Annotated in this window: 102 protein-coding genes and 3 pseudogenes (2 of these 105 only partly in view); 65 read left to right on the top strand and 40 right to left on the bottom strand. The window is 71.3% G+C overall.

Annotated elements, in window-relative coordinates; translation table 11 throughout:
- The 4 genes from IEZ05_RS09265 to IEZ05_RS09280 form a co-directional block, all read left to right on the top strand.
- Positions 1-490: the 3' portion of a PaaX family transcriptional regulator gene (locus IEZ05_RS09265; protein ID WP_189229825.1), read on the top strand. 338 nt of this gene lie to the left of the window's left edge; 490 of the gene's 828 nt are visible here — the last part of the coding sequence; its start codon lies off the left edge, out of view; the stop codon is at positions 488-490.
- A 233-nt stretch (positions 491-723) separates the two neighbouring features.
- Positions 724-2,085, top strand: a complete 1,362-nt coding sequence (locus IEZ05_RS09270; protein WP_189229522.1) for an MFS transporter — start codon at positions 724-726, stop codon at positions 2,083-2,085.
- Positions 2,082-3,464 carry an alpha/beta hydrolase family protein gene (locus IEZ05_RS09275; protein WP_189229523.1) on the top strand — a complete coding sequence of 461 codons (1,383 nt, stop codon included), beginning with the start codon at positions 2,082-2,084 and terminating at the stop codon, positions 3,462-3,464. The genes IEZ05_RS09270 and IEZ05_RS09275 overlap by 4 nt, the downstream gene beginning before the upstream one ends.
- Before the next feature lie 108 nt (positions 3,465-3,572).
- Positions 3,573-5,027 carry a Yip1 family protein gene (locus tag IEZ05_RS09280; protein ID WP_189229524.1) on the top strand — a complete coding sequence of 485 codons (1,455 nt, stop codon included), beginning with the start codon at positions 3,573-3,575 and terminating at the stop codon, positions 5,025-5,027.
- A 4-nt stretch (positions 5,028-5,031) separates the two neighbouring features.
- Here the strand turns inward: IEZ05_RS09280 and IEZ05_RS09285 are convergent, their stop codons facing one another.
- On the bottom strand, positions 5,032-6,471 hold the full coding sequence (locus IEZ05_RS09285) for a hypothetical protein (RefSeq protein ID WP_189229525.1): 1,440 nt from the start codon (positions 6,469-6,471) through the stop codon (positions 5,032-5,034).
- A gap of 329 nt (positions 6,472-6,800) precedes the next feature.
- Here IEZ05_RS09285 and IEZ05_RS37050 point away from each other — a divergent pair, with 329 nt between their 5' ends.
- Positions 6,801-7,445 (top strand): peptidoglycan-binding protein, encoded by a 645-nt coding sequence (locus IEZ05_RS37050; protein ID WP_189229526.1) that lies wholly within the window; start codon positions 6,801-6,803, stop codon positions 7,443-7,445.
- 32 nt (positions 7,446-7,477) lie between these two features.
- Here the strand turns inward: IEZ05_RS37050 and IEZ05_RS09295 are convergent, their stop codons facing one another.
- The 4 genes and pseudogenes from IEZ05_RS09295 to IEZ05_RS09310 form a co-directional block, all read right to left on the bottom strand.
- A complete protein-coding gene (locus IEZ05_RS09295; RefSeq protein ID WP_189229527.1) occupies positions 7,478-8,686 on the bottom strand; it encodes a DUF2235 domain-containing protein in 1,209 nt (402 codons plus the stop codon).
- Between the two features lie 65 nt (positions 8,687-8,751).
- Positions 8,752-9,369 (bottom strand): annotated as a pseudogene (locus IEZ05_RS09300) (N-acetylmuramoyl-L-alanine amidase); the annotation flags it as partial.
- 128 nt (positions 9,370-9,497) lie between these two features.
- Positions 9,498-9,701, bottom strand: coding sequence for a hypothetical protein (locus IEZ05_RS09305; protein WP_189229529.1), 204 nt, complete (start codon positions 9,699-9,701; stop codon positions 9,498-9,500).
- 5 nt (positions 9,702-9,706) lie between these two features.
- Positions 9,707-10,561, bottom strand: a complete 855-nt coding sequence (locus tag IEZ05_RS09310; protein ID WP_189229530.1) for an AfsR/SARP family transcriptional regulator — start codon at positions 10,559-10,561, stop codon at positions 9,707-9,709.
- 596 nt (positions 10,562-11,157) lie between these two features.
- Between IEZ05_RS09310 and IEZ05_RS09315 the strand changes: the two genes are divergently transcribed.
- From IEZ05_RS09315 to IEZ05_RS09330, 4 genes are all read left to right on the top strand, one after another.
- A complete protein-coding gene (locus IEZ05_RS09315) occupies positions 11,158-11,910 on the top strand; it encodes a (5-formylfuran-3-yl)methyl phosphate synthase (protein WP_189229531.1) in 753 nt (250 codons plus the stop codon).
- Between the two features lie 2 nt (positions 11,911-11,912).
- Positions 11,913-13,322, top strand: coding sequence for an aldehyde dehydrogenase family protein (locus IEZ05_RS09320; protein ID WP_373298737.1), 1,410 nt, complete (start codon positions 11,913-11,915; stop codon positions 13,320-13,322).
- Positions 13,323-13,326: 4 nt separating this feature from the next.
- Positions 13,327-14,430, top strand: a complete 1,104-nt coding sequence (locus tag IEZ05_RS09325; RefSeq protein WP_189229533.1) for an NAD(P)-dependent alcohol dehydrogenase — start codon at positions 13,327-13,329, stop codon at positions 14,428-14,430.
- Positions 14,431-14,507: 77 nt separating this feature from the next.
- On the top strand, positions 14,508-15,413 hold the full coding sequence (locus IEZ05_RS09330) for a class I SAM-dependent methyltransferase (protein WP_189229534.1): 906 nt from the start codon (positions 14,508-14,510) through the stop codon (positions 15,411-15,413).
- A 30-nt stretch (positions 15,414-15,443) separates the two neighbouring features.
- Here the strand turns inward: IEZ05_RS09330 and IEZ05_RS09335 are convergent, their stop codons facing one another.
- A complete protein-coding gene (locus IEZ05_RS09335) occupies positions 15,444-16,022 on the bottom strand; it encodes a dihydrofolate reductase family protein (RefSeq protein ID WP_189229535.1) in 579 nt (192 codons plus the stop codon).
- A gap of 169 nt (positions 16,023-16,191) precedes the next feature.
- On the opposite strand from IEZ05_RS09335, the gene IEZ05_RS09340 reads away from it, so the two are divergent.
- The 8 genes from IEZ05_RS09340 (at position 16,192) to ykgO (ending at position 20,461) form a co-directional block, all read left to right on the top strand.
- Positions 16,192-16,728, top strand: a complete 537-nt coding sequence (locus IEZ05_RS09340) for a hypothetical protein (protein WP_189229536.1) — start codon at positions 16,192-16,194, stop codon at positions 16,726-16,728.
- Positions 16,729-16,958: 230 nt separating this feature from the next.
- The gene (locus IEZ05_RS36910) at positions 16,959-17,429 is read left to right on the top strand and encodes a gas vesicle protein (RefSeq protein ID WP_308426906.1); all 471 of its coding nucleotides are present in this window, start codon (positions 16,959-16,961) and stop codon (positions 17,427-17,429) included.
- A gap of 34 nt (positions 17,430-17,463) precedes the next feature.
- A complete protein-coding gene (locus IEZ05_RS09350; protein WP_229869628.1) occupies positions 17,464-18,351 on the top strand; it encodes a gas vesicle protein in 888 nt (295 codons plus the stop codon).
- 49 nt (positions 18,352-18,400) lie between these two features.
- Positions 18,401-18,715, top strand: coding sequence for a gas vesicle protein K (locus IEZ05_RS09355; protein ID WP_189229538.1), 315 nt, complete (start codon positions 18,401-18,403; stop codon positions 18,713-18,715).
- Positions 18,712-19,521, top strand: coding sequence for a GvpL/GvpF family gas vesicle protein (locus tag IEZ05_RS09360; protein WP_189229539.1), 810 nt, complete (start codon positions 18,712-18,714; stop codon positions 19,519-19,521). The genes IEZ05_RS09355 and IEZ05_RS09360 overlap by 4 nt, the downstream gene beginning before the upstream one ends.
- Before the next feature lie 275 nt (positions 19,522-19,796).
- A complete protein-coding gene (gene rpmG, locus IEZ05_RS09365) occupies positions 19,797-19,961 on the top strand; it encodes a 50S ribosomal protein L33 (protein ID WP_189229540.1) in 165 nt (54 codons plus the stop codon).
- Between the two features lie 79 nt (positions 19,962-20,040).
- Positions 20,041-20,301 carry a type B 50S ribosomal protein L31 gene (locus IEZ05_RS09370; protein ID WP_189229541.1) on the top strand — a complete coding sequence of 87 codons (261 nt, stop codon included), beginning with the start codon at positions 20,041-20,043 and terminating at the stop codon, positions 20,299-20,301.
- Positions 20,302-20,338: 37 nt separating this feature from the next.
- Positions 20,339-20,461: a type B 50S ribosomal protein L36 gene (gene ykgO, locus IEZ05_RS09375; protein WP_189229542.1), complete on the top strand. Its 123-nt coding sequence runs from the start codon at positions 20,339-20,341 to the stop codon at positions 20,459-20,461.
- An 80-nt stretch (positions 20,462-20,541) separates the two neighbouring features.
- Here the strand turns inward: ykgO and IEZ05_RS09380 are convergent, their stop codons facing one another.
- Complete coding sequence (locus IEZ05_RS09380; RefSeq protein WP_189229543.1) at positions 20,542-21,432, bottom strand: LysR family transcriptional regulator; 891 nt, start codon at positions 21,430-21,432, stop codon at positions 20,542-20,544.
- 85 nt (positions 21,433-21,517) lie between these two features.
- Here IEZ05_RS09380 and IEZ05_RS09385 point away from each other — a divergent pair, with 85 nt between their 5' ends.
- Positions 21,518-22,393: a PhzF family phenazine biosynthesis isomerase gene (locus IEZ05_RS09385; protein ID WP_189229544.1), complete on the top strand. Its 876-nt coding sequence runs from the start codon at positions 21,518-21,520 to the stop codon at positions 22,391-22,393.
- A 217-nt stretch (positions 22,394-22,610) separates the two neighbouring features.
- A complete protein-coding gene (locus IEZ05_RS09390; RefSeq protein WP_189229545.1) occupies positions 22,611-23,150 on the top strand; it encodes an EF-hand domain-containing protein in 540 nt (179 codons plus the stop codon).
- Between the two features lie 96 nt (positions 23,151-23,246).
- Here the strand turns inward: IEZ05_RS09390 and IEZ05_RS09395 are convergent, their stop codons facing one another.
- The gene (locus tag IEZ05_RS09395; RefSeq protein ID WP_189229546.1) at positions 23,247-24,056 is read right to left on the bottom strand and encodes a universal stress protein; all 810 of its coding nucleotides are present in this window, start codon (positions 24,054-24,056) and stop codon (positions 23,247-23,249) included.
- A gap of 221 nt (positions 24,057-24,277) precedes the next feature.
- On the opposite strand from IEZ05_RS09395, the gene IEZ05_RS09400 reads away from it, so the two are divergent.
- The 3 genes from IEZ05_RS09400 (at position 24,278) to IEZ05_RS09410 (ending at position 31,387) form a co-directional block, all read left to right on the top strand.
- On the top strand, positions 24,278-25,990 hold the full coding sequence (locus IEZ05_RS09400; RefSeq protein ID WP_189229547.1) for a SpoIIE family protein phosphatase: 1,713 nt from the start codon (positions 24,278-24,280) through the stop codon (positions 25,988-25,990).
- Between the two features lie 324 nt (positions 25,991-26,314).
- Positions 26,315-28,156: an asparagine synthase (glutamine-hydrolyzing) gene (gene asnB / locus IEZ05_RS09405; protein WP_189229548.1), complete on the top strand. Its 1,842-nt coding sequence runs from the start codon at positions 26,315-26,317 to the stop codon at positions 28,154-28,156.
- Between the two features lie 852 nt (positions 28,157-29,008).
- Positions 29,009-31,387, top strand: a complete 2,379-nt coding sequence (locus IEZ05_RS09410; RefSeq protein ID WP_189229549.1) for an Orn/Lys/Arg family decarboxylase — start codon at positions 29,009-29,011, stop codon at positions 31,385-31,387.
- 30 nt (positions 31,388-31,417) lie between these two features.
- Here the strand turns inward: IEZ05_RS09410 and IEZ05_RS09415 are convergent, their stop codons facing one another.
- Positions 31,418-31,879, bottom strand: coding sequence for a pyridoxamine 5'-phosphate oxidase family protein (locus IEZ05_RS09415; RefSeq protein ID WP_189229550.1), 462 nt, complete (start codon positions 31,877-31,879; stop codon positions 31,418-31,420).
- Between the two features lie 537 nt (positions 31,880-32,416).
- On the opposite strand from IEZ05_RS09415, the gene IEZ05_RS09420 reads away from it, so the two are divergent.
- From IEZ05_RS09420 to IEZ05_RS09460, 9 genes are all read left to right on the top strand, one after another.
- Positions 32,417-35,818 (top strand): CARDB domain-containing protein, encoded by a 3,402-nt coding sequence (locus tag IEZ05_RS09420; protein WP_189229551.1) that lies wholly within the window; start codon positions 32,417-32,419, stop codon positions 35,816-35,818.
- 101 nt (positions 35,819-35,919) lie between these two features.
- Positions 35,920-40,203, top strand: coding sequence for a discoidin domain-containing protein (locus IEZ05_RS09425; protein WP_189229552.1), 4,284 nt, complete (start codon positions 35,920-35,922; stop codon positions 40,201-40,203).
- 74 nt (positions 40,204-40,277) lie between these two features.
- Positions 40,278-41,324 (top strand): LacI family DNA-binding transcriptional regulator, encoded by a 1,047-nt coding sequence (locus IEZ05_RS09430; RefSeq protein ID WP_189229553.1) that lies wholly within the window; start codon positions 40,278-40,280, stop codon positions 41,322-41,324.
- A 176-nt stretch (positions 41,325-41,500) separates the two neighbouring features.
- Entirely contained in the window at positions 41,501-42,916 is a 1,416-nt protein-coding gene (locus tag IEZ05_RS09435) for an extracellular solute-binding protein (protein WP_189229554.1), read from the top strand.
- A 121-nt stretch (positions 42,917-43,037) separates the two neighbouring features.
- Entirely contained in the window at positions 43,038-43,997 is a 960-nt protein-coding gene (locus IEZ05_RS09440; RefSeq protein ID WP_189229555.1) for a carbohydrate ABC transporter permease, read from the top strand.
- Positions 43,998-44,013: 16 nt separating this feature from the next.
- Entirely contained in the window at positions 44,014-44,889 is an 876-nt protein-coding gene (locus IEZ05_RS09445) for a carbohydrate ABC transporter permease (protein ID WP_189229556.1), read from the top strand.
- Between the two features lie 112 nt (positions 44,890-45,001).
- On the top strand, positions 45,002-46,606 hold the full coding sequence (locus IEZ05_RS09450) for a glycoside hydrolase family 13 protein (protein ID WP_189229557.1): 1,605 nt from the start codon (positions 45,002-45,004) through the stop codon (positions 46,604-46,606).
- Positions 46,607-46,658: 52 nt separating this feature from the next.
- Positions 46,659-47,222: a cysteine hydrolase family protein gene (locus tag IEZ05_RS09455; protein WP_189229558.1), complete on the top strand. Its 564-nt coding sequence runs from the start codon at positions 46,659-46,661 to the stop codon at positions 47,220-47,222.
- A 164-nt stretch (positions 47,223-47,386) separates the two neighbouring features.
- Complete coding sequence (locus IEZ05_RS09460; RefSeq protein ID WP_189229559.1) at positions 47,387-48,526, top strand: hypothetical protein; 1,140 nt, start codon at positions 47,387-47,389, stop codon at positions 48,524-48,526.
- Between the two features lie 31 nt (positions 48,527-48,557).
- Here IEZ05_RS09460 and IEZ05_RS09465 read toward each other — a convergent pair whose 3' ends face one another.
- Both IEZ05_RS09465 and IEZ05_RS09470 read right to left on the bottom strand, forming a co-directional pair.
- Positions 48,558-49,724, bottom strand: coding sequence for an alanine--tRNA ligase-related protein (locus tag IEZ05_RS09465; protein WP_189229560.1), 1,167 nt, complete (start codon positions 49,722-49,724; stop codon positions 48,558-48,560).
- A gap of 339 nt (positions 49,725-50,063) precedes the next feature.
- Entirely contained in the window at positions 50,064-51,260 is a 1,197-nt protein-coding gene (locus IEZ05_RS09470) for a glycoside hydrolase family 64 protein (RefSeq protein ID WP_189229561.1), read from the bottom strand.
- A gap of 333 nt (positions 51,261-51,593) precedes the next feature.
- Here IEZ05_RS09470 and IEZ05_RS09475 point away from each other — a divergent pair, with 333 nt between their 5' ends.
- Together IEZ05_RS09475 and IEZ05_RS09480 are read left to right on the top strand one after the other, a co-directional pair.
- Positions 51,594-52,382, top strand: coding sequence for an SOS response-associated peptidase (locus tag IEZ05_RS09475; RefSeq protein ID WP_189229562.1), 789 nt, complete (start codon positions 51,594-51,596; stop codon positions 52,380-52,382).
- A gap of 69 nt (positions 52,383-52,451) precedes the next feature.
- Complete coding sequence (locus IEZ05_RS09480) at positions 52,452-53,357, top strand: arginase family protein (protein ID WP_189229563.1); 906 nt, start codon at positions 52,452-52,454, stop codon at positions 53,355-53,357.
- 58 nt (positions 53,358-53,415) lie between these two features.
- On the opposite strand, the gene IEZ05_RS09485 is transcribed toward IEZ05_RS09480, so the two are convergent.
- Entirely contained in the window at positions 53,416-54,447 is a 1,032-nt protein-coding gene (locus IEZ05_RS09485; protein ID WP_189229564.1) for an LLM class flavin-dependent oxidoreductase, read from the bottom strand.
- A gap of 152 nt (positions 54,448-54,599) precedes the next feature.
- Positions 54,600-55,151 carry a TetR/AcrR family transcriptional regulator gene (locus IEZ05_RS09490; RefSeq protein WP_189229565.1) on the bottom strand — a complete coding sequence of 184 codons (552 nt, stop codon included), beginning with the start codon at positions 55,149-55,151 and terminating at the stop codon, positions 54,600-54,602.
- 108 nt (positions 55,152-55,259) lie between these two features.
- Here IEZ05_RS09490 and IEZ05_RS09495 point away from each other — a divergent pair, with 108 nt between their 5' ends.
- The 3 genes from IEZ05_RS09495 to IEZ05_RS09505 all read left to right on the top strand — a co-directional run bounded on the left by IEZ05_RS09495 (position 55,260) and on the right by IEZ05_RS09505 (position 57,623).
- Complete coding sequence (locus tag IEZ05_RS09495) at positions 55,260-55,910, top strand: FMN-dependent NADH-azoreductase (protein WP_189229566.1); 651 nt, start codon at positions 55,260-55,262, stop codon at positions 55,908-55,910.
- Entirely contained in the window at positions 55,907-56,227 is a 321-nt protein-coding gene (locus tag IEZ05_RS09500) for a DMT family transporter (RefSeq protein WP_189229567.1), read from the top strand. Before IEZ05_RS09495 ends, IEZ05_RS09500 begins: the two co-directional genes overlap by 4 nt.
- 148 nt (positions 56,228-56,375) lie before the next feature.
- Positions 56,376-57,623 carry a glycosyltransferase gene (locus IEZ05_RS09505; protein WP_189229568.1) on the top strand — a complete coding sequence of 416 codons (1,248 nt, stop codon included), beginning with the start codon at positions 56,376-56,378 and terminating at the stop codon, positions 57,621-57,623.
- A 44-nt stretch (positions 57,624-57,667) separates the two neighbouring features.
- Here IEZ05_RS09505 and IEZ05_RS09510 read toward each other — a convergent pair whose 3' ends face one another.
- Both IEZ05_RS09510 and IEZ05_RS36240 read right to left on the bottom strand, forming a co-directional pair.
- Positions 57,668-59,299, bottom strand: a complete 1,632-nt coding sequence (locus tag IEZ05_RS09510) for a serine/threonine-protein kinase (RefSeq protein ID WP_229869629.1) — start codon at positions 59,297-59,299, stop codon at positions 57,668-57,670.
- A gap of 38 nt (positions 59,300-59,337) precedes the next feature.
- Positions 59,338-59,496, bottom strand: coding sequence for a hypothetical protein (locus IEZ05_RS36240; RefSeq protein ID WP_229869630.1), 159 nt, complete (start codon positions 59,494-59,496; stop codon positions 59,338-59,340).
- Positions 59,497-59,947: 451 nt separating this feature from the next.
- Between IEZ05_RS36240 and IEZ05_RS09515 the strand changes: the two genes are divergently transcribed.
- The 3 genes from IEZ05_RS09515 (at position 59,948) to IEZ05_RS09525 (ending at position 62,041) form a co-directional block, all read left to right on the top strand.
- A complete protein-coding gene (locus tag IEZ05_RS09515; protein WP_189229570.1) occupies positions 59,948-60,784 on the top strand; it encodes an AraC family transcriptional regulator in 837 nt (278 codons plus the stop codon).
- 82 nt (positions 60,785-60,866) lie between these two features.
- Positions 60,867-61,337 (top strand): cupin domain-containing protein, encoded by a 471-nt coding sequence (locus IEZ05_RS09520; protein WP_189229571.1) that lies wholly within the window; start codon positions 60,867-60,869, stop codon positions 61,335-61,337.
- A complete protein-coding gene (locus IEZ05_RS09525) occupies positions 61,334-62,041 on the top strand; it encodes an SGNH/GDSL hydrolase family protein (protein ID WP_189229572.1) in 708 nt (235 codons plus the stop codon). Before IEZ05_RS09520 ends, IEZ05_RS09525 begins: the two co-directional genes overlap by 4 nt.
- 75 nt (positions 62,042-62,116) lie before the next feature.
- Here IEZ05_RS09525 and IEZ05_RS36245 read toward each other — a convergent pair whose 3' ends face one another.
- Both IEZ05_RS36245 and IEZ05_RS09535 read right to left on the bottom strand, forming a co-directional pair.
- Complete coding sequence (locus tag IEZ05_RS36245; protein WP_229869675.1) at positions 62,117-62,305, bottom strand: hypothetical protein; 189 nt, start codon at positions 62,303-62,305, stop codon at positions 62,117-62,119.
- Positions 62,306-63,178: 873 nt separating this feature from the next.
- Entirely contained in the window at positions 63,179-63,541 is a 363-nt protein-coding gene (locus tag IEZ05_RS09535; protein ID WP_189229574.1) for a helix-turn-helix transcriptional regulator, read from the bottom strand.
- A gap of 168 nt (positions 63,542-63,709) precedes the next feature.
- On the opposite strand from IEZ05_RS09535, the gene IEZ05_RS09540 reads away from it, so the two are divergent.
- On the top strand, positions 63,710-64,030 hold the full coding sequence (locus IEZ05_RS09540; protein ID WP_189229575.1) for an STAS domain-containing protein: 321 nt from the start codon (positions 63,710-63,712) through the stop codon (positions 64,028-64,030).
- 175 nt (positions 64,031-64,205) lie between these two features.
- The gene (locus IEZ05_RS09545) at positions 64,206-64,448 is read left to right on the top strand and encodes a DUF5133 domain-containing protein (RefSeq protein WP_189229576.1); all 243 of its coding nucleotides are present in this window, start codon (positions 64,206-64,208) and stop codon (positions 64,446-64,448) included.
- A gap of 266 nt (positions 64,449-64,714) precedes the next feature.
- Here IEZ05_RS09545 and IEZ05_RS09550 read toward each other — a convergent pair whose 3' ends face one another.
- The 3 genes from IEZ05_RS09550 to IEZ05_RS09560 all read right to left on the bottom strand — a co-directional run bounded on the left by IEZ05_RS09550 (position 64,715) and on the right by IEZ05_RS09560 (position 67,549).
- Positions 64,715-65,950 (bottom strand): PP2C family protein-serine/threonine phosphatase, encoded by a 1,236-nt coding sequence (locus IEZ05_RS09550; protein WP_189229577.1) that lies wholly within the window; start codon positions 65,948-65,950, stop codon positions 64,715-64,717.
- A gap of 328 nt (positions 65,951-66,278) precedes the next feature.
- Complete coding sequence (locus IEZ05_RS09555; RefSeq protein WP_189229578.1) at positions 66,279-66,827, bottom strand: phosphatase PAP2 family protein; 549 nt, start codon at positions 66,825-66,827, stop codon at positions 66,279-66,281.
- Between the two features lie 155 nt (positions 66,828-66,982).
- On the bottom strand, positions 66,983-67,549 hold the full coding sequence (locus IEZ05_RS09560; protein ID WP_189229579.1) for a hypothetical protein: 567 nt from the start codon (positions 67,547-67,549) through the stop codon (positions 66,983-66,985).
- A gap of 335 nt (positions 67,550-67,884) precedes the next feature.
- Between IEZ05_RS09560 and IEZ05_RS09565 the strand changes: the two genes are divergently transcribed.
- Entirely contained in the window at positions 67,885-68,358 is a 474-nt protein-coding gene (locus IEZ05_RS09565) for a hypothetical protein (RefSeq protein WP_229869631.1), read from the top strand.
- A gap of 130 nt (positions 68,359-68,488) precedes the next feature.
- Here the strand turns inward: IEZ05_RS09565 and IEZ05_RS09570 are convergent.
- Both IEZ05_RS09570 and lepB read right to left on the bottom strand, forming a co-directional pair.
- A pseudogene (locus tag IEZ05_RS09570) lies at positions 68,489-68,644 on the bottom strand (MerR family DNA-binding transcriptional regulator); the annotation flags it as partial.
- Positions 68,629-69,294 (bottom strand): signal peptidase I, encoded by a 666-nt coding sequence (lepB, locus tag IEZ05_RS09575; protein WP_189229580.1) that lies wholly within the window; start codon positions 69,292-69,294, stop codon positions 68,629-68,631. The pseudogene IEZ05_RS09570 and the gene lepB, both read right to left, overlap by 16 nt.
- 268 nt (positions 69,295-69,562) lie before the next feature.
- Between lepB and IEZ05_RS09580 the strand changes: the two genes are divergently transcribed.
- The gene (locus tag IEZ05_RS09580; RefSeq protein WP_189229581.1) at positions 69,563-71,395 is read left to right on the top strand and encodes a cholesterol oxidase substrate-binding domain-containing protein; all 1,833 of its coding nucleotides are present in this window, start codon (positions 69,563-69,565) and stop codon (positions 71,393-71,395) included.
- Between the two features lie 223 nt (positions 71,396-71,618).
- Complete coding sequence (locus IEZ05_RS09585) at positions 71,619-72,146, top strand: peptidylprolyl isomerase (RefSeq protein WP_189229582.1); 528 nt, start codon at positions 71,619-71,621, stop codon at positions 72,144-72,146.
- On the opposite strand, the gene IEZ05_RS09590 is transcribed toward IEZ05_RS09585, so the two are convergent.
- The 6 genes from IEZ05_RS09590 to IEZ05_RS09615 all read right to left on the bottom strand — a co-directional run bounded on the left by IEZ05_RS09590 (position 72,130) and on the right by IEZ05_RS09615 (position 77,726).
- Positions 72,130-73,038, bottom strand: coding sequence for a Gfo/Idh/MocA family protein (locus IEZ05_RS09590; protein ID WP_189229583.1), 909 nt, complete (start codon positions 73,036-73,038; stop codon positions 72,130-72,132). The two genes, IEZ05_RS09585 and IEZ05_RS09590, sit on opposite strands and share 17 nt — an antisense overlap.
- A gap of 34 nt (positions 73,039-73,072) precedes the next feature.
- Complete coding sequence (locus tag IEZ05_RS09595; RefSeq protein WP_229869669.1) at positions 73,073-73,840, bottom strand: ROK family transcriptional regulator; 768 nt, start codon at positions 73,838-73,840, stop codon at positions 73,073-73,075.
- Positions 73,841-74,035: 195 nt separating this feature from the next.
- Positions 74,036-74,920 carry a TauD/TfdA dioxygenase family protein gene (locus IEZ05_RS09600; protein WP_189229585.1) on the bottom strand — a complete coding sequence of 295 codons (885 nt, stop codon included), beginning with the start codon at positions 74,918-74,920 and terminating at the stop codon, positions 74,036-74,038.
- A 40-nt stretch (positions 74,921-74,960) separates the two neighbouring features.
- Entirely contained in the window at positions 74,961-75,779 is an 819-nt protein-coding gene (locus IEZ05_RS09605) for an ABC transporter ATP-binding protein (protein WP_189229586.1), read from the bottom strand.
- Entirely contained in the window at positions 75,766-76,815 is a 1,050-nt protein-coding gene (locus IEZ05_RS09610) for a taurine ABC transporter substrate-binding protein (RefSeq protein ID WP_189229587.1), read from the bottom strand. Before IEZ05_RS09610 ends, IEZ05_RS09605 begins: the two co-directional genes overlap by 14 nt.
- 56 nt (positions 76,816-76,871) lie before the next feature.
- Complete coding sequence (locus IEZ05_RS09615; RefSeq protein WP_189229588.1) at positions 76,872-77,726, bottom strand: ABC transporter permease; 855 nt, start codon at positions 77,724-77,726, stop codon at positions 76,872-76,874.
- Positions 77,727-78,373: 647 nt separating this feature from the next.
- Here IEZ05_RS09615 and IEZ05_RS09620 point away from each other — a divergent pair.
- Genes IEZ05_RS09620 through IEZ05_RS09630 form a run of 3 tightly spaced genes read left to right on the top strand, consistent with a single transcriptional unit; the run spans position 78,374 to position 81,224 of the window.
- The gene (locus IEZ05_RS09620; RefSeq protein ID WP_189229828.1) at positions 78,374-79,246 is read left to right on the top strand and encodes an alpha/beta hydrolase; all 873 of its coding nucleotides are present in this window, start codon (positions 78,374-78,376) and stop codon (positions 79,244-79,246) included.
- Positions 79,243-80,496, top strand: a complete 1,254-nt coding sequence (locus tag IEZ05_RS09625; protein ID WP_189229589.1) for an MFS transporter — start codon at positions 79,243-79,245, stop codon at positions 80,494-80,496. The genes IEZ05_RS09620 and IEZ05_RS09625 overlap by 4 nt, the downstream gene beginning before the upstream one ends.
- Positions 80,493-81,224 (top strand): 4'-phosphopantetheinyl transferase family protein, encoded by a 732-nt coding sequence (locus IEZ05_RS09630; RefSeq protein WP_229869632.1) that lies wholly within the window; start codon positions 80,493-80,495, stop codon positions 81,222-81,224. Before IEZ05_RS09625 ends, IEZ05_RS09630 begins: the two co-directional genes overlap by 4 nt.
- On the opposite strand, the gene IEZ05_RS09635 is transcribed toward IEZ05_RS09630, so the two are convergent.
- The 5 genes from IEZ05_RS09635 to IEZ05_RS09655 form a co-directional block, all read right to left on the bottom strand.
- Entirely contained in the window at positions 81,207-82,901 is a 1,695-nt protein-coding gene (locus tag IEZ05_RS09635) for a dipeptide ABC transporter ATP-binding protein (RefSeq protein WP_189229590.1), read from the bottom strand. The genes IEZ05_RS09630 and IEZ05_RS09635 overlap by 18 nt on opposite strands.
- The gene (locus tag IEZ05_RS09640; RefSeq protein WP_189229591.1) at positions 82,898-83,803 is read right to left on the bottom strand and encodes an ABC transporter permease; all 906 of its coding nucleotides are present in this window, start codon (positions 83,801-83,803) and stop codon (positions 82,898-82,900) included. The genes IEZ05_RS09635 and IEZ05_RS09640 overlap by 4 nt, the downstream gene beginning before the upstream one ends.
- Positions 83,800-84,756: an ABC transporter permease gene (locus IEZ05_RS09645; RefSeq protein WP_189229830.1), complete on the bottom strand. Its 957-nt coding sequence runs from the start codon at positions 84,754-84,756 to the stop codon at positions 83,800-83,802. The genes IEZ05_RS09640 and IEZ05_RS09645 overlap by 4 nt, the downstream gene beginning before the upstream one ends.
- Before the next feature lie 29 nt (positions 84,757-84,785).
- Entirely contained in the window at positions 84,786-86,402 is a 1,617-nt protein-coding gene (locus IEZ05_RS09650) for an ABC transporter substrate-binding protein (RefSeq protein ID WP_189229592.1), read from the bottom strand.
- 91 nt (positions 86,403-86,493) lie between these two features.
- Positions 86,494-87,198 carry a response regulator transcription factor gene (locus IEZ05_RS09655; protein WP_229869633.1) on the bottom strand — a complete coding sequence of 235 codons (705 nt, stop codon included), beginning with the start codon at positions 87,196-87,198 and terminating at the stop codon, positions 86,494-86,496.
- A 443-nt stretch (positions 87,199-87,641) separates the two neighbouring features.
- On the opposite strand from IEZ05_RS09655, the gene IEZ05_RS09660 reads away from it, so the two are divergent.
- The 13 genes and pseudogenes from IEZ05_RS09660 to IEZ05_RS09725 all read left to right on the top strand — a co-directional run bounded on the left by IEZ05_RS09660 (position 87,642) and on the right by IEZ05_RS09725 (position 100,342).
- Positions 87,642-89,117, top strand: coding sequence for an FAD-dependent monooxygenase (locus IEZ05_RS09660; protein ID WP_189229593.1), 1,476 nt, complete (start codon positions 87,642-87,644; stop codon positions 89,115-89,117).
- Between the two features lie 2 nt (positions 89,118-89,119).
- Positions 89,120-89,446 carry a TcmI family type II polyketide cyclase gene (locus tag IEZ05_RS09665; protein ID WP_189229594.1) on the top strand — a complete coding sequence of 109 codons (327 nt, stop codon included), beginning with the start codon at positions 89,120-89,122 and terminating at the stop codon, positions 89,444-89,446.
- Positions 89,443-90,723 (top strand): beta-ketoacyl-[acyl-carrier-protein] synthase family protein, encoded by a 1,281-nt coding sequence (locus IEZ05_RS09670; protein WP_189229595.1) that lies wholly within the window; start codon positions 89,443-89,445, stop codon positions 90,721-90,723. The genes IEZ05_RS09665 and IEZ05_RS09670 overlap by 4 nt, the downstream gene beginning before the upstream one ends.
- Positions 90,720-91,940 carry a ketosynthase chain-length factor gene (locus IEZ05_RS09675; protein ID WP_189229596.1) on the top strand — a complete coding sequence of 407 codons (1,221 nt, stop codon included), beginning with the start codon at positions 90,720-90,722 and terminating at the stop codon, positions 91,938-91,940. The genes IEZ05_RS09670 and IEZ05_RS09675 overlap by 4 nt, the downstream gene beginning before the upstream one ends.
- 43 nt (positions 91,941-91,983) lie before the next feature.
- Complete coding sequence (locus IEZ05_RS09680; protein ID WP_189229597.1) at positions 91,984-92,265, top strand: acyl carrier protein; 282 nt, start codon at positions 91,984-91,986, stop codon at positions 92,263-92,265.
- A gap of 11 nt (positions 92,266-92,276) precedes the next feature.
- A complete protein-coding gene (gene fabG, locus IEZ05_RS09685; RefSeq protein ID WP_189229598.1) occupies positions 92,277-93,068 on the top strand; it encodes a 3-oxoacyl-ACP reductase FabG in 792 nt (263 codons plus the stop codon).
- A 28-nt stretch (positions 93,069-93,096) separates the two neighbouring features.
- Positions 93,097-94,035, top strand: a complete 939-nt coding sequence (locus tag IEZ05_RS09690; RefSeq protein WP_189229599.1) for an aromatase/cyclase — start codon at positions 93,097-93,099, stop codon at positions 94,033-94,035.
- 2 nt (positions 94,036-94,037) lie between these two features.
- Positions 94,038-96,001: pseudogene (locus IEZ05_RS37185) on the top strand (SDR family oxidoreductase).
- A complete protein-coding gene (locus IEZ05_RS09705; RefSeq protein WP_229869634.1) occupies positions 95,998-97,017 on the top strand; it encodes an LLM class flavin-dependent oxidoreductase in 1,020 nt (339 codons plus the stop codon). Before IEZ05_RS37185 ends, IEZ05_RS09705 begins: the two are co-directional and overlap by 4 nt.
- Positions 97,014-98,246, top strand: coding sequence for an MFS transporter (locus IEZ05_RS09710; RefSeq protein WP_189229602.1), 1,233 nt, complete (start codon positions 97,014-97,016; stop codon positions 98,244-98,246). The genes IEZ05_RS09705 and IEZ05_RS09710 overlap by 4 nt, the downstream gene beginning before the upstream one ends.
- Positions 98,243-98,839: an NADPH-dependent FMN reductase gene (locus IEZ05_RS09715; protein ID WP_189229603.1), complete on the top strand. Its 597-nt coding sequence runs from the start codon at positions 98,243-98,245 to the stop codon at positions 98,837-98,839. Before IEZ05_RS09710 ends, IEZ05_RS09715 begins: the two co-directional genes overlap by 4 nt.
- Entirely contained in the window at positions 98,829-99,512 is a 684-nt protein-coding gene (locus IEZ05_RS09720) for an antibiotic biosynthesis monooxygenase (protein WP_189229604.1), read from the top strand. Before IEZ05_RS09715 ends, IEZ05_RS09720 begins: the two co-directional genes overlap by 11 nt.
- Entirely contained in the window at positions 99,509-100,342 is an 834-nt protein-coding gene (locus IEZ05_RS09725; protein WP_189229605.1) for an NAD(P)H-binding protein, read from the top strand. The genes IEZ05_RS09720 and IEZ05_RS09725 overlap by 4 nt, the downstream gene beginning before the upstream one ends.
- Before the next feature lie 79 nt (positions 100,343-100,421).
- Here IEZ05_RS09725 and IEZ05_RS09730 read toward each other — a convergent pair whose 3' ends face one another.
- From IEZ05_RS09730 to IEZ05_RS09740, 3 genes are all read right to left on the bottom strand, one after another.
- Entirely contained in the window at positions 100,422-101,513 is a 1,092-nt protein-coding gene (locus IEZ05_RS09730; protein ID WP_457852741.1) for a cytochrome P450, read from the bottom strand.
- Positions 101,514-101,750: 237 nt separating this feature from the next.
- Positions 101,751-102,482, bottom strand: coding sequence for a response regulator transcription factor (locus tag IEZ05_RS09735; protein WP_373298738.1), 732 nt, complete (start codon positions 102,480-102,482; stop codon positions 101,751-101,753).
- Between the two features lie 132 nt (positions 102,483-102,614).
- Positions 102,615-103,304, bottom strand: a complete 690-nt coding sequence (locus IEZ05_RS09740; RefSeq protein ID WP_189229607.1) for a TetR/AcrR family transcriptional regulator — start codon at positions 103,302-103,304, stop codon at positions 102,615-102,617.
- 196 nt (positions 103,305-103,500) lie between these two features.
- On the opposite strand from IEZ05_RS09740, the gene IEZ05_RS09745 reads away from it, so the two are divergent.
- The 5 genes from IEZ05_RS09745 to IEZ05_RS09765 all read left to right on the top strand — a co-directional run bounded on the left by IEZ05_RS09745 (position 103,501) and on the right by IEZ05_RS09765 (position 109,579).
- Positions 103,501-105,006 (top strand): MDR family MFS transporter, encoded by a 1,506-nt coding sequence (locus tag IEZ05_RS09745; protein WP_189229608.1) that lies wholly within the window; start codon positions 103,501-103,503, stop codon positions 105,004-105,006.
- Positions 105,003-105,833, top strand: a complete 831-nt coding sequence (locus tag IEZ05_RS09750; RefSeq protein WP_189229609.1) for an SDR family NAD(P)-dependent oxidoreductase — start codon at positions 105,003-105,005, stop codon at positions 105,831-105,833. Before IEZ05_RS09745 ends, IEZ05_RS09750 begins: the two co-directional genes overlap by 4 nt.
- A 143-nt stretch (positions 105,834-105,976) precedes the next feature.
- A complete protein-coding gene (locus IEZ05_RS09755; protein WP_189229610.1) occupies positions 105,977-106,678 on the top strand; it encodes a hypothetical protein in 702 nt (233 codons plus the stop codon).
- 176 nt (positions 106,679-106,854) lie between these two features.
- Complete coding sequence (locus tag IEZ05_RS09760) at positions 106,855-107,415, top strand: GNAT family N-acetyltransferase (protein ID WP_189229611.1); 561 nt, start codon at positions 106,855-106,857, stop codon at positions 107,413-107,415.
- Between the two features lie 505 nt (positions 107,416-107,920).
- A complete protein-coding gene (locus tag IEZ05_RS09765; RefSeq protein ID WP_189229612.1) occupies positions 107,921-109,579 on the top strand; it encodes an RICIN domain-containing protein in 1,659 nt (552 codons plus the stop codon).
- 50 nt (positions 109,580-109,629) lie between these two features.
- Here the strand turns inward: IEZ05_RS09765 and IEZ05_RS09770 are convergent, their stop codons facing one another.
- The 4 genes in view from IEZ05_RS09770 to IEZ05_RS09785 are tightly spaced (at most 60 nt apart) and all read right to left on the bottom strand, a layout consistent with a single transcriptional unit that may run on beyond the window.
- The gene (locus IEZ05_RS09770) at positions 109,630-111,450 is read right to left on the bottom strand and encodes a glycoside hydrolase family 2 protein (protein ID WP_189229613.1); all 1,821 of its coding nucleotides are present in this window, start codon (positions 111,448-111,450) and stop codon (positions 109,630-109,632) included.
- 60 nt (positions 111,451-111,510) lie between these two features.
- On the bottom strand, positions 111,511-112,410 hold the full coding sequence (locus IEZ05_RS09775; RefSeq protein WP_189229614.1) for a carbohydrate ABC transporter permease: 900 nt from the start codon (positions 112,408-112,410) through the stop codon (positions 111,511-111,513).
- Positions 112,411-112,412: 2 nt separating this feature from the next.
- Positions 112,413-113,351 carry a carbohydrate ABC transporter permease gene (locus tag IEZ05_RS09780; protein ID WP_189229615.1) on the bottom strand — a complete coding sequence of 313 codons (939 nt, stop codon included), beginning with the start codon at positions 113,349-113,351 and terminating at the stop codon, positions 112,413-112,415.
- 22 nt (positions 113,352-113,373) lie between these two features.
- Positions 113,374-113,654: the end of an extracellular solute-binding protein gene (locus IEZ05_RS09785; RefSeq protein WP_189229616.1), read on the bottom strand. The gene runs 1,093 nt beyond the window's last position; the window shows 281 of its 1,374 coding nt (coding positions 1,094-1,374); its start codon lies off the right edge, out of view; the stop codon is at positions 113,374-113,376.

The raw sequence follows: 113,654 nt of genomic DNA on the forward strand, positions 1-113,654 counted from the left end.
GCGCCAGCGGCACGACCTGCGTTCCCAGCTGACCTGGGCCGGATTCGGGCCGCTGTTCAACGGGCTGTGGATCGCGCCCGGCGAGGTCGACGTGTCGTCGCTGGTGGCGGAGCTGGGCCTGTCCGCCCACGTCAAGGTGTTCCGTGCGCGCGCCGACGCCGGCATGGACATCGGCGCGATGATCGAGGAGACCTGGGAGCTGCCCGACCTCTCGGCGTCGTACGAGGCCTTCGTCCGGCACTGGCAGCCCTGTGCGGAGCGGACGCCGGACGGCGACGAGGCGCTTGTGCTGCGGCTGCGGATGCAGACCGAGTGGCTCGGGCTCATCCGCCGCGACCCCCGGCTGCCGGTCGAGCACCTCCCGGACGACTGGCCGGCCGAGCGGGCCGAGAAGACGTTCCGGACGGTGCACGACCGGCTGACCCCGCCCGCCCGGGACGCCGCGCGGCGGCTCCTCGACCTGGTGCCCGTGCGCGAGGCTCACGCGTAGGAGCGCGACAGGCTCCGAGTACCGCCGCCCTCGGAGCCGAAGTTCAGCGCCCCGCTCACGAGTCGGGGCTGCGCCCGCCCCACGGCCCACTCGACGCGGCGAAGCATGAAACCCGCACGCGCCGCTGATCCGGCGCCGACGTCTCCCCTGATGTTGTGCAAATTATTGACGGCTGAAGATTTACTGCCTAACTTCACCGTACCGGCACCGTCCCGTCCCCCAGGGAGCTCACCGTGCAGCCGTCCCCCTCCCCCCGCCAACCATCACCGGAACACCGGCAGTTGCGCCGCGTCGCGCTGTCCGGCCTGCTCGGCACCACCGTTGAGTTCTACGACTTCCTCGTCTACGGCACCGTCGCCGCGCTCGTCTTCGGCGAGCTGTTCTTCCCCGGTGCCGACCCCGCGGTCGGCACCATCGCCGCCTTCGGCACCTTCGCCGCGGGCTATGCGGCCCGCCCCCTGGGCGGCATCGTCTTCGGCCACTTCGGCGACCGCATCGGCCGCAAGTCGATGATGCTGCTGACCATGGCCCTGATGGGCGGCGGCAGCTTCCTCATCGGGCTGCTGCCGACGTACGGCGCGATCGGCGTGTGGGCACCGGTGCTGCTGGTCGCCCTGCGCGTCGTACAGGGGATCGCGATCGGTGGCGAATGGGGCGGCGCGACCCTGATGGTCGTCGAACACGCCGAAAGCACTCAGCGTGACCGGCGCGGCCTGTGGTCCAGCTTCACCCAGCTCGGCGCCCCGCTCGGCTCCGTGCTCTCCGCCGGCGTCGTCGCCCTCGTCTCGGCCCTGCCCGACGACGACTTCCGCTCCTGGGGCTGGCGGGTGCCGTTCCTGCTCAGCGTCGTCCTGCTGGCCGTCGGCCTGTTCGTACGGCTGAAGGTCGCGGAGAGTCCGCTGTTCGCGCAGGGCAGGCGGGAACCGGCGACCCGGCCGCCGGTCCTGGAGGTGCTGCGCCGGCCGAAGACCGTGCTGCTGGCCGCCTGCGTAGGCATCGGCGCGTTCACCGCGCAGTCGCTGCTGACCGGCTTCATGATCTCGTACGCCGTCGACCAGGGCTACAGCCGCCCGCAGGTCCTCACCGCGGTGACCGTCGCTTCCTGCACGGCCCTCGCCGTCCTGCCGGCCGCCTCCGCGCTCTCCGACCGGATCGGCCGCCGCCCCGTCGTCCTCGCCGGCGCCGTCGCCTGCGCCGCCCTCGCCTTCCCGGTGCTCGCCCTGGTGGACTCCGGTTCGCCCGGCCTGCTGATCCTCGCCCTGGTCCTCGGCCACGGCATCGCCCAGTCCACGATGTACGGGCCGCTCGGCGCGTTGCTCACCGAGCTGTTCGGCACCGAGGTCCGCTACACCGGCGCCTCGCTCGGCTACCAGGCGGCAACCCTGATCGGCGCCGGATTCTCACCGCTGATCGCGAGCAGCCTCGTCGCCTCGTCCGGCGGCGGCAGCACACCCGTCGCCCTGCTGCTGTGCGCCGGCGCCGCGGTCACCGGCGTCACCGTGTGGCGGATGCGCGAGACGCACACCGCCCGCCTCGACACCTCCGCGCCGCGGGCCGCCGCACCGTCCCCCGCACCGGAAGGAACCCCCCGTTGAGAACCCGTCTGGCCCTGTCGACCGCCGCCCTGCTCGCGGTGACCGCCCTGCCCGCGCAGGCCGCCGCTCCCGCCGACGCCCACGTCGAGGGACGGCTCCCCTCCGGGGCCGCCTACGTGATGGACGTGCCCGTCGGCTGGAACGGCACCGTCCTGCTCTACAGCCACGGCTACACACCGTCCGGCTCCCCGAACCCGGCCCGCAACGCGCCCGACGCCGACACCCGCGGCAAGCTGCTGGCGGCAGGGTACGCGCTCATCGGCTCGTCCTACGCGACGACCGGGTGGGCCCTGACGGAAGCGGTTCCGGACCAGCTCGCCACGCTGGACCTGTTCACCGAGCGGTACGGCACGGCCGCGCGGACGCTCGCCTGGGGCACCTCGTACGGCGGCCTCGTCACCACGGCACTCGCCGAGCGGCACGGCGACCGCTTCGACGGCTCGCTGTCGATGTGCGGCCTGGTGCAGGGCGGCGTCGCCAACTGGAACAGCACGCTGGACCCCGTGTTCGCGCTGCGCACCCTGCTCGCCCCCGGCTCCGGCGTCCGGCTCACCGGATTCACCGGCCAGGGCGACGCCCGCGCCGCCTCCGACGCACTGACGGCGGTGACCGACGCCGCGCAGCGCACCCCCGAGGGCCGCGCCCGCATCGCCCTGGCCGCCGCCCTGCACAACATCCCCGGCTACAACACCGCCACCCAGACCGAACCCGGCCCGACGGACTGGGCCGGCCGGCAGGCAGGCCAGTACGCGGCCGTCCGCGGACTCCTCCAGCAGCCCGCCTTCGGCTGGCGGCAGGAGGCGGAGAGCCGTGCCGGCGGCAACCCGTCCTGGAACACCGGCGTCGACTACACCGCCATGCTGCGCCGGTCGCCGCTGTTCAAGGAGGTGAGCGAGCTGTACAAGGAGGCGGGAGCGTCCCTGCGGGCCGACCTCGCCGCCCTGAACCGCGCGCCACGGATCGCCGCCGACCCCGATGCCGTGCGGTGGATGAGCCGCACCAGCGCGCTCACCGGCCGGCTGTCCGATCCCCAGCTGATGATCCACACCACCGGCGATGCGCTGATCCCCGTACAGGCCGAGAGTGCCTACCGGCGGGCCGCCGGCGCCGCGGGCTCCGGTCCGCTGCTGCGGCAGGCGTACGTCGACGGCCCCGGCCACTGCACCTTCACCCCGGGCGAGATGGCCGGCGCCCTGCACGCGCTGGAACACCGCCTGGACACCGGGCGCTGGGACACCTCGCCCACCACCCTCAACGCCCTCGCCGACGCGGCGGATCCGGCGTCCGAGCCCCGGTACCTCCCGTACCACCCGGGCCCGTACCCCCGCCCCTACGACCTGGCCCACCCGGGAGACGCCCGGCGGACAGTGGCCCGCTAGGGCACCGAGCGCTTCGGGCCGGTTCGTGCGCCCGTCGGGGCGACCCGCCTGGAGGCAAACGGGGTGGCTCCGCGTGCATGATGCCTGCACCGGTCCGAGTCTGTGGTCATGAGCATCCGTCCATGGGTCATCGTGGAGCCGCCGGACAGTCGTGGTCTTCGTCGCGTCACCATTGGCGGCGAGACGGTCGGAGTTGCGTGGTCACCGGCCGGGCTGCGCAGGATACTCGCCCGTCACGGTTGCGCCGAGAACGTGGATTGGGACGATCCGGCATCCATATGCTGGCGCGGGGGCGACAGCAGGACATGGCCCGACCGGCCTTGGAGAAGGCGCTCGGCCATGTCACTCATGATGGCCGGGCTGCTCGCTTCCATGGTTTTCAACGCGGTCATCGGGTGGCCGGACGCGTCGGGGGCCCTCACCTTCGCGCAGCGCATCACCGGAGTCCTGTTCGTCCTCTCGGGTGTGGCACTGGGCATTGCGGCGATCGCGACATTCGACTACTGGGGAAGGCGACAGTTCAAGGCGTCCGGAGCGATTGTCCTGCTCGGGGTGATCACGGTAATGGCCACTGACAGCCTCCTCCTTCTCCTCTGGTTCGAAGAGCGGGAGTACACGCGTTACCTGCTGATCTACCTCCCCGCTCTGTGCTGGGCCATATGGGCGCTTTATCTTCTCGTGCGCAAAAAGTCGTGGAAAGGGATACCCCAGCCCAAGAGGTTCGCGGCCGGGGTGGTCGCCACGGCACTCCTGACGGCTGTCAGTCTTGCGTATTCCACGATGTACCAGCCTGCGGCCGCCCCGATGCATTTCGCTCTGAAGGCAGAATTCGGCAAGGCGTGGGAGGACAACAACCTTCCCTTCGTGCATGTCCCGCTGACGCTGTACATGAAAAACACCGGAGGGATTCCGGTGTACATCATCAATGACATCTACACGGTCCGTGGAAGGGTTGCCCTGTATTCCGAAGAGGGGCAGGACATGATGACCGAATGGAGGGAGAGCGTAGGGAAGCAGGGGACGCGCGAGGGGGAGGCCGATCTCTACGTCGACCAGCTCGAATACACCACAATAAGCAGCGGAAGGTTCTACGACTCCGGCAATTCGCTCGACGTGGGGCAGGAGTACGCATTGAAGCGTGTATTCCAGCTTCCCAAGGACGTCGGTTATGACACGGTGAGTGTCGAATTGCAGATCTCGTACATGAGAAGGGATCGGGGAAGGATCGATGTGGAGGAGTTCAGATCCCCTCATCCTTCGTGGAACGCGCGTGACCGGCGCTACTACTGTGAACCGGCGATCTGCGGAAGTCAGCTCGTATACCGTGGAAGAGTGCGGCACAACAACAATCTCATCAATGTGACGCGCAAACCACGCTATGTGACGGCTGTCTGGTCTCCCGGAGGTCTGTTCATCTCTTCTATTTCGTCCTTCCCCTTCGACTTCTCCGGAGTGGGTGACTACGGTGAAGAACGGAGAGAACTCGAGAGATACGGAGCTGCGCGGGCCCGGGCCGACTCAGAGATATCCGTGGCCGAACTGCTGCGTTCTGCCGGTGTCTGAGCGATCACTCGCCGGTCTTCGTGAGCCAGCTTCCCACCGTGACCCCGTATTCCTCCTCGACATAGGTGGCAGTCTGCTTGCAGGCCAGGGCAGATCCTCCGAGGGTTCCGAACAGTTTGTCCTTCGGTACGATCTCGGCCAGCTCGGTGATGAGCGGTACGACTTCGAACGAACCATGGGTGTGCTCGTTGTTCCGCAGCTGGGCGAGGACGTCGAGCGCGTCGTCGCTCTTTTCCTTCGCCTTCCAGAAGTCCTTGACCCCTTCGTCCTCCCACTGCGGGGGAACCAGCTTCTTCAGCCCTCGCATGAGGGCCGACTCAGGGGTGGACTCGAATATGGCACTGGTGCAGAAGGCGGCGGCCTTGCCGAGCGACTCCTCCGGGCGCTCCTGGGCGGAGGCGGATTCTTCCTGCTGGTCCTTCATGCGAGCGGATGTGTCCTTCAGTTCTTTTTCGGCCTCCGACCGCTCATCCTTCGACGTCTCAGAATCGTTGATCTTCTTCAACAGTGCACTTACCTGCCGGGTGATGGCCGCTAGTTGTGCCCGTTCCTTCGGCGGTGTCCTGCGGTCGCGCATGATGTCATGAGAGGCGCCCACCGCAACCAGAGTCGCCTCAGGCGAATCCTGGCTCGCGGCTGTCGAGCCGGCCTGTGACCCGTGGCTCGTCTCCACCGCGGAGGTCGTGTCCTTCACTGACGTGATCATCTGTCCCCGCACGCCTTGCGGAGTCTTGGGGTCACAGATCATGTCCAGGGTGGATGTGGTGCGTTTGACCACCAGGATGAGCATGGACCGCTCTTCGGCCGGCATCCGGGGATCGCTGACCGTCTCGAGCGTCGACGTCACCTGCTTGACGATCGATGTCAACTCTTTCCGCAATTCGGGAGGCGTTCGCGGGTCCATGATGGCCGCCAGCGCGGTGGACAGATTCTTCGCGCTCTCGACGACTGCCTCCCTGTCCTGGGGCAACGTCCTCGGATCCTCGACCGCGCTGACGATCGAGATCAGTTTGTCCACGGTCGACGCGAGTTCTTGTGGAACTTTTTCCTTTTCCTCGTTCAGGGTCGTCGTCGCCTCGTCGATGTCCGCCTTCTGCTCCGGCGGGGGTTCGGTGGTCTGTTCGTCCGTGTCGCCGTGGTCCGACGGCTCGGACGTGTCGGTGGTCCCGCTCGGCGTGGACGAGGGAGACGTCGTGGGGTCCGTCGGTTCGCTCGGTCCGGTGTCCGCAGGCGAGGAGGGGGACGTTTTCTCGTCGGTCGGATCACTCGGTGTGGGAGTGGGAGAAGGGGGGTCGGTCGTCCGTGCCGCACGTTCGGCATGACCACCGTTCACACTCTGCGCTTCTGCCGCGGAGATCGTCAGACCGGTCGGCAACACGAACGCCGCAGACAGAATGCATGCGCTGGCCGCGTGAGCGACGTGTCGCGGAGAGATTTTGGCCATGATGGTTCCAGATGCGCTGGGCGCTTCGGGAGCTGGAAGGATGCAGAGCCGATACGGAATCCACCCTTCACCCGTCCGGCGCATCTCGCAACGGGAGTAACAGGCCGCAGCGGGCCATCCCGGCGATGAGGTCGGGGTTTGCGGGCGTCTTGCGTCAAGCGCATGGTGGAAGTAGGGCGACTGTGACAGCGATCGACCGGCGTCCTCGTCGTCCGGCAGCCTCCATGTAACCGAGGAGGCACGGCGGTTGGTCAGTCCCGCACGTCGTTCGGAAAACACCGGATCGCGGACCGCGACAGTACATCTGGCGCCGTTGAAAGGAGAGGGCCATGCCTGCGCTGGCGCCATTCCCAGGAGCGACTTTCTTCCACAAGGGACAACGCAGTCCTGTGATCGCCTCGATGGGCAAACGCCTGGTGACGGAAGGATGCGGCAAGTACCGGACGGGTCCCGGTCCCGAGTGGACGGACGCCGACAAACAGTCGTACGCCGCTTGGCAGCGCAAGATCGGATTCGAAGGGGCCGAAGCCGACGGCATTCCGGGCAAGACCTCCTGGGACCGGCTCCGCGTCCCGGCGTCGTCACCGGGTCCTGGCAGCCGCGTCGCATCTCCGGTATCGGAACACCGCGTCACGACCGCCTACCGGGTGGAGGGACCTCACTGGAGTCTGGGCTACCACACCGGCGCGGACTACGCCGCTGCGAAGGGCACACCCTGTGTCGCGGTGCTCGGCGGTTCCATCGTCCGCAAGGGCCACGACGGCAGTTTCGGCGACTTCCTCGTCCTGCGTGCCGGCAAGTTCGACTATTGGTACTGCCACCTCTCCGTGCAGACCGTGAAAGCAGGTCCGGTCAAGGCCGGCCAGAAGATCGGGGAGGTCGGCTCCACCGGCAACGCCACCGGCCCTCATCTCCACTTCGAGAAACGCCCGGCCGGTGGCGGCTTCGGATCCGACGTGACGCCCACCTGGTGACCGCAGGAGAGGAGGAGCCGCTCAGAGCCCTGTCACGTGGAGCGGTCGAGTCCGTCGTGCGTGTCGACCGCCGCTCCCGGACCGGTCGGCGCCGGTGGCATGGGCGGCAGGCCCGCGGAGAGGCCCGGCAACAGGACGGGCTCCAGCCGGATCCGTTCCTGTCGGCTCAGACAGCGCACCAGCTCCGGCGGACGATAGTCCGGGTTCCGGTCGTAGCGCTCCTTCGCGGGCACCGAGAGGAACTCGTTGCCGTCGGGCTCGCCGGCGTCGTTCACCGCCTCCCCGAGCGGCCGGTGCAGCGGCTCGGCCAGTCGGTACATGCCCGTACGTGAGTCGTGGAGCGAGCCCGAAGCGTCCGGCCGTACGCGGAAGTCGACGCTCTCCCGAGGCTGCATGACCGGTGGTCCGGCCGTGCTCAGCACATCGGCGTCGAACTCCAGCCCGTGTCTGCGGGCTTGGTCGGCCATCCACAGGAGCGTGATGTCGGACAACCCCGTTTCCTTGTACCCGCCACCGACATCGCAGTGGACCCCGGCGAACCACACCTGCTTCAGCTCCTGGCCCGACGCCGCTGAACCAGCCTTCTGGTGCCACAGCGTCGGCCGGAACGCCGACCGCTGTTCGTCGGTGGCCAGTGCGTGGAAGGCCGCCTTGACCCAGCTGCTCAGCTCGGTGTCGTGGAACGCCCAGCGGTGGTTGAACCGGGTCGCCGTCGACTGCAGCCACGTCGTGTCCGGAACGGGGATACCCAGCGCGCCGACCGTGTCCCACACGCCGACGAATCTGATCTCCGTCTCGTACGCGTACGATCGGCGGAACAGCGTGGCGGCAGCGCCGTTCGGTCGCTCCATCCGGTCACGGTACAGAGCCCAGGCCTCAGGGATCCGGTCGGCGTGGTCCCGGCGCAGGATGCCGCTGTTGCGTACCAGCCCCGCCAGACTGCGAGCGGTGAACGCACCGCGGCTGAAGCCGAACAGGAACAACTCGTCGTCGGGCTCGTACGCTTCGACGAGGAACCGGTAGGCGTCCACGACGTTCCGGGACAACCCCACACCGAACGCGCCGCCCCGCAGGCGCTCCCCCCGCCGGCTGCCGACACCGCTGTGGTAGTAGACGCGTTGCTCCCTACCGGCGGCGGACCCGGCGCGCACGGACAGGGCGACCTTGGCGACGTTGGTCTTGCTCGGCTGGTCCGCGACATTCCATGTCCCGTCGCAACAGACAACCAGACGCGTGGCCATGACCATCCCTCCTTGGGAAATCCTCAGAACGGTTCGCACACCCTGTACGGGTCACCAGAGCCCTAGGGACCGGCGTGGGTTCCGGCCAGGACGGCGCTCAGGCGGTTCTTGATCCGGCCACGCATCGAGGCCATGGTGAAGCCCTTGGGGTCGATCTTGCCGGGCTGCCACTCCAGGTGGCCGATCACACTGCGCTCGGTCCAGCCGTGTGCCCGGCAGACAGCGGCGGCCGCCTTCGCGATCGCCTCCAGCTGTACCTCGGGCCAGGGGTCGGCGCCGTCGCCGAGGTTGATCGCCTCGAAGCCGTAGAAGCGCTGGTTGCCGTCCGTGTTGGCCTCGTTGTCGGGTGGCAGGGCACCCTCGTCGATCACTGCGCGCAGGACGTCGCCGTCACCGAGCCCGGCGTGATTGGCGCGGCCGTTGCCGACCAGGTGCACGGTGCCGTCCTTGGCGATGACTCCGTGGCACAGCGGCCCGGGCAGGGCGGAGTGGCCGTCGTAACACAGTTGGACGCTGCTCGACGTGCCAGAGGTGACCGTGTGATGGATCATCACCCCGTTCACGGGACCCCAGGGGCCCTTGTGGTTGCGGTTGTGGGTGCGCCACGACCGGTGCTCGACGACGGTGAGCCCTTCGGCGCGCAGCGAGTCGAGGAACCGGTCTGCTGACATGGGGGTGGCCATGGCTTCCTCCTCGTGGGTGCAGTGCACAGGAGATCTCCTCGACGGGAGACGATCCGTGGGGAACTCCCAGGAGCGACTCTTCCGGCCGGTGCGTCACCGTCGTGTGACGGTCGCGTGGCCCCGGACCGTCACCCTCCGTCGGGGTCGGCGGTCATCTCCTCCAGCCATTCCCGGACCACCCGGCACACGGCATCGGTCCGGGTGAGCGTCATGCTGCGCTCGACGCCCGCCGCGATGTCGGCGGTCACGCGGACGTGCGCCCGCAGGGGCTGAGCGGAGCCTTCCTCCGCCCAGACCCGGATGATCATCACGCCGGTGCTCGATGCGGTCATGCCCCTCACGGTCCGGGCGGGCCGTCACGGTGCCGTGACCGGGCAAGGCCGGCGACCAGCCGGTGCAGCCGCTCGGTCGGCTCCAGCCCCAGCTCGTCGTGCAGGCGCCGGCCGTAGCGGGCGAACGCGTGCAGGGCCTCGGAGGGGTTGCCCTCCGCCAGGTGGGCCCGGATCAGACACACCTGGCCGCTCTCGCGCAGCGGGTCGGCGTGTACGGCCGCGCGCGCGGCGGTGACGGCCTCGGCATGGCGTTGGGCCGTGATCAGCCGCTCGGCCAGCGTCTCCAGGGCGTGCATGCGCAGCTGCCGCCAGTCCTCGGCTTCCAGCAGCGCCCAGTCGTCGTACCAGCCGGGCAGCAGATCGGCGGAGAGGGCATCGACCGCGTCCAGGACGCAAGAGTCCGTGAGCCGGCCGGCCTCGGCGGGGTCGAGGATGCGGTGGGCGGTCCTGCGGGCGTCGTGGAGGTCGACGGTGGTGTCGGCGGCCAGGCGTACCTCGGCCGGGCCGATCTCCAGGGCCTGCCGGCCGGCGTGGTGCAGGCGGGCCAGGGCCGAGCGGAGATTGGCGTGTGCACTGTGCTCGGACGACGCCGGCCACAAAGTGCCCGCGATCAGGGGGCGGGGGACTCCCGCCCGGGCACACAGCGCGACGAACGCCAGGACGCGCTCCGACCCCACGGGGACGGCGGCCGGCTCCCCGTCCACCCACAGTCCGAAGCCTCCCAGGACACCGATGCACACCCCGACCCCGACCCGCCCGAAGTCCGCGGAGGCGGGAGCGCGGGAGAGCGGAACCGGGACGGCCTGCCGCGGCGCTCGCCGGCCGACCGCGCCGCGACCATCTCGGTGCCCGTTGCCCATTTCTGCCCTTCCCTGCCAGGACGTGTCCCCGGGGCGACCTGGCGGACCCCAACACGTCGAGCGGCCGGCCGTTGAGCACGCAGCCCGCGCGCCGCCCTGGAGACCGGCACGCCCCGTGGCCGCCGGAGTGTCAGGAAAGGGCCTCACGCAGGGGCGCAGGGCTCCGGGAAAGGTGGTGGACAGTTCCCTCCCTGACCGGAACAACGGCCCCGGCATCGCCGGAACCAACGGTGGAGGGCGTACCCGCAACAGGGGCAGCGAGACCTCGGCCCGTCCGGGCGGCCGGCCCCGGTCCACGGGCATGCCCGTGGGTGATAGGACCAGTGTCTGACGGGCCGGGAGGCCCGGCAACTCAGGGACGTGCCGTCGATTCGGGCGTGGACGCAAACGACATGCCGGTGCGCCCGCGCGCGGTGGGATCAGCGCGGACGGCGCGTTGCGCGGGGCGTGGGCACCGCGCGGCAACGACCCGTATGTCGCTCCGCGCGCCCTGCCGACGCCGGACGGCCGCGGAAATGATGTGCACACCGCACGTGAGCCAGGCGAATCCGCGCATCTGCTGTCAGCAGGTGGGCCTGCTGGGAAAGGATTCCACTGTGTTACTTCTCATCTCACCGGACGGGGTCGACGAAGCCCTCGACTGCGCGAAGGCGGCCGAGCACCTCGACATCGTCGACGTCAAGAAGCCCGACGAGGGCTCGCTCGGCGCGAACTTCCCCTGGGTCATCAGGGAGATCCGCGACGCGGTTCCGGCGGACAAGCCCGTCTCCGCCACCGTGGGGGACGTCCCGTACAAGCCCGGTACGGTGGCCCAGGCGGCGCTAGGGGCGGTCGTCTCCGGAGCCACGTACATCAAGGTCGGCCTCTACGGCTGCACGACACCCGAACAGGCCGTCGAGGTCATGCGCGGGGTCGTCCGGGCGGTGAAGGACTACCGGGCGGACGCGTTCGTCGTCGCCTCGGGCTACGCCGACGCCCACCGCATCGGCTGCGTCAACCCGCTCGCGCTGCCCGACATCGCCGCCCGCTCCGGCGCCGACGCCGCCATGCTCGACACCGCGGTCAAGGACGGAACACGGCTGTTCGACCACGTTCCGCCCGACGTCTGCGCCGAGTTCGTGCGGCGTGCCCACGCGGCGGGTCTCCTCGCCGCGCTGGCGGGCAGCGTGAAGACCGGCGACCTGGGTGAGCTGGCCCGCATCAAAACGGACATCGTCGGAGTGCGCGGGGCGGTCTGTGAGGGAGGCGACCGCAACGCGGGCCGCATCCGGCCCGACCTGGTGGCCGCATTCCGGGCGGAGATGGACCGGCTCGTCCGGGAGCACACGGTCGCCGCCGCGGCGAGCTGACGGTGGCCGTGCCGACCGGACGTCGCCGTCACGCCCCGGGGCGCCTGGGCAGCCACGTCACCGTCGTCGATCCGGCGACGGGCGAGGTCTTCGCGGAGGCTCCCGAACAGCGGCCGGACGAGCTGGACGCGGTCGTCGACCGGGCCCACGCGGCCTGGCGCGACTGGCGGACCGACCCGGACGCCCGCAGGACCGCGCTGCGCGCTGCGGCGGACGCCGTCGAGGCGGCAGCGGCGGAGCTCGCCCCGCTGCTCACCCGAGAACAGGGCAAGCCGCTGACCGAGTCGTACGCGGAGGTGGCCCGTACGGCCGCGCGGCTACGCTACTTCGCCGGGCTGGATGCCGGGACGGAGCCGATCACGGACGGCCGCCCCGTACACAGCGAGCTCCGCTGGCGACCGCTGGGGCCCGTCGCCGCGATCGTCCCGTGGAACTTCCCCCTGCAGCTCGCGTCGGCGAAGTTCGCTCCGGCCCTCGCCGCGGGCAACACGATGGTGCTCAAGCCCTCTCCGTTCACTCCTCTCGCCACCCGGTTGCTGGGGTCCGTCCTCTCCGGGGCTCTGCCCGAGGGCGTCCTGACGATCGTCACCGGGCGGGAGCCCCTCGGCGCCCGTCTCGCCGCGCATCCGGGAATCCGCCATGTGACCTTCACCGGTTCGGCGGCCACGGGCCGGGGCGTCGCCGCGGGCGCGGCGGCCTCGCTCGCGCGGGTCACCCTCGAACTGGGCGGCAACGACGCCGCCGTCCTGCTGGACGACGTCGACGTGGAGGAGATGGCGGACCGGTTGTTCTGGGCGGCGTTCCGCAACTGCGGGCAGGTCTGCATGGCGGTCAAGCGCGTCTACGCCCCTGCCCGTCACTACGCACAGGTGGTGGAGGCGCTCGCGGACCGGGCGAGGACGACCGTCGTCGGACCCGGTCTCGACCCGGACACACGGCTCGGACCGGTCAACAACGCCCCTCAACTGGCCCGCGTCGAGCGGTACACGGCCCGGGCCCTGGCAGACGGCGCCCGAGTCGCTGCCGGCGGGCACCGACTGGACCGGCCGGGGTACTTCTTCGCGCCGACGGTCCTGGCCGACGTGCCGGCCCACAGTCCGGTGGTGACGGAGGAACAGTTCGGTCCCGTCCTGCCGGTGTTGCCCTACAACACCCTCGACGAAGCCGTCGGGGCAGCCAACGGCACCGGTTTCGGCCTGGGCGGATCGGTGTGGGGAACCGACGTCGACCTGGCCGCTGCCGTGGCCGACCGTCTGGAGTGCGGTACCGCCTGGATCAACCATCACGCCGAACTGTCCCTCGCTCAGCCCTTCGCGGGTGCCAAGGACAGCGGGGTCGGCGTCGCGGGCGGACCGTGGGGGCTCTACGGGAACCTCAGACCGTTCGTCGTGCACCGACCCGAGGAGGCGTGACGACGTGAAGTTCGGCGCGGCGGTACTGCGTGCTTACGAGGAGCCGTTCACAATCGAAGAGGTGATGCTGGCCGAGGGGCCGGACGAGGGCGAGATCCTGGTCCGGATCGCGGGCTGCGGTTTGTGCCGGACCGATCTCGCGGTCCGGCGATCGGCGGGCCGCTCGCCCCTGCCGGCCGTCCTCGGCCACGAGGGGGCGGGAGTCGTGGCGGAGACGGGGGGCGCGGGCACCGGCTTCGACGTCGGCGACCATGTCGTACTGAGCTTCGACTCCTGCGGTCACTGCCGCAGTTGCAGGAGCGCGGCCCCCGCCTACTGCGACTCCTTCGCCTCGCTGAACCTCTTCGGCGGGCGCAGGGAGAACGCCGCACGGTTCACCGACGCGGCCGGCCTCGCACTGGCGCCCCGTTGGTTCGGCCAGTCCTCGTTCGCCGAGTACGCGATGGTCCCGGCACGCAACGCCGTCCGGGTCGATCCCTCGCTGCCGCTGGAACTGCTCGGACCGCTCGGCTGCGGCTTCCTCACCGGTGCCGGGGCGGTCTTCAACTCCTTCGGTGTCGGTCCCGGTGACACCCTCGCGGTCTTCGGCGCGGGATCGGTGGGTCTGGCCGCGGTGATGGCGGCCCACGCCGCCGGGGCGGTGACCGTCGCCGTCGACCGGCATCCCGGGCGGCTCGGCCTGGCCGAGCGGCTGCACGCCCTTCCGCTCCCCGCCGCGTCGGCCGCCCTGCCCGAGCGGATCCAGCGGCTGACCGGCGGCGGAGTGACGTACGCGCTGGACACCACAGGGTCCGCCGGACTGATCAACGACGCGCTCCGGTCACTGAGCCCGACCGGCCACCTCGGCCTCGTGTCACGTCTGCACACCGCGTTGCCGCTGGAGCCGGGAACACTGGACCGCGGACGCCGGATCTCCCACATCTGCGAGGGCGACGCGGTCCCCGGGCTGTTGATCCCGCGCCTGACCGCGCTCTGGCAGGCCGGACTGTTCCCCTTCGACCAGCTGATCCGTCTCTATCCGCTCGCCGACATCAACGAGGCCGAACACGACTGCGACACGGGCCGCGTCGTCAAACCCGTCCTGATCCCGGACGGGCGGCAGCGGTGACCGAGGCGTTCCGTGACACCACCCACCCGAGCTGCCGTCCTGAGGGACGCCGGCCATACCCGCATCAAGGAGTACGCATGGTCGATACGGCACCGCGCAGCACCGGCGTGGAGGGAGGGGTCGGCCTGACCGCCCTTCTGGTCGCCGCGGCACGGGCGATCGAGACCTACCGCCCCGACAGTCTCGCCCAGGACGTCTACGCGGAGCTCTTCGTGCGCTCCGCCCCGGCGTCCGCGCACTGGCCGGTCCGCCTGGACCAGGCTCCTGACGGGGACGCGAACCCGCTGTGGGGGCGCTTCGCCCGCTACTTCGGACTGAGGACCCGCGTTCTCGACGACTTCCTGCTCCGGTCGGTCCGGACCGGCGGCGCCCGCCAGGTGGTGCTGCTCGGTGCGGGGCTCGACACACGGGCCTTCCGACTCGACTGGCCTTCCGACTGCGTGGTCTTCGAGATCGACCGGGACGGGGTCCTCGCGTTCAAGCACGAGGTGCTCGGCGCGTTGCCGGTCGCGCCGAGGGCGACGCGGGTGCCGATCGCGGTCGACCTGCGCGCCGACTGGGGCGGTGCGCTGAGGGCGGCCGGCTTCGACCCGGCGGCCCCCACCGCGTGGCTGGCCGAGGGGCTGCTGTTCTACCTGCCCCGCGCCGCCGAGACCAACCTGATCCGCACGGTGGACCGGTTGAGCGCGGCGGGCAGCGCGCTGGCGTACGAGGTCAAGCTCGAGAAGGACCTGTGGGAGTACCGCGACAGCCGCCTCTACACGTCGACGCGTGAACAGCTCGGCATCGATCTGCTCGGCCTGTTCAGCAGGGAGCAACGGCCCGACTCCGCGGCTCATCTGGCGAACAGCGGCTGGTCCACCTCGGTCCACACCCCCTTCGAGTTCACCCATCGGCACGGACGCGGTCCCCTGCCCGAGGAGAACGACGCGCTCGCGGGCAACCGGTGGGTGTTCGCGGACAAACCGCTGCCGGCCTGGTAGCGAACCGCTCGTGATCCCGGTCCGTGGGTTCTAGGCGTCGGCCCCGGGCGGGCCGTCGAGGACGGTGGGAACGTATTCCAGCAGCTGGAGCCGACCGTCGAAGGTGCGGCTCTCGACCAGGCCTAGAGCGATGTCGGGATACTCGTCGAAGATCCGCTCCTTCCCGGTGGCGCCGGTGATGACCGGGAAGACGACCACGCGGAAACGGTCGACCAGGCCGGCGGCGAGCAGCGAACGGCAAAGGGTCAGGCTGCCGAGGGTGCGCAGGGGGCCCGCGTCACGCTGCTTCATGTCCCGTACCGCCTGGACGGGGTCCTCCCGGACCAGTTCGGTGTTGCTCCAGGACAGCGGCGCCTCCAGAGTCGAGGAGAACACCACCTTGGGCATCGCGGTCAGCCCGGCGCAGCCGGGATCGTCGGGCATCTCGGCGGCGAACCCGGACATCAGCCGGTACGTCCTGGCGCCCATGAGGGTGGTGTGCCGCTTCTCGGTGTCACTGTCGAGCCAGGCGAGATACTCGGGTCCCCCCATGCCCCAGAGACCGGGCCAGCCGTCCGCGGACGCGTAGCCGTCGAGAGAGATGATGAAGTCCACCATGAGGCTTGACATCGGGCTGTTCCTCCTGTGTACGTGCGTACCGGTGATGACCGACGCCGAGCCGGAAAGTCATCGCGCTCCCTTGGCGGTGCGCGGCTCGACCCGCGTGGCGTCGTGTCCGCCGACGGTGTGCGGGTGAGCATGAGGTGACCCAGTTCTCCTCCCGCACCGAGGCGATGCGATGCCCGACCACGCCCACCACGTCCCGTCCGAGGGCGCCGCACCGAGGGGAAGCCTGCGGCCCGAGCTGGCGGAACGCTGGCTGTTCCGGGGGATCTACGGCCTGGTGCTGGCCAGTGCCATGGTGGCCGCGCTGGATGTGCCGGGGGAGAAGGCCGATCCCGGTCAGGACGCGCTGTGGGTACTCCTCACCGCGCTGGCGTCGGCTGCCGCCCACGGGTACGCGCACGTCATCGCCCAGCGTGCGGCCGCCGAGGGGGCGGCCAGGCCCGGCAGAGTGCGTGCGGTTGTCGCCGAGTGGCCGTTGGTCGCCGCCGTGCTGCCCACCCTGTTGCTCTTGCTCGGCGCGGTCGCCGAGTGGTGGACGGAGGACACGGCGGTCGACGTGGCTCTGCTGTTCAACACCGTCGCCCTGTTCGGCCTGGGAGCCTCGGCGGCCCGCACCGCGGGACTCGGCTGGCTGTCCTCCTGCCGGGCGGGGTTCGTGGACATGTTGATCGGGCTCGTGGTCATCGCCGCGGACGCACTGATCGAGTAGCGCGGCCACCGGCTGCCGTGCCGCCCGGCAGGACCGCTCCCGCTCTCGCACGGGCGGCGGGTCCGTGCCGCACGAGAGCGGACTCGGCGCGGCACCTCGCGGTGTATGAATGGCGGAAGACCGGCAAGGCGGCTGGGATGAGCAGCTTTACCGGAAGGACCACTCCGGGCGAGGGCGGGTTCCCCGCGGCCGCCCCTGGACGCGAGCCGTCGGCCCGCACGGTGCCCGCGGTGAGCGCGGCCCCCATGCAGCCCCGGCGGGACGGCGAGGGAAGCCTCGCGCACGTGGTGGAAACCCTGCTGGACAAGGGCCTGGTGCTGAACGCCGACATCATGGTCTCGGTCGCCGGGGTCGAGCTGCTGGGCATCCGGCTGCGCGCGGCCCTGGCCTCCTTCGAGACGGCCGCCCGCTACGGACTGGAATTCCCCTCCGGCACGGACACGGAGACCGCCGCGTGGCGCGACACCCGGGAGGAGAAGGAGACCTGCCCGGCGTGCGGCAAGCGCGCGCCCGTCGAGCAACTGCTGAACCAGTGGTGCCCCTGGTGTGGCTGGCGCAGTGCCCAGGCCCGGTTGCGGGGAGACTCCGGGCAGGCCGCCCTGACGGGTCACCAGGACGCCGACGCTCAGGAGAACGACGAGCGCGACGAGGACCGCGATCAGGACCCGGCCGAGCGAAAGGCCGAGCGGCGTGGCGACTGACCGGTCCCCGATGAGGCCCACCCGGGAACCGAGGGTGACCCTGGACGACCTGGTGGAGGTCCTGCTCAACAAGGGCGCGGTCCTGCATCTGGATCTCATCGTCGCCGTCGCGGACATCCCGCTGATCGGCGTCTCGGTGCGGGCCGCCGTCGCCGGGATGGAGACGATGCTGGAGTACGGCATGATGCGCCACTGGGACGAGGCCACCCGCGCGTGGGCCGAGCGCTCCGTCGCCCGGCGCGCCCTCGGCCTGCGTGAGGGCGAGAGCGTCGTCCGCCGGATGAGCGGGGGTCACCTGCTGACCGAGGGCGTGTACCACGGCTGGCGGCCCGGCACCGTCTACCTCACCGATCAGCGCCTCGTCGTCCTGCGTGAGGAGCCCCGGGAGGTGCTCTGGCAGACCGGTCTCGACGCCGTACGCGACGTGCGGCTGAAGCCGGAGCGGACGGTCGGCGGCGAGGAACGCCTGCGCCTGGAGGTGTCGCTGGCCGACGGACGGCGGGAACTGCTCTCCGCCAGGGAGCCCCAGACACTGCACGACCTGCTCACCCGTTCCCGCGCCGGGCACCTCGCGCCCGCGCTCCCGTCGGGGGCCGCCGCCGAGGAGGAACCTCCCCTCGCGGAGGGGCACCTCTGGTACGAGGAGCCGCGCAGGTCCGGCCCGTTGTGGCGCGGCGGACGGGCACGGCTCACGGCCGGCCGGCTGACCTGGAAGTCACCCGTGGACGCCAGGCCCGCCCTGGTGCTGCCCACGACGGACCTGGCCGGGGTGCGGCGGGCGCCCGGGTACGGGCCAGGCGGTGAGGGAAGCGTCCTCGTGCTGCGCACCACCGCGGGCGAGGAGATCCGGCTCGCCGCCGACGACCCGGACCGCTGGGCCGGACGGCTCGCGTCCGCCGGCCCCGTGGCGGCCACCGCATGAGCGGGACGAGAAGGGATCGAGCAGTGCAGCGGACGGAGGAGAAGACGACATGCCGTTGACCGTCGACGAGAAGAGCCTCAAGCACGGGGTGCTGTCCCTCGTCGTGACGCTGGTCGAGGTGATCCAGGAGGCTCTGGACCGCCAGGCCATGCGCCGCATCGAAGGCGGTGACCTCGACCCGGAGGAGGCCGAACGCCTCGCCGACGCCCTGCTGGACCTGGACGAGGCGATGGAACAGATCAAGGAGGACCACGGCATCGTCACCTCGGTCGCCGACCTGCACCGCGGGCTGGACGACGTGGTCGACGACGTCGTGGACAAGCTGATCAACCCGCAGCGCTGGGCGGAGGAGGCCGGGCGATGACGGAGAACACCGCTCTGTACGTGTACGCCCTGCTTCCCGACCGGCAGGGCGCAGCCGACGGCGTCACCGGGCTCGACGGGCGTCCGCTGCGCCTGGCGGGAGTTCCGGGCACCGGCGTCGCCGCGCTGGTGCACGACGCGACGCCGGCCCCCTTCCAGGGGGACGACGACCAGGTGCGGCGCTGGGTGGCGGAACAGAGCGAGGCGGTCACCACGGTCTGGGAGCGCGTCGGCAGCCTGCTGCCGATGACCTTCAACGTCCTGGTCGCCGACGACACCGCGTCCGGACGGAGCGCCGAGCAGCGGCTGGGGGACTGGATCAGGGAACAGGAGGACGACATCACCGGTCAGCTGACGGCGCTCTCCGGGCGGTGCGAACTGCGCGTGGAGATCACCCTGGACCGTGCGGCCGCCACGACCGGCGACCCGGCCACGAGTCCGGGGGAGACGGGGGGCGACGCCCGGTCGCCCGGCATGCGCAGGCTGCTCGCCAAGCAGCGCGAGCAGCGTGAGAAGAACGTGGCCGGGCAGCTCGCGGACACACTGCACGCCGGCATCCGGCGCCGCCTGCTCTCGGTCGCCGAGGACCTTCGCGACCGAGGACCGGCCCACCGCGTGCCCGGCGAGTCGGACGTCCTGTCCGCGGCTCTGCTCGTCCGGCACGAGGACATCGACGCCGTCGGTGCCGTCCTGAGCGACGCGCAGACCGGTCAGCCCGCCCTGCGGATCCGCTTCCTCGGTCCCTGGCCGCCGTACTCGTTCACCGAGACCCGGCCGCACGAGCCGGCGGAGCAGGCGGCGCGCTGACGTCCGCACGGGCCGCGTCCCTTCCGCGGGCCGGGAATGCCGGTGCGTACGGCCGCGTTGTGGCAACCGTGACCGTGGAGGGGACAGTGTCCCCGGGCCTCACCTCTCGCCTGCGGGGACGATCGTCCGGCTGAAGCCCCGCAGAGCCGTTCGCCGCGCAGGCGACCGCCCTCCACGTCACCCTCGTCGGGAATGCGGTACCCGTCGCGGGCGTTGCACGGCACGTATGACATGTCCGAGTCAATCGACTCGGGTGGTGGCGAAAGGAGCACCCCATGGCACGCAGCACCTCGCGTCCGGTCGTCAGGCTCACCTCCACGGCCGGCACCGGCGTCACCTACGTGACCCGCAAGAACCGTCTGAACGACCCCGACCGGCTGGTCCTGCGCAAGTACGACCCGGTCGTCGGCGGGCACGTTCTCTTCCGCGAGACGCGCTGACCCGCAGCGGATCGCCGCTCCTCGCCCCACCGCTCCCCGCCGTTCTCGCGGCGAAGCCCTCCAGGAAGGACAGCACCTCATGAGGCACGGAGTACACCCTGTCTCCCGTCCGGTCGTCTTCCGCGACCGCGCGGCGGGCTTCCAGATGCTCACCCGCTCCACACTCGACGCCCGCCGGACGGTCGAGTGGGAGGACGGCGTGACGTACCCGGTCGTCGACGTCGAGATCTCGTCGGCGAGCCACCCGTTCTACACCGGCACCTCGCGCGTCGTCGACACCGCGGGACGTGTGGAGCGCTTCGAGCGGCGCTACGGCACCGCAGCCCCGGCCCGCCGCTGACGGTGGGCCCCGCCCGATCCTCCGGAGGGACACCGCGATGAAGGTACGCAAGTCGCTGCGCTCGATGAAGGCCAAGCCCGGCGCCCAGGTGGTGCGCCGACGCGGAGTGACGTACGTGATCAACAAGAAGGACCCGCGTTTCAAGGCCCGGCAGGGCTGACGGGGTAGCGCCGCACGGCCCGGCACCGCACGCTCGCGGTGCCGGGCCGTCCGCGTCGGGACGGGCACCCGTCCGGCCCGTCAGACGGTGCGGAAGTGCTGCCGCAGCTGCGAGGTGACGGTGTCGGTCGCGGCGGTGGGGGCACGGCGCCGATGGCGGGCGAGGAGGACGGAGACGTCCGGAAGGGCCGGGCCCGGCACGGCGGCGAGCGTGCCGTCGCGGAGCGAGGGAGCCGCGTTGGCCAAGGGCAGGACGGTCAGTCCGAGCCCGGCCGCGACACAGGAGCGGACGGCCTCGATGCTGCCGAACCGGGTCAGGCGGGGCCTGGCTCCGGCGACGGCCCGGAGCCGGTCGGCGAGCCGGTCGCTGTAGGAGCAGCCCTGCTCGTGCAGGAAGAAGTCCGCCTCGGCGAGCTCCGGCCAGGTCACCGGTGCCTCACGACCGGCGAGGGGGTGGTGGGGAGCGGCCAGCAGTACCAGGGGCTGCCCCGCGAGACGTTCCGCGAGGACGTCCGGGTGGTCGACCCCGTCCTCGAGCAGGAGCGCGCAGTCGAGCACCCCCGCCCGCAGCCCGTCCACCGCGCCGTCCGTGCCGCAGGCCCGCAGGTGCACCTCGACCTGCGGATGCAAGCGGCGCAGTGCGGCGATCACCTGGGGGAGGTGGGCCGAGCACAGGGTTTCGCCCGCGCCCACCGTCACGGTGCCCTTGACCGGTCCCTCGCCGTCGGCCGCGGTGAGCAGGCGCGACTCGGCGTCCAGGACGTCCTCGGCCAGGGGGACGAGGCGCCGTCCCGCGTCGGTGAGCAGCGCGCCCCGTGGCATGCGGTCGAAGAGCCGGGCGCCGAGTGCCTTCTCCAGCGACTTGATCTGCACGGTGACCGTGGACTGTGAGAGCCGCAGTTCGGTGGCGGCGCCGGTGAAGCTGCCCGTCCGGGCGAGCGTGGCGAAGGTCTGGAGCAGCCGGGTGTCCATCACGGCACCCTAAGTCCTGCCATCGGAAATCTCGATGGGAACGATGAGAAACGATCGTTGGATTTCATGAGCCCGACGCGGAATCATGAGGGCCATGACCACTTCTTCGCCTGACGTCGACGTCCTGCGCTACACGGCCTTCACCTCCCGCCCCGACGGTGGCAACCCGGCCGGTGTCGTCCTCGACGCCGCGCGGCTCGGGCCGGACCGCATGGCGGCGATCGCCGCCGAGGTCGGGTACTCGGAGACGGCGTTCGTCACCTCCCGCGACGAGGAGCGGCGCCGGTTCACGCTCCGGTACTTCAGCCCGCTCGCCGAGGTCGCCTTCTGCGGACACGCCACCGTGGCGACGGCGGTGGCGCTCGCCGAGCGTCTGGGCGCCGGCGACCTGGTCTTCGACACCCCCGCCGGAGAGATCCTGGTGACCACGTCGGCGGATGCCCGAGGCGCGGTCCGGGCGACGCTCACCAGCGTGCCCACCCGGTCGCGGCCGGCGCGGGCCGACGAGGTGGACCCGGCCCTGTCGGCCCTGGGCTGGGACAGCGCCGACCTCGACCCCGAGCTGCCGCCGCACGTCGCCTTCGGCGGCAACGACCACCTGGTGCTCGCCGCCCGTTCCCGGGCCCGGCTGGCCGACCTCGACTACGACTTCGACGCGCTCGCCGCCCTCATGCGGAAGAGCGGCTGGACGACGGTGCACCTGGTCTGGCGCGAGGACGAGCAGCACTACCACGCCAGGGACCCGTTCCCGGTGGGCGGCGTGGTGGAGGACCCGGCCACCGGAGCGGCCGCGGCCGCGTTCGGCGGCTACCTGGGCACGATCGGCGCGCTGCCGGAGTCCGGCGTGGTCACCGTCCGGCAGGGGGAGGACATGGGCCGGCCGAGCGAACTCACCGTGCACGCGGACCCGCACGGCACCCGCGTCCACGTCACCGGCCATGCCGTACCGATCACCGGATGAGCGCGCGGCGGACACGCTGCCCGGAGGCCCGGAGCACGGTGCTGTCCCGTCACCCCCTGCTTCATGCACGGACGGGCTGATTCCCTCCGATCGTGTGGGAAGCGCGGCGCTTCCCCCTCGCGGCGGCCGGAAGGTCTGGATAGTGAGTCAGCCGCCGGGGCAACGTCCGCGGCGGATTCCGACGGCCACGTTCCACCAGGGAAGGCAGGGTTGCACCATGACGCCCACCACCGAGGCGACCGACCGCATCGAGCTGGTCTTCTCCCTCTTCGACGCCGATGGGAACGGATACCTGGAGCTTTCCGACTTCGATCTGATGAGCGAGCGCGTCGTGGCCGCCGTACCGGCTGCCGACGAGGCCACGAGGAACCGGCTGTCCGGTGCCTTCCGCCGCTACGGTGAAACGCTCCTGACCGAGCTGGACGCCAACGGCGACGGCCGGGTCAGCCCCGAGGAGTTCACCTCCGTCGTCCTGAATCCGCAGCGGTTCGACGCCACCGTGGACGAGTTCGCCGAAGCGCTCGCCGAGATGGGCGATCCGGACGGAGACGGCTTCGTGGCCCGCCCCGAGTTCGTCGCGCTGATGCTCGCGATCGGCTTCGCGCGGCCCAACATCGAGGAGCTCTTCCGGGCCTTCGGGCCGGACGGGGAGGACCGCATCCCCGTGTCCACCTGGGCGGACGGAATCAGGGACTACTACCGCCCCGAGAAGTCCGGTATCCCCGGCGATCACCTGGTCCCGGCCGGGACCAGGTGACGGCGACGGGGCCGCGGAACCGGCACGACCGGACGGCGCGGGCGCCGCGGCCCCGACGCCCGGTGTGACCGGAGAGCCGGACGACGGTGGCCGCTTTCATGTCGTCCTGCGTACCGTGACGACGGGGCAGCGGGCGTACGTCATCACGGCCTGGCTCACCGAGCCCAGGAGCAGTCCGGCGACGCCTCCGCGTCCGCGGGCGCCGACCACCAGCAGTTGAGCCGCCTTGCTCGCCTCGAGGAGGGCGTCACGCGCCTTGCCGCGCACCAGGTCGTGCCGGACCGTGATGTCCGGACAGCCGGCCGCGCGACCGGCGAGTGCCCGGGCCAGCCTCTGCGCGGCGGACTCGGGGTCTGCTTCGGCCGCCCCGTCCGACTGCCACGCATGCACCGCCACGAGCTCGGCCCGGCGCTGCGCGGCTTCGGCGAACGCGACCTCGACGGCCTTGTCGCTGTCCGGGGAACCGTCGACGCCCAGCACGACCGGCCCTGTGTCGGCGGACGGGCGGTGCTCTTCGCTGACCGTCATCACCGGACAATGGCTGAGGGCTGCCAGGGCAACCGGGGTAGAACCCAGCAGCAGGCCCACGACACGCCCCTTGCCGCGGGAGCCGACGACGATCAGGTCCGCGGTCCGTGACTCGACTTCCAGCACGTACGCCGCGTCACCCGTCACCACGGCGTGGGTCACCGCGACCCCGGGTGCCACGCCACAGGCGTGGGCCGCCGCCTCGTGGACCAGCGTCCCGGAGGCGGGGTCCGGCACCAGGTACCTGGGCTTGACCGGGATCTCGGCATGCACCACACGCAGCTTCGCCCCGCGCCGTACCGCCGCCGCGGCGGCTGCTTCCACGGCGGTGAGACTCGTCGCCGAGCCGTCCACCCCGACCACGACCAGGTTGCTCATCAGCGGCTGCTCCACTTCAGGCTCCGCGACTCCCAGCGTCGCCCCATCGGTGGGCCGCTGCAATTCCTGCCGGGCCCGCGCACCGACGGACCTGCGGACCGAGGGACGCCGGAGAGTTCTCCGTCACGACGGGGCATAGAGAAGAGCGGACAGGAAACACCGCCGGACAGCCGCGCAGCGGTAGCGGGACCGAGGCGGCGCGGCCACGAGGAGGCCCGGACATGGCAGGCGCGAAGGACAAGGAGACCGGCCACGAGCAAAGCCGGGAAGCGCCTCATCCCCAGCGCCTCGACGCCCTGGAGGTCATCAGGACCGGAGCTTACGTCGTCGACGGGCAGGGCCGTGTCGTCGCCGTGAACACCCACGCCGAGGAACTGCTGGGCCGCCGGGCAGAAGACATGGCAGGTCAGGACGCCCACGAACTGCTGCACCGGGGACCGCACGGTGAGCAGTTGCCAGCCACGCGGTGCGCCATGCGGCTGGCCTTCCACGCCGGACACCCGGCACAGGGCGAGAACGACTACTTCTCCCGCGCCGACGGCTCCGTCCTGCCCATCTCCTGGTTCCTCGCCCCCTACGCCGTGGACGGCCCCGACACCCACACGCTCGTCATCTTCCACCCGCGTGAGCAGGCGCAGTCCGCCGGGCCGCACTCGGAGCTGCCCGCCGAGCCGATGAGCGAACTCGAACGACTGGCACTGCTGGCCGAGACCACCACCCAGGTGACCTCCACCCTCAACGTCGACGAGACGCTGCGCCGACTGGTGGCCCTGGTCCTGCCCCGGCTCGCGGACTGGGCCGTCATCGACCTGATCACCGAGCACGAGGAAGTGTGGCGGACCGCCGTGGTCCACGTCGACCGGGACCGCCTGGTGCACCGTGAGGATCTCGAAGGGCCTATGCCGCCCGTGCCCGAGGAATCACCGATGCCCCTGTCCCGCGCCCTGCGCGGCGTCGCCTCCGCCCTGGCCGGACCCGACACCTACCAGCGCACCCCGGACTCCGGCATCGCCGTCGAACAGCGTCGATTGTTCGAGGCCACCGGCATCCGCTCCGCCGCCATCGTCCCCCTCCGTGGGACCCGGGAGGTCCTGGGCGCCCTCACCCTGGGCCGGGCCGGCAAACCCGGTGACTTCTCCACCTCCGACCTGCCCCTGATCGAGGACATCGCCCGCCGTGCCGGCCTGGCGCTGGACAACGCGCGCCTCTACCAGCGCCAGCGCGCGGTCGCCGAGACCATGCAGAACCACCTGCTGCCCCAGATGCCGCGCGTGCCCGGACTGCAGATGGCCGTCCGCTACCTGCCCGCCCCCGACGCGTCTCAGGTCGGCGGGGACTGGTACGACGCCTTCGCCCTGTCCGACGGCGCCACCGCGCTGGCCGTCGGGGACGTCGTCGGCCACGACCTGGAGGCCGCGGCCGGCATGGCCCAGTTGCGCAACATGCTCCGTGCCTACGCCTGGTCCCAGCAGGCACCCCCCAGCCGCATCGTGGAGCGCCTCGACGAGGCGATCATGCCCATCACGGACGTCACCATGGCCACGCTCGTCTTCGCCCGCGTCACCAGGACGGACAGCGGAGCCTGGCAGCTGTCCTGGACCAACGCGGGTCACCCCCCACCCCTGCTCGTCACCCGCGACGGCCTGACCGACTACCTCACCGACGGACACAGTCTCCTGCTCGGCACCGGTCTCCGTACGTCCCGTCCCGACGCGACGGTCGTGCTTCCGCCGGGTTGCACCCTCCTGCTGTACACCGACGGACTCATCGAGGTGCCGGGCCGTACGCTCGACGAGGGCCTGGACCGGCTGCGCCAGCACGCCGCGGCCCTCGCCCACCGGCCCCTGCCGTCCTTCGCCGACCAACTCCTGCGCCGTGTCCAGCCGCCCGGCCTGGACGACGTCGCCCTCCTGGCGCTCCGTACCCCTGCGTGAGCGGGCGGCCGCACCCCGGAACCCGCCGTGCCCGCTCGGACCGAGCGGGCACGGCCGGTTGAAGAAGACTTTGCCCGTGGCCGATTCCACGCGGCGGGCGCCGGACCTGACGGCGGCAGAGGGTATCGCGTTCGCAAAGTTTGGCCGAAAACGAGGGATGTTGTGTGTCCTTCTCGTTTCGGTCGCGTTGACCGCGCTCGCTCTCATGACGCACGCTCGGAATGTAGATGGCAACTACAACTGGTTTGCCGGACGATCCGCTCGCAATCGCAAAACGCATGCTGGCAGCGGGTCGTCGGGCGGGCCGGACGCAGGAGGTAGCGTATGTGCGGCATCACCGGCTGGGTCTCCTTCGACCGCGATCTCGGCGCCGAGACGACGGCGTTGGATGCGATGACCGAGACGATGGCCTGCCGCGGACCGGACGACCGTGGCGTGTGGGCGCAGGGACCCGCCGCGCTCGGCCACCGCAGGCTCGCCATCATCGACCTGCCCGGCGGGCGGCAGCCGATGACCGTCGACACCCCGCACGGCACGGTCGCGCTCGTCTACTCGGGAGAGACCTACAACTTCACCGAACTCCGCCGTGAACTCGCGGACCGCGGGCACCGCTTCACCACCGACTCCGACACCGAGGCCGTCCTGCGCGGCTACCTCGAGTGGGGTGACGCGCTCCCCGAGCGTCTCAACGGCATGTACGCCTTCGCCCTGTGGGACGGCCGCGCGAACAAGCTCGTCATGGTCCGCGACCGCATGGGCATCAAGCCGTTCTACTACCACCCGACCGCGGACGGTGTGCTCTTCGGCTCCGAGCCCAAGGCGATCCTCGCCAACCCGCTGGCCCGCCGCCGCGTCGGGCTCGACGGGCTGCGCGAGCTGTTCACCATGATCAAGACACCCGGTCACGCCGTCTGGGACGGCATGCGCGAGATCGAGCCCGGCACCGTCGTCACGGTCGACCGCACGGGCGTGCACCAGCGCCGCTACTGGGACCTGGAGACCCGTCCGCACACCGACGACCAGGACGCCACGATCGCGCGCGTCCGCTCGCTCCTGGACGACATCGTGCGTCGTCAGCTCGTCGCCGACGTACCGCGCTGCACCCTGCTCTCCGGGGGACTGGACTCCTCCGCGATGACCGCGCTGGCGGCCCGGCAACTGGGCGAACACGGCGAGAAGGTGCGCAGCTTCGCCGTGGACTTCGCGGGCCAGGCGGAGAACTTCATCGCCGACGAACTCCGGGGTACCCCCGACACCCCCTTCGTCCACGACGTCGCCCAGGCCGCCGGCACCGACCACCAGGACATCGTGCTGGACGCCCACGCCCTCGCCGACCCCGAGATCCGCGCCAAGGTCATCCGGGCCCGCGACCTGCCGGCCGGCCTCGGCGACATGGACGCCTCCCTGTACCTCCTCTTCCGGGCCATCCGCGAACACTCCACCGTGGCCCTGTCCGGCGAGTCCGCCGACGAGGTCTTCGGTGGCTACCTGCAGTTCTTCGACGAGGAGGCACGCCGCGCCGACACCTTCCCGTGGCTGGTGTCGATGGGCCGCCACATGGGGGAGGACACCGACGTGCTGCGCCCGGACCTGACGAAGAACCTGGACCTGTCCGCGTACGTGGCCGACGGCTACCGCGACGCCGTGGCCGGCATCCGGCGCCTGGACGGTGAGAGCGACTTCGAGTACCGGATGCGCAGGATCTGCCACCTGCACCTGACCCGCTTCGTGCGCATCCTGCTCGACCGCAAGGACCGCGCCAGTATGGCCGTCGGACTGGAGGTGCGCGTCCCCTTCTGCGACCACCGGCTCGTCGAGTACGTCTACAACACCCCCTGGGCGCTGAAGTCCTTCGACGGGCGGGAGAAGAGCCTGCTGCGCGAGGCGACCGCGGACGTGCTGCCGAAGTCCGTGTACGACCGGGTCAAGAGCCCCTACCCGTCCACGCAGGACCCCAAGTACGCCGTGGCCCTCCAGGACCAGGCCAAGGATCTGCTCGCCCGCACCGGCCACCCGGTCTTCGACCTCGTCGACCCCGAGCGGCTGCGGCGGGCCGCCGAGCGGGAGGCGCCGATGAGCGGCCAGGCGGACCGGCGCGGCCTGGAACGGGCCCTCGACCTCGCCCTCTGGCTGGACCTCTACCAGCCGGAGATCGACCTGAGCTGAAACGGCTCGGCCGCCCCGTCGCCCCTGAGGGTTCACGGGCTGCGCAGCAGCAGCAAGGCGATGTCGTCGGTGTACGTGTGCCGGGGGACGGCGTAGTGCACCAGGTCGCCGGCCAGCTCACCGACCGGCTGGTCGCCCACCCTGGTGAGGTGCTGGACGAGGGCGGTGATCGACTCCGTGATGTCGTGGTCGGGAGCCGCGTTCGCGCAGCGTCAGGCAGGGCGGGTGACTCTTCGACCACACCAGCGCCATGACTCCGTAGCGGCGGACACCGTGCAGGGGTGCGAAAGCCACCGCGAACTGGTAGGGCATCCCGGCCGCGGCGTTCGGATACGGCAGGGCCATGTCCTCCTGGCGGCCCACGCAGACCAGGTGGTCTTCCCGCAGCGCCTCCGACAGGGGCCCGGCGGCCGAAACCGCCACCGTGCCCACGGCGCCACGGTCGTCACCGGCATGCCGCAGACCGCGGTCAGGACGTGCATCGGTTCCCGCGCCGACAACAAGTACACGCCACCGGCCAGAGCGCCCGTCCGACGCACCGTGGCGCTGAGTGCCTCGTCCAAGGACGCCGGGTCACCGTCGCTGCCCGGGCCATGCGTGCTCATATGCCCGACAGCATTCCGTCAGTCGCCGACCGGCGACGGTACGGCGCGGCCGTCCCGTGCCACGCCCCCTCCGGCTCCGGGGACGGACCCGGCGCCTTCCGGGGGATCGGCGCGCGAGTGCCGGCACGTCAAGGAACGGTTCGTCCCGTGCCTCGATGGGGTGGTTTGACCGGATCCCCGGTGATCGTGCGTGCGGAGCCCGCGAACACTGGTGGGGGTGGCGCGGGCCACCGGGGAGGGGGACGGCATGGCAGACGGCACGGTTCTGGTCGCGGTGGCGGAGCGCCCGGAGGACGGGGGCGCCATCGCTGGGCAGTTGGCGCGCATCGCCGAGGGGATCGGGGCGCGCGGCCTCCAGGTCCGATGGGTGGTGAGCGTCTCCGACGCCGAGGCCGTCCTCAGGACCGAGGCCGGTCTGGCCGCCGCGGTGGTCGCCTGGGACCTCCCGCCCGGAGCCGAGGACGGGCCGGGCGGCGCGACGGTGCTGCGCCGGATCGGACGCCGGTTCCAGAACCTGCCGGTGTTCCTGGTCATGGCGGACGAGGGACTGCGGGAGCTGCCGCTGTGGGTGTCGCAGTCCGTGGTGGGCTATGTGTGGCCGCTGGAGGACACACCGGCGTTCATCGCGGGACGGATCACCAAGGCCGCACGCGTCTACCAGGACGCCCTGCTTCCGCCGTTCTTCAAGGCGCTGCGGCGCTTCGACGACGCGCACGAGTACTCATGGCACACCCCGGCGCACTCCGGCGGTGTCGCCTTCCTCAAGTCACCGGTGGGACGGGCGTTCCACGACTACTTCGGGGAGCGGCTGCTGCGCAGCGACCTGTCGATCTCGGTGGAGGAGCTCGGTTCGCTGTTCGAGCACACGGGTCCGATCGGCGAGGCCGAGCGCAACGCGGCGCGTGTCTTCGGATCCGAGCACACGTACTTCGTGCTGCACGGCGATTCCACCTGCAACCGTCTGGTCGGCCACTTCAGCGTGACCCGCGACGAGATCGCCCTGGTGGACCGCAACTGCCACAAGTCGGTCCTGCACGGCATGGTCGTCTCCGGCGCCCGGCCGGTGTACCTGATCCCGACCCGCAACGGCTACGGCCTCGCCGGGCCGCTGCCGCCGGCCGAGATCGCGGCGGACTCGGTGGCGGCGCGGATCGCGGAGAGCCCCCTCACCCGGGACGCGGTGTCGGCGCGTGCCCAGTACGCGGTGTTCACCAACTCCACGTACGACGGGCTGTGTTACGACGCCGTGGCGGCGGCCCGGGCCTTCTCGGCCGGTACGCCCCGGCTGCACTTCGACGAGGCGTGGTTCGCCTACGCCCGCTTTCATCCGCTCTACGCGGGGCGCTACGGCATGTCGGTGGACGAGGAGACCTTCCCCGGCCCCGACCGGCCGACGGTCTTCGCGACCCAGTCCACCCACAAGCTGTTGGCGGCGCTGTCGCAGGGCGCCATGGTGCACGTCCGGCCCGCGCCGCGGGCGCCGGTGGAGCACGACCGGTTCAACGAGGCGCTGATGATGCACGGCACGACGTCGCCGCTGTATCCGATGATCGCCTCGCTGGACGTGGCCACGGCGATGATGGACGGCCCACAGGGACAGTGGCTCGTCGACGAGGCGGTGTCGGAGGCGGTCCTGTTCCGCCAGGAGATGGTGCGGATCCGGCGGCGGATCCAGGCCGCCGGGGACCGGCCGCCCTGGTTCTTCGGGGTGTGGCAGCCGGACGAGGTGACCGATCCCGCGAGCGGGGCGCGGCTGCCGTTCGACGAGGCTCCGGCGGACCTGCTGCGGACCGAGCCGTCCTGCTGGCACCTCGCGCCCGACGCGGACTGGCACGGCTTCCCGGGCCTGACCGACGGCTACTGCATGCTCGACCCGATCAAGGTCACGCTGACCTGCCCCGGGCTCGACGCGACCGGTGCGATGTGCGACCGGGGCATTCCGGCGCGGGTGCTCACCGCGTACCTGACCACCCGCGGCATCGTCGTGGAGAAGACCGACAGCTACACCACGCTGGTGCTGTTCTCCATGGGCATCACCAAGGGCAAGTGGGGCACGCTGCTGGACGCCCTGATGGACTTCAAGGACCTCTACGACGGTGATGCCCCGCTGGACCGTGTGCTGCCCGCGCTGGTCGCCGAGCACCCGCGGCGCTACGCCGGGCGGAGTCTGCGCGACCTGTGCCAGGAGATGCACGACCACCTGCGCCGGGCCCGCCTGGTCGAGCTCCTCGACCGGGCCTTCCAGCAACTCCCTGAGCCGGTCGCTCCGCCGCAGCAGTGCTACCAGCGTCTGATCCGGGGCGGCACGGAACGCGTCCGCTTGACGGACGCACCGGGCCGGGTCGCCGCGGCGATGGTCACGGTGACACCGCCCGGCATCCCGGTCCTCATGCCGGGCGAGAGCGTCGGGGAGGAGGACGGTCCTCTTCTGCGCTACCTGGGCGCCCTTGAGTCCTTCGACCGCCACTTCCCCGGCTTCGGCAGCGAGACCCACGGGGTGACCCGCGACCCCGACACCGGCGACTACCTGATCGAGTGTCTCCGTCCGGACGGACAGGAAGGGCCCGGGGGTGTCACGACGCCGGCGCAGCGGCGGGCGGAGAAGAGCGCCGGGACGCTGGGCTGAGGCCGCGGCGGCGCGGGCGGGATGCGGCTGCTAGTCCAGCCACACCCCGTCGCGCATGACGACTCTCCCGCTTAGTTCCGCCTCGCCGCGCCAAGCACGCACGGTCCCCGGGACCACGCGGACATACAGGAAGGCGCCGTCTTCCCCGCGTGGATCCCACCCGAACTTGTCGGCGAACGCCTCCGCTGCGCCTGCGGGCACCTCCCGGTCCGGGAAGCACTCCGCTTCGCCCTGGAGCAGCACCACGTCGAAGGTGTCCGGGAGCGCCAGGCGCACGCGCGGCTCCGCGCGGACGTTCCGCGCGGTCACGGAAGCGGCGCTGGTGCACATCCACAGGGCTCGCCCGTCCCAGAGGAACCACAGCGGCACCTGATGGGGTCCGTGGTCAGGGTGAGCCGTCGACACCCATACATCCCGCTCGGTGACGAGCCGCTCCAGTGTGTCGCGCTTACGCTCCGCCGTCGGGCGACGAACGCTTCCCGTGGTCTTCATGGCGACCGACCCTAGTCAAGCGGGTGCGAGGCGCGCCTGAGGCGCAGGACCTACTCCCAGCGACCGATGCACCCGTGGGGCACGAGAGATTCGCGGATGCCAAGGCGCCGCCGTCGGCCGGACACGGCACGGTGGCCCCGGACAGAGCCGGCGCGACGCCTCTCCACGGAATCTTCACCACCGGTCGCCGCCTCCCGGAGCGCGCGCTGCCGCCAACGTCAGGCGCCGAGCGGACGCGAGCAGAGCCCCGGCGTCCAAGTGTCGTCCCACCCCGAGCCGTTGACAAAGTCGATACACGGTAGAAACCTGTCACCTCAGCGCTGCAAAAGATTGACGAAAACACTCAACTTTTGGATTTGAGCGGGCTCGGCTTCACCTCGGCTTCTTCTGGGCCTGCTGACCACCCCACCGCCCACCAGGCGCACCGGTCCCTCGTGCCCCGCCGCACTCACCGCCGCACGGCGCTGCCGCGCCCTGGCGGGCGACGGACGGGGGCCGGTGCGGCGGGCACTCACGGAAAGGGAACGAGAGAGCCTCATGAGAGGAAGACATCCGGGCCGGCGGATCTCCGTCGGCCTTGTGACGGCGGGTCTGCTCACCGCGGGCGTGCTCCCCGTGACGGCCCACGCGGCCGCCGCGGAGGGACCGAACCTGGCACTGGGCCGACCGGTGACGGCGGGCGGGGCCCACGGCGGCTACCCGGCGAGCAACGTCACCGACGGCAGTCAGGCATCGTACTGGGAGGGCCCCGCGGGCTCGTTCCCCCAGTGGGTGCAGATCGACCTCGGGACCCGAACCGAGATCGAGGACGTGGTGCTGAAACTCCCCGCCTCCTGGGAGGCCCGCACCGAGACCATCAGCGTCCAGGGCAGCACCGACGGACAGGACTTCGCCACCCTCTCCGCGGGCGCGGCGCGGACCTTCTCCCCGAACGCCGCGGGCACCGTGGCCGTCGGCGTCGCGGGGGAGGCCCGCTACGTCCGGGTCCAGGTGACCGGCAACACGGGTTGGAACGCGGCCCAGTTGTCCGAGGTGGAGGTCCACGGCGACGCCGGGGGCGAAGGCCCCGGGACCCCGCCGGCCGGCACCAACCTCGCCCTGCGCAAACCGATGGAGGCCTCCTCCACGACCCAGAACTACGTCGCCGCCAACGCCAACGACGGCAGCACCTCCACCTACTGGGAGGCGAGCGGCCAGCCTTCGACACTGACCACCCGGCTCGGTGCGGACGCAGACCTGAGCGGCGTCGTCGTCAAGCTCAACCCCGACCCGGTCTGGGGCCCCCGCACACAGAGCATCCAGGTGCTGGGCCGCCCGGCCGGCGCCTCCGGCTTCACCACCCTGAAGAACCGCGCCGACTACACCTTCAGCCCGGCACAGAACAAGAACTCGGTGACCATCCCCGTCTCGGGCCGGTACGCGGACGTGCGCCTGGAGTTCTCCGGCAACACCGGCGCCGGCGGAGGACAGGTCGCGGAGTTCGAGGTCATCGGCGCGGCCGCACCCGCACCCGACCTGACCGTCACCTCGCTCACCTGGTCACCCGCCTCGCCCTCCGAGTCGGACGCGGTCACCGTCGAGGCCACCGTCCGCAACGACGGCAGCGCCGCCTCGCCCGCGACCACGGTGGACGTCAGCCTCGAAGGCACCGTCGCCGGCAGCGCCGCCGTCGGCGCCCTCGCCCCGGGAGCGTCGGTGAAGGTGCCGGTGCAGGCCGGCAAGCGGCCCATGGGCAGCTACACCGTCTCCGCCGTCGTCGACCCCTCCGACTCCGTCGCCGAACTCGACAACAGCAACAACAGCCGCAACGCCGGCTCGCCTCTGGTCGTCGGCCAGGCCCCCGGCCCGGACCTCGAGGTCACCGGCATCACCACCAACCCGTCCAGCCCCGCCGTCGGAGCCAAGGTCGGCTTCACCGTCGCCGTGCACAACCGGGGCACGAGCGCCGTGCCCGCCGGGTCGGTCACCCGGCTCACCGTCGGCGGCACCACCCTGAACGGCGCCACCGGCGCCATCGCGGCCGGTGACACGGCGAACGTGGTCATCAGCGGCGACTGGACCGCCACCAGCGGCGGAGCGACGCTCACCGCCACGGCGGACGCCACCTCCGTCGTCAAGGAGACCAACGAGGACAACAACACCTTCGCCCGCTCCCTCGTCGTCGGACGCGGCGCCGCCGTGCCCTACGTCGAGTACGAGGCGGAGGACGCCCGTTACGACGGCACGCTGCTGAGGACGGACGCCAAGCGCACCTTCGGGCACACCAACTTCGCCACCGAGTCCTCCGGCCGCCAGTCGGTCCGGCTCGACTCGACCGGGCAGTACGTGGAGTTCACCTCCACCACGCCGTCCAACTCGGTCGTCGTGCGCAACTCGATCCCGGACGCCGCCGGCGGCGGCGGGCAGGAGGCGACGATCAGCCTCTACGCGGACGGGAAGTTCGTCCGCAAGCTCAGTCTGTCGTCCAAGCACAGCTGGCTCTACGGCACGACCGACGACCCCGAGGGCCTCACCAACCGGCCCGGCGGCGACGCCCGGCGCCTGTTCGACGAGTCCCACGCCCTGCTCACCGAGACCTACCCGGCGGGCACCAAGTTCCGCCTCCAGCGCGACGCCGGCGACAACGCGGCCTTCTACGTCATCGACCTCGTCGACCTGGAGCAGGTCGCGCCCGCCGCCGCCAAGCCCGCGGAGTGCGTCTCCATCACCGAGTACGGAGCCGTGCCCAACGACGGCCTCGACGACGCGGACGCCATCCAGCGTGCCGTCACGGCGGACCAGAAGGGCGAGATCCCCTGCGTCTGGATCCCGGCGGGCCAGTGGCGCCAGGAGAAGAAGATCCTCACCGACGACCCGCAGAACCGGGGCCAGTACAACCAGGTCGGCATCCGGGACGTCACCATTCGAGGCGCCGGCATGTGGCACTCCCAGCTGTACTCGCTGATCCAGCCGCAGGACGCGGGCGGCATCAACCATCCGCACGAGGGCAACTTCGGCTTCGACATCGACGACAACACCAAGATCTCCGACATCGCCGTCTTCGGCTCCGGCACCATCCGCGGCGGCGACGGCGGTGCCGAGGGCGGCGTCGCGCTCAACGGCCGCTTCGGCAAGAACACCAAGATCTCCAACGTGTGGATCGAGCACTCCAACGTCGGCGCCTGGGTCGGCCGGGACTACTCCAACATCCCCGAGCTGTGGGGCCCCGCCGACGGCCTGGAGTTCAACGGCGTACGCATCCGCAACACCTACGCCGACGGCGTCAACTTCTCCAACGGCACCCGCAACTCGACCGTCTACAACTCCTCCTTCCGCAACACCGGCGACGACGCGCTCGCCGTGTGGGCCAACAAGTACGTGAAGGACACCTCCGTCGACGTCGGCCACGACAACCACTTCCGCAACAACACCGTCCAGCTGCCCTGGCGGGCCAACGGCGTCGCGATCTACGGCGGTCACGGCAACTCGATCGAGAACAACCTGATCTCCGACACCATGAACTACCCGGGGATCATGCTGGCCACCGACCACGACCCGCTGCCCTTCTCCGGGCAGACGCTCCTCGCCAACAACGGCCTGTACCGCACGGGCGGGGCGTTCTGGGGCGAGGCCCAGGAGTTCGGCGCGATCACCCTGTTCGCCCAGGGCCAGGACATCCCGGGCGTCACGATCCGTGACACCGAGATCCACGACTCCACCTACGACGGCATCCAGTTCAAGACGGGCGGCGGCGCGATGCCCGACGTCCAGATCAAGAACGTCACCATCGACAAGTCCAACAACGGGTCCGGGATCCTCGCGATGGGCGGGGCGCGCGGCAGCGCCACCCTGAACAACGTGACGATCACCAACTCGGCCCAGGGCGACGTCGTGAAGGAGCCCGGCTCGCAGTTCACGTTCAACGGCTCGGCAGGCGGATCCGCCGCCTTGCGCGGCTGACCACGGCTCCGCCGCGGTGCGCCGGCAACGGCCGGCGCACCGCACCCACCCATCCCACTGCTGCGCCCCGCCGCTCGTGGCGGGGCCGAGATCGGGGACGCATGAGAACCCGCAGACGACCATCACGGAGCCTGTGCGCCGTGGTGACCACCAGCCTCCTGCTCCTGGGCGGCCCTCTGGTGACCGCCGCCTCTGCGGCCGGCGGTCCCAATGTCGCCGCCGGCGACCCCACCGCCGCGAGCAGCTCGCACGGCGAGTACGGCGCCGCGAACATCACCGACGGCAACCAGGGCACCTACTGGCAGAGCGCCGGCAGCGACCTGCCCCAGTGGGTGCAGACGGACCTCGGCACCACCACCCGTATCGACGAGGTGGTCCTCAAGCTGCCCGCCTCCTGGGAGCGGCGCAGCCAGACCCTGGCGGTGCAGGGCAGCGCCGACGGCACCAGCTTCACCACCCTCAAGGCGTCCGCCGCCTACTCCTTCGAACCCGGTTCGGGCAACACCGTCACGGTGAGCTTCCCCGCCACCCAGACCCGTTTCGTCCGGGTGGCCGTCACCGCCAACACCGGCTGGCAGGCGGCCCAGTTGTCCGAGCTGGAGGTGCACGCGGCGGGCGAGTCCTCCGTCAATCTGGCCCGCGGACGCACCTTCACCGCCAGCAGCCAGACCGAGGTCTACAGCCCGGCCAACGCCGGCGACGGCAACAAGGCCACCTACTGGGAGAGCCGCAACAACGACCTTCCCCAGTGGCTGCAGACCGACCTGGGCTCCGCGGTGCGTGTCGACCGCGTCGTCCTGCGCCTTCCCGACGGCTGGGGCGGGCGCACCCAGACTCTGAAGATCCAGGGCAGCACCGACGGATCCGACTTCGGCGACCTGACCGCGAGCGGCACGTACACGTTCGCGCCGTCGGGCGGCAACTCGGCGACCGTCTCCTTCGACGCCGCCACCACCCGCTACGTCCGCGTCCTGGTCACCGCCAACAGCGTCCAGCCCGCCGCTCAGGTGTCCGAGCTGGAGGTCTACGGACCCACGACCGGGGACACCCAGGCACCCTCCGCCCCGCCGCACCTGGCGCTCACCGAACCCAGCGCCGGCCAGGTCCGTCTGACCTGGGACGCGGCCACGGACGACACCGGCGTCGCCGCCTACGACGTCTACGCCGACGGCGACCTGCTGACCTCGGTCGGCGGCGACGTCACCACGTACACCGACACCCGGCCCGCCGGCACCCGCGTCAGCTACTTCGTCCGGGCCAGGGACGCCGCCGGCAACCAGTCCCCGAACAGCAACACCGTGACCCGCGCGGCCGACGAAGGAGACACCGAGGCCCCCACCGCCCCGGTGAACCTGTCCCTCTCCGAGCCCGAGGCGGGCCGGATCCGCCTCACCTGGGGCGCCTCCGCCGACAACAAGGCCGTGACCGGCTACGACATCTACGCCAACAACACCCGGCGCGCATCCGTCGCCGGTGACGTCACCACCTGGACGGACACCCAGCCGGCCTCCGCGACCGTCACGTACACCGTGCGCGCCAAGGACGCGGCGGGCAACCAGTCGCCGCCCAGCAACCAGGTGACCCGCAACGGCAGCGGAGCCGGCTCCGACCTGGCCGTGGGCAAGCCCATCGAGGCCTCCTCCGTGATCCACACGTACGTCGCGGCCAACGCCAACGACAACAACACGGCGACGTACTGGGAGGGCGGCGCGGGGAGCTACCCGAACACCCTCACCGTCAAGCTGGGCGCCGACGCGGACGTCGACCGGCTGGTTCTGCGCCTGAACCCCGACTGGGGCAGCCGCACCCAGACCATCGAGGTCCAGGGCCGGGAGCAGAGCGCGAGCGGTTTCACCTCGCTGGTCGCCGCCAAGGAGTACGCGTTCACGCCGGCCGGGCGGAACACCGTCACCGTCCCGGTCGGCAAGCGCACCGCCGACGTGCGGCTGCGCTTCACGGCCAACAGCGGGGCGACGGCCGGGCAGCTCGCCGAGTTCCAGGTCATGGGCGTCGCCGCGCCCAACCCGGACCTGGAGGTGACGAAGCTGACCACGTCACCGGCGGCGCCCGTCGAGTCGGACGACATCACCGTCCTTGCGACCGTCCGCAACAGCGGAGCGGCCGACGCGCCCGCCAGCAAGGTCGCCGTGCGGCTCGGCGGCTCCGCCGTGGCCACCGCCCAGGCCGGGGCGCTCGGAGCGGGGGAGCAGACCACGGTCACCGCGTCCCTCGGCAACCGCGAGGCGGGCACCTACCCGCTGAGCGCCGTGGCCGACGACGGTGACGCGGTGATCGAGCAGAACGAGACCAACAACACCTACACCAGTCCGGACGCCCTGGTCGTCAAGCCGGTCGCCAGTTCCGACCTGGTCGCCGCGACCGTGAGCACGTCCCCGTCCTCCCCGGCCGCCGGGGACGACGTCACCTTCCGTGTCAGCCTCAGGAACCAGGGCACGGTGGCCTCCGCGGGAGGCGACCACCGGATCACCCTCACCCTGACCGACAGCAGGGGCGCGACCGTCAAGACCCTGACGGGCACCCACACCGGTGTCATCGCCCCCGGCGCCACCACCGCCGCCCTCACCCTCGGCTCGTGGAAGGCGGTCGACGGGTCCTACAGCGCCAAGGTCGTGGTCGATCCCGACGCCGAGGAGATACCGGCCAAGCGGGACAACAACACCTCCACCAAGCCCCTGTTCGTCGGGCGCGGCGCCGACATGCCGTACGACATGTACGAGGCCGAGGACGGCTCGCTCGGCGGCGGCGCCAAGGTCGTCGGGCCCAACCGGACCGTCGGCGACCTCGCCGGCGAGGCCTCGGGCCGCGAGGCGGTCACCCTGACCGGCACCGGACAGTACGTCGAGTTCACGACCCGGGCCGCCACCAACACCCTGGTCACCCGCTTCTCGATCCCGGACGCGCCGGGCGGCGGCGGAATCGACTCGACGATCAGCGTCTACGTCGACGGCGTCAAGAAGAAGACGCTGCCGCTGACGTCGCGCTACGTCTGGCTGTACGGGGCGGAGTCCGCGCCCGGGAACTCACCCGGCTCCGGGGCACCGCGCCACATCTACGACGAGGCGCACCTCATGCTCGACCAGACCGCGCCCGCGGGGTCGAAGATCCGGCTGCAGAAGGACGCCTCGGACTCCTCCACGTACGCCTTCGACTTCGTGAACCTCGAGCAGGTGGCACAGGTCGCCAACCCGGACCCGGCCGCGTACGCCGTACCCGCCGGGTTCACCCACCAGGACGTGCAGAACGCCCTGGACCGGGTGCGGATGGACACCTCGGGCAAGCTGGTCGGCGTGTACCTGCCGCCCGGCGACTACCAGACGTCCAGCAAGTTCCAGGTGTACGGCAAGGCGGTCGAGGTCGTCGGCGCCGGGCCCTGGTACACCCGGTTCCAGGCGCCCGCCGGACAGTCGAACACCGACATCGGCTTCCGGGCGGATGCCACCGCCAAGGGCTCGACGTTCGCGAACTTCGCCTACTTCGGCAACTACACCTCGCGCATCGACGGGCCGGGCAAGGTCTTCGACTTCCAGAACGTGTCGGACATCGTCATCGACAACATCTGGAACGAGCACATGGTGTGCCTGTACTGGGGCGCCAACACCGACCGCGTGACGATCAAGAACTCCCGCATCCGCAACATGTTCGCCGACGGCATCAACATGACCAACGGGTCGACGGACAACCTGGTCTCCAACAACGACGCCCGGGCCACCGGTGACGACAGCTTCGCCCTGTTCTCGGCGATCGACGCCGGCGGCGCGGACATGAAGAACAACGTCTACGAGAACCTGACTTCCACGCTGACCTGGCGTGCCGCGGGTGTCGCCGTGTACGGCGGCTACAGCAACACCTTCCGTAACATCCGCGTCGCCGACACCCTGGTGTACTCCGGCATCACCATCTCGTCGCTGGACTTCGGCTACCCGATGAACGGCTTCGGGACCGACCCGACGACCTTCGAGAACATCTCGATCGAACGGGCCGGCGGACACTTCTGGGGTGCGCAGACCTTCCCGGGCATCTGGGTCTTCTCCGCCTCGAAGGTCTTCCAGGGCATCCGCGTCAACCACGTGGACATCGTCGACCCCACCTACAGCGGCATCATGTTCCAGACCAACTACGTGGGAGGACAGCCGCAGTACCCCGTCAAGGACACCGTCTTCACGGACGTCACCATCACGGGGGCGCACAAGAGCGGTGACGCCTTCGATGCCAAGTCCGGCTTCGGCGTGTGGGCCAACGAGATGCCGGAGCCCGGGCAGGGGCCGGCGGTCGGCGAGGTCACCTTCAACGGGCTGAAGCTCGAGGGCAACGCCGTGGACGTCCGCAACACGACCTCCACCTTCAAGATCGACATCAACCCGTAGCCGGTTCCGTTCCCGTCGTGAATCGACGCAGCGTAGCGCAAGCCCTTGCGGGGGTTTGCGCTACGCTTGCGTTTATGACGCGACGACTTGCTCAAGTGGCGAAGAAGGTTGGGGTCAGCGAGGCCACGGTCAGCCGGGTCCTCAACGGCAAGCCGGGGGTGTCGGAGGCGACACGGCAGTCGGTGCTGACGGCGCTGGACGTCCTGGGATACGAACGTCCGACGCAATTGCGCGGGGAACGGGCCCGCCTGGTGGGCCTGGTGCTGCCCGAGCTGCAGAACCCGATCTTCCCTGCGTTCGCCGAGGTGATCGGCAGCGCGCTGGCCCAGCAGGGGCTGACGCCGGTGCTGTGCACGCAGACGAAGGGGGGCGTCTCGGAGGCCGACTACGTCGAGCTGCTGCTCCAGCAGCAGGTCTCCGGCGTGATCTTCGCGGGCGGGCTGTTCGCGCAGGCGGACGCGCCGCACGAGCACTACCGGCTGCTGGCCCAGCGCCGCATCCCCGTCGTCCTGATGAACGCGGCGATCGAGGGGCTCGACTTCCCGAGCGTCGCGTGCGACGACGCGGTGGCGACCGAGCAGTCCTGGCGCCATCTCGTCTCGCTCGGCCACGAGCGGATCGGGCTGGTGCTCGGGCCCTCCGACCACATCCCCTCCCGTCGCAGGCTCCGGGCGGCCGCCGAGGCCGCCGGCGGCTTCCTGCCCGACGAGTTCGTGCAGCGGTCGATGTTCTCCCTGGAGGGCGGCCAGGCGGCGGCCTCGCGACTGTTGGACGCCGGGGTGACGGGCATCGTGTGCGCCAGTGACCCCCTGGCCCTCGGAGCGGTCCGCGCGGCCCGCAGGCGGGGCCTGAGGGTGCCGGAGGACGTGTCCGTGGTGGGGTACGACGACTCCGCCTTCATGACGTGCACCGAGCCGCCGCTGACCACGGTGCGCCAGCCGATCGAGGCGATGGGGCGCGCCGCGGTCGAGTTGCTGGCCCATCAGATCCAGGGCAGCGACGTGCCCCACAGTGAGCTGCTGTTCGAACCGGAACTCGTCGTTCGGGCGTCGACCGCGCAGGCGGCCGGCTTGCGGGCCGCGACCGCCCCGGTCGTCGCGGACCTCGTTGTCGACGCCTGACGGTGTTTTGTCCGGTTGCGGGCCGCCTCCGTCCGCGTCTCCCGATCAGTTGTCAAACAATTACGAAATCAGCGTGAGATCTTGCGTTCACTTGTGCGTGGTGGTTGAGTGAGCGGCGCCCCACAACGCATCGGCGATGGGGCGCCTTCCTCGTTCATGCCCGAAGGGGACCACCCATGAGAAGTGCTCGGTTCCGCCGTACGCGTCGTGCCGGCGTCATCACGCTCGTCTCCGCTCTCACGCTGACCGCTCTGGCCGCCTGCGGCACGAGCAGCAGCGGCGACGGCGGTTCCGACGGCAGCGGCAGCGGGTCCTCCGACCCGGCTGCGCCGCTGGACCCGAAGACCAAGGTGACGATCACCATCGACTGCATGCCGCCGGCGGCGAAGGCGGCCGAGCTGAAGGAGTGGAAGGAGGACGTCAAGGAGTTCAACAAGACCTACCCGAACGTCACCGTCGAGGGCCGTTCCACCCCCGGCCAGTGCCTGGAGCCGCCGCGCTTCACGGCGATGCTGAAGGCGAAGTCGCAGCCCGACGTCTTCTACACGTACTTCACCGACCTGCCCCAAGTGCTCGACAACGACGGCGCCGAGGACATCACCGCGTACGTCAACGACAAGAGCGTCCCGGCCCTCAAGGACATCGACCCGAACGTCCTCGGCTCGCTCACGCACGAGAACAAGCTCTACGGCCTGCCCACCAGCAACTACACGATGGGCCTGTTGATCAACCGCAAGCTGTTCGAGAAGGCCGGCCTCGACCCGGACGCCCCGCCGCGCACCTGGGACGAGGTCCGCTCCGCAGCCAAGAAGATCGCCGGCCTGGGCGACGGCATCGCCGGCTTCGGCGAGTACAGCGCCGGCAACACCGGCGGCTGGCACTTCACCGCCCAGATGTACAGCCTCGGCGGCGACATCGTCGACGCGAGCGGCAAGAAGGCGGCGTTCGACAACGAGCTGGGCAGGCAGGTCGCAGAGAACCTCCACGCCATGCGCTGGGAGGACGACAGCATGGGCAAGACCCAGCTGCTCAAGTGGGGTGACCTCCAGAAGCAGATAGCCACCGACAAGCTCGGCATGTTCCTCGCCGCCCCCGACGACATCACGTACATGGTCCAGCAACTCGGAGCGGACTACGAGAACTTCGGCATGGGCCCGATCCCCGGCGAGAAGAACACCCTCGCCGGCGGCAACAACTACATGATCAAGAAGGGGATCTCCGCCGACAAGATCAAGGCGGCCATCGCCTGGCTGAACTTCGAGAACCTGACCGTCGGCAAGGGGCAGTTCGACTGGGCCCGCAAGAAGACCGACAAGCTGCCGGTCGGTCTGCCGCAGCCCAACTTCTGGCTGAACGAGTCGAAGACGAAGGACGACGCGGCCCGGGTCGAGCACGCCACGATGCCGGTCGAGAACTTCAAGGCGTTCATGGACAACCCGGTCGCCGGCAAGGCCGAGCCGCCGAAGGCCCAGGAGATCTACAAGGTCCTCGACAACGTGATGTCCGGAATCCTCACCAACGAGGACGCCGACATCGACAAGCTGCTGGACACGGCCGCGAGCCAGGTCGACCAGGTCCTCGCCAACCAGTGAGCGCATCCCGGCGGGGCGGCGGCGCCGCCCCGCCGGACACCGCCGCCCCCCGGGCGGCGCGGACCGGACCACCTGTGGCATCCGGGGCGACGCCCCGGCAGACCAGCGTCAAGGAGCGACGATGTCGGCCCCCAGCGTGACCCCGAACAAGGCGGCCAGCCACCGCCGCACCCCGCCGCGCGCGGCGGACCCCGTGCCCCCGGGCGGCCGCTTCGCCAAGAGCCTGCGGCGCAACCTCACGGCCCACGGATTCCTGATCGGCGCGGTGCTCTGCTTCGCCGTGTTCTCGTGGTACCCGATGGTCCGCGAGTTCTTCCTCGCCTTCCAGAAGACGGACAGCGGCGAGGTCAGCTGGGTGGGGCTGGACAACCTCACCACCGTCTTCAACGACCCGGCGTTCTGGCAGGCGTGGCGCAACACCCTGCTGTTCACCGTCCTCGCCCTGGTCCTCGGCTTCGCCGTGCCGTTCGTCGTCGCCCTCGTCATCAACGAGTTCCGGCACGGCAAGGGATACCTGCGGCTGCTCGTCTACCTGCCGGTGATGCTCCCGCCCGTCGCGTCGGTGTTGCTGTTCAAGTACCTGTACGACCCGGGGTACGGACTGCTCAACGAACTGTTCGGCTTCTTCGGCCTGCCCGAGCAGCAGTGGCTCCAGGACCCGGACACCTCCATGCTCTCGATCGTCATCGCCTCCACCTGGATGAACATGGGAGGCGCCGCCCTCATCTACCTCGCCGCCCTCCAGGGGATCCCCGGCGAGCTCTACGAGGCGGCGGAGCTGGACGGGGCCGGGGTGCTCCGCAAGATCTGGCACGTGACCATCCCGCAGACGCGCCTCATCCTGTCCCTGATGCTGCTGATGCAGATCATCTCCACCATGCAGGTCTTCGTCGAGCCCTTCCTGCTCACCGGCGGAGCCGGCCCCGAGGGCTCCACCACCACGGTCGTCTACCTCATCTACCAGTACGCCTTCAACTTCAACAACTACGGTGCCGCGGCAGCCCTGGGGCTGCTCCTGCTCGTCATACTCGCCGGGTTCTCGGCAGCGTACGTCAAGCTCAACCGCGCCGAGAACGAGTAGGAACCGGAGTCCCAGCATGTCCACACGCACGCTCATCTCACCGGCCCAGCTCGCCAGGCCCCGCGGCAAGGCCGTCTACTGGGTGACGTTCGCCGTCGTCGTCGCGGGCTTCACCCTCGTCTTCCTCGGCCCGCTGTACTGGATGGTCTCCAGTGGCTTCAAGGACACGCAGGAGGTCGTCCAGACCCCGCCGACGCTCGTCCCCGGCTCGTTCGCACCGGACAACTACTCCAGGGCCTGGGAGGTCATGGACCTGGCCAGGCTGCTGTTCAACACCCTGTACTACGCGTTCGGCGCCCTGGCCTTCCAACTCGTCCTCGACGTCGCCGCGGCGTACTCCCTCTCCAAACTCCGCCCCGTCTTCGGCAAGGCCGTCCTCGGGGCGATGCTGGCGACGCTGATGATCCCCGCGACCGTCCTCGTCGTCCCCCAGTACCTCACCGTGCTCGACGTGCCCGTCGTCGAACGCAACCTGCTCAACACCCCGTGGGCCATCTGGCTGCCGTCCGTGACGAACGCGTTCAACATCTTCCTGCTGAAGCGGTTCTTCGACTCCATCCCCAAGGAACTGCTGGACGCGGCCGCCATGGACGGCGCGAGTCCGCTGCGCACCCTCCGGTCGATCGTCCTGCCGATCTCCCGCCCGATCCTCGGCGTCGTTTCCATCTTCGCGATCGTCGGGGTCTGGAAGGACTTCCTCTGGCCGATGCTCACCCTGCCCGACCCGGCCATGCAGACCCTGAACGTTGGCATCTACTCGCTCTCCAACGGCGTACCGACGAACGTGCTGATCGCCGCGCTCACCATCGCCTCACTGCCGACGCTGCTGATCTTCCTGATCTTCCAGCGCAACATCATGAGCGGGCTCACCGCCGGCGGACTCAAGGGCTGATCCTTCCCCGGCCCCGCAGCACGCCCCCTCCCAAGCCTTCGCCGCCGGTCCGTCCGACGCCCCGCTTCCGGGCCGGCGGCGAAGACCCACCCTGCCCGAAAGGACCGCACCCGTGGCAGCCCCTCTTCCGCCCCGCACCGACGACTGGTGGCGGGACGCCGTCATCTACCAGGTGTACCCACGCAGCTTCGCCGACGGCGACGGCGACGGCACCGGGGACCTCGCGGGCGTCCGGGCGAGACTGCCCTACCTCGCCGCTCTCGGCATCGACGCCGTCTGGTTCACCCCCTGGTACGCCTCCCCCCTGATCGACGGCGGCTACGACGTGGCCGACTACCGCACCATCGACCCCGCGTTCGGCACCCTGGACGACGCCGAGAAGCTGATCGCCGACGCCGCCGAACTCGGCATCCGGGTCATCATCGACATCGTCCCCAACCACGTCTCCGACCAGCACGCCTGGTTCCGCGCCGCCCTCGCCGCCGGCCCCGGCAGCCCGGAACGGGAACGCTTCCACTTCCGGCCCGGCCGGGGCGAGAACGGCGAACTCCCGCCCAACGACTGGCCCTCGCAGTTCTCCGGGGCCACCTGGACACGGGTGCCGGACGGCGAGTGGTACCTGCACCTGTTCACCCCCGAGCAGCCCGACCTGAACTGGGCCAACCCCGACGTCCGCCGCGAGCACGAGGACATCCTCCGCTTCTGGTTCGACCGAGGTGTCGCCGGCGTGCGCATCGACTCCGCGGCCCTGCTCGTCAAGGACCCGGCGCTCGCCGACTTCGAGGAGGGCGTCGACCCCCACCCGTACATCGACCAGGACGAGATCCACGACATCTACCGCGCCTGGCGGTCGATCGCCGACGAGTACGGCGGCGTCTTCGTCGGCGAGGTCTGGCTGCCCGACGCGGAACGCTTCGCCCGCTACCTGCGCCCCGACGAACTGCACACCGCCTTCAACTTCACCTTCCTCACCTGCCCCTGGGACCCCGACCGCCTGCGCGCCACCATCGACTCGACGCTCGCCGAGCACGCTCCCGTGGGCGCCCCCGCCACCTGGGTCCTCGCCAACCACGACGTCACCCGGACCGTCACCCGCTACGGCCGCACCGACACCGGCTTCGACTTCGCGACCAAGGCGTTCGGCACCCCGACCGACCTGGCGCTCGGCACGCGCAGGGCACGCGCCGCCGCCCTGCTGACCCTGGCCCTGCCCGGCTCGGTCTACCTCTACCAGGGCGAGGAACTGGGGCTGCCGGAAGCCGACATCCCCCTGGACCGCATCCAGGACCCGATGCACTTCCGCTCCGGCGGCACCGATCCGGGACGCGACGGCTGCCGAGTGCCGCTGCCGTGGACGGCCACGGCCCCCTGGTGGGGCTTCGGTTCGGCTACGGAGCCGTGGCTGCCGCAACCCGGTGACTGGGCCCGCTACGCGGTCGACCGGCAGCTCGCCGACCCGGAGTCGATGCTCACGCTGTACCGGGAGGCCCTGGTGCTGCGCCGGGCGGGCAACGGCTTCGGCGACGGCCCCATGACCTGGCTGCCCGCCGCGGAGGGCGTTCTGGCCTTCGGCCGGACGGACGGTCTGGTCTGCGTGGTCAACCTGTCCGACGCACCGGCCGGCCTGCCGGCGCACGAGCAGGTCCTGCTGGCCAGCGGCCCGCTCGAACCCGACGGCATGCTGCCGCGCGACACGGCGGTGTGGCTGCGGACCTGACGGCTTTCCAGCAGACTGCTCCCGACCTCCGACCGAGAGAGGGACGGCGAGCATGACGAAGAGCGCACTTCTGGTGATGGACGTCCAACGGGACGTCGTGGCCATCGCCGACGACGGTTCCGGATACCTGCCCCGCCTGCGCAGGGCGATCGACGGGGCCCGAGCCGCCGGCATCACCGTGATCTACGTGGCGATGTCGTTACGGCCGGGAGATCCGGAAGTCAGCCCGCGCAACAAGGTGATGGCGAACGTCCTGCGGGCCGGCCTGTTCACCGAAGGTGCCCCAGGCACCGAGATCCATGACGACATCGCACCCCGGCAGGGCGACGTCGTGGTCACCAAGAGACGGGGGAGCGCGTTCTCGGGCAGCGACCTCGACCTGGTCCTCAGGGCCCGCGACATCGACAGCCTCGTTCTCACCGGCATCGCCACCAGCGCCGTGGTGCTGTCCACCCTGTGGAGCGCCATCGACCTGGACTACGGCCTCACGGTCCTGGCGGACGCCTGCCTCGACACCGACCCCGAGGTGCACCGGATGCTCGTCGAGAAGCTGTTCCCGCAATGGGCGGACGTCGTCGGCGTCGAGGACTGGCTCAAGGCCGTCGCAGCGCCGTAGCGCGGGCGCCGCCCGCCTTGAGGACCTTCGCAGCAACCTGCCCGACGGCCTCGGCCGAGTCCGTACAACCTTCCGGTCACCGCGCGGGTCTGGAAACGGCGAACGGCAGTACGACCCCGTTCGCCGTTTCCGTCCCCGCCGGACCGACCGGGAGATCCCGCCCTGTGAGCCGTACCGCCACCGAAGCCCTGCGCGCCGCCGCGTTCGGCTGCGCCGCCGTCGCCGTCGCCCTCTGCCTGGTGTACGACCGGGCCGACGGGGCCCGTTGGGACGTGCTGGCCGCGCTCGCCGCCGGTGCGGTGTGCGCCGGAGGGTGGGCCGTCGCGACCCGCGGGGAGCCCGTACCCGCCCCCGGCCCGCGGCAGGGGAACGGCCTGCCGTCCGTGCTGCCCCGGAACCCGGTGGACTGGTACGCGGTCGTGGGCATGCTGCTCGCGGCGGTCGCCCCGTTCGCCGCATACCGCTTCGCCGCCGACGGCGAGGTGAACGACGCCTTCCTGGGCCTCGGGGCCTTCCCGCTGGTCGTCTGGGTCCTGCTCTTCGTCCCGGTGCTGTGGAAGCTGCTGGCCCGCACGCTGCCCGAGCGCCACCGGCTCCTCGCCCAGGACGCGAAGTCCGGCCGGGTCTTCGCCGTCCGCTTCACGTCGGCAGGCGCGGAATGGGCGCGGATCGTGGACGAGGACAACCCCAAGCTCATCGACCCGACGCCGGAGATCGCCCGGATGCTGAAGGTCCGCGACGAGCACGGCAAGTGGTACGGCGTCCAGGGCCTGCTCCCGGGACTCTTCGGCCGGAGCACCGTCGGCGAACTCTCCCACTTCGGGGCCAGGTTCAAGGGCGAGCACGTCTGGATCATGTGGCCGGAACGCTGGGAGTCGGTCCTCGCGGTGGCACGCCGACAGGGCCCTCCGGCGTACCCCGTGGCCATCGTCGCCGAGACCGGCGAGATGATCTGGGGCTACGCGGCGATCGACTTCACCGACCGCTACCTCACCGATCCGGCGAACCTGCGCCCCACCGTGCCCGGTCTGGCGGCCCGCACGCTCCCTCCCCGCCCCGCCTTCCGGGCGGCTGTCCACGGCCGCATGTATCTGCGCCTCGCGGTGGCGGTGGCGGCCCTGACCCCGCTGCTCCTCGACATGGTCTCCGGCGCGACGAGCGCCTGGCTCGGCCTCATTGCCGCCGTGGCCCTCGTCGACGCCCCCTTCGCCGCCTCCCGTGCCAACGCCCGCATCCCCGACCGCACCCGCTGGACGGTCCCGCCGGTCGCGGACCTCCGCACCAGTGACGGAGCGGCCCGGTGAACCGAGGGGTCCGCGCGGGCCGCTGCCTCCGTCACCCCTGCCGCAGGCCGATCACCAGGTCCCGCGGCAGGCCGTGGGTGTCGTGGAGGTAGTGGAAGTCCTCGTCGTCCAGCGGACCCCGGAAGCGGGGACGGGCCAGGACCTGCCGGCCCCGCTCCAGCAGCCGGGCGAACCGCCGCTCCTCCTCGACCAGCATCCGGCGTACGGCGGCGGGGTCGCCGGTCTGCCGGAAGTGGCCCAGGGTGTGCGAGACCAGCTCGTCGGGCAGGTCTTCCAGCCGGCGCGACGGATCGTCCCGCCACAGCACGGTGAGCACCCGCCGCACCAGGCGCCGCAGCACATAGCCCTGTCCGGTGGCGGCCGGGCGGACCCCGTCGCCGATGACCACGACGGCCGACCGCAGATGGTCGCAGACCAGGCGGAACGACGGCTCGTCCAGTGACCACAGGCCGGGCACCAGACGCCGCCAGGGGTCGAACACATCGCAGTCGAACACCGATGACTTGCCCTGCAGCAGCGAGGCCAGCCGCTCCAGGCCGAGCCCGGTGTCGACGTTGCGCTGGGGGAGCGGCACGATACGGCCGTCGTCGAGCCGGCGGTGGCGCATCATGACGTGGTTCCACACCTCCACCCAGCGGGGATCGCGGGTGGGCGTCGAGTGGGGCGGGGTGTCACCGGTCCACAGGAAGATCTCCGAGTCGGGTCCGCACGGGCCGACGGGCCCGTTGGACCACCAGTTGTCCTCCACCGTGAGTTCCACGGGGACGCCGCGCTCCTGCCACAGCTCCAGGGAGGCGGTGTCCGGGCCGACCCGTTCGTCACCGCCGAACACGGTGGCGTGCAGCAGGCCGGGGTCGACGCCGAAGCCCTCGGTGAGCAGCCGGTGGCCCCAGTCGAGGCTGCGCGTGCCCTCGTAGTCGCCCAGTGACCAGGTGCCGAGCATCTCGAAGACCGTCAGGTGCGTGCTGTCGCCCACCTCCTCCAGGTCCGTGGTGCGCAGACAGCGCTGCACGTTGACCAGCCGCCGGCCCAGCGGATGGGCGCGGCCCTCCAGGTACGGGGTGAGCGGATGCATGCCCGAGGTGGTGAACAGCACCGGGTCACCGGGCGGGGGCAGCAGCGTCGAGCCGCCGATCCGGCGGTGATCCCGCTCCTCGTAGTACTCGACGAACGTGCGGACGATCTGCTCGGTGTCCATGGGGGTGACTCCTTCGCGTGGCTGCGGGAAGGCACCGGAGAACGGGACCGGGGGTCGTCGTACCGAGACGAGGGCGGCGGAACGCCACGTGACCACCGACGGGCCGTTTCCGGTCGCCGGTGGGGAGGGGAGAAGGTCAGGCGGCGGCAACCGGCGAGCTGGTCGCTCGCGCGGTCGCGAAGATGCTTCGGCCGGTGACGTTCATACCGACCAGCGTACGACCCCCCATCCCTTCCGGCACGTGAATTTCCCGCGGGGCCCCACGGAACGGTCACGCGGCGCGCAACGGCCCGTGCCCTGGTACAAGAGCACGGGCCGTCCACCCGAAGGCCGGTGTGGTCAGTCGAACGGGGCGAGGGTCAGCCGCGCCTGCGCGGGGCTGCCGTCGTGCACCAGCGACTCGTGGTTGCCCACGTCGTCGAAGGCGAACGCGTACGCCTTCCCGTCGCTGGTCCGTTCGTGGATGATCCGCGCGTAGTGGTTGGTCACCGAGTCCCGGTAGAAGCCGGCCGCCGAAGTGTCCGGCTGGTTCGGGTTGCTCAGCAGCGTCGAGCGGTTGAACGCGGCGCACAGCGTCCGCGAGATCGGGCCGCGCACCGCGTCGTTGGGAGCGTCCAGGAGCCGGTGGCAGCCGAAGACGCTGGACGCGTCGGGCTTCTGGAAGCTCGTCACGACCGCCCCGGCGCTGTTCGTGAAGTTCATGACGCCGCCCACGACGCGCCCGAAGTACCTGGTGCCCGGCTGGTCGGCGAACGGGCTGACCGTCAGCGTGTTCGTGGTGTACTTCCGCCAGACGCGGTCGATGTAGTCGTTCAGGACGGAGGCGGGCAGGGCCCCGGCCTCCAGGCCGTACAGCGGCGACAGCGCCCGCAGGACGGTGCCGTCGGACCGCGTCTGGATCAGGCCCGACCAACCCGGCTGCGCGCGCAGTGCGTCGAATACCCCGCGGTAGCCGCCCGGCTTGAGTCTGCCGGTGGTGATCACGCCGCCGTCGGAACGCTGCACGCCGACGGAGTACGGCGCCGAGAACATGTCGACCTGTGTGCTGTTGAGCCACAGACCGGAGTCGTTGAGTGTGTACTCGGACCAGTTGAACAGGGTGTCGCGGTTCGGGTCGCTCGGGTTCTGCACGGCCGGCTGCACCAGGCCGCCCGTGGTCAGCCCGAAGTCGAGCTTGCGGCCGTAGGAGAAGTAGATGCGTCCCGACAGTTTGGGGATGCGGATGGTCTTGGTCTGCCCGGCGGCCGGTCCGGGGATGGACGCGTCAGGGGCGGGAGTCGGGGGATTGCCGCCGGCGGGCCAGGCGTGGAAAGTGCCTGCGGCGTCCGCCCAGCCCTGCTGACCCGATGTCAGGGACGTGCCGAGGGTGTAGACGTAGACGGCGTCGCCGCGACCGGAGTCGTTGGTGATCGTCAGGGGGATGGTGTCGGGCACCGCGGCGCTTGCGGACGGTGCGGGGGCGGCCGTGAGCAGGGCGCCGGTCAAACCGATGGCGCCGGCCACGGCGAGAAGTCCGTGCTTGAGGGATGACAGCACTCTCCACCTCCGTGCGGGTGTGGGGGGATGGTCCGTACCAGTGTGTGAGAGCGCTCTCAGCGTGCCGCCACGCCGCGTGCATGTCAACGGCTGGGGATCGTGCTCGCGGTAAGACCGGCGGCGGGCGTTGCCCGGACGCGTGCCGGGAGCGTCGCGTCGGCGGGGGATCGGGTGCTTGCTCGGTTAGCGTGGCGCCGGGCGCGGACGGGAGCCGCCCCGGCCCGGCGGCGGACCCCGCGGAAGCCGTGCGCGCCCCGGGACGGGGCGACACCCGGCCTCCGACACGACGGTCCGTGCGGTCGCGGAAGGCACCGAGGGTGCGACAGTGGCCCCATGTGTGGCCGGTACGTATCCACTCGCAGCCCCGAAGACCTCGCCCGGCGGTTCCGGATCACCGACCGGGACCTCGGCGACCCCCTGGCGCCGAGCTGGAACGTCGCGCCGACCGACGAGGTGTGGGCCGTTCTCGAACGCGCCCCGCGGGAGGCGTCCGCCGGCGCGTCGGCGACACGGCAACTGCGGACGCTGCGCTGGGGCCTGGTGCCGTCGTGGGCCCGTGACACGAAGATCGGCGCCCGGCTCATCAACGCCCGGGTGGAGACCGTCCACGAGAAACCGGCGTTCCGCACCGCGTTCGCCCGGCGCCGCTGCCTCCTGCCCGCCGACGGCTTCTACGAGTGGCAGCGGATCGAGGACCCGGGGACGGGGAAGATCCGCAAGCAGCCCTACTTCATCCACTCCGAGGACGACCGGGTGATGGCCCTGGCCGGGCTGTACGAGTACTGGCGCGACCCGGACACCGGGCACGACGACGACCCGTCGGCCTGGCTGATGACCTGCACCATCATCACCACCGAGGCCACCGACGCCGCCGGACGCGTCCATCCCCGCATGCCCCTGGCCGTCGCCGAGGACCACTACGACGCCTGGCTCGACCCCGCCCGCCAGGACACCGGCGCACTGCGCGACCTCCTCGAACAGCCCGCCGGCGGACGGCTCGACGCCCGCCCCGTCTCCACGGCCGTCAACAACGTCCGCAACGACGGCCCGCAACTCGTCGAGGCAGTCACCGCCCCGGCAACCGGGAAGGCCGCTCCTCCCGGGTCGGACCCCGCCCCATGAACGGGGGTCGCGCCCCGGTGAGGACCACGATCCATTGAAGGACACGCACCCGGCGGCGACGATGGCCCCATGCGGAACATCATGGTCATGGACGCCCCCTCCAACCTCGGTCTGCGTCCTCCGGCACCCGGCACCGTGCCCGGCTGCTACAAGCTGGCCGGCGCACTGCGGGACAACGGCATCGTCAGCAGGCTCGGCGCCCTCGAAGGGGGCGTCGTCGTGCCGCCCCGCTACGACCGGGGTGACTGGCAGCAGGGCGACGGCGTCTTCAACGCGCGGGCGATAGCCGCCTACACGCGCACCCTCGCCGACCGCATCGAGGCGCAGGTGTCCGCCGGGCACTTCACCCTCGTCCTCGGCGGGGACTGCTCCATCCAACTCGGTGCCGCGCTGGCCCTGCGCCGCCTCGGCCGGTACGGACTCGCCTCGATCGACGCCTCTCCCGACTTTCGCCATCCGGGCACCTCCGACCGGATCGGCGCGGCCGGCGGCGAGGAACTCGCCCTCGCGACCGGACGCGGGCAGGACGACCTCACCGACCTCGAAGGGCTCCGGCCCTACCTCCGGGACGAGGACGTCCGGCTCTTCGGCACCCGGGACGCCTTCGTGGACGACGTGGACGTCGCCGAACTGCGCGGGCTGGGCGTCCCCGTCACCACCGTGTCCGACCTGCGCCGCACCGACCCGGCCGACCTCGGCGCCGCAACAGCCGCCGACCTCGCCGCGGACGTCCTCGACGGCTTCTGGGTGCACCTGGACGCCGACGTCCTCGACCCGTCGGTCATGCCCGCCGTCGACAGCCCCGACCCGGACGGCCTGCTGCCCGGCGAACTCACCGCCCTGCTGCGCCCGCTCGTCCGGTCCCCGCACTGCGTGGGGATCAACATCACCATCTACGACCCCGACCTCGACCCCGACGGCAGCGCCGGCACCCTCCTGACCGACCTGGTGGTCGCCGCCTTCACCACCGACTGAGACGCGTGGCCCGGACACGGCCGGGGCCGGCTCCGCCGCACGTCCGGCACCGGGGCCGTCAGACCGTTGGCTTCCAGCCCAGCGCGGGACCGAGCCGGCCGGCGATGTCGGTCAGGATCTGCTCGTAGTCCTCCGGGCCGAAGGTGAACGGCAGCGCGAAGGCCACCTCCTCCACCTCACGGAACGCCGCGTGGGCCCGCAGACGCTCCGCGATCCACTCGGACGGGCCCACGAGGTCCGGGGCGAACAGCAGGCGGGCCGGGCCCTGCGGGCGCCTGGTGCGGGGCAGCCGCCGCGCGGCGTACTCCTCGTACCTGGCGCGCTGCGCGGCGTCGGCGGAGTCGGTGGGGATCACCACGAGCCCTTGGGAGACCCGTGCGGCCTCCCCTTCGGGGTGCGCCGCTCGGAAGGCCCGGATGTGGGAGAGCTGGATCGCGGCGAAGTCCTCGGCTCCGGCATCCACTTCGGGTCCCTCGGCCTTGACCACACTGCTGGTGAGGAGGTTCATCGCGTTCTCCCCGGCCCAGCGGGCCGACCGCAGGCTGCCGCCCCCGTACCACATCCGCCGCCGCAGGCCGGGGGAGTGGGGCTGTACGCGGTCGGACCAGGTCTCGATGCCCTCCGTGCCGCGGAAGTCCGTGACCGGCTCACCCGCGACGTGGTCGAGCAGGCGCCGCACCCGCGCGTAGCCGAACTCCTCGGCCTCGGCGGTGTCGGGGTACAGGGCGTCCCTCACCCGCTCGTAGTGCGTCGGCGGTCCGGTGCTCACCCCGGGGTTGAGGCGTCCTCCGGACAGGATGTCCACGGTCGCCCAGTCCTCGGCGAGGCGCAGGGGGTTCTCCCACCCCAACGGCGTGACCGCGGTCCCCAGTTCGATGCGGCTCGTGCGCTGGGTCGCGGCCGCGAGCACCGCGACCGGTGAGGCGATCCCGTACTGGAGGTGGCGGTGGCGCACCCACGCGCTGTCGTAGCCGAGCCGTTCGCCCAGCTCCAGCATGCGCAGCGTGTCCTCGTGCCCGCGCCCCGGATCGTCCTCGTCGAACAGCCCGATCGTGAGGAACCCGAGCCTCTTCAGCGCCCTGCCACTCATCTCCACCCGACTTCCCCCGACCGGCGCCCGCGACGGGCCTGACACCTCTCAACAGACGGATCATGCTCCCTCTTCCCCGCGGGGCGGGCCCTGGGGAACGTCTTTCGCCCGGGTGTTCACGAGAACGCAACACCCGCGACGAGAACGCGGGGTCAAGCGACGACGCGGGCGAGGTCGGTGAGGGCCGCCGTCATCCGGGCCGTCGAAATGCCCTGCCGGCGCTGGTGCGTGAAGACGTCGGGGGCCAGCGGGGCCAGCAGGATGTCCGCCATGGCGTCGGGGTCGGCCGCGCCTGCCTGGCGCAGGAGCACCAGGACGTGAGCGCGCCAGAAGCCGTAGGCGCCCGTGGCGTACCGCCCGGCGCCGGTCTCGGCGGCGAGTGCCAGATGGGCGTGCCGTTCCAGCAGCTCGATCATGGCGGCGAAGAAGGCGGCCAGCCGCTCGCGGGGCGGCGCCCCCGGCCCCAGCGGCGCGGCACCCTGGAGCAACTCGTGCTGGAGGGACTTCTCGTGTTCGTCCAGCAGCGCGGTGGCGATGGAGGAGACGTCCGGGTAGCGCCGGTACAGCGTTCCGCGACCGACGCCGGCGGCTCGGGCGATGTCCTCCATGGTGACGCCCCGCGGGTCCTTCCCGGCGAACAGCTCGGCTGCGGCGGCGAGCACCTTCTGCCGGTTCCGGGCGGCATCGGCACGTTCCTTGGTCACGGAACCCACTCTAAGCCGTCCACGGAATAAGTGGACGCCACGTCCGGTGACCGTCCTCGGATGCTATAAATGGACACCGCGTCCACTTACCAGCCGGGAGGCACATCCATGCGCACGACCCTGCTCCACCTCGACGCCAGCGCCCGCCGCACCTCCTTCAGCCGCGAGCTCGGCGACACCGTCGCCGGCGCCTGGCGGGAGGCGCACCCGGACGGCACCTACCTCCACCGCGACCTCGCGCTCGACCCCGTCCCCTTCATCGACCAGGCGTGGACCGAGCTGTGCGACCACGTGCTGGAGCACGGGATCACCGACCCCCACCGCTACCGGGAGGCCGTGCGCACCCCGGCCCAGTCCGCGGCCTGGGACGTGATCGAACCCCTGCTGTCCGAGCTCCTCGCCGCGGACGTCGTCCTGATCGCCGCGCCCATGTACAACTTCTCGATACCCGCGTCCCTCAAGGCGTGGATCGACCAGGTGACCTTCCCGAAGATGAACCTGGCCCCGCGGCGCTTCGTCGTCGCCCAGGCCCGCGGCGGCGCGTACGGCCCCGGCACGCCGCGCCACCCGTACGACCACCAGGAGCGCTATCTGCGGGACTTCTTCCTCGGGCACTACGCCGTCGAAAACGTCACCTTCGTCGGCACCGAGCTGGTCAACTCCCGTGTCGATCCGGCCCTGGCCGGCCGGCGCGCCCAGCACGACGAGTCCCGCACCGCCGCCCTCGCCGCCGCCCGGAAGCTCGGGGGAGAGCTGTGAGCTGGCTCCTGCTGCTGGCCGCCGGCGGGGTGGAGGTGGCCTGGTCGCAGAGCATCAAGCCCACCATGGGCTTCACCCGGCCGCTGCCGACCCTGGTTTGTTTCCTTCTCGCCGCCCTGGCGGTCTACTTGCTGTCCCTGGCGATGCGGGACCTGCCGGTAGGCACGGCGTACGCGGTGTTCACGGGGATCGGCGCGGTCGGCGCGATCGTGCTGGGCATCGTCGTCCACAAGGACCCGGTCGGTGTCGGCCGCATCGCCGCCCTGACCCTCATCATCGCGGGCGTGGCCCTCGCGCGGGCCACATCGGCCGAGTGAGGGCCGTGCCGCCGCTCCGGTCGGCCCGCCCGTCCGGAGCGGCCCGCCCGGCACCCAGGGCACGCGCCGGGACACCGGGTGCCCTTCCGGGAGTACGTGTCGACGTGGCACCACCGGCAACATCCGTCGCGTGGTCATACTCCGTTGCATGCGCGTACTGATTGTCACGGTGGGGACCTGGGGCGACGTGGCTCCCTACCTCGGACTGGGGCTACGGCTGAAGGCGGCCGGTCACGAAGTGGCTCTGTCCACCCATCAGCGCTTCGCGCAGGCCGTCCTGACACACGGGCTGCACCACCGTCCCCTCCCGGCCGATCCCTGGCAGGAGATGCGGTCACCCGACGGCAGACGCCTCGCCCGCGCCGCGACCGCGCCGTTGAAGCTGGGCAGGGCAGTGCGGCACTTCCGGTCGTTCCTGCCCCGCCTGACGGACGGGATGCTGGAGGCGGCGCGTCAGGACGCGGACGTCCTGCTGGCCTCGTCCCTCGCAGACCCCCTGTGCACGCCCGTCGCCGAGGCCCTGCGCGTGCCCTGTATGGGTGCGTACCTTCAGCCGACGGCACCCACCGCGGCGTTCGCACCTCTCGCACTGAGCGGCTTCCGCTCGCTCGGACCACAGGGCAACCTGCTCGCCGCCCACGCGCTGCGCTCGCTCACCAGTCATGCCTTCGCACCCGCTGTGACCCGGCTGCGCCGGCAGCTGCACCTGCCGCGACGGCACCGAGGCGCCACCGGACGTGCCCCCCGCAGCAAGGTGATCTACCACGGCTTCAGTCCCGCGGTGGTGCCGCCACCGTCTGACTGGCCCGCAGACCTGCGAGTAAGCGGCTACTGGTGGCCACCGAGACCCACCGGATGGCGTCCCGACAGCCGGATCGTCGACTTCCTGCGTGCGGGCCCCGCACCCGTCTTCGTCAGCTTCGGCAGCTTCGCCGGTACGGACGCGACAGCACTGAGCGCGCTCGTCGCCGAGGCCCTGCGGACAGCGGATCTGCGGGGCATCGTGCAATCGGGCTGGAGCGGGCTGCGCGTCGAGGGCGACAACGTCCTCACCGTCTCCGAGGTGCCGCACGACTGGATCCTCCCCCGCTCGGCCGCCGTGGTTCACCACGCCGGTGCGGGCACCACGGCAGCCGGCCTGCGGGCGGGAGTGCCGGCCGTACCCGTGCCCGGCCAACTCGACCAGTACTTCTGGGCCGCCCGGCTCGTCGCCCTGGGAAGTGCGCCCACCTATCTCCCGCACCGGCGGCTGACCGCGCGCCTTCTGGCCGACGCTCTGCGCCGCGCCGTCGACGACCCCTCCTTCCGGGCTCGTACCGCCCGCATCGCCGACCACCTGGCCACCGAGGACGGAGCGGCTCCCGTACTGACCGCGCTGACCCGCCTCGGCCGGTGACACGGGCGTCAGGGGCGTTCGGCGCGACGACGCCGTGAGGCGACTCAGAGGTTGCGGATCCGGAAGGTCGCCCGAGCCTTGGTGAGCAGGTCGTCGGCGGTCTTGCGTGCCGTCTTGCCGTCGGGCAGGTTGAACCCGAGGGTCAGGCGTTCCTGCCCCGAGGTGGTGACGATGAGGACCTTGCTGAGACGGCGGGGGGTCCCGTCGCTGTTCTCGCTGTAGGACTCGGTGATGACGGCCGCGTCCCGGCCCTGGTGGGTGGTCGACTCGATGGTGGCGACGCTCGGTGAGCCGCCGTTGGGCGGGACAGCGGCCTCGTGCTCGCTCTTCCAGCGCTCGGCGACGGCCCGCGGGGTCTCGGTGACCTTTTCCTTGCGGTCGACCAGCAAGGACATGTCCCCCTTGGGGGAGGTGTAACGCGTACCGCGGTAGGGCCCGTCCTCCGTGCCCAGGCTGTCCTCGGTGGTGATGGTCCAGTCGGCAGGTGCGGCCACGGACAGATTCATCCGGTACTCGTCGTACCGCTTCCACCCGGCCGGCACGTCGTCCTGGTCCGTCAGCACCACGGTGGCAGCCGTGACCGCGAGGGCCGCCACCGCGGCCACCGCGACGGACATCCGGGGGTGCCTGCGCCAGACCGGGCGCTGGGCGGCGGCGGCACGTCCGGGCGCTGCGACGGGCGGGTGCCTCGGGGGTGGGGGCGGGACGGGGAGGGTGAGCGTGTGCAGCAGCGGCTGGGCGGCCTGGGCGGTCAGGCGGCCTTCCGGTTCCTTGCGCAGCAGCCCGGTGATCAGTCCGGTGAGTTCTCCCGCGTTCTGCGGGGGCGGAAGCTCGGCCAGGAGAACGGCCTGCAGCGTGGAGGCAGTGGTCTGGCGGCGGAACGGAGAAACCCCCTCCACGGCCAGGTACAGCATGACGCCGAGCGACCAGAGGTCGGACTCCGGACCGGGACGGCGGCCCAGGACCCGCTCGGGAGCGATGTACTCGGGCGAGCCGATGAAGGCGCCGGTCTCGGTGAGTTTCTGCTCACCCTCGACCTGCGCGATCCCGAAGTCGGTGAGGACCACCCGGTCGTGGCGGCCGACCATCACGTTGCCCGGCTTCACGTCGCGGTGCAGCACTCCCGCCTCATGGGCCGCGGCGAGGGCGCCGAGGACCGCCAGCCCGATCCGGGCGGCCTCCGCCGGGGCCAGGGTGCCCTCGTCCAGAAGCTCGGCCAGGGACTTTCCGCGCAGCAGCTCCATCACGATCCAGGGCCGGCCCGCTTCACTGACCACGTCGTGGATGGTCACGACCGACGGGTGGTCGATACGGGCAGCCGCCCGTGCCTCACGCTCGATCCGCAGAAAGGCCGTACGGCGCTCGGCTGCCCCCAGGTTCTCCGGAACCTGCGGTTCCTTGATGGCGACGTCGCGTTCGACGACCTCGTCCCGGGCCCGCCACACCGTGCCCATCCCGCCGGCGCCGAGCCGTTCCAGCAGCCGGTAGCGGCCCCCGACCAGCCGGCCCGCGCCCGCCTGCCGGTCCGCTCCGGTCCCGGTGCGTACGTGCGGCGGCCGGACGGCCGTCGCTTCGTGCCCACCCCCCGCAGCGTCCTCGTCACCGGCCGCGGGTGCCGCCGCCGGCGGCTGAAGTCCGTAACTCGTAGGCTCTTCATGCCGACTCCGGCTGCTCACCTTGCTCCCATCCTTCGTCACCTCTCGGACCTCATGCGTCACAAGCCCGCCGAGCCACCGCCGGTGAAACCGCCGCCCGGGCCGCGCCCACCGTCGCCGCCGCCGAACTTCCACAGCAACACGCCCACCAGCACGACGATGCCGAGGAAGCCGACGAACGGCAGACCGATCCACACCATGATCAGAACCAGGTCCATGAGCGATCCCCCCTTCCGCCGGCGTGGTGGCGAGCAGACCATGGCCTCGCATCCGGCCAGCCGAGCGTAGGAGTCCGAGACGCCGGCGTCGTCAACCGGAGGGTGTACGGCGTTCTGCAACGGGCGTGGCAGGGCCGCGACGCCTCATACCCACGGTGTAGGCGGACGACGGCTGTGTGTTGGGGGAAGGAGAACGGGCTGACGGCACGGCAAGGCCACTGGTGTCCGGCGGACGCGCCTTCGCCCGCTGCCTCGGCAAGGGAGGTTGCCGCCGGCCCCTTGGCACGGCCGGTCCTTGCGCCAGGTGGTCCACGACCATTCCGAGGACCTGTTGGATCCCGTCCGGCGCGTAATGGAGTGCCGGTAACCGCGTCACCAGCCGCAAAAAACGGCGGTGAGCAGTCCTTGAATGGAGAACTTCCTGGGCTGGGCGGCTCGTACACTGACGAAGATGGAGGACCACACGGTCATCGGGATCGGTGCACGTCCGGCGCCCGCCTTGCGGCAGTACGTCGACTCGTATGTCGGCTTCGACCTCCGCGGGCTCCCGGCGGGGGTGCACTGCGGCCCGCCGAGCCGCGCGCTCACTGCGGTGATCAGCCTGTCAGATCCTTTGGAGGTGGCGGCGGGCGTTGACGACGGGTCACCGGTCACCCGATTCGGCAGCGTGGCCGGCGGTCTGATGAGTCGGTCGGTCGCCATTCACCACGACGGACGCCAGCAAGGTGTTCAGGTAGCGCTGACACCGCTCGGGGCCCGGGCCGTCTACGGCATGCCCGCCGCCGAGCTCGCCCACCGACTGGTCCCACTCGACGAGCTCCTCGGAGGACTTGCCGTCGAGCTGGTCGACCGGCTCCGATCGGCGACAACCTGGGCGGCGCGGTTCACCGCGCTGGACGAATTGCTCCTCCGCGCTGTCGGCCGTGGCGCCTGCGGAGACCATGTGCGCTCGGTGCGCCCCGAGGTGGCCGAGGCGTGGCGCCGCCTCGTGGCCGCGCGGGGTTGCGTCCAGGTGGGTGCGGTCGCCGCGGAACTCGGCTGGAGTCGTCGGTACCTCACCGAGCGGTTTCGCGGTGAGGTGGGCCTGTCGCCGAAGACCTTGGCCCGAGTCCTGCGCTTCGAGCACGCGCACGAACTGGCGGCGGCGCCGGACCCGCTCCCGTGGGGCGATGTGGCAGCCGTTTCCGGCTATGCCGACCAGGCCCATCTCGTTCGGGACTGGCGCGAGTTCACGGGCCGATCGCCGACGGCCTGGCGTCGCAGCGAAGTCCTCCTCGGAGCCGGATAGCCGCCCACCACCTGCCCGTCGCGTCGGCTTCTCTTCCCTTTTCTTCAAGACCGCCCGATCGCTGTCGTGGACGATCGTCGGCATGAGACTCGTGAACAACGAACGCAATGCCGTGGACCTGCGGAACACCCCCGTGCACCTCGGACTGGGATCGAGAGCGACCCCCGTCGAAGGTTTCACCTGGAACCCAGAGGTGCTCCAGGCCTACGGCGCCGCGGTCGCGGCAGACGGCGCCGAGGGCCGGATGGTGATGATCTTCGACGGCGACGGGCTCGGCGACCATTGGGAGAGCCACCCTGCGGGCGACGAACTGGTCGTGTGCCTCAGCGGGTCCGTGACGGTCACCCGCGACGTGGACGGGGTGTTCGACCGCGTTCTGCTCGGGCCGGGTGAGGCCACCATCAACCCGGCCGGAGTATGGCACGTGGTCGACATGGAGGGGCCGGCGTCCATCCTGGCCATCACTGCGACCCTCGGCACCGACCACCGTCCTCGGACCGACACCCGCCCGACCGAACGCGTCGGCACGCCCAGCCCGGAGGAAGCGCCGTGACGACACGCATCGCGTGCCTCGGCGACAGCCTCACCCGCGCGCAGTTCAGCGTCGACTACCTGGCTCTTCTCGGAGGACGCCACCCTCCCGGTGACGTGCAGCTGGCCCGTTTCGGCGCCAACGGCGACTTCGCCTACAACCTCTTGCAGCGCCTCGATGCCGTCGTCACGAACCCACCCGATGTGATCACCGTGTTGATCGGGACCAACGACGCCCGAGCGAGCCTCGCCGGCTACCCCGTCGAGCAGGCCATGAAGCGCAAACAGCTCCCCGATCGCCCGTCGGCAGGCTGGTTCCAACAGTGCCTGGGAGCCGTCGTCGCACGCCTGCGAGCGGAGACCGACGCGACGATCGGTCTGCTGTCGCTACCGGTACTCGGCCAACAACTCGACGGAGCAGCGGCACAGGCATCGCAGGCGTACAGCCGGATGATCGCCGAGGTCGCCGCCGCCAACGAGGTGGCCTACCTTCCGCTCCACGAACGCCAGATCGAGGAACTGCGCCAAGCGGACCCGCCGCCGATTTCCTACCAGGAGGTGACACCCGCAGCGGCCGTCGGCGTCCTCCTCCAGCACGCAGTGCTGCGCCGTAGCCTCGACACGATCTCGCGGCGGCGAGGTCTCGTGCTCACGACGGACCACATCCACCAGAACAGCCGCGGCGCCACCCTCATCGCTGAGGTCATCGACGCCGGTCTGGTGTGACGTAGGTTCATCCCCCTGGTCCACGGAGGGATCTCTGCCTCGGTGCCGGCGGGGCGGTGGCCTGCGCGGCAGCGGTCATGCGCCGGCCCGCCCGCGATGCGTCCCGAGGCCGTGTGCGTGCGCCTCGTCGAGGAGTTCGCGCAGCACGGACGAATTCGATGCCACGGCGTTGGCGAGCCGGGCCGGTCCGCCGGCCGGCGGGGAGAGGACGGCGCGTCCGTCCTTGCCCTTGTCGAGGAGGACCGGGGCCCTCCGGGCAGCCATCGCCGGTTCTGCGAACAGCAATTGGCCGACAGCACGGTGTCCGTTCAGGCCGGCCGGGCCGTCCCAGCCCGGCACCGGGTTCCCGTACGCCGTGTGCTGGGATATCGCTGACCGTTTTGCCGTCGTGTGCTGCCTCGAAGACGTGAACGGTCAGCAGGGCCATGGTTTCGGGATAGTTGAGACGCAGCCCCCGGGCGCGGCGTCTGCCCGCCACGGCGAGACGACTGAACAGGGGTTGAGCCACACCCTTCGGTGAATCCGCTCAGCATGGCGTTTTCCTGCGAGCCGGACAGAAACCCGGCCCGGGCCGGCGGTGAATGCTCGTGAGCGGGACACCTGGCAAGCATGCTCCGTGTCTCCCGGGATCCGGGACGCCGTCCCGGCCCGCGGCACGGTTTTCCGTGCGGTGTTGATCGTTCCTTCGGTGACTGTCCTCATCCGCGCGGGGGAGGTCCGTCCGTCCCGGGCCGCGGCGGGTGCGGGAAGGCCGGTACAACGCGGAGGGTCGTTCCGTCGGAGGAAGGGTGTCCGTGATGAGCCGGGGGAAGCCGTCGTCGCATTTTGAGCCACGGGGGGACTGAGCGCCGCACTCTGCTTCTGGCGCCGCGGCAGGTCACCGACGCGGTCGGCACAACCGTCTTCCGGGCTTCGTAGTCGGGCTGAGCGGCCTTCGCGGTCCGTGGCCGTGGGGCCGGAGGATCGCGTTACGGCGGTGGCAGGAGGGGAGGAGCGGGGGCCGTCCAGGGGAATGGTCGCGTGCAGGCCGGAAGGGGCCGCGACACCTGGGGAGGTCGTAACGACTCCTCCCCTTCCGCTGCCACGGCTGGTTGCGCTGGTTGAAGGCGGACGCCGTGATCGGCGCCTGATCTGCTTCTACGGTCGGCCGTTGGTACCGGCAAGGCGGGAGAAGGGGCTGCCGGGCCTTCTTGCGCGGTCGGTCTCGTCCTGCACGAGCAGGGAGAGCAGTGCGGCCACCGTCAGACCTGCCTCCGCCGGGTGACGCAGCACCTTCTCCGGATCGATGCGGTAGGTGTTCGTGCGCCCGTCGCGGGTGTGGGAGAGGTAGCCGTCCTGCTCGAGGTCGGCGATGATCCGCTGGACGGCGCGCTCGGTGAGCCGGCAGTGGGCGGCGATGTCGCGGATCCGGATGTTCGGGTTGTCGGCGATGGCCGCCAGCACGCGCGCGTGGTTCGTGACGAACGTCCATCCGGTGTGAGATCCAGGCACTTCAACCATGCTCAGCATTTTAGGGACCGTCTTTGCCTGACGTCTAATGCATGACATACTTTTCGCGCAACAGATGACAGTATTTGGCGGGGGAGACGCAGGAGGGTCCCGCAGGTGTCTACGGATGAAGCGGTCACAGGTCGCTCGAGCGACACCCACGGGAGTCGGCTGCAGGCCATGGACCAGACCATGGTGGTGCAGTACGAGTGGTGCGGTGCCTGGGTCGTCGGCGCACGAGGCGCCTACGACATGAACTCGATCACGCCCCTGGCGGACGCGCTGGACACCGCCGCCAAGGAGCATCCGAAGGTGGTTCTGGACGCCTCCGGCATCACCTTCGCGGACTCGACGCTGCTGAATCTGCTGATCCTCACCCGTCAGGCGACCGACTTCCGTGTGGCCGCGCCGACGCAGCAGCTGATCCGGCTCCTGGAACTCACCGGAGTGGACACGGTCCTGAAGGTGCGAGAGACAGTGGAAGAGGCCGCTGCTTGTTAAGACGCCTTGTGCTCACCGCCCTGAGCACGGGGGCGTGAACCTTCCGATGGCGGGCATTCGACGTTCTGCTTGACGCTGCCCGGGCGTGAACCGGGGGCTTCGGATGCCAAGGAGACAGTCACTTCCTCGCGGCGGCCGGCCAGGGGGAGGGGTTTGTGAGGGGAGAGGTATCACCATGATCCTTCCGGCGGAGAAGGAGCTGCGCGCGGTGCTGGCCCGGTTCGCTCAGGCACGCATCGAACACGACGTGCGTCCCACCGGTTCCACCAGCAGGGCTCTCGAAGACACCACATACACGCTGTGTGTGATGACCGGGGCCCGTACCGTCGAGCAGGCTTTGCTCACGGCGGACACACTGCTTGAGCAGTACGCCGGCCGGACGAACGTCTCCCAGGCGGACGAGACACTGGCCGCTTGAGTCGATGATGCGGAGCTGGGGGCTGTCCCGCGTCACTCGACCTCGTCCGCGCCCCCGGGACGGCCGCGCGTGCCGCCTGGGCGGTGTTGCCGACCCGGACACCGACCACGCCGAGGGGCCCGGTCCAGCCGCTTGCGGCACACCGGACGGGAGCGCCGACAGCGCGGGCCTGAGGGGTTGTCGCTGACGAGCAGCGCCTGAAGTCCGTCGAGGTGCCGCTCGCCCGTACTGCCGACGCCATCGTCGACGCCGTCACAGCACACTCGTCACCGCTGCTGCTGCGTACGCTCGGCTGAGGCTTGACGGGTGTCCGCGCCGGAGCTGACGTGCCGCTGGGTCTCCTGCGGGCCGTGCCAGTCCAGACACACCACGGTGGCATCGTCTTCGAGCCGGCCATCGGCGGCGTCCCGGACGGCGGACGTCAGCGCCAGCGTGGTCTCCCGCGGGTGCAGGCCGCGGGTGGACTTCAGCAGGGCCGGCAGGTCGACCTTCTCGCCGTGGCGTTCGAGCATGCCGTCGGTGAACAGGAGCAGACGGTCACCGGGCCGCACATCGAGGGCCTGCACGCGGTACGGGTGGAGCGTCAGCTCGGACAGCCCGAAGGGATGGTCCACCTTGCAGGTGATCGCCTCCACGGCCCCCTCGCGCATGCGCAGCGGCCAGGGGTGACCGGCGTTGACGAGCCGGGCTCGCCCGGTGTGGAGATTGATGCGTAGCAGCTGCCCGGTGGCGTGGCCGTGGCCGTGGGCGATCAGTGCCTGGTCGGCCCGGTGGGCCTGTTCGGCCAGGTCGGCGCCCGCCCGTCGGGCGCCGCGGAGGGCGCCCACGAGGACCGTGGCGGCCAGGGCGGCATCGAGGTCGTGGCCCATGGGGTCGGTCACCGACATGTGCAGCGTGTCGCGGTCGACGATGTAGTCGAAGGAGTCACCGCTGAGGTCCTCGGCGGGCTCCAGGTTCCCGCACACGGTGAACTGTGCGGCCTCGCACGACAGGGACGGGGGCAGCAGCTGGTACTGGATCTCAGCCGCCAGCGTGGGAGGCTTGGAGCGTTTGCCCCAGGTGTAGAGATCGGTGAAGCGCCCATTGGCGATCACGACGTAAGCCAGGATGTGGGCGGCCTCCCCGATCACGTCGAGGACGTCCTCGCCCGGGTGTGTGGGCAGGAGCAGTTCCAGCAGCCCGATCGCATCCCCCCGGTTGGTGACCGGCACGATCACCCGCTGCTGCCGGCCGGTCGTCTCCTGATACAGCCGCTGGGTGCGGATCACCTTCTCGTAGACGCTGCCGAGCAGGGGCATCCGCTCCGCCTCCCGCTCGTTCTCCGCCGCGGTGGTGGACAGCCGTGCCACCGCTCTTCCTGTCAGGTCCACGATGAGGAAGGAGACTTTCGTGGCGTGGAAGCGGCGGCGGAGGTCTTCCGCGATCACGTCTACGGCGTCCGCCGGCGCCGCGGTCTCCGCTGCGGTCAGCAGTCGGGGAAGTCCACTGTTTTTGCCAGCCACGGCCGCGGCCCCTTCCAGCAGCCCCTCCCACCAGCTTGAGGAGCGCAGAGGTGAGCGTCAACCGTGAAAGGGCACGCTCCCGCGAACGCGGCCGGCCGGACGAGACCAGGAGACCCCGGCACAGAAGGCCGCGAAGCGGCACGCGGGCAGCAGTCGACCACCTGGGTCTGTGCCGCCGGATCCATGCGGACCTCGTTCCTGGGGAGAAGACGCGGTATCCGGTTGCTGAAGGCCAGTGGTGGGGTGGCCGTGATCGCAATCGCCGGTCGGCTCGCATACGAAAACCCATAGGGCCCGTTTGCTGCGCCGGGGACAGGGTCGCGGGCGGCTACGGCCAGAGCCGGAGCAGCAGCCGCGGGGACCGCCGGGTCAGCCAGGCGCCCGCCAGGCCGATCGCGGCGCCCGCGGCGACGTCGCTGGGGTAATGAGCACCGGACTGCACCCGTTCCACCGCCACCAGCGCGGCCGGCACCGCGCACAGAGCGCCGGCGAGTGGCCATGACGGCGCCACCGCGGCGGTGAAACCCACTGCGGCAGCCGTGTGTCCGGACGGGAAGGACGACGAATCGGGGCGGTCCTCGACCTCGTCGTGGGGGATCCACTCCTTCGGCGGCCGGGAACGGTCGGCCAACTGCTTGCACAGGCCGTTGGACACCAATTGCGCCACCGCGACAGCCGCCAGGCCCGCGGCGGCGGCCGTGCGGCCTCGGGCACCGCCCAGCCACGCCATCGCCACGGCGGCGCCGCACCACAGTTTGGTGCCCTCCGCGGCCTCCTCCACCACCGACAGCATCCGGTGGACGCCGGGCGAAGCACCGGCCGCCACCCTCCTCGTCACACGGCGATCACCGTCGCGCACCGCAGCCAGCCATCTCATGAGCAGCAGGTTTCCTGCATCGGCGGAACCCACACCTCGCGCGGGCCGACCGGTTCAGCGGCGGCGCCGGTCCTCGGTTCGCCGTGCGGTGGGTGCGACCGCGCCCTGGTGACCTGGGCCCGGTCGTTCGTACGCACTGCCGTGGGCGAGGACGATCACGAGAGTCGTGTGACGGAGCGGGCGTGCTCCCACATCCCGTGCAGTTGTGCCAAGGGACGCTGCTGCTCGCCGTGGAGGGCGTTGAGTACGACCAGGCATCCGGTCAGAGCCGGGACGGTCCACTGCGCGCAGGCCAGGTGCCGCCGGGCCTTGTCGATGTCGATTGGGTGGCGCGCGGCCTTCTCGCTGTCCTCGGGGGCGGGGGAGGAGGCCAGCTCGAGCTTCTTGCCGAGGACACGGGCGTAGGCCGTCGCGGCCAGGGCTGCCGCGGTGACGGCCGTCTTGGCCGTGGTGGAGGCGGCCACGCCCTTCTGCGAGGTGACCCGGTGGGCGTTGGTGACGAGCAGTCCGCCCCCGCCGAACAGGTGCGCGCCGATCGCCGCGGCATTGACCGGAACCCACTTCGACCATCCCACCGAGGCGATCCGAGCTCGGGCGGCGACCGTGGCGCCCTCGTTCTCTGCCGCCCCGTTCAGGCCGATCGCGCCCATCAGGGAGCCCCCGAACCATGCCGCGAGGCCCACGTCGTGCAGGCTGCGGATGACGGTGTTGCGTCCGGACATTGAGAGTGCTCCTTCGCCCAGAGGGTCACGGCCGGCGGAACGCCGAGCCTTTCCCACCCTCGCCGCGACCTGTCCCTGCCGCTATCGCAGTTAGGCCGGACGAGCCCCCGAGGCTGAGGAGTGTCCGGCCGGGTGGCTCGACGGTCGTGACTGGGTTCGACCACCGGACATCCGTCGGACCAGCAGTTCGCCTGCTGCGGCCCTGGCACGGCCCCGCCGACGTGATCCGGCGGAGATTTCGTGAAAGGCCGGGTGCCGGCCCCGCGGCAAGCGGAGCATTTCGTGTGCATCCCGGCATGTGCCGGATCGGCGACATCTCACCACAGGAGTTGCGGATGAAGCGTCTACGGAGAACACAGCTGCTGGGCCTCGGTGTCATGGCGCTGCTGCTCGGCTCGGTGGCCGCGCCCACCGCGCAGGCGGCACCGGCCGGGGCGCAGGCCGCCGCCGCGGCCGTCGAGTGCAGTGGCAGCTGGGACGGCAAGACGTACTGGGCCAAGAGCCCCTCGGGGCGCAACGGGGGCGGCTACGCGCGCACCTACTGGAACGCCTCGACCAAGCGCAACTGCGCGAAGTTCTGGTCCAGCCCCTACGACGGCCTGGCATCGCACATCACGCTGTACATCCACGACGAGAGCGGCGACTACGCCGCCGACCCGCCCCCGGAGCACCCGCAGAACTACCACTACTACGCGGGGCCGCTCTACACCTGGTTCGACGCGACCGGTCAGTGCATCCACCTGAGCGGCTCGCTGGTCCGGGGCGGGGTGACCTACCGCCTCAGCACCGGGGAGATCCGGTGCGGCTGACTCCCTGTCGCTGATCCTGCTCCAGGCGGTCGGGTCCCAGTGCCCGAGCGCCTGAATCCGTGCGCCGACGCGCCACGATGGGCGTCGAGCGGATGCAGTCGTTCTGCCTCGGAGGAGGTGTGGCGCCGCCTCCGCCCGACGTGCGCCGGACCGGACCGACGAGCAGGCCCTCGCGCTCGTAGCAGCGCAGGGCATGCACGCTCAGTCCGGTCCGCTCGGCGACCTCGCGGATGCTCAGCGACTCGGCGGACGCGTACTGTCTGCGTTCTCCTACGCCACGGGCCACGGCGGCACAGCCGGGAGCGGCCGCCGGGCATTGCGCCCGGCCGTGTGTCCCCTGATGCCCAGACCGACCCCGACCAGGGCAAGCACGAACCCGAGTACCCCGAGCGCCCCCAGAGTCGCCGGCACAGCGAAACCGGTCCGCACTCGCCCGAGTACCCCGGACGCCGCGACGCTGCCCGACTGCTCGTCGAGGAAGTACCGCGAGTCGTTGGAGTTCCCCCGGTGGTCGCCCAGCAGGAACAACCGTCCGTCCGGCACCCGCACGTCGTACGGACCGGTTCCCGGGTTCACTTCGCCGGGCATCACATACGGCTCGTCGATCGGCTCGCCGTCCACCGTGATCCGAGCCCCGTCGGACACCACGTGGTCGCCACCCAGCCCGATGACGCGCTGCAGGACCGGTGCGCCCTGATAGCGCCCGGGCACGCGGACGAGTACGACATCACCTCTGCGAATCTCGCCCGTGTCGATGTGCTCGACGACCAGCCGCTCGCCCTGCCGGTAAGTGGGCTCCATCGCCTGGCTCATGACGGTGACGCCTCGGTAGTTCGTGAAGAAGTAGCCGATGCTTCCCAGTGCCAGGACCAGCCCGAGTGGCACCAGTACCCAGGCCGCGACTCTCAGCCGGCCGCCCACTGTCCGCTGCCGCATGAACGCCCCTCCCTCGAACCGGCCCGGGCTGGGACGGACCAGCAGAGGTTAAGCGGTCCCGGGACGTCGACGCACCTTGCGTCCACGGCCACCGGAAGCCGCATGCCGGATGGGGTTCCGGATGGGGGCGATTCGCGAGTCTTTCACTCGATCGCGTAGATCGAACGACCATATGACTACCCGGCTCCTGATCGCTGGTTAGCGTGCGTGCTCGGCCGGCCCCGCAGGGCCGTTCGGGGCGGGACGGAGCTGGAGGAGGTACTCGGGGATGACGGACGACTCTTCGGTTCAGGGTGGCGGGCTGTCACGGCGCAGGTTGCTCGCGTCGTCAGCCGCCGCGGGCGGCGCGGCCTGGCTGCTGCGCGGGGTGGTCCGGCCGGGCAGCGCCTACGCCGACGTGCCGTCGCCGCCCGGCTTCCCGGCCGGGCTCGACGTGTACCGGCGCGTCTACGAGAACTGGGCCGGTGAAATCCGCGCCGACCAGTTGTGGACGTGCGCGCCGCGGACCCCGCAGGACGTGCTCGCCGTCGTCAACTGGGCCTACGGTGCCGGCTGGACGGTACGCGCCCAGGGGAAGCGGCACGGCTGGGCTCCGCTCACGGTGGCCGACGGCACACCCGCAGCGGCCAGGGTCGTCCTGGTGGACACCACCGCCCACCTCACCGGGATGTCGATCGAGCGGCAGAACGCCGACGGGTCGGCCCTGGTCCGGGTCCAGGCCGGGGCCCTGCTGGAGAGACTCCTCGCGTTCGCCGGCGCGCACGGCTACGGGGTCGTCTCCGCGCCGGCGCCCGGGGAACTGTCGGTCGGCGGCGCGCTGGCCATCGGCGCGCACGGTACGGCCGTCCCCGCCACCGGCGAGAACCCGTCGCCCGGCCACGGTTACGGCTCGTTGAGCAATCTGGTCACCGAGCTGACCGCGGTCGTCTGGGACGGCGACGCCGACCGGTACGTCCTGCGCACGGTCGGCCGGGCCGAGCCCGACTGCGACGCGCTCCTGACCCACCTCGGCCGGTCGCTCGTCACCGAGGCCGTGCTGAGGATGGGCACCGACCACAACCTGCGCTGCCGGTCCTTCCTGGACATCCCCGCCACCGAACTGTTCGCCGCCCCCGGTGCCCCGGCCGGCACGCGGACGCTGGCCGGTTTCGTGGACAGGACGGGCCGGGCGGAGGCGATCTGGTTCGCGTTCACGGACAAGCCCTGGCTGAAGGTCTGGAGCGTCACCCCCGACCGGCCGTTCGCCGCCCGTGCGGTCGACGGGCCGTACAACTACCCGTTCTCCGACTCGCTTCCCGAGCCGGTGGCCCGGCTCGCCGGAACCCTGGTCTCGGGAGCCTGGGCGAGCGCCCCGCTCTTCGGGCAGGTCCAGTACCTCCTGGCCAAGGTCGCGTTGACCGGCGACATCACCGACGTCCTGCTCTCGGGAACCCTCGTGCGGGACGTGCTCACCGGCGACGTGCTCACCCACCTGCTGGCGGGCGGGCTGCGCTCGGACCTGTGGGGAGCCTCCCGCAACCTGCTGGAGTACGTGCGGCCCACCACGCTGCGCGAGACGGCCAACGGCTATGCCGTCCTCACCCGCCGTGCCGATCTGCAATGGGTGGTCAGCCAGTTCGCCGACTTCTACCGCACGTTGCTCGCTCAGTACGCGGCACGCGGTGAGTTCCCGGTCAACGGGCAGGTGGAGATCCGGGTGACCGGACTGGAGGACCCGTCGGTGTGCGGCGTCGCCGGCGCCCGGCCACCCCTGCTGTCCGCCCTGCGGCCGCGTCCGGACCGGCCGGACGTCGACACCGCCGTGTGGATCGACATCCTCTCCCTGCCGACGACACCCGCGCTGCACCGCTTCTACCGGGAGATCGAGCAGTTTCTCCTGGCCATGGACGGGGACCGGGCGACGGTCCGTGCGGAGTGGTCCAAGGGCTGGGCCTACACCGACACCGCCGCGTGGTCCGACCCGGACGTCCTCACGCGCGCCGTCCCCGCCTCCCTGCGCGCCGGGGGCGGCCCGGGCTGGGACGAGGCGGTCGCGATCCTCGACCGGCTCGACCCCTATCACGTGGTCTCCGGCCCGTTCCTCGACGCGCTGCTGCGCTGAGCAGGCGGGCGGCGAGCCTCCTGCGCGAGTCCCGGCATCGGTCGTACGCGGACATCGAGCACCTGGCTCCACTGGCTGCCTCAGCGAAGCCCGGCCGTCGGGCTCGAGGAGGTCGCGCCGCGGCCCACTCGTGCGGGTGAGACGCCGTGTCGCCGCCCCTGGATGCGTCCAACCGGCCGGGAGACTGGACGGGCCAGTACCCCATGCACCGAAGGATCCCACCATGGCGGAAGAGCTGCATGCGACCTTGAAGACCAACAAGGGCGACATCTCGATCCGGCTGTTGCCGGACCACGCCCCCAAGACCGTCAAGAACTTCGTGGAACTCGCCACGGGCGAACGCCAGTGGATCGACCCGAACACCGGACAGCCCAGCAACGAACCGCTGTACGACGGCACCGTCTTCCACCGGGTCATCGAGGGCTTCATGATCCAGGGCGGGGATCCGCTGGGTAACGGGACGGGCGGGCCCGGCTACAAGTTCGCCGACGAGTTCCACCCGGACCTGGCCTTCACCAAGCCCTATCTGCTGGCCATGGCCAATGCCGGCCCCGGGACCAACGGCTCCCAGTTCTTCATCACTCTCGGTCCGACCACCTGGCTCACCGGCAAGCACACCATCTTCGGCGAGGTCACCGACGCCGCCGCCCAGAAGGTCGTCGACGCCATCGGCACCACGGAGACCAACCCCCGCAACGACCGCCCCGTGCAGGACGTCGTGATCGAGAAGGTCGTCATCGAAAGCCGCTGACATCGAAGCGGATGCCGTCCAGGAGTTCCTGCAGACGCAGTCCGTACTGGGCGTCGAGTTCGGCGGACGTCCGGGTGCGGACGGCGGTCGCGAACTCGCGGCGCAGGACGGGCCAGCAGTCCTCGTGGTCGATCTCGGCCGTGTCGTAGACCAAGGGCTGCCCGGGGCCGAACAGTTCGACGCGAGTCATGGTTCGTTCCACGTTGACGGACCCGGAGAGCGACGCCTGGCTCACGGCACCGTTGGCGTGTTCGCACGTCAGCTCGATCCACCGGCGCGGGTCGCCGGTGGCGCGGATGCCGGTGATGGGGCCGACCGCCGTGTCGAGGAGGTCGATCAGATGCGGGCCGAGGTCGAGCAGGGCGCCGTGTTCGAGACGCCAGCCGGTGGCCATCTCGCCGCCGAGGAGGGCTCCGTGGAGGTAGCAGGAGCGAGCACCCGAGACGTCTACGGTGCGTGCGGCGTCGAGAAAAGCGCGGGTGGTGGGGTGGTATCGCTTGGTGAGGACGAACTGGGAGACCACGCCTGCCTCGGCGACGGCGTCCGCCACGCGCCGGGCGGATTCCAGGTCGGGCCCGAGCGGCTTTTCCAGGAGTACTGCCTTGCCCGCCTTCGCCGCCAAGGGCGCCAACTCGGCCTGGACGGCGGGTGGCACCGCGAAGGCCACGGCCTCGCAGTGGTCCAGCAACTCGCCGAAGTCGGCCGCGACCTGCGCCGCGTGGGGTGCCGCGGTCTGCCGCGCCGCGTCGACGCGGCGGGCCCAGACGGCGGCCAGCCGCGTCTCGGGGCCGGCGGCGAGGACGCGGGCGTGCATGGCCCGCGCCCACGGGCCGGCGCCCACGAGCCCGACCTCGACGGGTCGGTGGGGCCAGGGCGGAGGATCGGTCGTCACGGGTGCTTCCTTCCTTCTCTCGGTGGCGCGGCAGTCACGGGGACAGCCGGCGGAGGCGGTCGTCGGCGTGCTCGGGGGAGTAGAGCAACCTCACGACCATGGCGGCGGCGCCCATGAGGCCGGCCCGGTCGCCGAGTTGCGAGGAGACGATGCTGAGGTTGGCGGTGGTGCGCGGCATGGCCCGCTGGTAGAGCAGCTCGCGCACGCCGGTCGTGAACGGAACGCCGGCGAGGTCTCCGGCGATCATGAGGACGCCCGGGTTCAGGAGGGTGACGACGGTCGCCAGCACGGCGCCGACCAGGTGTCCGGCCTGCTGGGCGAGTCGGATCACCTCGGGGTTCCCCTCAGCGAGCAGGCGCCTCACGTCGGATCCGGAGGCCGTCGGCAGGCCCTGTTCGGACAACGCCCGCGCCAACGCGCCGCCGCTGGCCACGGCCGCCAGACAGCCGTACGAGCCGCACATGCACAGGGCGTCGGGGTGATCATGCAGGCGGATGTGCCCGATGTCTTGGGCGATGTCGAGGTCCCCGGTGCGCTCGGCCAGGACGGTACCCGCGAGGTCCAGTACCGCAACGCGGGCGTGCCGGGTCTCCAGGTCCACCGCGACGACAGATGCGTGGCCGGGGTCGAACTCGATCCGGTCGCTCGGCCGGCCGCCGGTGGAGGTGCCGGTGGTGTGGCGCAGCCAGCCGGCCCGGTTGAGCAGGTCGAGGCGTTGCCCGACGGTGGAACGGGAGAGTCCGGTGGCACGCTGGAGGTCGGCGCGGGTGTTCGCGCGGCCGCTGCGGATGAGCTGGAGCAGCTCGCCCGCGCTGACCTGATTCCTACCGCTTGCCCGAGGTCCTCGCGGGCTACGACCGCTCGGCCACCGCCGGACCGGTCCCGTACCCCCACTCCTGCTCACCGCAGGCGTGGGCGGCCGCCACCCCGTCGGCCCTGCGAACGGCGCTCGCGCAGGTGTGAGACGCGGAGCTCGCACGCCGGGCCGCGGCGCGGGTCAGCGGGCAGCGGCGGCGGGGCCGACGGGGGTGTCCCCGCGCAGGGTGATGCGGTGCATGACGCGGTGCTGGTCTCCGTAGTCGCGGTTGGCGTAGTGGGCGGTGCTGCGGTTGTCCCACAAGGCGACGTCACCCGGCTGCCAGCGGTGGCGTACGACGTGCTCCGGCTTGGTGAGGTGGGCGTAGAGGATGTCGAGGATGCCCCGGCTCTCGTGCTCGGAGACGCCGACGATGTGCGAGGTGAAGCCGGGGTTCACGAACAGACCCTTGCGCCCGCTCTCGGGGTGCACCCGTACCACCGGGTGTTCGACCGGCACCAGTTCGCTGAACACCTCGCCCTCCCAGAGGTTTCCCCGGCCCTGCCGGCGCTGGGCCAGGTAGTAGCCGAACTCGCGGCTGCCGTCGTGGACGGCGGTCAGCGTGTCGACGTACGCCCGCAGACCCGGTGACAGCGACTCGTAGGCGAGCTGGCTGTCGGCCCAGTTGGTGTCACCGCCGGAGGGCGGCAGCACCACGGCCCGGAGCACGGAGATCGCGGGTGGCCGGCGCACGAACGTCACGTCCGTGTGCCACACGTCGGCGAACCCGTTGTCCTGACTGTCCAGGCTGTACACCTCCGGTGCCACGTCGCCGGAGTCGTGGACCGGGTGGCCGACGGTGACCTCGCCCAGGCGCCTGCCGAACTCGATCTGCGCGGCGTCGTCCAGGCCGTCCTGGCCGCGGACGAACAGTACTTTGTGCCGTACGAGTGCTGCGCGGAGCGCGAGGACCTGGTCGTCGTCGAGGCTGCCGAGGTCGATGCCGCGGATCTCGGCGCCGAAGCTCGGGCCGAGCGGGGTGATCGGCACCTGGTCGGTCTCAGGGCGGACGCTGAGGATGCTCACGTGTGTGTCCTTTCTTCGATTCCTGGCGTGGATACGGCGGTCAGCCCGCCGCGGCGGTCTTCACGGCGTGCGAGACCCGTGTCCGCAGCTCGGCGAACTCCCGTGACTCGCGCAGCTCCTCGGCGTCGATGTCGCCGCGCGGCAGGTCGATCGGCAGGTCCAGGGCCACGGTCCCCGGTCCCTTGGTCAGCACGACGATGCGTGAGCCGAGGAACACCGCCTCGTCGGCCGAGTGCGTCACGAACACCGTGGTCCGCCCGGTCTGCGTGGCCACCCGGCGGACGTCCTCCTGGAGCCGTTCCCGGGTCAGCGCGTCCAGCGCCGCGAACGGCTCGTCGAGCAGGAGGAGGGGGTTCTCGGCGGCCAGAGCACGGGCGATCGCGACGCGCTGCTGCTGGCCGCCGGAGATCTCCCAGGTGCGCCGGTTCTCCGTGCCGTCCAGACCGACCCGGGTCAGCAACCGGGCCCGTCGCGCGGGCCGGAGGGCACGGTCGACACCGGCGTACCGCAGGGCGAGATCGATGTTGCCCCCGACGGTCCGCCACGGAAACAGCCGTGGTGTCTGGAAGACCACGCCGGCCGCCGCACCGGGCCGAGGTTCGGCGCGCGACACCCGTACGGTGCCGCTGGTCGGCCGCTCGAATCCGGCGATCAGGCGGAGCAGCGTGCTCTTGCCGCACCCCGAAGGACCCACCAGGACGAGGAACTCGCCGGCGGGGACGGTCAGGTCCACGGGCCCCACGGCGGTGACGTCCTCGCCGCCCCGGCCGTACCGGTGGACGACGTGGTCGAGCCGGACGGTGCCGTCGAGTGCGGTCGTGGCGCTCTCGGTGGCCGTCGTGGTCTCACTTGAGGACATCGGGCAGCCCTTCGAGGTAGAAGGCCTTGCGCACGGCCTCCGCGGACGGCGTGGCGTCGATCTGCTTCTGACCGGCCAGGAACGCCGCGGTGTCGGTGACGTAGGACAGCAGCTTGCCCGGGCTGCCGTCGGTGCCCAGCCAGTCGGCGGAGGTCACCTGTTCCGGGGAGAGGAACACGCCCTGGGCGAGCTGCGCCTCGGCGTCCGCCGTGCTGATGCCGAGTTCGGCCGAGACGGCCTTCACGGATCCGTCGGGGTCGGACTTGAGCAGCCGCAGCGCCTCGGCCTCGGCCTTCCGCCAGGCGTCGATCGCCTTCGGGTCCCTGGTGATCAGGTCATCCGACACCACGGCCAGGTCCAGGGTCGGCTTGCCCGCGGTGCCGATCACCTTGCTGCTGGTGAGCTGGGTACCGGTCTTGCGCAGTTCGTCCAGGGTCGGCAGCCAGACGTAGGCGGCGTCGATGTCGCCGCGCTGCCATGCGGCGAGGATCGCCTGCGGCTGCAGGTCGATGAGCTTGACGTCCGAGGTCTTCAGGCCGGCCGTCTCCAGCGCCGCGAGCAGGCTGTAGTGCGAGGTCGAGGCGAAGGGCGTGGCGACGGTTCTGCCCTTGAGGCCGGCGACGTCCGAGACGCCGGTTTCCTTGCGGGCGACGAGTGCCTCGTTCTCACCGGCCACGTCGAGGATCCACGCGACCTTGTACGGGATCGGCGAGGCTCCGGACACTCCCCGGGCGAAGGGGCTCGACCCGAGGGCGGCTATGTCGAGGGACTTGCCGAGGAAGGCCTGGTTGACACTGGCCCCGGAGTCGAACTTGATCCAGGTGATCTTGTAGCCGGGCAGCGCCTTCTCGAGCAGCTTTCTGTTCTTGACGATCAGGTCGCCGCTGGGGAAGGCGAAGTAGCCGATGCGCAGTCTCTTGGCACCGCCGGCCGAGTCATCGTCGTCCGACGAGCAGCCGGTGACGGCCGCGGAGGCGACGGCAAGGGCGCCGGCGAGCAGCAGCCGACGGGAGGGGCCTTGGGGGACACGGGGCATGACGGGGGCCGTTTCTGTGCAAGGGGCGAAGAAGGGGAGGTGAGGGGGCGGTCCGGTCACACGCGGCCGCGCCAGGGAACGACGGCGCGTTCCAGCCGCAGCAGCAGACCGTCGATGACCAGGCCGGAGACGCCGATGGCGATGATGCCGACGAGCACGACCGGGGTGTTGTTGTAGTTGGCGGCGTCCTTGACCATGCCGCCGATGCCGGGCAGCCCGTTGACCAACTCGGCGGCGACGAGCGAGGAGTAGGCCACGCCGACGGCCAGCCGGATGCCGGTGAGCGTCTCCGGAAGGGCGGAGGGGACGAGGACGTCCTTGACCACGTCCCATCGGGAGGCCCCGAGGGCGCGGGCCGCCTCGACCAGGGCCCTCGGCACGGCGGCCACGGCCGTGGTGGTGGACACCGCCACCGGCGGGAAGGCGGCCACGGCCAACAGGGTGACCTTCGGCTCCTCGTTGATACCCAGCCAGATGATGAGGAGCGAGAAGTACGCCAGCGGCGGCAGGGTGCGCAGGAAGGTGATCCAGGGCTCGAAGAGCGAGCGCACCCAGCCGACGGTGCCCATGAGCAGCCCGAACACCACTCCGGTGGCGATGCCCAGACCGGCCCCGAACGCGATGCGTCGCAGGCTGATGCCCAGGTGCTCGACGAGATAGGTGCCGTTGTAGCCCCGTACGCCGTCGTGCGTGGTGGACACCTCGAGGAAGGCGTCCCACACATCGGCAGGGGGTGGGACCAGCGTCCGGCTCCACGTACCGCTCGCAGCCAGCACCTGCCACAGGACGAGGAACAGCAGGAACGAACCGAACGGCAAGGCGACACGAGGCACCCGGGCCCGGGCGCGGGGACGACGCGGTACCGGCACCTTGCCGGTACCGGCTTCTTGCAGGGGCAGGGCAGGGGGCATGGGGCGGCCTCCAACGGACGTCGGAACAAGCTGCCGATGCAGGAGCCGACGTAGGTGAACAGCCCTGAACGAGATCAGGTCAGGGTGGAGAGAACAGCCCCGTCACGAAACGCGGGGCGGTACGTCACCGGCGTGGGCGAGACCGACGGCCGGCGGAAAGCGTCAGGGACGCGGGTTCAGCGACAACACGAAGCCGGGCGTCGGCACAGGTCGATGACCAGGCGTCGCACCAAGGGCTCGTGATTCATGGGGCTATTTCTACAGCAGCCGCGGCGCGGCACCAACAGCCGTTCCGTATGGTGGGACAAGGAGGCGCGGGAGCGGCCCCCGGGGCTCCTCGCACCTGCTTTTCGCCCGGGTGTTGCAGTCTTTGCGCTGTCTTGAAGCCGACCTTGCGGACTTGTCCAAGTCCTGCAACGGCCGGCCTTGCCGCGTTCAGCGCGCCGAACGGACGATGGACGAGCGACGATCGGCATGTCGCCGACACGGGCGGAAGCTCTCGTGCGCAAGGTGCTCATCGCCGACCCTGGCGAAGTCGCTGTCCGAAGGAACAAGGCCTGATCATGGCGCATCCGCACACCACGACGCCCGGGGCGACGGGCACGTCGCCCGAGCCCCCCGCCGCCGCGGTCTCCCCACCGGCCGGCATGTCGCCGGGAGTACGGCGCATCACCCTCAACGCCGAGTGCGAACCCGTGACGGGACTGCTCGGCGAGCCGTCGGACGGGCCGTCGCGTGCCCTCGTCGTCGCGCTGCACGGCGGAGGCATGAGTGCCGGCTACTTCGACGGGCAGGCTCACCCGGACGTGTCCCTCCTGGCCTTGGGGGCCCGGCTCGGTTACACCGTGCTCGCCCTGGACCGGCCGGGATACGGACCGCATGCCCGGCGCAGGCGCGACGGCCTGACCGTGACCGAACAGGTCGGCCCCGTGGCCGCCGCCGTGGAGGAACTCGCCGACCGGCACGCCGGGCACGCCGGGACCCTGCTGCTGGGTCACTCCTTCGGCGGCAAACTGGCGCTCGCCGTGGCCGCGTACCGGCCGCCCCGCGCCCTGCTCGGCGTGGAGGTCTCGGGAGTGGGGCATCGTCTCGCCGTGCCGCCCGAACGGGCCGGGCAGCGCTCCGGGACCGGGTCGCCGCGGCTGAACTGGGGGCCGCTGCACCTCTATCCACCGGACACGTTCCGCGCCAGTGCCTCCGTCGTGTCCCCCATGCCACGGCGGGAGGCGGACTCCGTGGCCGACTGGGCGGACGTGTCCGCGGACGTGCTGCCGCGCGTGCGCGTTCCGGTCCGGTTCACCTTCGCCGAGCACGAGGCGTGGTGGCGGCACGCCCCCGAGGACGTCGCCGACCTCGTCGACACGCTGACACAAGCGCCGCGGGTCGTCGTCGACCGGCTGCCGCGGGCAGGGCACAACATCAGCCTCGGCTGGGCGGCGCGCGCCTACCACCTGCGGGTCCTTGCCTTCCTGGAGGAGTGCCGGGAAGCCTCCCGTGCCGTCCGGGACGGGCCCCCGTGAGCGACCCCTTCCGTGCGCTGCGCGTGCGCAACTTCCGGCTCTTCGCCCTCGGCCAGGTCGTGTCGGTGGCCGGCACCTGGATGATGGTCGTCGCTCAGGACTGGCTCGTCCTCGCCCTGACCGACGACTCCGCGAGCGCGCTGGCCACGGTGACCGCCCTGCAGTTCACGCCGCTTCTGCTCTTCACGCTGTACGGCGGACGGCTCGCGGACCGCCACGACAAGCGCGCGCTGCTGACCCTCACCAACCTCGTCTCCGGGGCCCTCGCCCTGCCGCTGGCGCTGCTGACGCTGTCGGGCGGGGCCCGGCTGTGGCACGTCTACCTTTTCGCCTGCGGCCTGGGAGTGGTCAATGCGGTCGAGGTGCCGACGCGCATGGCCTTCGTCGGCGAACTCGTCGGACCACAGCTGCTGCCCAACGCCTCGGCCTTGAGCGCCGCCTACTTCAATGTGGCCCGCATTGCCGGGCCCGCCCTGTCCGGGCTGCTCATCACGGCCGTGGGCATCGGCTGGGTGATGCTCGTGAATGCCGTCAGCTACGTCGCGACGGTCCTCGGGCTGCGCCTGATGCGTCCCGCCGAGCTGTGGCGCGAACCGGGCGGAGGCGACCGGGCCCGGATCGTGGACGGTCTGCGGTACGTAGGGGGACGTACCGATCTCCTCGTCCCGTTGGCCCTGCTCGCGGCCGTGGCGCTGTTCGGGCTCAATTTCCAGCTGACGCTGCCCCTGCTGGCGAAGTCGGTGTACCACGCCGACGCGGCGTCCTTCGGGCTGCTGACCACGGTGTTCGCGGCGGGGTCACTGGTAGCGGCGCTGGTGGCGACCGGACGCCGCGCACGCCCGTCGGCGCGGCTCGTGGCCGGTGCGGCCGTGGTCTTCGGCGTCCTGGAGACGGGCGTGGGCCGGGCCTCCTCGTTTCCGGTCGCCGTCGTCGTGCTGTTCCTGACCGGCGGCGCGTCGATCTACTTCGTGCAGGCCGCCAACCACCGCGTCCAGCTGGGCAGCGCGCCCGAGTTCCGTGGCCGGGTCCTGGCCCTGTACACCCTGATCCTCCAGGGATCGACGCCGTTGGGCGCCCTGCTGCTCGGCCGCGTCATCGAGTACGGGGGAGTGAGGGTGGGGTTCGTGGCCGGCGGGCTGGTCACCTTTACCGCGGGTGCCCTGGCCCTGGCCGTCGGCCGCCGCGGCGAGCCGCGGGAGGCCGGCGCGCGGCCGGCCGTCCCGGCCGAGGAGCAGCGGGCGCGGCCGTGACCGACCCGGAAGGGGTGAAGGACGTGGACGACCTGCCGGGGAAGGGCGTCGTGGAGCTCTGGCTGCTGTCCGAGGCGTCGTCCAGTCCAGTCCGGGAACCCGTTGTCGGGTACGGGATCCTCGACGACGCCGAGCGGAGCCGCGCGCGGAGCTTTCCGACCCCCGGCGGCCGGCGGAGGTACGTACAGGCGCACGTGGCGCTGCGCACCGTCCTGGCCCGCTACACCGGACAGGAGCCGGCCGACGTCCGCTTCACCCGCGAGGGGACCCACGGCCGCCCGGTGCTGCGTGACGCTTCGCTGCCGCGGTTCTCGCTCTCCCACAGCCACGGTCTCGTCGCCGTCGCCGTCGCCGTACGGGCCGTGGGTGTCGACGTTCAGCGGTGGTGCCCACCGGGCACGGTGGAGGCCTGCCTGCCGCGCCTGCACCCGGCGGAGCGGGAGGAGGTGGGGCGGCTCTCGGGAGACAGTCGCGTCGCCGCGTTCTGCCGTCTCTGGGCACGCAAGGAGGCGTATCTCAAGGCGCTCGGAACCGGCCTGTCCCGCCCGCCGCGCGCCGACTACCTCGGCGACGGCGACCGCGCCGCCCGGCCGACTGGCTGGAGCGTGCGCGACGTGACCGCCCCCGACGGCTACGCGGCGGCGACCGCCCTGCGCGGGGACGTGCCGCACCGTGTGACGGTGCGGCACGTCGAAGCCGTCACCGGACTGTCAGCGACGCCCGACTGAGAGGCCGTTGCCCGGGACGGCGGCGAGCAGTTCCCGCGTCCACGGGTGCGTGGGGGAGGTGAGGACGGACTCCACGGGCCCTGTCTCGATCAGCCGGCCGTGCCGCATCACGCCGACCTGGTGGGCGATCTGCCGCACCACGGCCAGGTCGTGCGAGATGAACAGATAGCTGAGCCCCTCCTCACGCTGCAGTTCGGCGAGGAGGTCGAGGATGCGGGACTGCGCCGACACGTCCAGCGCGGAGACCGGCTCGTCGCACACCACGAGGTCGGGCCGCAGAGCCAGGGCGCGCGCGATGGCCACCCGCTGCCGCTGCCCGCCCGACAGCTCCGAGGGACGGCGACGCAGTACCGACGCCGGCAGCTGCACCCGGTCGAGCAGGGCCGCCACCCGGCGCACGCGTTCGGGACGGTCCGCCACGCGGTAGGCGCGCAGCGGCTCCGCGACGATGTCGGCGACCGCCATGCGCGGATCGAGCGAGGTGTACGGGCTCTGGTAGACGATCTGCATCCGCCGGCGCAGGGCGCGCAGCGCCGGGCCGCGCAGCCGTGTGACGTCCGTGCCGTCGAAGCTGATCCGCCCCTCCGTCGCGGTGGTCAGCCGCATCAGCATCCGGGCCGTCGTCGACTTGCCCGAGCCGGACTCACCGACCAGCGCCAGCGTCCGGGCCCGCCCGATGCGCAGACTCACTCCGTCGACGGCACGCTGCGGCGGGCCGTCGGTGCGTGCCCGGCGCGTGGCGAACACCTTGACCAGGTTCTCGGCGACCACGAGATCGGGCGTCCGCTCGGCGGGCCGCCGCGTCGGCACGGGGCTGCGTGGGAGAGCGATCGTCGCCCGGCGCCTGGCGAAGGCGGGCGCCGACGCCAACAGTTCCTGTGTGTAAGGGTGATGCGGGTTCGCCAGGACGTCCTGCGTGGCGCCGGTCTCCACGATGCATCCCTGCGACATGACCGCGATCCGTCGGGCCCGGTCCGCGGCGACCCCGAGATCATGGGTGATGAGCAGGACGGCCGTGCCCGTGCGGCGTGTCAAGGCGTCGAGGCGGTCCAGGACGGTGCGCTGCACGGTGACGTCGAGTGCGCTGGTCGGCTCGTCCGCCACGATCAGGCGTGGGCGCGCAGCCAGCGCGATCGCGATGAGGACCCGCTGTCGCATGCCGCCGGACAGTTCGTGCGGGTACTGGCGGGCTCGGTGCGACGGCCGGTCCAGGCCGGCCTCCTCGAGCAGTTCGACCGCCCGCTCCAGGGCCGTACTCCGGTCCTGGGCCGGTCCGTGCAGGCGCAGCACCTCCGCGACCTGGCGGCCCACCCGCTGCACCGGGTTGAGGGACACCATCGGATCCTGCGGGACCAGGCCGATGGCGCCGCCCCGCAGGGCGCGCAGCACGGGCTCGGGCGCGCCCACGAGATCGGTCCCGGCGTAGCGAACCGTGCCCCGCTCGATCCGTGCGCCGGGCGGCAGCAGCCCCAGTACTGCCTGCGCCGTCGTGCTCTTGCCGGAGCCGGACTCGCCGACCAGCGCCAGCACCTCGCCCGGCCCCACGCTGAGGTCGATGCCGCGCACCGCCGGCACCGGGCCTGCCCGGGTGTCGTACGCGATGGTCAGGTCCCGGATGTCCAGCAGGGGAGCGGGGCAGGCCGGTCCGGCGGCGTCCGTGTCGTCGCGGGTGGTCATGGTGCCTCCTGTGCCTCGCCGTCGAGGGCGCGGGCGATGCGGTTGGCGGCCAGGACGGTGGCCGCGATGGTGAGGCCGGGCAGAGTGGTCAGCCACCAGGCCGTGGCGAGATAGTCGCGGCCCCCGGCGACCAGTGCCCCCCACTCCGGCTCTGGCGGGCGGGCGCCGTAGCCGAGGAACGACAGCGAGGACACCTGGAGCACCACCGCGCCGAAGTCCACGGCGGCGTACACGAGGACGGGCGCCGCCGCGTTGGGCACCACGTGGCGCAGCAGGACCGTGTACCAGCGCACGCCACCCGCCCGCGCGGCCTCCACGTAGGGTGTTCCGGCGACGCGCAGGACCTCGGCGCGCATGACTCGGGCGAACATGCCGACACTGGTGACGCCCACAGCGATCGCGACCTCGACGGTGCCGAAGCCGAGAGCGGTCACCAGCGCCAGGGACAGCAGCAGTCCCGGCACGGCGAGCAGGACGTCGGTCAGCCGCATCAGGGTGTCGTCCACGAGGCCGCCCAGATATCCGGCGAGCAGCCCCAGGACCGAGCCCGCCACCAAGCCCACGGCCACCGCGAGACCGGTGGCGCGAAGGGTCAGGGAGCAGCCGTGCACCACCCGCGCGAACAGGTCCCGCCCCAGCTGGTCGGTGCCGAACAGGTGGGCGCCGCTCGGCGGCCGCAACCGCTGCGCGGGAACGCCGGCCAGCGGGTCGGCGGAGGTCAGCAGCCCGGGGAACAGCGCGGCCGCGAACACCAGGGCGAGCAGCACCGCGGACAGGGCGAGCCCCGGCCGCGCCGGCCAGAAGCGGGCGGTGCGCCGTCCGCGCGTCGCGGGGCGCCGGGCCGGGGGCGGCGATTCGGTGGCCCCGCCGGACGTTCCCGGGCCGGTAACGAGACCGGTCATGAGGCCGCCGCCGGCCGGATCCTGGACGCGACGCGCGGGTCCAGCAGCGGATGGAGCAGATCCACGACGAGGTTCACCGCCACGTACACGCAGGCCCCCAGTACCACGAGGCCCTGGACGACAGGGATGTCCTGCGCGGTCACGGACGTCGCCGTCAACCGCCCGACACCGGTACGGGAGAACACGGTCTCCACCACCACCGAACCCGCCAGTACCCCGCCCACCAGCACACCGGTCACGGCCAGCGGCGGGGCCAGCGCGCCGCGCACGGCGTGCCCGAAGTGCACGCGGGCGCGGCCCGCGCCCTTGGCCCGCGCCGTGTCGACATAGGGCTCGGCCAGCGTGCTGCGCAGGCTGCGCGCGAAGACCTGCGCGATCAGCCCGGCGGCGGGCAGCGCCAGGGTCACGGAGGGCAGGACCAGCGAACGCACGCCCTCGTTGCCGTACGCCGGGACGAGGCCCCAGCGGAACGACACCAGCTGGACCAGGAGCAGTCCCACCCAGAACGTCGGCGCCGACACCCCGGCCGCCGGCAGGGACAGGACGAGCTGGCGCAGCCAGCGGCGCCGTGTGTATGTGCCGAGGAGGGCGATCGCGGCGCCCAGCGGCAGCGCCAGAACCAGGGCGCCCGCCGTGAGCTGCAACGTCGACGGGAGGGCGTCGGCGATCAGCCGGGTGACCGGCTGCCCCCCGTGCACCGACGTCCCGAAGTCGCCGTGCGCGGCGTGCCACAGGCGCGTGGCGTACTGCTCGGGCAGCGGCCGGTCCAGACCGTAGCGGGTCCGCAGCTCGGCCACCTGCTGGGGGGTGGCGGAGCCGGCGTCGCCGCCGCCCGCGGCCATGATGGTCACCGGGTCGCCCGGCAGCAGATACAGCACCGCGAACGAGACCGTGTAGGCGGCCCACAGGACGAACAGGGCCTGGATCAGTCTGCGCAGGAGGTAGGTCTTCACCGTGGAGCCCCGCCGCTTCTCGCGCGTCCTCACGACAGCCACGCGTCGTGGAACTGGAGGCCGGAGGCGGAGTCGAACACGACGCCGTGCACCCGCTGGGACAGCCCGAAGACGCTGGTCATCTCGAAGACCGGTATCTGGTAGGCCTGTTCGAGGACACGGCGCTGCGCGGTGGCCACGTGCGCGGCACGCCGCCCGGGGTCGGAGGCCGACGCCTGGGCGTCGAGTTCCCGCTCCAGCGTCGTGTCGTCGATGCGGGAGAGGTTCAGCAGCTTCGAGGAGAAGGCCGTCCGCAGGATGTCCGGGTCGCTTCGGGTGCCGTTGCCCCAGGCGAGGTCGTAGTCGCCGGCCGCCCTGGCCTTCTGGTAGTCGGCGATCGACAGCACTCTGAGGGTCAGCCCGATGCCGGCCTTCCTCACCTGCTGCTGGATCAGTTCCAGCGCGGACTGGTTGGGGCCGAAGTTGGTACCGAGGATGACCTCGAGGTTCAGCTTCCGGCCGTCCTTGACGCGGATGCCGTCCGCGTCTGTTCGCCACCCCGCCGCGTCCAGCAGGGACGCGGCGCGGCCGGTGTCGTGGCGCAGCAGTGCCACGTTGTCCCGGTAGTCGTCGGTCGTGCTCGACAGCGAACTGGTCGCGGTCCGGTAGCTGGGGCTGAGGACCGTGGCGACGACCTCCTCGCGGTCGACGGCCGCCTGCAGCGCACGCCGCACGGCCACGTCCGCGCCGAGCGGACTCGCCGTGTTGGCGCTCAGCGCCACGGGCACCCCCGGATTGGCGCGGCTGACGACGGACACCCGCTGCGCCTTCAGACCCGCCTCGTCCTGCGGAGCCACCCCGGCGATCGCGTCGACCTGCCCCGACGTCAGACTGCCGGAACGCACGCCGGACTCGGGCACGACCTGGAAGGTGATCCTGTCGAGGCGGGCCGCGCCGCGGCTGCGCCACAGCGTGGAACCCCACTGGTAGTCGTCGCGCCGGTCCAGCTCGACGGACTTGTCCGGTGTATAGCTCTTGAGCGTGAACGGGCCCGAGCCGATCACCGGCCCGGCGCACCGCTGCTCCGCTGCGCGCCGCAGCGTGGCCGGGCTCAGCAGCCCCAGGGTAGGCGTCGACGTGGCCTGGAGGAACTGGGCGTTGGGCCTGTTGAAGACCACCCGGACGGTGTGCGCGTCGACGACCTCGGTGTGCCGGTAGCCCTGGAGGTAGCCGGACCCGAGCATCGAGCGGGCGCCGAGAGCGGCGACGGCGTCCAGGTTCTTTCTGACCGCTTCCGCGTCCACGGGCGTCCCGTCGCTGAAGGTGGCGCCCGAACGCAGGTGGAACGTGAACCGCGAGGCGTCCTCGGCGACCTCCCAGGAGGTGGCGAGCCAGGGCACGATCTTCCCGGTCCTCGGGTCCTGGTCGGTGAGCGAGTCGACCACGCCGCGGATCGCGTACATGGCGTCGTTGGTGACCGCCTGGTGCGGATCGACGCAGGTCGGATCGGAGGACAACGCGAAGGTGAGCTCCCCGCCGGAGCGCGCCTTCGCCGAGCCGCCGGCGGATCCGTCGGCCGAGCAGGCCGTCAGCGGCAGGGTGAGGGAGACGATCACGGCGATCGCGGTGGCGGCTCTGCGGCCGGCGGATCCGGGCTGGCGGGGCATGGGACGTCAACTCCAGTCGTGGAAAAGGAAGAACGAACGGGGAGAGAGGGGTGAGGCGGGTCGACAGGTGATGGCCCGGGCGCGAGGCGGATCAGGCACGGCCGAACCGGAAGCCGACGCCGCGTACGGTCAGGATCCAGTCCGGAGCGCCCAACTTGGCTCGGAGGGCGCTGACATGGGTGTCGATGGTGCGGCTCGCCCGCGCGTCCGGGGTGGAGCCGCTGGGGTAGCCCCACAGGTCCGTCATCAAACGGGTTCGCGAGTGCACGGTGTGCGGGTCGGCGGCCAGGCGGTGCAGCAGGTCGAACTCCTTGCGGGTGAGGTTGACGAGCCGGCCGTTGAGCCGGACCTCCCGGGTCAGCGGGTCGATGCAGAGCGAACCCCGGGCCAGCGGGTCCGTCGACGGACGCGGTGCGGCCTGCGCGGGGTGCGAACGGCGCAGCACCGCCTCGATGCGGGCGACGAGTTCCCGCAGCCCGAACGGCTTCGCCAGGCAGTCGTCGGCCCCGGCCTGAAGGCACAGGACACGGTCGAGTCCGTGGTCGCCCGAGGCGAACGCGATCAGCGGAACGTCGCTCGTGGCGCGAACGGCACGGCACACCTCCAGCCCGTCGATGTCCGGTAACCGCAGATCGAGCAGAAGCAGATCGAACTTGTCGTGTATTTCCAGGGCCTCGGCTCCCGTCACGCATTCCTGAGCATCAAAACCATGGCGCTGCAGTTCGGCGCTGAGAAAAGAGCTTTCGGCCGCATCGGAATCGACCACCAATGCACGCATCAGATCCCCCGGTTCCATGTCGCAGCCGTGCGACCGATGCAGCCTGACCGAATCTGCAGAGTCGCTACAACCCCGGACCTGGATAATTCACAAGCCTGTAAAAGGCGTTGGGGAGCGACATCGGCGGCGCTCCGTCACCCATGTGGGTACGTGCGGCGAGGTTAGGGAGGCGGAGCGTGATCCGGCAGTGACCTGAGTCACACGGCGCGCCGGTCCCGGCCGCCGACTGCGCCCGGATCCGCAGATTTGTACTTCCTCTGACATTCGCTTGTCGAATTCCTTGCAGAATGCGTCTCGTTGACGATTGCCTGACAGGTCCTTTTGTGGGTCCTGCACCTTCCCGGGTTGAAATCGCACACGGCCGCCGCCGACGATATTTGCGGTTGCTCCAGGCCGCCGAACGAAAACGCGGCGAGGGCCCGTCGGACCGGCAATCACCGCCACATCACCGGGAGAGCTGAATGGACGCTTCGGTCGTCATTGTGGGAGCAGGCCCGGCCGGCCTGATGCTCGCCGGAGAACTGCGCCTGGCCGGAACAGCCGTCGTCGTCATCGAGCGGCTGACGCGACGCACCGGTGAGTCCCGCGGACTCGGCCTCACGATCCGCACGATGGAGACGTTCGACCAGCGAGGGCTGTTGCCCCGCTTCGGCCGTCCGGTCACCAGCACGCAGGGGCACTTCGGCGGCATCCCGCTCGACTTCAGCGTCCTGGACGGCGCGCACAAGGCCGCCAGAACCGTCCCGCAGTCCCGCACCGAGACCGTACTGGAGGCCTGGGCACGCGGGTTGGGCGCCGACATCCGGCGCGGACACACCTTCCGCGACGTGGAGGAGGACGCGGATGGGGTGACAGTGCACGTCGACGGCCCGGCCGGCCGGCACGCGCTGCGGGCCCGGTACCTCGTCGGCGCCGACGGCGGACGCAGCCGCGTACGCAAGGCGGCCGGCTTCGACTTCCCGGGGACGGCGGCGACCACGGAACTGCTCCTCGCCGACATCCGAGGCGTCGACGTGGCATCCCGGGCGACCGGGGAGCTGCTCTCCGACGGCATGATCATGTCCGCTCCGCTCGGCGACGGAGTCCACCGCGTGATCGTCGGGGAACGCGGCACCCCGCCGCGCCGCCGCGACGGGCCACCCCGCTTCGAGGAGGTCGCCGACACCTACAAACGCCTCACCGGCGACGACATCGCCCACGCCGAGCCCGTCTGGGTCAGCGCCTTCACCGACGCAGCCCGGCAGGTGACCGAGTACCGGCGCGGCCGGGTGCTGCTCACCGGGGACGCCGCACACATCCACCTGCCGGCCGGCGGCCAGGGCATGAACACCGGCATCCAGGACTCCGTGAACCTCGGCTGGAAACTGGCCGCCGTCCTGCACGGCCGCGCCCCGGCGCAGCTGCTCGACACCTACCACGGCGAACGGCACCCCGTGGGGCGGAACCTGCTCGCCAACACACAGGCGCAGAGCCTGCTGATCCTCGGTGGCGCCGAGGTCCAGCCACTGCGCGACGTACTCACCGAACTGGTCTCCTACGAACAGGTGGCCCGCCATCTCGCCGCCAAGGTGAGCGGCATCGAGATCCGCTACGACGTCGGCGCCGGACAGCACCCGCTGCTCGGCGCCCGGCTGCCCGCCGTACCCGTGACCGTCCGGGAACGCCCCTCCACCAGCGCCGCACTGCTGCGCCACGGCCGCGGCGTGCTGCTCGACCTCGACGACAACCCGTGGCTGCGCCGCCGTGCCGCCCCCTGGCGCGACCGCGTCGACATCGTCACGGCCCGCCCCACGGGCGACGTCCCGCACGACAGCTCCGCGGTGCTGCTGCGCCCGGACGGCTACGTGGCGTGGGCCGCGCCCGGCAGCCACGACGACCTGCCCACCGCCCTGGCCCGCTGGTTCGGGCCGCACCGCACCGGTTCCCAAGAGAGGTAACGATGCACAGCACCCTGATCGTCGCCCGGCTCCAGCCCGGCTCCGACGACGAAGTCGCCCGCCTCTTCGGCGCGTTCGACACCACGGAGATGCCCCACCTCATGGGCACCCGAAGGCGCCAGCTCTTCGCCTACCGCGGCCTCTACTTCCATCTGCAGGACTTCGACGACGCCGACGGAGGCGAGCGCATCGAGGACGCCAAGACCGACCCGCGCTTCGTCGCCATCAGCGACGACCTCAAGCCGCACATCGAGGCCTACGACCCCGCCACCTGGCGCTCGCCCGCCGACGCCATGGCCCGCCGCTTCTACCACTGGAACGCCCGGTGACCCGCTCCGCCGGCCACAGGGTCGTGATCACCGGCATCGGTGTGACCGCCCCCGGCTCGCTCGGCACCAAGAACTTCTGGCAACTCCTCACCGACGGTCGCACCGCGACGCGCCGCATCTCCTTCTTCGACCCCTCCCCGTTCCGCTCCCAGATCGCCGCCGAGGTCGACTTCGACGCGGAACTCGCCGGGCTGACCCCGCACGAGATCCGCCGCACCGACCGCGCCGCCCAGTTCGCGATCGTCACCGCCCGCGAGGCCGTCCAGGACAGCGGACTCGACCTCGACGCCCTCGACCCGGCCAGGACCGGGGTCACCATCGGCAGCGCCGTCGGCGCGACCACCGGACTCGATCAGGAGTACCGCACGGTCAGCGACGGCGGACGCCTCGACGTGGTGGACGACGCCTATGCGGTACCTCATCTGTACAACTTCCTCGTCCCCAGCTCCTTCGCCACCGAGGTCGCCTGGGCGGTGGGCGCCGAAGGACCCAGCACCGTCGTCTCCACCGGCTGCACCTCCGGCCTCGACGCCATCGGCTACGCCACCGAGGTCATCCGCGACGGACTCGCCGACGTCATGGTGGCCGGCGCCACCGACGCCCCCGTCTCGCCGATCACCGTCGCCTGCTTCGACGCCATCAAAGCGACGACCGCCCGCAACGACGACCCCGAACACGCCTCACGCCCCTTCGACGCCAGCCGCAACGGCTTCGTGCTCGGCGAGGGCTGCGCCGTCTTCGTCCTGGAACGGCTCGACCACGCCCGCGCCCGGGGCGCCCACGTCTACGCCGAGATCGCCGGCTACGCGACTCGCTCCAACGCCTTCCACATGACCGGACTGCGGCCCGACGGCCGGGAGATGGCCGAGGCCATCCGCGTCGCCCTCGACGAGGCCCGCCTCAACCCGCAGGACATCGACTACATCAACGCCCACGGCTCCGGCACCAAGCAGAACGACCGGCACGAGACCGCGGCCTTCAAGGCGAGCCTCGGCGAGCACGCCTACCGCACCCCCATCAGCTCCATCAAGTCGATGGTCGGACACTCGCTCGGCGCCATCGGCTCGATCGAGATCGCCGCGTCCGCTCTCGCCATGGAACACCACGTCGTGCCGCCGACCGCCAACCTGCACACCCCCGACCCGGAGTGCGATCTGGACTACGTCCCCCTGACCGCCCGCGACCAGCTGACCGACGCGGTCCTGTCCGTGGGCAGCGGCTTCGGCGGCTTCCAGAGCGCCGTCGTGCTCGCCCGGCCCGAACGGAGCGCTCGATGAGCGTACGCACCGTGGTGACCGGCCTCGGCGTCGCGGCACCCAACGGCCTCGGCCTCGACGAGTACTGGCGCAACACGCTGGCCGGACACAGCGCCATCGGACAGGTCACCCGCTTCGACGCCTCGTCCTACCCTTCCCGGCTCGCCGGCGAGATCAGCGGCTTCCAGGCGGCCGACCACCTGCCGAGCCGGCTGCTGCCCCAGACCGACCGCATGACCCGCATCGCGCTGGTGAGCGCCGACTGGGCCCTCGCCGACGCCGAAGTGAACCCCGCAGACCTCCCCGACTACGCCGCCGGAGTCATCACGGCGAGCCACTCGGGCGGCTTCGAGTTCGGCCAGCACGAGCTGCAGGCACTCTGGAGCAAGGGCGGCCAGTACGTCTCCGCATACCAGTCCTTCGCCTGGTTCTACGCCGTCAACAGCGGCCAGATCTCCATCCGCAACGGCCTGCGCGGCCCCAGCAGCGTCGTCGTCAGCGACCAGGCGGGCGGCCTCGACGCCGTGGCCCAGGCACGCCGCCAGATCCGCAAGGGCACCTCACTGGTGGTCTCCGGGGCCGTCGACGCATCCATCTGCTCCTGGGGCTGGGTGGCGCAGCAGGCCGGCGGCCGGCTCACCACCCGCCACGACGCCGAGCGCGCCTACGTGCCCTTCGACGCGGAAGCGAGCGGACACGTGCCCGGCGAGGGCGGGGCACTGCTCGTCGTGGAGGACGCCGAGCACGCCCGCCGCCGCGGCGCCCCACGGATCTACGGCGAGATCGCCGGACACGCCGCGACGATGGACCCGAGGCCGGGCAGCGACCGCCCCTCAGGTCTGCGCCGCGCCGTCGAACTGGCCCTGGAGGACGCGGACGCGGAACCGGGCGAGATCGACGTCGTCTTCGCCGACGCGGCCGCCGTACCCGAACTCGACCGCGTCGAGGCACAGGCCCTGGCCGACGTGTTCGGTCCGCGCGGCGTCCCGGTCACCGCGCCCAAGACGATGACCGGCCGGCTCTACTCGGGTGCCGCGCCGCTCGACCTGGCCGCCGCGCTGCTCGCCCTGCGCGACGGCGTCATCCCGCCCACTGTCGCCAGCCGTCCCGCCGACGACTACGCCCTCGACCTCGTGACCGGCGCCCCGCGCCCCGCGCCACTGCGCACCGCCCTCGTCCTGGCCCGCGGCCAGGGGGGCTTCAACTCCGCGCTGGTCGTCCGCGCGGCCACCCGCTGACACCCGTGGCTCCACCCACACCCCACCCCGGAAAGGCTCAGCCATGTCCTTCTCCCCGCCCACCCCGTTCACCCTCGACGACCTGCGGCGCATCCTGCGCGAGGCGGCCGGCGCCGACGAGGCGGTCGACCTCGACGGCGACATCCTCGGCACCGAGTTCGAGGCGCTCGGCTACGAGTCGCTGGCCCTCCTGGAGACCGGCGGCCGCATCGAGCGCGAGTACGGCATCACCCTCGACGACGACACGCTCGCCGAGGCCCGCACCCCCGGCGAACTGGTCGACGCGGTCAACGCCCGCCTGATCGCCGCCGCCCAGGCCGCCTGAGGGAGACCAGCATGACCGAAGGGACGACCACACCGCGCGTCGCGCTGGTGACCGGGGCGACCAGCGGCATCGGCCTCGCCGTCGCACGGCTGCTCGGCACCCAGGGCCACCGGGTGTTCATCGGCGCACGCAATGCCGACAACGTGACCGCCACCGTCAAGGAACTGCGCGAAGAGGGACTCGACGTCGGCGGCTCCGTCCTCGACGTACGCTCGCCCGACGACGTACGGGACTTCGTCCGTGCCGCGGTCGACCGCTACGGGCCCGTCGACGTCCTCGTCAACAACGCGGGCCGCAGCGGGGGAGGGGTCACCGCCGACCTCGCCGACGAACTGTGGGACGACGTCATCGACACCAACCTCACCAGTGTCTTCCGCGTCACCCGCGAAGTGCTCAACGCCGGCGGTCTGCGCACCAAGGACCGCGGCCGCATCATCAATATCGCCTCCACCGCCGGGAAACAGGGCGTCGTCCTCGGAGCCCCGTACTCGGCCTCCAAGCACGGCGTCGTCGGCTTCACCAAGGCACTCGGCAACGAACTGGCCCCCACCGGCATCACCGTCAACGCCGTATGCCCCGGCTACGTCGAGACACCGATGGCCCAGCGCGTGCGCCAGGGCTACGCCACCGCCTACGAGACGACCGAGGACGCCATCCTGACCAAGTTCCAGGCCAAGATCCCGCTCGGCCGCTACTCGACCCCCGAGGAGGTGGCCGGCCTCGTCGGCTACCTCGCCTCGGACACCGCGGCCTCCATCACCGCGCAGGCACTCAACGTCTGCGGCGGCCTCGGCAACTTCTAGACCCCGCACACCCGAAAGGAGCTCAGCCATGACCGTACGAGAGGTCGAGCACGACATCACGGTGCGGGCGGCCGCAGCCGACGTGTACCGGCTGCTGGCCGAGGTGGAGAACTGGCCCCGCCTCTTTCCGCCGTCCGTCTACGTCGACTACCTGGAACGCGACGGGGACGAGGAGCGGATCCGTATCTGGGCCACCGCCAACGGCGAGGCCAAGAACTGGACCTCCCGTCGCGTCCTCGACCCCGAGGCCCTGCGCATCCGCTTCTGGCAGGAGGTCTCCGCACCACCGGTCGCCGAGATGACCGGCACCTGGATCATCGAACCCGTAGCCGCCGAGGAGACTCGCGTACGCCTGCTGCACACCTACCGTGCCATCGACGACGACCCCGAGTCCCTCGCCTGGATCGACGCGGCCGTCGACCGCAACAGCCGGGCCGAACTGCCCGCGCTGAAGGGCAACCTGGAACTCACCGCGCAGGCCGGCGAGCTCACCCTCTCCTTCGAGGACAGCGTTCGCGTCGCGGGTTCCGCCAAGGACGTGTTCGACTTCCTCAACGAGGCCGACCGGTGGACCGAGCGGCTGCCCCACGTCGCCTCCGTCGAATTCACCGAGGACACCCCGGGGCTGCAGACCCTGCGCATGGACACCCGCACCAAGGACGGCTCGACCCACACCACCGAATCCGTGCGGGTGTCCTTCCCCCATCACAGGATCGCCTACAAGCAGACCACGCTGCCCGCGCTGCTCACCCTGCACACCGGCTACTGGCAGCTCGACGAGGGGCCCGACGGCGTCACCACCGCCACGTCCCAGCACACGGTCGTCCTGAACCCCGACGCCATCACCCAGGTGCTCGGCGACGGCGCAGGCGTCCCAGAGGCCCGGGCCTTCATCCGGGAAGCCCTCGGCGGGAACAGCCGCGCGACCCTCGGCCACGCCAAGCGGTACGCGGAAGCGCGGCGCTGACCATGAACTCCGTCCCAGAGACAGGCGCGCCCGACCACACCGACGTCATCGTGGTCGGCGCCGGCCCGGTGGGCCTGCTGCTCGCCGGCGACCTGCGCCGGGCCGGCGCCCGCGTCACCGTCCTCGAACAGCTCACCGCGCCGGTGACCGAGTCACGGGCCTCCACCCTCCACACGCGCACCATGGAGATCCTCGCCGAGCGGGGCATCCTCGACCGGCTCGGCCCGCTGCCCGACGGCGGGCCCGGACACTTCGGCGGGCTCCCGCTCGACCTGCGGGCCGCCGTCCCCGGTCACCCCTACGCCGGGCAGTGGAAATGCCCGCAGACCCGGCTCGAAGCCACCCTGTACACCTGGGCCACCGGCCTCGGGGCAACCGTGCGCCGCGGCCACGCCGTCACCGGGCTGCACCAGTACCCGGACCGGGTCGTCGTCTCCGGGATCGAACTCGGCGGTGGACCCCGCCGGTTCGCGGCCTCGTACGTCGTCGGCTGCGACGGCGAGCGCAGCACGGTGCGGCAGCTCGCCGGGTTCGACTTCCCCGGCGACGACGCGACCCTCGAGATGCTGCGCGCCGACGTCGCGGGCATCGGCGTACCCAACCGGCGCTTCGAACGCCACCCCCATGGCCTGGCCACCGCCCACCGCTGGCCCGACGGCACGACCCGGATCATGGTGCACCTGCACGGCGCCGCAACCGGGCCGCGCACCGGCCCTCCAACCTTCGACGAAGTCGTGGCGGCCTGGGCGAAGGTCACCGGCGAGGACATCGGACACGGCACCCCCGTGTGGCTGAACGCCTTCGACGACACCGCCCGCCAGGCCGACCGGTACGTCAAGGGCCGCGTCGTGCTCGCCGGAGACGCCGCCCACGTGCAGATGCCGGTCGGCGGACAAGCCCTCAACCTCGGCCTTCAGGACGCTGCGGCCCTCGGACACCGGCTCGCCGGCCTCGCCACCGGCCGGTCCAGCGAACCCGGGCTGGACGATTACGACCGGCTGCGCCACCGCGCCGGCGCCCGCACCCTCACCGGCATCCGGGCCCAGTCCCGGCTGCTGCTCGGCGGCCCCGAGGTCGAGGGACTGCGCGCGGTACTCGCCGAACTGCTCGGCCTCGACGAGGCGTGCGGCCACCTCGCCCGCGTCATCAGCGGCGTCGATGTATCCCCGACACCCCACGATTCACCAGGAGTTGCCGCATGACCCGACTCACCGGAAAGACCGCTCTCGTCACCGGCTCCAGCCGCGGCATCGGCCGGGCGATCGCCGTCCGCCTCGCCCGGGAGGGTGCGCTCGTCGCCGTGCACTACGCCGGCAACGAAACGGCCGCCAAGGAGACCCTGGACCTCATCGAGAAGGACGGCGGGCGCGGCTTCACCGTCCGGGCCGAACTCGGCGTCCCCGGCGACGTGCACGAGCTCTTCCTCGGTCTGGAGAGGGGCCTGAAGGAACGCACCGGCGGCACCACCCTCGACATCGTCGTCAACAACGCCGGTGAGACCACCCAGAGCGGCATCGCCCCCGAGGACCTCACGCCGGAGCAGTTCGACCGGTTCTTCGCCGTCAACGCCAAGGCCCCCTACTTCCTGCTGCAACGGGCCCTGCCGCAGATACCCGAGGGTGGCCGCGTCATCAACATCTCTTCCGGCCTGACCCGCGTCGCCAACCCCGACCAGACGGCCTACGCGATGACGAAGGGCGCCATCGAACAGCTGACCCTGCACCTGGCCCGGCAGCTCGCCCCGCGCGGCATCACCATCAACAGCGTCGCACCCGGCATCACGAACAACGGCAGCGACGTCTTCGACATCCCCGAGGCAGTCGAGCAGATGGCGGCGCTCTCCGCCTTCCACCGCGTCGGCGAGGCCGGTGACGTGGCCGACGTCGTGACGTTCCTCGCCACCGACGAGGCCCGCTGGATCACCGGGGCCTTCATCGACGCCACCGGCGGGACCCTCCTCGGATGAGCCTGCCGCCCGCCCCCGTACCGGAGGACCAGCACACCGTGGACGTCGGACTCCTCTTCGACCTGCGCAATCCCGACCAGTGGCACCGCCCGCGGGCCGCCCACTACGCACAGACGCTGGAGCTGTGCGAGGAGGCCGACCGGCGCGGCGTCGGCGGCCTCTGGTTCACCGAACACCACCTCTTCGAGGACGGCTACCTGCCGCAGCCCCTGACGTTCGCCGCCGCCGTCGCGGCCCGCACCCGCAACGCCCGCATCGGCACCTCCGTCGTCCTGCCCGCGCTGCACCACCCCGTCGACCTCGCCGAACAGGCCGCCCTCGTCGACCTGATCAGCGGCGGCCGCCTCGAACTCGGCCTCGGTGCCGGCTACCGGCGGCCCGAGTACGACCTGTTCGGCGCCGAGTTCGGGCGCCGCTTCCAGCACACCGAGCGGAACATCGCCGAGATCCTCCGGCTGTGGCGCAACCAGGAGATCACCCCCGCACCGCTCCAGGACCCGCCGCCGGTGTGGGGCGGCTTCTACGGGCCGCGCGGCGCACGCATCGCCGGGCGCCTGGGCCTCGGCCTGCTGCACATCTCCCGGCCGAGCTACGAGCACTACCTCAAGGGCCTCGCCGAAGGCGGCCATCCACCCGGGACCGCCCGGGTCGGCGACCTGCTGCCGATCATCCTCTCCAGCGACCCCGAGGCGGCCTGGCAGCGGATCGGGCCCCACCTGCTGCACCAGGTCAACTCCTACCGGCGGGGTGCCCTGCAGGGCACCGGCCAGGACGGCCCGCCGCCGCTGACCCTCGAGGACCTGCGGGACCCGGATGCCGAGGACACCCGCGGACTGCTCGACATCCTCACTCCCGAGGACGCGGCCGCCCGCATCAAGGACCTCACCGCGGGACTGCCCGTACGCCACCTCATCTTCTGGGCGAGCATCGCCGGGATGCCGGACGACCTGGTGACGGAGAACGTGGAGCTGATCACCGAGCAGCTCCCGCCGCTCCTCGCCCGCGCCGCGCCATGACCGGCACCTCGGCCGGCCCGGCCGGCACGGCCGCGCCCAGCGGCGGGGACCGGGACGTCAGGAACCGGGTCGTCCTGCTGATCCTGTCGGCCAACATGCTTCTCGACGCGATCGAGGTGTCCGTGGTCCTGGTGGCCCTGCCCACCGTCCGCGCGCAGTTCGGCCTGTCGGCCGAGGCCGTGCAGTGGCTGATGAGCGGGTTCGCCCTCGGCTTCGCCCTGCTGCTGATCCTCGGGACGCGGCTCGTCGCCCGGCTCGGCACCCGCCGCCTCTACCTGGCGGCGATGCTGGGCTTCGCCGCGGCCTCCCTCGCCGGCGGCTTCGCCGACGACCCCGCGCTCCTCGTCGCCACGCGCGTCCTCAAGGGCGCGTGCGCGGCCCTGACCGCCCCGGCCGGCCTCGCCCTCATCGCCACCGCGTACCCCGACGGACCGCGCAGGCGCCGCGCGGTCTCCGTCTACTCCCTGTGCGGCGCCGCCGGTTTCACGGCGGGCCTCCTGCTGTCCGGGGCACTGCTCGGGGCGAGCTGGCGTTGGACCCTGTGGTTCCCCGGGCCGCTCGCCCTGATCCTGCTCCTCCTCGCCCTGCGGCTGCTGCCGGACGTCCCCCGGGCGCCCGGGACCTCACGGCCCGTGCTGCGACTGCTGCGCGAGGGCACCCTGCTGCGCACGGCGGTCGCCGCCGCCACACTGAACGGCACCTACCACAGCCTGCTGTTCCTGCTCACCTTCCACCTGCAAGAGGGGCTCGGCTGGTCGCCCTGGCAGAACGCGCTCGCCCTGCTGCCCGCCTGCGTCCCGCTCGCCGTGACCGTGCCCTTCGCCGGCCGTCTGACGGCCCGCTACGGCACGGCACGGCTGATCACCCTCGGCGCCGCGGCACCGCTCGCGGGCTACGCCCTGTTGCTCGCACGGCCCGCCCCCACCTCGTACGCCAGCGGGATCCTGCCCACACTGCTGCTCGTCGGCGCCGGTTTCGTACTGTCCTTCGCCGCGCTCAACCTGCGCGCCGCCTCGTCGGCAGCCGACGTGGACCGGCCTGCTGCCGTCCGCGCCTACCAGGCGGCCGTACAGCTCGGCGCCGTTCCCATGCTGCCGCTCACCGCCTGGCTGCTCGGCGCGGGACACGGACAACGGCCTGCCCTCGCCCTGATCACCGTTGTCGCCGCCGTGGGCCTCACGGCGGCGCTGTCCACCCCGTCCACCTCCGCCGGAAAGGCCCTCGCATGACCGCCCCGCACGACCCGCTCACCCTCGTCGTCGTCACGGCCAGCGTCCGTGACGGACGCCTCGGCCCCACGGTCGCCGACTGGTTCACCGACCGCGCCCGCGCCCGCCCGGAACTCGTCGTCCGAACCGTGGACCTGCGGGACTTCCCGCTGCCCGTGACCCTGCCCGAGCCGGGCCACGAGCCGCCGCCCGAGACCGCCGCCGTCCGCGACGAGCTGCACGACGAACTCGCCCGGGCCGACGCGTACGCCGTCGTCACCCCCGAGTACAACCACAGCTTCCCCGCCTCGCTGAAGAACGTCCTCGACTGGTTCCTCACCGAGTGGGCCGCGAAGCCCGTCGGCCTCGTCTCGTACGGGGGACTGGCCGGGGGCCTGCGGGCCGTGGAGCACCTGCGCCAGGTCTTCGCCGAACTGCACGCCGTGACGGTGCGCGAGACCGTCAGCTTCCACAGCGCCTGGGACCGTTTCGACCCGCACGGAGCGGCCCTGGACCCCGCCGCGGAGGCGGCGGCCAAGGCGCTGCTGGACCAACTGCACTGGTGGGCACGGGCACTGCGCACCGCACGGCAGGAGCATCCCTATGGCTCGTGACACCCTGCCCGCGCCCGCGTACCCGGACATCCGGCGCCCCGACGCCCACGCGGTCTTCGTCACCCAGTGGTACGTGCCCGGCCGGGCTGCCGGCATCGCCCTGCTCGACGAGGTGGCCGGCCAGTGGCACGGCGCCCGGCCCGACGGCGTCATCGCCTTCCACGCCTACCTCGGCACCGACGACGACACCGTCCTCACCTACGTCCAGGCCCGACACGCGGACTCCTACCGGCCGTTCGTCCGGACCCTGACCGGCTCCGCCCGCGCCGAACCCGTCGAGTACCGGCTGCGCCGCAGCATCGTCCGCGGCACCTCGTCCACGGCGCCCGGATGCGTGGTCGTGGCCGCCTTCGACGTGGACGGCGCCGAACGGCAGGAACGCCTCATCGAGGCCGTCGTCGCGGCGCTCGACGGCGCCCCTGAAGAGCAGCATCGCGGCATGCTGACGGCGCACTTCCACACCAGCACCGACGGCAGCCGCGTGCTCAACTACGCGGAGTGGACGAGCGACGAGGCACACGAGGCCTTCCTGCGCGGCACCACCCGGCAGGCCACCCTGCGCGCCACCGGCGCCACCCCGGGCGTCCGTCCCATCGGTTTCAAGCGGTACCACCTGCACCACAGCATCGACCCGCGACAGCACGTCACCCCGAGCGGCAGGAGTACGCCATGACCGTCCTCGTCACCGGAGTCCGCGGACGCGTCGGGCGCGGGGTGCTCCGTCACCTCCGCGACGCCGGCGTCCCGGTCCGGGCCGCGAGCGCCAACGGGGAGGGGAACCCGGCCGGCGGGGAACCGCCCGTCCACCTGGACCTGGGTGACCCGGGCACGTTCCCCGCGGCGCTCAAGGGGATCCGCCGGGTCTTCCTGTACGCACGTCCCGGCACCGCCCAGCAGTTCGTCCGGGAGGCCGTGGATGCCGGGGTGGAGCACGTGGTCCTCCTGTCGTCGCTGGCCATCGACGCGGACGGCGCGCAGGAGAGCGCCATCGCCCGACTGCACCGCGAAGTGGAGGAAGCACTGCGTTCCTCGCCCCTGGGCTGGACCTTCGTGCGCCCCGGCGCGTTCGCCGCCAACGCGCTGCAGTGGGCGGCACCGATCCGCGCGGGCCAGGGCCTGCGCCTGGCCTACCCCGACACGTACAGCGAGCCCGTGCACGAAGGGGATCTCGCGGAGGTGGCGTTCCGCGCCCTCCTCGACGACGCCCACCGGGGTGCCGTGCTGCGGATCACCGGCCCCGAATCACTGTCGGCGCGCCGGCAGGCGGAGCTGATCGGGCAGGCCGCCGGCCTCCGGGTCGCCGTGGAGCGGATCGGCCGCGAGGAGCAGCGCGCGCAGTTGATCGCCGTGCTGCCCGAGGCGTTCGCGGACACCATGCTCACCCACCAGGAGCAGCGCGACGGCCGGCCCGGGACGCCGCTGCCCGACGCGGAGCGGGTACTGGGGCGCAGCACCGTGTCCTTCGCCGCGTGGGCGCGGGAGCACGCGGCATCCTTCCGCTGAGCCAACAGTGGCCGTACCTCGACGGCGCGGCGCCACCCCATCGAGGGGAGGCGCCGCGCCGTCGGCGTCCGCGCGGGTGTCACCACTTCACAGGGAGTTCCTTGACGCCACGCATCACCCGGTTGCTCTGCCACACGACCTCGTCGACCGGCACCGCCAGGCGCAGCCCGGGCAGCCGGCGGACCAGCGTGCCGATGGCGATGTTCAGTTCCAGCCGTGCCAACGGTGCGGCGGGGCAGTGGTGGGCACCGTGTCCGAAGGCGAGATGCGGGTTGGGAAGGCGGGTGAAGTCGATCTCCTCCGGGCGTTCGAAGACGCTCTCGTCCCGGTTGGCCGAGTCGTTCTGCGCGACGACGGCGTCACCGGCACGGATCAGCTCACCACCGAACTCGAAGTCCTCGACGGCGATCCGGGAGAACGGCGCGACGCTGGTGGCGAGCGGCGTGTAGCGCAGCAGTTCCTCCACGGCCGACGGCACGAGGCCGGGGTTCTCGACCAGGGAGTCCCACAGGCGGGGCCGGGACAGCAGCGTGAACAGGAAGTTGCCCGTCTGGTTCGCGGTGGTCTCGTGGCCGGCGGTCAGCAGGTCCACGGCGAAGATGCCCAGTTCGGCCTCGGTGAGCTGATCGGCGCCCTCTCGAGCCGTGACGAGCCGACTGAGCAGGTCGTCGCCAGGCTCGGCGATCCGGCGTGCGATGAGGCCGCGCAGATAGGCGTCGAGGCCGTCCCGCGCCGCCTGGATCGCCGCGGGGTCCGCGACCGTGAGCGCCATCATCTCGTCGGTCCAGGCCCGGAACCGGGCCCGGTCCTCCTCCGGGACACCGAACGTCTCGCAGATCACCGTGATGCCCATCGGCCAGGCGAGCCCGCTCGCCAGGTCGGCGGGGGAGCCGGACTCCTCCAGCCGGTCGACGAGTCCGTCGACGATGGCCTGCACCCGCGGCCGGACGGCTTCCACCTGCCGCACGGTGAACGCCTTGGCGGCCAGCCGGCGCAACCGGGTGTGTTCCGGCGGATCCATGCTGAGAAGCGACTCGGCCTGCTGGATGAGCGGACTGGAGCGGGGCACGTCCTTGCCGATGCCCGCGGCCCGGCTGAGCCGGGGGTCGGCGAGCGCCGCGCGGACGTCGTCGTAGCGGGTGATCAGCCAGGCGTCACCACCATGGGGCATGGTCACACGGCTCACCGGCTGGGTCCGACGCAACTGCGCGTACCTCGGGTCGACTTCGAGGCGTTCCGAGGTGAAGTCCGAGGCGAGGAAGGGGCAGGATTTCTCAGGTGAACGAGAATCGGTGGATGTCATACGGGAATCTCCGTCGCTGAATCGGGCGGATGCCGTCCGTTCGACTCTAGGCCGGAATTCAGGATGCGATCGTCAGGGCAACAACCACTTATTCACAATTCGCCGTCAAGAGCAGCCGTGCCCCACCCGGAAACCGACCCCGCGCACCGTGCGGATCCATCCGCTGTCGCCCAACTTGCTGCGCAGGGAGCTGACATGGGTGTCGACGGTGCGGCTGGCGCGCGGCCCGAGCTCTTGCGGCCTCGAATCCTCCCATATCTCCGTCATCAGGCGCTGCCGGCTGACGACCTTCTCGGAGTGCCGGGCGAGATAGTAGAGGAGGTCGAATTCCTTCCGAGTCAGATCGACATGGCGCCCGCGCACCATGACCTCGCGGGAGGCCGCATCGATGGACAGACCGCCGATGGACACCACCGTCAGCGATTCCCGGCCCGTCTCCCGTGACCGCGTCCGACGGGTCACCGCGTCGATACGGGCGACCAGTTCGCGGAATTCGTACGGCTTGTCGAGGCAGTCGTCGGCACCGGCCCGCAGTCCGAGGACACGGTCGAGTTCGGTACCGCTGTCGGTGAATGCGATGACCGGTGTCCTCGTGAGCGCCCGGATGCGGCGGCACACCTCCAGACCGTCGATGTCCGGCAGATCCAGATCGAGCAGAACCAGTTCCGCGTCCTGGTGCGCCTCCAGCGCCGCGGCGCCGGTGGTGACGCAAGTGACGTCGTGGCCGAGTCGTTCCAGACGCATCACGGGCGAGCCGGATCCGTCCGTGGCGGTGCCCGCCATCACTATCTGCATGGTGCCTCCCTCGTTGCCGTAGTCGTTCGACAAGCCGCACATGCTCGATGGTTCACCCGCATCGGCGGAGCGGGGAGGGAGCGACTGCGGCTTTAAAGGGGCGTTCACAGGAGTTCATCGTCGTTCACGAGGACGCCGCCGGGTGGAGGGGGAGCAGGGCGGAGCGCGGTGAGTTCAGGCGGGCCGCTGGTAGGCCAGCAGGAAGGTGCGTACGGCCGACCCCGCGACGGCGCGCAGCTCCTCCTCGTCCACCGCGTGGGTGCCGAGGCGGGAGCGCCGCTCCATCGGGCCGGTGAGCAGTGCGAGGAACTGCTCGGCGGCCTCCGCCGGATCACACGGGCCCAGCCGCCCGGCCAGCGACAGGCGGGCGAGACGGTCGGCGAGGGACTGCTGCAGGCGGCTCGCGCCCCGACCCCAGACGATCTCCAGCAGCTCGGGGAACCGGGCGATTTCCGCGTACAACAGCCGCCGCAGTGCCCACGAACGGTCGTCGCAACATCGGAGCAGCAGGCGGTGTGCCACGTCCTCGAACGTCGACTGCAGGTCCTCGTCGCCGGCCTCGGGTCCGTGTCCGTCGAGGGTCAGCAGCTCGACCACGGCCAGGTTCTCGGCCATCACGGTGTCGGCGGCCGCTTCGAGCGCGCTGCGGAACACGTTCTCCTTGTCACCGAGATGGTTGTACACGGTGTGTTTCGCCACGCCCGCCACCTCCGCGATCTCCTCCATGCACGCGCGAGCGTAGCCGCGTTGGGAGAACACCGTGAACGCGGCACTCAGGATCGCCTCCCGCTTGTCGATACGTCCGCGGGACGCCGCCCGCGGGGCCGCCTTGCCCGTCTTCCTCGCTGCGCTTGCTCCGGTCACCGGGCCATCGTACCCACACGTGCGAGAAACTGCACTGGTCGGTGCAATCAACTGGGGGTGTCATTGCAATCAGACTTCCCAGACCCATAAAGTGCACTAGCCGGTGCAGTCGGCGACGGGTGGCCCGTGATCGTTCGCCCCTGCCCGCACACGGCTTTTCCGCTCGCCCTGTTCCGCTCGAATCTCGGAGACAGTCATGGCGCAACTACCGGACGGACGACTCGACCCCGCTCTGCGGCGGCTGATCGGAGTCGTCCTGCTGGGCGGGATCATGGGGATCCTCGACGGCTCGATGATCGCCGTCGCTGCCGACACCCTGGCCCACGACCTGGACACCTCACTGGCCACCATCAGCTGGGTCTCCACCAGCTACCTGCTGGCCGTCACCCTCTCCATTCCCGTCACCACCTGGGCCGTCGACCGGTTCGGCGGCCGACGCCTGTGGCTGCTCGGCCTCGTCGTCTTCCTCGCCGGCTCCATCGGCTCGGGGCTCGCCTGGGACGCCGCGAGCCTCATCGTCTTCCGCGTGGTCCAGGGCCTGGGAGCGGGCCTGATCGACCCGCTGATGCTCACCTTGCTCGCCCGCGCCGCGGGCCCGGGACGTGCCGGACGTGTCATGGGGCTCATGGGGGTGGTCGGGTCCAGCGGCCCCGTCCTCGGACCGGTGATCGGCGGCATCATCCTGCAAGGACTGCCCTGGCGCTGGATGTTCCTGGTCAACATCCCGATCGGGATCGTCGCCCTGCTGCTCGCCCGCGTCGTCGTCCCGAAGGATGCACCCGACTCCGCGCGAGAGGTCTCCCGCCTCGATGTCGTCGGCCTCGCCCTGATCGGTCCGGGCGTCGCGGCGGGGGTGCTCGCACTGTCGCAGGCCGCCGAGCGCGCCGCCTTCGTCACCTGGCAGGTGCTCGTCCCGCTCGCCGCCGCGATCCTCCTGCTCACCGGGTACGCGGCGCACGCACTCGGCGCCCGGCGCACACCTCCTCTCATCGACCTTCGGCTGTTCGCCCGGCGCAGCTTCTCCGCCAGCGTGACGGTCGGCTCGCTGGTCGGGCTCGCCACCTTCGCGAGCCTCTTCGCGCTGCCGCTCTACTACCAACAGGCCCGCGGGCACGGCACGTTCGCCTCGGCCCTGCTCCTCGCCCCGCTGGGGGTCGGATCCGCTCTCTCCATGCCCCTCACCGGACGGCTGTCCGACCGGCTGGGCTCCCGCCGTCCCGTCCTCGCGGGTGGCGTCGTCGCCGGGCTCAGTGCGCTCGCCTTCACGCAGGTCGGCGCACACACCCCCGAGGCCCTCACGGCGGTGATCGCGTTCACGCTCGGGCTCGGGCTCGGCTCGGTGGGCGCCCCGACGATCGCCTCCCTGTACCGGACGCTGCCACCGGCCCTGGTGCCGCAGGGGAGTTCGGTTCTCTACATGCTCAACCAGCTCGGCGCCTCGATCGGCATCGCGACCGTCGCGCTCGTCGTGCAGACCGTGGGCGACGGCGACGCCGTACGAGGATTCCACGCCGCCGCCTGGACGGTGACGATCGCGCTCCTGGCGACCCTGGCCGCCTCCACCCAGCTGCCGGGCCGCCCAGAGGCGAAGGACGACCAAAGCGACCCCGGTGCTCCGGACAGGGCGGCACCGGAAGAGCCCGGCCGCGAGGACGAGGCCGGTGCGCGGTCCGTCGTGACGACGCAAGGAGACCCGAAGTGAAGACCCTCGTCATCGCCGGAGGTACGGACGGCATCGGCAGAGCCCTGGCCGAGCGGCATCTGGCCCGGGGCGACTCGGTGTTCGTCATCGGGCGGAACCCTGCCAAGGGCCGCGCCTACCTGGAGCGGGCCGAGCGGCACGGCGCCGCCGACCGGGCGCGGTTCGTGACCGCCGACCTGAGCCTGCTGGCCCAGACCTCCGCGGCCGTCGACGAGATCACGCGCGAGGCGTCGTCCGTGGACGCGCTGGTCCTCTGCGCCCGGCACTACCAGTACCGCCGCACCGTCACCGCTGAGGGCTACGAGGAGAACTTCGCCCTCTTCTACCTGAGCCGCTACCTCCTCGGCCACGGGCTGGTGGAGTCGCTGCGCAAGGCGGAGCGGCCCGTCGTCGTGAACGTCGCGGGCCCCGGCGCCGGCCTCGGCGTCGTGCGCTGGGACGACCTGCAGCTGCGGCACGGGTACCACGGGGGCGCCGCCCTCGGCCAGGGCGGAAAACTCAACGACCTGCTGGGCGTGGCGTTCGCCGAACGGTACGGCGCCACCACCGGCATCCGGTACGTGCTCATCCACCCCGGGGTGACCGCGACCGGCTTCTCCGGTGTCTACGACGCGGAGACTCTCGACCACATCCGGTCGATGCAGCGGCACGCGAAACCCGTCTCCGCCGCGCTGCCGCCGATCGCCGCCGCCCTCGACGATCCACCCGCTGACCCGTTGACCGCCTTCATCGAGGGGCAGCGGATCAGGGTCGACACCCACGGCTTCGACCGCGCCGCGGCCGGCCGCCTGGAAGCCCTCACCGAGCAACTCCTGACACGGAGTTGACGTTCTCGCGGAAGAACTTGCGCAATTCTGAGACGTCGGGCCTTGGGGACGGTCGCAGGGCCGGTCGAGACTGGATCCGTCCCGCGGGCCACCGCGCCCGCGCACCAGAACCGACCCGTTCCGAGCTGTCCCGAGGAGATCCCGTGTCGCATCCGTCCTCCGCTCCCGCCCGACCCGTCCTCGACGCCGCGGACAGCGCGGTCGTCCTGGTGACCACGGTGCGCTGCGACGGGCCGCGGTGGCAACGGGCGGTGGCCGAGGCCCTGACCCGCGAAACGCAGGAGCGCGACAACTGGCCCGACGGACTGCTGTCCCTGTCCGTCTTCGCGGACGGTCAGGAGGAAACGGTCCTCGTCTACACCCAGTGGGCGACGCGGCGGCGACTGGCCGAAGCCTTGGAGGGTCCCACGAGCGCGGTATGGCGTGGCGACGTCGACGCGGTCGAGGGTGCCCTTCAGGGACAGGCGATCCCGTTCCGGCACTACCGCACGGTGCGCGGCACCGCCGTGCCCGAACCGGCGCCGCTGCCCGAGTCCTTCCCGGTCGCCTTCTTCGACACCGCCGACGAGGACGCGGCCCGCGCCTGGCTCGACGGGCTGCTGGCGTCCGAGGAACGCACGGAGGGCGAGGACCGCGCGTACCCCGGCGCGGTCGCGGCCCATCTGTCCATCAGCCTCGACGGGACCAAGGTGCTCAGCTTCTCCGAGTGGCTCTCCGAGGAACAGGCGGCGGCGCACATCGCGGCCGTGTGGGAGCCGGTACTCAAGGAACTCGGCGGCACCGGAAAGCTCTACCGTCACGTCAGCACGGTCTTCGCAAGCAACACCGACCCCCGCCCGCGGTGACCCGCACTGGGCGCCTGATGCTGTGACCTCAGGCGTACGACGGACGGAGCTCAGAACGGTGGCCAGGAGCGCGGGGCGGCGCCGGCCCCGGCAGGACACCGGAGGAGCCGGGAAAACCCGTTGCGAGTGGCCCGCATCGGATGTCTGATGGGTCGGCCACCGACCAGGGAGACAAGATGAGGGCGTCGCTGCCCACCCCCTCGTTGCACACCGCTCGTCTTCGGCTGCGTGCCTTCGAAGACGCGGACGCGAACGACCTCTTCGCACTGCAGAGCCGCGCGGACATCCTGCGTTACTGGGACTCGCCACCGTGGACCGAACGCTCGCGCGCCGGGGATTTCATCACTGCTTGCCGGCGGATGGAACAGGAGGGCACCGGGGCACGGTTGGCCGTGGACCGTGTCTCCGACGGGGCGTTCATCGGCTGGTGCACCCTGAACAGTTGGAATCCGGACTTCCGCAGCGCCTCGCTCGGCTACTGCTACGACGATGCGGTGTGGGGCCAGGGCTACGCGACCGAGGCCGCGCGCGCTCTGCTGGGGTGGGCGTTCGACACGCTGGACCTGAACCGCGTCCAAGCCGAGGCCGATACGCGCAACGTGGCCTCCGCCCGCGTGCTGGAGAAGCTCGGCTTCGTGCGCGAGGGGACGTTGCGGGAGGACTGCGTCGTCAACGGCGACGTCTCCGACTCGTGGGTCTACGGGCTGCTCAGGCGGGAGTGGCAGCCCAGCCACTGAGTTCCGTCGCTCGGCACCCGGTATCGGCTGACCCCGCCAACTGATCGCTGCCTCGTCCACGCACAACGACGAACCACCGTCAGCCCCGTGCAGCCGGCCGCCGCGCCCGGGACTTCGTCCTCGCGGTGTCCTCGACACCGGCCACGCAGGGCCCGGTTCCGGCGGACCGGGCCCTGTCGCGTACCGCAGACGCGGAGCGGCGGGGATCCGCGCACGCCCATTTACATCGATGTACATGCCGCTCTACTGTGACGCCGTCAGAAGGCGCCGACACCCCGGAGGCCTCTGCCGCCCACCGCGCCCCGGCCCCTACGCACACCCGAAGAGACGACAGCCGCGGTCCGCACCGCGGTCGCCCTGTCACGCCTTAGTGCCCCAGGGAAGGAATCCCGTGATCCGCTCACTCCGACCGCCCCGCCCCGGAAACCGCCCTTCCTCCACCGGCCGGCCACCGCGCCCCGGGCTCACGACCGCCGGTCACCGTGCCCGGTGGGCGGCGCGTGCCGTGGTGACGGTCCTTGCCGCCCTGCTGGGCCTGTCGCTCACCCCGGCCGGAGCGGCGCCGACCGCCGTGGCCGCGCCGCCCGTCACGTCGCGCCCCGCGGACACCGGGGCGTCCGGTGCCTCTGTCTCGGCCACCGGTACGCCTCTGGGCACCGGAACCGGCCTCTACCCACGGGTCGTCCGGCTGGAGCACAGCGGCGCCGCCAACGGCCGGGTGCTCGCGAGCGTCGTGACCTTCGACGGCAACAACGGTATCGGCGCCGTCCACGAGAGCACCGACGGCGGAGCGACCTTCCGGCAGGTGGGCAGGGTCACCGATCCGGAGTCGGCGGCCGGGCAGGGCCTGTGCTGCGCCACCCTGTTCGAGCTTCCCCGGCAGGTCGGCGCCCTGCCCGCCGGTACGCTCCTGTGGGCCTCCTCGGCCGGGCAGGACGAGCAGGACCGGCGCATGGCGCTGCGTGTCTGGCGGAGCGGCGACGTGGGCCGCACCTGGTCCTACCTGTCCTCCTGTGCCACCGCGACCGGGACGGGCGGACTGTGGGAGCCGGAGTTCTCCGTGGCCGCCGACGGAGCGCTCGTCTGCCACTACGCCGACGAGACGGATCCGGCCCACAGCCAGAAGCTGGCCGCCACCCGCAGCTATGACGGGATCCACTGGCAGGACCGGCGCGATACCGTGGCCGGCGGCTGGGAAGCGGACCGGCCGGGGATGCCCGTGGTGCGCAAGCTGCCGGACGGCACGTACTTCATGAGCTTCGAGATCTGCAATCCCGGCGGCCAGTACCAGTGCGTCGTGCACTACCGAACCTCTCCGGACGGGTGGAACTGGGGCGACCCCGCATTCCTGGGCTTCCGCCCGGAGACCGTGGACGGCAAGTACTTCCGCGCGGCGCCCACCATCGCCTGGGCCCCGGTACCGGGTGGTGGACCGAACGGCCGGATCCTGCTGATCGGCCAGCAGCTCCTCAACCGCGACGGCACGCCTGCCGCGGACAGCGGCCGCACGATCCTGGCCAACACGGAGAACGGCACGGGCCCGTGGTACGAGATCGAGGCCCCGGTGCGGGTCACGGCCCCGACCGCGACCTACTGCCCCAACTACAGCTCCCCGCTCCTGCCCTCCGCGGACGGACGTACGGTGCTGGAGATCGCGACGGACTGGGACGGCGACGTCTGCCGCCCGTACGTGGCGGCCGGTCCGCTCACCGGCAGCGGTGACGCGGCCGGAGTCGTGGACGGGGCGCGGTACCGGCTGGTGAACGCCAACAGCGGTCACTGCCTGGACGTGGCCGGTGACTCCCGTGCCGCGGGCGGCAACGTCCAGCAGTGGACCTGCAACGGCCAGGGCCCGCAGGAGTGGACCCTGCGGGCGCGCGGCGCCGGCTACTTCACGCTCGCCGGCCGCAACAGCGGTCACTGCCTGGACGTGGAGAACGGCTCCACCGCCCCCGGCGCGAACGTCCGCCAGTGGTACTGCAACGCCCAGCCGGCCCAGGACTGGCGGCTGGAGAACGCCGGGCGGGGCTATTACCGCCTCGTGGTGAAGTCCGGCGGACACTGCCTGGACGTCGTCCAAGGCTCCCGCTCGGCGGGCGCGAACGTCCAGCAGTGGACGTGCAACGGACTTCAGCCGCAGCTCTGGCTGCTCCAGCGGCTCTGAGACACCCGGGTGCCCGCCCTCGAGGGGAGGGCACCCTTCGTCCCCGCCCGTCAGCCGACGTCCGTGCCCTCGATCGCGGCCGGCCTCAGCTGAGCCTCCCGGATGCGGGCGATGTCCAGCTTGGCGCCCCGGTCGAAGCGGTAGACGCCGTTCTGCTCCTGGAAGACGTCGGTCAGCTGGGTGTAGCAGTAGCCGAACATCTCCGGGTCCTCCAGCAGGACGCCGGTGAGGCCGGCGAAGCGCTCGTGGAACTCGTCCTCGGTGCGCACCCGGTCCCCGTAGCCCCAGGACACCGTCCGGTCGCTGCCGGACTGCTCGGCAGCGGCCTCCGGGTCCCACCAGATCCCGCCGAACTCGCTGACGAAGTACGGCTGGCCGCGGTACGGCTGGGAGTAGGCGGCGCCGTTCTCGTAGGCGTTGACGAAGGGCTCGCCCTTGGCCAGGCCGGACATGAGCTGCCGGAAGGCGGCGGGGTCCTGCTCGTAGTTGTGGGAGTCGTAGACGTCGGTCTCCAGGACCCGGTGGGAGTATCCGGAGGCGTCGATCACCGGGCGGGACGTGTCCATGGCCTTGGTGGCGAGGAACATCGCCCGGGTGACGTCGTCGAGCTGGGTGATGCGGTCGTGGAGCTTCTGGTAGGTCTCGTTCAGCGGGCACCAGCCGACGATCGAGGGGTGCGAGTAGTCGCGTTCCACGGCTTCGAGCCACTGGGCGACGAAGGAGGCGTCGGGCCGCTGGTTGTCGCCCGAGGACCCGCCGACCTCGCAGCCCCAGTCGCCGAACTCGCCCCAGACCAGGTATCCGAGCCGGTCGGCGTGGTAGAGGAAGCGCTCCTCGAAGACCTTCTGGTGCAGCCGGGCCCCGTTGAAGCCGGCTTCCATGGCCAGTTCGATGTCACGGACCAGGGCCTCGTCGGAGGGGGCGGTCATCAGGCCGTCGGGATACCAGCCCTGGTCGAGCACGAGGCGCTGGAAGCGCGGGCGGCCGTTGAGGAGTACGGTCCTGCCACGGATGCCGACGGCGCGCAGGCCCGCGTAGCTCTCGACGGTGTCGGCCACTTCGCCGTCCGCGTCGAGGAGTTCGAGCCGCAGGCCGTACAGGAAGGGGTCCTCCGGGCTCCATTCGCGACGCCGGTCCTCCGGGAGGGCCAGGTGCAGGCGGGGCGCCAGATCGAGGTCGGCGCGCACTTCGGCGCGGCAGACCTCGCCCGCGTCGTCGCTGAGGACGGCGCGTACGCGGTGGCCGGGGCGGTTGGACGACAGGGGCAGTTCGAGCAAGAAGGCCGCGCCGGCCAGGTCGGGGGTGATGCGGGGGCGGCGCAGATGCGTCTCGGGTACCGGCTCGGCCCAGACGGTCTGCCAGATGCCGGTCGTGCGCGTGTAGTTGCAGTCGTGGTTGGCGTACTGGACCGCCTGCTTGCCACGGGCCTGGGGTCCGGACTTCGGGTCGCGGGCGCGGACGGTGATCTCCACCTCCCGGCCCGGGGCGAGATCGCCGAGGTCGGCGGTGAAGGGGGTGAAGCCGCCCCGGTGGCGCACCACTTCGGTGCCGTCCACCCATACGGTCGTGTCGTGGTCGACGGCACCGAAGTGCAGCAGCACCCGGCGGCCGGCCCACTCGGCGGGCGGGGTGAACCGCCGCCGGTACCAGACGGCTTCCAGGAAGTCGGTGTCACCGACGCCCGACAGCTCGGACTCGGGGGCGAAGGGCACGAGGATCTCGCCGGTGAGAGCGCGGTCGAGGAGACCCCGCTCGAGGCCGCTGTCCCCTTGGTCGGTCTCGAACTGCCAGGTCCCGTTGAGGTTGAGCCAGTCGCGACGGACGAACTGCGGTCGCGGGTACTCCGGACGGGGGACGGAGGGGGTGTGCACAGGGACTCCAGTCAGGTGGTGGCGGCCGGCGGGCCGGCGCGGACAGGCGAAGCGGTGGGGTCAGGTGCCCCCGAGGCCGGTGGTGGCCACGGAGTTGACGATGCGCCGCTGGAAGAGCAGGAACATCACGATCAGCGGGAGCGCCGCCAGCAGGGCGGACGCCATGGCCTGGGCGTACTGGATGCCGTAGGCGTCCTTGACGGTGGCGAGGCCCACCGGGAGCGTCATGAGGTCCGGGTCGTTGGTGACGACGAAGGGCCACATGAAGTTGTTCCACGCCCCGATGAAGACGAAGATCGCCACGGCGGAGACGATCGGACGGGACAGCGGCAGCACGATCGACCGGAAGACCCGCAGTTCGGAGGCGCCGTCGATCCGGGCCGCGTCCTCCAGCTCGCGGGGGATACCGTCGAAGAAGCGCTTGAGGATGAAGACCATCATGGGGGCCACGACCTGCGGCAGGACGACCGCCGCGTAGGTGTCGACCAGGTGGAACATCGTCATCTGTTCGAAGAGCGGGACGATGAGCAGCTGCGGCGGGACCATGATCGCGGCGACCGTGACGGCCAGGAGGGCACGCCGTCCGCGGAAGGTGCCGCGGGAGAACCCGTAGGCGGCGAGCGTCGAGATCGCCACGGTGAGCACGGTGACCAGGGCAGCTATCAACACACTGTTGAACGCCCAGGTCGGAACGTTCCCGCGCTCCAGGATCTGCCGGTAGGCGGAGAGCGTGAAGGCACCCTTGAACGGCGACAGGCCCGACTGCATCACGTCCTGCTCGCGCTGCACCGAGGTGGCGACCGCCCAGAGAAGCGGCAGCAGCCAGACGGCGGCGAGGACGGTCAGCGCGGTCCCGGCGAGCAGGCGTGGCAGCGGGCCGTGGCCGAGCAGCAGGGGGGACCCGGACTCCTCGCGACGGGGTCGGCGCGGCCGGCGGACGGGGGTGGAGACGGCGGACACGGTCAGCCCTCCTGACGGAAGAAGCGGAGCTGTACGACGGAGATGACGATGACGATCGCGAAGAAGACGTAGCTGACCGCCGAGGCGTAGCCCAGCCGGTATCCGGTGAATCCGACGTCGTAGACGTACTCGAGGATCGGGCGGGTGGAGCCGTTGGGTCCGCCCTTGGTGAGGATGTAGATCTGGTCGAACACCTTCAGCGAGGCGAGCATCTGGAGTACGGCGACCAGGACGGTGGTGTGCCGAAGCTGCGGCAGGGTGACGGACCACAGCCGGCGCCAGGCGCCCGCCCCGTCGAGCGCGGCGGCCTCGTCGTAGGTGACGGGCAGGGACTGCAGGGCCGCGAGGTAGAGCAGGAAGTTGAAGCCGACCGTCCACCAGACGGTGAGGGCCGCGACGGACCACATCGCCACCGACTCGTCCGAGAGCCAGCCGACGGGTTCCAGGCCCAGCGACGTCAGCAACTGGTTGCCCAGGCCGATGTCGGGCTGGTAGAGCCACGTCCAGATGAGCGTGACCACCGTGACGGGCAGCAGGTAGGGGGCGAAGTAGGCCAGCCGCCACACCCACTGGCCGGCGAGCCCGCTGTGCACCAGCAGGGCCATGGCCAGGGCCACCAGGACGAGCGGTACGCAGGAGATCACGGTGAAGAAGACGGTGTTGCCGAGGCTGCTCCAGACGTCGGGGTCCCCGAACGCCTCGGCATAGTTGGCGAAGCCGACGAACTCGGTGCCGCGCAGGGAGAGGGAGGCGTCGGTGAGGCTCATCCAGAGGCCCTGGACGACGGGCCAGACCAGGAAGAGCCCGAAGAACACGAGGAACGGCAGGACGAACAACCCTCCGTTGCCGGAGAGGGACCGGCGGCGACGGGGGACGGGCGGGGGTGCGGAGGGGTGCGGCTGCGGGGGTGCCGTGGCTCCGTCGGGCGCGGTGGTGGTCACGGTGCGGCTCCTTCGGCTGTCGTCAGGCGACCGGGTTGGGCCGGCGCAGCAAGGTGTCCGCTTCCCGGACCATCTGCCGCACCGCCTTCTCGGCGGAGGTGTTGCCCAGCAGCGCCGACTGGAGCGGCTGGCACATGCGGTTCTGGAAGTTGCCGCCGGCTCCGGCGAACCAGTTCGGCGGATCGAGCACGGCGATCTCGCCCGCGGCCGCGTAGGAGGACTGGGGGTCGAGCTTGGCGTACGCGGGGAGGGCCCGCACCGGCTGGTAGGCCGGGATGTGTCCGGCGCCGGCCCAGGTCAGGC

The organism is Streptomyces flaveolus (assembly GCF_014648815.1).
Taxonomy (GTDB): domain Bacteria; phylum Actinomycetota; class Actinomycetes; order Streptomycetales; family Streptomycetaceae; genus Streptomyces; species Streptomyces flaveolus.

Excerpts from the sequence above, each read along its gene's own strand:
- IEZ05_RS09640 (WP_189229591.1), bottom strand. The coding sequence starts at position 83,803 with ATGACCGGTCTCGTTACCGGCCCGGGAACGTCCGGCGGGGCCACCGAA.
- IEZ05_RS09410 (WP_189229549.1), top strand. The coding sequence starts at position 29,009 with ATGGCAGACGGCACGGTTCTGGTCGCGGTGGCGGAGCGCCCGGAGGAC.
- IEZ05_RS09420 (WP_189229551.1), top strand. The coding sequence starts at position 32,417 with ATGAGAGGAAGACATCCGGGCCGGCGGATCTCCGTCGGCCTTGTGACG.
- IEZ05_RS09565 (WP_229869631.1), top strand. The coding sequence starts at position 67,885 with ATGAAGCGTCTACGGAGAACACAGCTGCTGGGCCTCGGTGTCATGGCG.
- IEZ05_RS09555 (WP_189229578.1), bottom strand. The coding sequence starts at position 66,827 with ATGAGATGGCTGGCTGCGGTGCGCGACGGTGATCGCCGTGTGACGAGG.
- ykgO (WP_189229542.1), top strand. The coding sequence starts at position 20,339 with ATGAAGGTACGCAAGTCGCTGCGCTCGATGAAGGCCAAGCCCGGCGCC.
- IEZ05_RS09485 (WP_189229564.1), bottom strand. The coding sequence starts at position 54,447 with ATGAGTGGCAGGGCGCTGAAGAGGCTCGGGTTCCTCACGATCGGGCTG.
- IEZ05_RS09480 (WP_189229563.1), top strand. The coding sequence starts at position 52,452 with ATGCGGAACATCATGGTCATGGACGCCCCCTCCAACCTCGGTCTGCGT.
- IEZ05_RS09360 (WP_189229539.1), top strand. The coding sequence starts at position 18,712 with ATGACGGAGAACACCGCTCTGTACGTGTACGCCCTGCTTCCCGACCGG.
- IEZ05_RS09520 (WP_189229571.1), top strand. The coding sequence starts at position 60,867 with ATGAGACTCGTGAACAACGAACGCAATGCCGTGGACCTGCGGAACACC.
- IEZ05_RS09505 (WP_189229568.1), top strand. The coding sequence starts at position 56,376 with ATGCGCGTACTGATTGTCACGGTGGGGACCTGGGGCGACGTGGCTCCC.
- IEZ05_RS09475 (WP_189229562.1), top strand. The coding sequence starts at position 51,594 with ATGTGTGGCCGGTACGTATCCACTCGCAGCCCCGAAGACCTCGCCCGG.
- IEZ05_RS09580 (WP_189229581.1), top strand. The coding sequence starts at position 69,563 with ATGACGGACGACTCTTCGGTTCAGGGTGGCGGGCTGTCACGGCGCAGG.
- IEZ05_RS09535 (WP_189229574.1), bottom strand. The coding sequence starts at position 63,541 with ATGGTTGAAGTGCCTGGATCTCACACCGGATGGACGTTCGTCACGAAC.
- IEZ05_RS09385 (WP_189229544.1), top strand. The coding sequence starts at position 21,518 with ATGAGGGCCATGACCACTTCTTCGCCTGACGTCGACGTCCTGCGCTAC.
- IEZ05_RS09400 (WP_189229547.1), top strand. The coding sequence starts at position 24,278 with ATGGCAGGCGCGAAGGACAAGGAGACCGGCCACGAGCAAAGCCGGGAA.
- rpmG (WP_189229540.1), top strand. The coding sequence starts at position 19,797 with ATGGCACGCAGCACCTCGCGTCCGGTCGTCAGGCTCACCTCCACGGCC.
- IEZ05_RS09660 (WP_189229593.1), top strand. The coding sequence starts at position 87,642 with ATGGACGCTTCGGTCGTCATTGTGGGAGCAGGCCCGGCCGGCCTGATG.
- IEZ05_RS09730 (WP_457852741.1), bottom strand. The coding sequence starts at position 101,513 with ATGCCCCATGGTGGTGACGCCTGGCTGATCACCCGCTACGACGACGTC.
- IEZ05_RS09445 (WP_189229556.1), top strand. The coding sequence starts at position 44,014 with ATGTCCACACGCACGCTCATCTCACCGGCCCAGCTCGCCAGGCCCCGC.
- IEZ05_RS09690 (WP_189229599.1), top strand. The coding sequence starts at position 93,097 with ATGACCGTACGAGAGGTCGAGCACGACATCACGGTGCGGGCGGCCGCA.
- IEZ05_RS09705 (WP_229869634.1), top strand. The coding sequence starts at position 95,998 with ATGAGCCTGCCGCCCGCCCCCGTACCGGAGGACCAGCACACCGTGGAC.
- IEZ05_RS09665 (WP_189229594.1), top strand. The coding sequence starts at position 89,120 with ATGCACAGCACCCTGATCGTCGCCCGGCTCCAGCCCGGCTCCGACGAC.
- IEZ05_RS09390 (WP_189229545.1), top strand. The coding sequence starts at position 22,611 with ATGACGCCCACCACCGAGGCGACCGACCGCATCGAGCTGGTCTTCTCC.
- IEZ05_RS09295 (WP_189229527.1), bottom strand. The coding sequence starts at position 8,686 with ATGGCCACGCGTCTGGTTGTCTGTTGCGACGGGACATGGAATGTCGCG.
- IEZ05_RS09285 (WP_189229525.1), bottom strand. The coding sequence starts at position 6,471 with ATGGCCAAAATCTCTCCGCGACACGTCGCTCACGCGGCCAGCGCATGC.
- IEZ05_RS09745 (WP_189229608.1), top strand. The coding sequence starts at position 103,501 with ATGGCGCAACTACCGGACGGACGACTCGACCCCGCTCTGCGGCGGCTG.
- IEZ05_RS09515 (WP_189229570.1), top strand. The coding sequence starts at position 59,948 with ATGGAGGACCACACGGTCATCGGGATCGGTGCACGTCCGGCGCCCGCC.
- IEZ05_RS09440 (WP_189229555.1), top strand. The coding sequence starts at position 43,038 with ATGTCGGCCCCCAGCGTGACCCCGAACAAGGCGGCCAGCCACCGCCGC.
- IEZ05_RS09615 (WP_189229588.1), bottom strand. The coding sequence starts at position 77,726 with ATGCCCCCTGCCCTGCCCCTGCAAGAAGCCGGTACCGGCAAGGTGCCG.
- IEZ05_RS09415 (WP_189229550.1), bottom strand. The coding sequence starts at position 31,879 with ATGAAGACCACGGGAAGCGTTCGTCGCCCGACGGCGGAGCGTAAGCGC.
- IEZ05_RS09655 (WP_229869633.1), bottom strand. The coding sequence starts at position 87,198 with ATGGAACCGGGGGATCTGATGCGTGCATTGGTGGTCGATTCCGATGCG.
- IEZ05_RS09675 (WP_189229596.1), top strand. The coding sequence starts at position 90,720 with ATGAGCGTACGCACCGTGGTGACCGGCCTCGGCGTCGCGGCACCCAAC.
- IEZ05_RS09605 (WP_189229586.1), bottom strand. The coding sequence starts at position 75,779 with ATGTCCTCAAGTGAGACCACGACGGCCACCGAGAGCGCCACGACCGCA.
- IEZ05_RS09495 (WP_189229566.1), top strand. The coding sequence starts at position 55,260 with ATGCGCACGACCCTGCTCCACCTCGACGCCAGCGCCCGCCGCACCTCC.
- IEZ05_RS36245 (WP_229869675.1), bottom strand. The coding sequence starts at position 62,305 with ATGGCTGCCCGGAGGGCCCCGGTCCTCCTCGACAAGGGCAAGGACGGA.
- IEZ05_RS09305 (WP_189229529.1), bottom strand. The coding sequence starts at position 9,701 with ATGACCGCATCGAGCACCGGCGTGATGATCATCCGGGTCTGGGCGGAG.
- IEZ05_RS09680 (WP_189229597.1), top strand. The coding sequence starts at position 91,984 with ATGTCCTTCTCCCCGCCCACCCCGTTCACCCTCGACGACCTGCGGCGC.
- IEZ05_RS09725 (WP_189229605.1), top strand. The coding sequence starts at position 99,509 with ATGACCGTCCTCGTCACCGGAGTCCGCGGACGCGTCGGGCGCGGGGTG.
- IEZ05_RS09540 (WP_189229575.1), top strand. The coding sequence starts at position 63,710 with ATGGACCAGACCATGGTGGTGCAGTACGAGTGGTGCGGTGCCTGGGTC.
- IEZ05_RS09395 (WP_189229546.1), bottom strand. The coding sequence starts at position 24,056 with ATGAGCAACCTGGTCGTGGTCGGGGTGGACGGCTCGGCGACGAGTCTC.
- IEZ05_RS36240 (WP_229869630.1), bottom strand. The coding sequence starts at position 59,496 with ATGGACCTGGTTCTGATCATGGTGTGGATCGGTCTGCCGTTCGTCGGC.
- IEZ05_RS09280 (WP_189229524.1), top strand. The coding sequence starts at position 3,573 with ATGAGCATCCGTCCATGGGTCATCGTGGAGCCGCCGGACAGTCGTGGT.
- lepB (WP_189229580.1), bottom strand. The coding sequence starts at position 69,294 with ATGCGGCAGCGGACAGTGGGCGGCCGGCTGAGAGTCGCGGCCTGGGTA.
- IEZ05_RS09560 (WP_189229579.1), bottom strand. The coding sequence starts at position 67,549 with ATGTCCGGACGCAACACCGTCATCCGCAGCCTGCACGACGTGGGCCTC.
- IEZ05_RS09425 (WP_189229552.1), top strand. The coding sequence starts at position 35,920 with ATGAGAACCCGCAGACGACCATCACGGAGCCTGTGCGCCGTGGTGACC.
- IEZ05_RS09720 (WP_189229604.1), top strand. The coding sequence starts at position 98,829 with ATGGCTCGTGACACCCTGCCCGCGCCCGCGTACCCGGACATCCGGCGC.
- IEZ05_RS09340 (WP_189229536.1), top strand. The coding sequence starts at position 16,192 with ATGCCCGACCACGCCCACCACGTCCCGTCCGAGGGCGCCGCACCGAGG.
- IEZ05_RS09635 (WP_189229590.1), bottom strand. The coding sequence starts at position 82,901 with ATGACCACCCGCGACGACACGGACGCCGCCGGACCGGCCTGCCCCGCT.
- asnB (WP_189229548.1), top strand. The coding sequence starts at position 26,315 with ATGTGCGGCATCACCGGCTGGGTCTCCTTCGACCGCGATCTCGGCGCC.
- IEZ05_RS09310 (WP_189229530.1), bottom strand. The coding sequence starts at position 10,561 with ATGGGCAACGGGCACCGAGATGGTCGCGGCGCGGTCGGCCGGCGAGCG.
- IEZ05_RS09370 (WP_189229541.1), top strand. The coding sequence starts at position 20,041 with ATGAGGCACGGAGTACACCCTGTCTCCCGTCCGGTCGTCTTCCGCGAC.
- IEZ05_RS09435 (WP_189229554.1), top strand. The coding sequence starts at position 41,501 with ATGAGAAGTGCTCGGTTCCGCCGTACGCGTCGTGCCGGCGTCATCACG.
- IEZ05_RS09465 (WP_189229560.1), bottom strand. The coding sequence starts at position 49,724 with ATGGACACCGAGCAGATCGTCCGCACGTTCGTCGAGTACTACGAGGAG.
- fabG (WP_189229598.1), top strand. The coding sequence starts at position 92,277 with ATGACCGAAGGGACGACCACACCGCGCGTCGCGCTGGTGACCGGGGCG.
- IEZ05_RS09455 (WP_189229558.1), top strand. The coding sequence starts at position 46,659 with ATGACGAAGAGCGCACTTCTGGTGATGGACGTCCAACGGGACGTCGTG.
- IEZ05_RS09380 (WP_189229543.1), bottom strand. The coding sequence starts at position 21,432 with ATGGACACCCGGCTGCTCCAGACCTTCGCCACGCTCGCCCGGACGGGC.
- IEZ05_RS09545 (WP_189229576.1), top strand. The coding sequence starts at position 64,206 with ATGATCCTTCCGGCGGAGAAGGAGCTGCGCGCGGTGCTGGCCCGGTTC.
- IEZ05_RS09355 (WP_189229538.1), top strand. The coding sequence starts at position 18,401 with ATGCCGTTGACCGTCGACGAGAAGAGCCTCAAGCACGGGGTGCTGTCC.
- IEZ05_RS09335 (WP_189229535.1), bottom strand. The coding sequence starts at position 16,022 with ATGTCAAGCCTCATGGTGGACTTCATCATCTCTCTCGACGGCTACGCG.
- IEZ05_RS09430 (WP_189229553.1), top strand. The coding sequence starts at position 40,278 with ATGACGCGACGACTTGCTCAAGTGGCGAAGAAGGTTGGGGTCAGCGAG.
- IEZ05_RS09715 (WP_189229603.1), top strand. The coding sequence starts at position 98,243 with ATGACCGCCCCGCACGACCCGCTCACCCTCGTCGTCGTCACGGCCAGC.
- IEZ05_RS09760 (WP_189229611.1), top strand. The coding sequence starts at position 106,855 with ATGAGGGCGTCGCTGCCCACCCCCTCGTTGCACACCGCTCGTCTTCGG.
- IEZ05_RS09735 (WP_373298738.1), bottom strand. The coding sequence starts at position 102,482 with ATGTGCGGCTTGTCGAACGACTACGGCAACGAGGGAGGCACCATGCAG.
- IEZ05_RS09620 (WP_189229828.1), top strand. The coding sequence starts at position 78,374 with ATGTCGCCGGGAGTACGGCGCATCACCCTCAACGCCGAGTGCGAACCC.
- IEZ05_RS09330 (WP_189229534.1), top strand. The coding sequence starts at position 14,508 with ATGGTCGATACGGCACCGCGCAGCACCGGCGTGGAGGGAGGGGTCGGC.
- IEZ05_RS37050 (WP_189229526.1), top strand. The coding sequence starts at position 6,801 with ATGCCTGCGCTGGCGCCATTCCCAGGAGCGACTTTCTTCCACAAGGGA.
- IEZ05_RS09710 (WP_189229602.1), top strand. The coding sequence starts at position 97,014 with ATGACCGGCACCTCGGCCGGCCCGGCCGGCACGGCCGCGCCCAGCGGC.
- IEZ05_RS09650 (WP_189229592.1), bottom strand. The coding sequence starts at position 86,402 with ATGCCCCGCCAGCCCGGATCCGCCGGCCGCAGAGCCGCCACCGCGATC.
- IEZ05_RS09585 (WP_189229582.1), top strand. The coding sequence starts at position 71,619 with ATGGCGGAAGAGCTGCATGCGACCTTGAAGACCAACAAGGGCGACATC.
- IEZ05_RS09610 (WP_189229587.1), bottom strand. The coding sequence starts at position 76,815 with ATGCCCCGTGTCCCCCAAGGCCCCTCCCGTCGGCTGCTGCTCGCCGGC.